The organism is Commensalibacter oyaizuii (genome assembly GCF_029953265.1).
In the GTDB taxonomy this organism is placed as follows: Bacteria; Pseudomonadota; Alphaproteobacteria; order Acetobacterales; family Acetobacteraceae; genus Commensalibacter; species Commensalibacter oyaizuii.
Genome location: NZ_JASBAO010000001.1, coordinates 692,058 through 807,400, shown reverse-complemented (window position 1 = coordinate 807,400; position 115,343 = coordinate 692,058). Strand labels below are relative to the sequence as shown.

Here is a 115,343-nt window from a genome sequence, read left to right as displayed (position 1 = left end):
GTTATTACAGTCTAGTAGTCCAATCATTTACGTCGGCTTCTAAATGAATGAATGTTATGGATGACTACCCCCCATATACAGGTTTCCTTATCTTTAATTTCAATTGATGGATATTCGGGATTACCTGATTGAAGATAAGGTACATTGTTTTTAAATGCCAGACATTTACACGTCAGTTCTCCATCCAATGCAACAATGACAATATCCCCTGATATAGGGGTAAGAGAACGATCAACGATTAGCAAGTCACGGTCAAATATTCCGTAATCAATCATTGAATCACCCGATACACGAATATAGTAAGTAGAAGATGGATGTGTAATTAAATGTTCTGTTAGGTCTAACGGTTTTTCTAAATAATCTGTTGCTGGAGAAGGGAACCCAGCACGAACATAAACCTCAATACAAGGTAAATACCGTCTTTGATCATGATCATAATGAACAGGACTGATCTGGGTTACAATTGTTTTAGCCACCGCTAATCTCCACATTATAGATAGAGTTAATAAGTGGGAACGGTATCGAACAAAAACAATATATTGGTATAAGAAAGATGGATCATATTAGAGAAATTTTACGATTATTTGTCAGATAGATTAATATCTTTTTTATTTAAGATATTCGAAGCGACCTAAAGCAGGTCGCTTTTTTTGTGTTTATTTCCCAAAAAATAAATCGGTTTCGTTCAAACAACGCCATAATTCCATTTAATTACGACTAAATGACTCAATTCGTAATTTATACAAAGTATATTTCTCATTTAAATAAAGGTTTCAAAATGACTAAAGACAATCAAACCTCGCAAGTTGTAGCAAGCTCCAGAAGATCATGTTTTCCCAGAGCTAAAAAATTTGAGTTACAAAGATATGTATGACTTAGTAGGGAGGTTCATTGAAAAGGCTATTCCAATTAAAGGGGCCGAATTAACAATCATTAAAGGGATAAATAACCGAGTTTCGTCACCTAAGTCTCCTTACGTTATTTTACAAGTTGTTGATGAAAACCAGATTTCAACAACAGAAACAAGATATACAGATAAACATAAAATCCTATGGGCACGATCAGAAGTTACGATAGAAATGAGATTCGTAGGGGCAAAGAACATTGCAGCCTTACAGATGGCTAAGGCTTTTACCATTAGGTTTAATGACGCTTGGGCAAGTGAGCAATTTGAGAAATATAGCGATATTTTCTTTCCACTTTATAGTGATGATGTGAAAATCGAGAGAGTATCGATTAATGCCGAAGATCAGTATGAAGATACTTGCTCTGTTGCTGTTTATTTTGAATATCATCCAGAATTCGGTATTTGTGAAGAGAGTGCCAAAGAAGTTGTTATGAGCGTACTGAACGCTGATTAAACCAAATCTACCGTTACTTAAACAATTAATTTTGAAAGAATTAGATTATGGAAGCTTGGCAACGTGGCGAAAGAAATAAGTTCTCAGGAGTTCCAGAGCAAAAAAACTCTACAACTAAATTACAGTCATGGCAAAGAGAAGCAGGTAAATTTTCCGCTGAAGGTTATTGGTCAAAGGAAAATACAGATTTAAAAGATTATGATGAAGAAGTAAAAATAAACACTACAGATGTTTTTCGAAAAGGTTTAGTAAACGGAAAATATAGTGACTCAGAAGCTAGAACGCAGTGGACAGCACATTATCGTATGATTATTCCTTTGAAAACTAAAGGAAAAGTATTGATTAAAATGACATTTGAAATGTCTAAGATTGGGGATGGTGTTACAGATCAAGATATCGAAAAAACAAAGCAGTTTATTTTAAATATTAACAAAATATGGAACGGAAATTTCACTTTACAGGTAACCGATACCCGTAATATGTCTTGTAATCCGATTAGATTGCCTATCGAATTTGATATTCAATTTGCTTATAAAGGGGAAAAAATTATAAATGGAGAAAGACATCCACATAAAATAGAATTGTATAAGCAAATTCCTATTATACATGGAACAAAGCTTAGGCCCCGTCTAGAAAAGGGGAAAACCTTTTTACTCGAAACAGATCCTAGTGTTTTTAGTCGCGCATATACTTATGCTCATGAATTCGGTCATGCTCTTGGATTACCTGACGAATATGGTTACGATCCAATTACAGATTCATATGTTCAATATCACAAGTCTGATGGTTCTCTTGATAAAACAAAGTATTTAGCTTTTCATGAGGGTAAAAATAGGCTTCAGCAAGATCCACAAGAAAATATAATGAGTGTTTTTGATAGTTGTAAGATAACAGAAAGACAAGGATGGGTTTTGGGAATTGCTGCTAAAAAAGTTCTTGATGATAGTCGTTATCGATGTGAGTTCTTTTTAACGGAAGTAATGATACGTGCAATATTCGTTTGAAAAATTATGGCAATTAATAATCCAATTTTCTGTTGTAATTTTTTTAGTTATTGGTCCAAGTTCAGCTCAGGGTATTAAGGGAGATGATAATATTCTTAATTTATTAATTGATTGTCCTAATAATTCACGATGTATTTATTCAGGTCAAAAATTATTTCCTATTAATATTATTATAAAAAATAATTCTGATCAGAATTTAGAAATACCTTTAGAAGCAATAAAATATTTTTTAACTAATGATTATTTAAAAGATACTCGAACTGGAAAAATCGTTGGTGATTTTGTCCCCCCTGGTGTTCCTATGCCGGAATTACTTAAAGAATTAACTTTGCTTCCTGCTCATGGATCTAAGATTATTGAAGCTAGTTATTCTAAAAAAAATATAAAAAAAGCTTTTAAAGAGGCTCATTTTAATCAAATAATTTATTATGTAAGTACAGTAGTATATGCTCATTTACAAGGCTCAAAAGAGCCAATTGGGTTTTATAAAGATGGTAAATTTGAACCAAAGCCATTTGTATTAGAGGCTGAAAAAGTAATAACAAAAAAGTAAAGTTTGATTTAACTTTATTACTATATCGTGGCAAATAATTTTATTTTTGGTAGAAAGTTTACTCGTATATTTAGAACAGAATTCTAGTTTTCTGCACAGAATGCTGGTTTCAATTAAATTGGTTAATGTGCCTGTTTATATGTTTAAGCTATTTGTATAAAACCCTTTAAATCATAGTGATCAAGAAAAATGTTATAATATCATTGATTTCAGATCATTCTGAAATCAATGATGTATTTCCCCAATACTAAGGGATATATTTTTCCAGAAGTGGTCAAAACCATCACCACTAAAACAACGTCTTAACATCATCATCAAAAATCAAAAAGGGAGAAAATCATGAGTAAAGTCACAGATGGAATCTACATTCCACACCTAAAACAAGAGATCGTAACCCCCCGCATTGAATTATATAGGTTTTGGTGGCACACGCGCTATTAACCAAGTCACAGGAACCTTTCTTGCCGAAGGATATGCAGGGGGCAGCACTTATCTTAAACAGTTAGGCAAGGGGCCTGCATTGGGCGCTATGCAGATGGAGCCTTTTACTTATAACGATATATGGATGAATTTTTCAAGTGGCCCAAGACGTGCCGCTAATCTAGCAACGGCACTAAATCACCTTGCAGGTGATTGAATTACGGATAACAGAGCCACCCCAAAGCCAGAAGTCATGACAGGCAATTGATGCTTGAAATTTACACCAAACTATATTTTAATTCATTGATTTTATTTGTTTTATGGTGCCCAAAAGAAGATTTGAACTTCCACGACCTTGCGGTCACAGGTACCTGAAACCTGCGCGTCTACCAATTCCGCCATTTGGGCAACGTAACTTGTACTTATAAGTCATCTCTAATGAGTTTTAAAAAATTGGTCAATAAGTTTTTTATAGAAATTAATGCGAACCAATAAGATAACAAGATTTACATTATAAAATAACAAACAATGCCAATCCCGACAAAAAAAGTTGGTTGCGTTATACTGATATTTACATTGAGAGATACAGAGTTTTTACTTGATTTATAAAATTATTGGTAAAAACCATTAAAAAGTTATAAATATGTAAAGTAACAATGATTGCTTGATATAGTGTTAAGGAGTGCCTAGGTGAGCGATATACGTAAAGTAGCTACGATTATTGGTGATAACGGATTTGTTGAAAATTATATTGTTGAACGTTTAGTTAAGGCTGGATATGTTGTCCGTGTGGCGGTTCCTCAACCTGCGCTTGTAAACAATATTCGACCCTTTGGAAATGTGGGACAAATTACACCGCTTTATTGTTCAGTTGAACAAGAAAATACGATTATTCGGGCAGTCGAAGGGGCAACGGTTGTCATAAACTGTGCCGAAGCAAGTTTTGGTCAAAATAAAACAAAGCTAGATCGCAAAAATGTCAAGGCTGCACAAATTATAGCACAGCTTTGTGCAACAGCTGGTGTTGAAACCTTAATTCATCGTTCTGCATTGGGTGCAGATATGAATAGCAGTTCTCCATACTTGGTCAGTAAAAAGCAAGGAGAGGAAGTTGTGCTAAAAGCCTTTCCTGCTGCTACGATTTTACGCCCTAGCGTCGTCTTTGGGCCTGAGGATCAGTTTTTAAACAAACTAAGTCTAATGGCGGGTTATTTTCCTGTTTTTCCAGTGTATAAAGTGAATACACGACTGCAACCTGTATATGTTGGGGATGTCGCGGATGCAGTTATGCAAGTGATTAAAAATCAGGATTGTAGAGGAAAGGTTTACGATTTAGCAGGCCCTCAAACATTTACCAATCGGGAATTGGTTAACTATTTATTACGTTATTTGCATCGTAATAATGACGCTAGTGGGCTTTCCCCAATCCTTATTCGTTTAATGGCGTTTGGATTGCAATTTATGCCTGGTTCGCTAATGACGCCAGAGTTGCTAAATATGATGGAATACGATTCTGTTTTGGATGGAAAACAAAATGGTTTGACAGAGCTAGGGATCGTTCCAATTTCTATCGAGACGATGGCACCTGTGTTTTTATATTGTTATCGTTCCTCTGAGGATTTGACAGAGTTGAAAGCATTGCAGCAATATATTAAGTAATATTTCTAGCAAAATGGTTGAAAATTTAAATTATTTTTATAATAGGTCAGTAGTACTGTCTTTTCTTTAAGGGCAGAATAACATAAACATTAGGCTGATTGATCCTGTAATCGTAAAAGCGATGGTAATATTATGTCTAATGTAATGTTGAAATTTATTTCTCTTGACCAACATCAACCTGATAAACGTCCAGCCGAAGAGCGTAGCCAAGATTTCTTGGAAACTTATCGTCGTTTTTCAGACGAGCAAGCAAAAACACAAGCCAGCCGTTGTTCACAATGCGGTGTGCCTTTTTGTTCTACAAAATGTCCGTTATCAAATTATATCCCAGATTGGTTAAAATTAACGGCAGAAAATCGTTTGGATGAAGCTTATGCGCTTTCTTCTGAAACAAATAGTTTTCCAGAAATTTGTGGTCGTATTTGTCCTCAGGATCGCTTATGTGAAGGCAGCTGCGTGATTGAACCAGGCTTTAAAAGTGTGACAATTGGTGCAGTTGAAGCTTATATTACCGATCATGCATTTGAACAAGGATTGGTAAAACCTGTTGTCCCGGTAAAGGAATTATTACCATCAGTTGGGATTGTAGGGGCTGGACCATGTGGAATGGCAGCTGCAGTTGTGCTGCGACAAAAAGGATATCAGGTTCACATTTATGATCGCTATGACAGGGCAGGTGGTTTATTAACTTATGGTATTCCAACCTTTAAATTAGAGAAATCAATCGTTACAAGACGTCAAAAATGGCTTGAAGAATCAGGGGTTGTTTTTCATTTCAACACAAACATTTCGGACAAAAGTGGTGAAGGTACAATTGCTTTTTCTGACTTGCGTCAAAGGCATGATGCGGTTTTTATTGCGACAGGTGTTTATCAAAGAAAAGAAGTTAAATTACTGGGAACCCAATTAAACGGTGTTGTACAAGCCTTGGATTACCTGATGAATTCCCAACAAGAAAGTGGTCCATCAGCCTCTATGAATGCCAAAGGTAAAAATGTCGTTGTTGTTGGTGGTGGCGATACAGCAATGGATTGTTTACGCACGGCCATACGTCAGGGCGCCAAATCCGTTAAATGTTTATATCGTCGCGATAAGGCAAATATGCCGGGATCAATGCGTGAAGTTAAAAATGCTGAGGAAGAGGGCGTAGAATTTATTTGGCAAGCTGCTCCTGAGGCTTTTATCGGGGCTGAACATGTTGAGGCCATCAGGGCATTAAGAACTGAATTAGGTTTACCCGATGCAGGCGGCCGTCAAAGTGTCAAAATCATTGATAATAGCCAATTTACCTTGCCGGCGGATATGGTGATTAAGGCTTTGGGATTTGATCCTGAACCATTGTCTGAATTGTGGGGGGACCCAACATTGCAGACCTCAAGATCTGGTGCAATATCTGTTGATAGGAAGAATTTTATGACGTCTATAGAGGGCGTTTTTGCAGGGGGCGATATTGTTCGGGGTGCAAGCTTGGTTGTGTGGGCAGTACGTGACGGTCAAGATGCTGCGTTGCAAATTGCACAATGGTTAAGCAAAAAATAAAATAAATTCTAGACTGATTATTGAAAAGATCAAGTTATTATTTGGATAAGTCAAAATCCTAATCATCTATAGGCGGATAAAAAGATGACCGATATGAATTATGTTGAAGATAGAAAAAGAAACGAACAACTCTTAAAAGATGTTTATTCCCAAGAACAAGAACACGATGCATGTGGTGTGGGATTTGTAGTCGCCCTAGATGGTAAAAAGCGTCGTGATGTTGTTGAAGCGGGTCTTACGGCTTTAAAAGCTTTGTGGCACAGAGGAGCCGTTGATGCAGACGGCAAAACTGGCGATGGTGCTGGTATTCACGTTGAAATTTCCCAAGAGTTTTTTTTAAAATCTATTCGCAGCGGTCATCATCATATCAAAGAAGGCAGTTTGGCGGTTGGAATGGTCTTTTTGCCAAAGAATGATCTGTCCAGCCAAGAACGCTGTCGTCAAATTATTGAAACAGAAATTATTGCTTTTGGATACTCAATTTATGGTTGGCGTCAGGTTCCCATTAATACCGATTGTATTGGGGAAAAAGCAAATGCAACCCGCCCAGAAATCGAGCAAATTTTAATCAGTAATACAAAGGATCATTCTGAAGAGGAATTCGAACGTAATTTGTATATTATCCGTCGCAAGATCGAAAAAAGGGCGATGGAAAGTCATGTTGATTTGTATATTTGTTCGATGTCTTGTCGTTCCGTTATTTATAAAGGAATGTTCTTAGCTGAAAATGTTGCTGACTTTTATCCAGATTTATTGGATGAACGCTTTGTCAGTCGTTTTGCGATTTATCATCAACGATATTCGACCAATACATTCCCAACATGGAAATTAGCACAACCATTTAGAAAAATTGCACATAATGGTGAAATTAATACGTTGTCGGGCAATATTAATTGGATGAAAAGTCACGAAACACGTCTTTCTCATCCTGATCTTGATGCGTATATGTCTGATTTAAAACCTGTTATTCAGTTTAATGGTTCTGATACTGCAGCTTTGGATAACGTGTTTGAATTATTAACGTTTGGTGGTCGTGATGCCCCAACTGTTAAGGCGTTGATGATACCCCCAGCTTTGGGCATGCAACATGATTTAACCCAAGAGGTTCAAGATATGTATGGCTATTCCAACGCCGTGATGGAACCATGGGATGGCCCTGCGGCATTGTGTGGCACAGATGGTCATTGGGTTATTGCTGGACTAGATCGTAATGGGCTGCGTCCTTTACGTTATACAATCACGACAAATAATTTGATGATTTTGGGTTCTGAGACAGGAATGGTTCGCGTTCCAGAACAAGATATTCTTGAAAAAGGGCGGTTGGGACCTGGCCAAACCATCGGGTTTAATATGCAGACCTGTAAGCTATACAAACCCGATGACATTACTCAATTACTGGTAAAACGTCATGATTACAGTCAATGGGTTCAAAATACTCAGCAAATTACATCGATTGTACGCGACCAAGAAAATGAGACTATTTTATTTACTGGGGATGAACTGCGTCAAAGACAGTTAACCGTTGGTATGACACTTGAAGATTTAGAAATGATTCTTCAACCAATGGTGGAAACATCCGCCGAGGCAATTGGCTCAATGGGTGATGATACCCCCTTGGCGGTCTTAAGTGAACGATATCGTGGACTTTCCCATTATTTCCGTCAACGTTTCAGCCAGGTCACCAACCCACCTATTGACAGCTTGCGCGAAACGCAGGTGATGACTTTAAACACGCGTTTGGGAAATTTGGGGAATATATTAGATCAATCATCTGAACAATGTCAGATGTTGAAATTGTCAAGCCCCGTATTAACCAACAGTGAATTCAGTGCTTTACAAGAATTCTGTGGAAAAACCGGTGTAACTATTGATTGTAATTTTGAAGTTACTAATGGTGAGCAGGGGTTGCGTCAAGCACTATCAAGAATTTGCTCTGAAGCAGAAGAAGCTGTAAGAGCGGGATGTACTCATGTTTTTTTGACAGATGAAAAACAAAGTAAAACGCTAGCACATATTCCGATGATTTTGGCAACAACTGCTGTACATACACATTTGGTTCGCCAATCCTTAAGAACATTTACGTCTTTAAATGTGCGTTCTGCTGATTCATTAGATGTGCATTCTATTGCTGTTTTAATTGGGGTTGGGGCAACCACTGTTAATGCTTATCTGGCACAGGATTGTATTGCTGATCGTCAAAAACGAGGATTATTTGGTGATATTTCCCTGCGTGAAGCAATGCAACGATATCGTAAAGCCGTTGACAAAGGGTTGTTGAAAATCATGGCAAAAATGGGCATTTCCGTTGTTGCCTCTTATCGTGGTGGATATAATTTCGAGGCTATAGGGCTTTCTAGGGCATTGGTTGCTGAATTCTTTCCAGGCATGTCTTCACGTATTTCTGGAATTGGTTTGTCGGGTATCGCACATAATGTTAGTACATTCCATGAAAAGGCATGGGACCCTAACGTTAAGGTATTGCCGATTGGTGGATTATATAAGTGGCGCAAACAAGGTGAAAATCATGCGTTAAATGGTGATGTCATTAAATTGATCCAGCAAGCAGTTGAAAAAGACAGTTGGCCTTTATATCAACAATATCTGAAAGCAATCAGAGAACAGCCTCCAATGGCATTGCGTGACTTATTGGATTTTCAATCTTCCAATAAACCTATTCCTGTTGAATCCGTTGAAAATATTACCCAGCTTAGAAAGCGTTTGATTTCCCCTGGGATCTCATTAGGGGCATTAAGTCCAGAAGCTCATGAAACTTTGGCAATTGCTATGAATCGTATTGGTGCACGTTCAGATTCTGGCGAAGGTGGGGAAGATGCTAGTCGTTATACCCCACGTCCTAATGGGGATAACGCCTCATCTGCAATCAAGCAAATCGCATCTGGTCGTTTTGGCGTAACAGCAGAATATTTGAATAATTGTCGTGAAATCGAGATCAAAGTTGCCCAAGGTGCAAAGCCAGGGGAAGGGGGACAATTACCAGGGTTTAAGGTGACGGAATTAATTGGCAAATTACGTCATGCTGTACCTGGGGTTACACTGATTTCTCCACCGCCACATCATGATATTTATTCGATCGAAGATTTAGCACAGTTAATTTATGATCTAAAACAAATCAACCCAGAGGCAACGGTTGCTGTAAAATTGGTTGCTTCTTCTGGTATTGGTACAATTGCTGCAGGTGTTGCTAAGGCAAAAGCGGATACGATTTTAATTTCAGGTCATAATGGTGGTACGGGTGCTTCTGCTCAAACATCCATAAAATATGGCGGCATTCCATGGGAAATGGGATTAGCAGAGGCCCATCAGGTTTTGATGTTAAATCGTCTACGTCATCGGATCACACTGCGCGTTGATGGTGGCATTAAAACAGGTAGAGATGTTGTTATTGCCGCAATGTTGGGTGCCGAGGAATTTGGAATTGGGACGTTAAGTTTGATTGCCATGGGATGTATTATGGTGCGTCAGTGTCATTCAAATACATGTCCAGTTGGTGTTTGCACCCAAGATGAAAATCTACGCAAGAAATTTGTTCAAGATGGCGCAGATCGCGTTATTAACTTATTTTCATTTATTGCAGAAGATGTTAGAAATATACTTGCGTCTTTAGGTTTTTCATCCTTAAATGAAATTATTGGCCGTACGGATTTGTTAAAACAAGTTTTACGTGGTGCTTCTTATTTGGATGATTTGGATTTGAATTCGTTATTGGCACGAGTTGATGCTGGTCCTTATGCGGGTTATTGCACACGTGAAGGCCGTAATGAAGTGCCAGAAACGCTAGATGCACAAATGATCATAGATGCTCAACCTTTATTCGAGCACGGTGAAAAAATGCAGTTGCGGTATAATGTTCAAAACACATACCGTGCTATTGGAACCAAAATCTCGTCAATGATTACACGACGTTTTGGTATGAAAGGTCTTGCAGCTGATCATTTAACGGTACGTCTCAGTGGTTCAGCGGGGCAATCTTTGGGAGCGTTTGCAGTCCAAGGATTAAAATTAGAAGTTTTTGGGGATGCGAACGATTATGTTGGTAAAGGTCTGTCAGGTGCGACCATTGTTGTGCGCCCTGTTCCTGAAACTCGTTTAGTTTCTTATCAAAACGTCATTATCGGTAACACAGTTTTATATGGCGCAACGGCTGGGCATTTATATGCTGCTGGGGTTGCTGGTGAGCGTTTTGCAGTTCGTAATTCTGGTGCCACAGCGGTTGTAGAAGGGTGTGGTGCCAATGGATGTGAATATATGACGGGCGGGCTGGTTATTATTTTGGGTGAAATTGGTGCTAATTTTGGCGCAGGTTTTACGGGTGGTATGGCCTTCGTTTACGATCCTCACAATCAGTTTGAAAGTCGTGTTAATTCAGACACTTTATTATGGCAACGTGTTTCGCATTCTAAGTGGGAAGAGCAATTGCGTCACCAAGTGGAATTGCATGTCAAAGAAACTGATAGTCGTTATGCGACATCTTTGTTGCATGAATGGCAAAATACTATCAAACATTTCTGGCACGTAGTACCTAAAGAGTATGCTAAGGTTATTGGGTTTAAATTTGAATCTGATGAAATTAGACAAAGTGCCTAGTTATATCGAATTACACATTTGATCTAAGCTTGATATCTATTGACTATATAAATTTAGTAATATGAGGGACACGTAATATAATCCCTCATATTTTGTTTCAATTCTAAAAAATTAGATCTTACAAGCAGAAAATCGATGTCGATTGCAATTTAATTGCTGTTTGTAACGGTATTTAGAACAAATCTCATAGCAATTTTTCGTTCTTATTCTGTTCATAATATGATAGTGTTTAGAAAACGCAAATTTCGATTATGGAGATAAGATCCGAAGGTAAGGCATATTTAATATCATTTTGGTATTGATGATGTGATTGATTGATGTCTCTGTTTAGCTGAATTTTGCAGACAACAAACCCTATATTTCGTCATTTTAAACGGAGAGAGAGACCAATATGCCAGTTACAGGTCTGGCTACTGTTTTATTAGCAACGGCCATTCTTTTAGTTATCGTCAGTGCAGTTCAGCCTTTGGCCAAGCGTCTTGAGTTATCAGAGACTGTTTTGTTGGCTATTGTTGGTATAATTATGGGTGGTGCTGCCGATATTATTTTACATAGCTCACATATCCATATGTTTGATACTGCTGCAGAAATCTTATTGGATTTTCCAATAAATAGTGAGGGGTTTCTGTTGATTTTTTTGCCAATTTTAGTATTCCAAGCTGGCCTTGCTATTGATGTTCGCAGGCTGTCTCATGAAATAGGGACGGTATTATTGCTGGCTATCGTTGCAGTTGTGGTCTCTACAGCGACAATTGGGCTTGCCTTATATCCATTCTCTGGCATGCCTTTTATTGTTTGTTTATTGATTGGTTCAATTGTTGCAACGACAGACCCTTCTGCTGTTGCTGGAATTTTCCGTGAAATCGGGGCTGCTACACGGTTAACGCGTTTGGTTGAAGGTGAATCGTTATTAAACGATGCCGCCGCTATTTCCATTTTTTCAACTTTGATTGCTGCAATTATTGCTCATAAAGAAGTACATTTGATTAGCTCAGCCATCAGTATTTTGGTTTCTTTTATTGGGGCTGTGATTGCTGGTTTCATCTTTGCACGACTTTCATTGTGGATGATTGTTGCATTGGGGGCTACTTCTGGTCGGGCTGCTGAAATTACACTAACGGTTGCATTACCTTATATTTCTTATATTGTTTGTGATGAATTAATTGGGTTTTCGGGTGTGGTGGCAGCTGCGGCCGCAGGTTTGACATTATCTGCGTACGGTCCCTCGACGTTTCGTCCTCAAACTTGGCGTTTTTTAAACGAGGTTTGGCAACAGATTGTTTTCTGGGCTGGATCATTATTATTTGTTCTGGCCTCAATGTTAGTGCCTCGTTTATTAATTGGCATGACAAAATGGGATTGCGTTCTGATTTTGATTGCAACGATTGCTGGTCTGGTTGCCAGAGGGGTTGTCGTATTTGGAATGTTGCCTATTTTGGCAGCAACAAAGTTATCTCCTCCTGTTCCTACACCTTTTAAAGCCACAATGGTCTGGGGGGGATTACGGGGGGCTATTACCCTTGCCCTTGCATTAGCTGTTACAGAAAATGAATTGGTATCGACCCCCATTTCTCATTTTGTAGGTATTGTTGCAACGGGGTTTGTATTAATAACTTTGCTGGTTAACGGCACAACATTACGCGCGGTCGTTGTCTATTTCCGCTTGAATGAATTAACCCCAATTGATCAGGCTGTTCGTCATCAAATATTAGGTATTGGTCTGGGTAAAATTAAGGATAAAACTAGACGTGTTGCTAATGAATTTGGATTTTCAAACCAAATTACTGGTTATGTCATTGAAGAGTTGGATCGAAGGATTGAAGAAGAACAAGAAGCAAATACCTTTGATACAGCACTTGGGGATCGACAACGTATTGTTTTGGCTTTGATTACAATTGCAGCACAGGAACGTTCTATATTACTGGATCTGTTTAGAATGCAGGGGTTGCCGAGGCGTGTTATGGAAACCTTGGTTAGGTCTGCCGAAGCAACCATTGATGGTGCTTGGCAAGAAGGGCGTTATGGATATGTAAAAGCGATGCATAAGCGTTTACATCCCCCTGTGCGATTTCGAGTAGCGCAATATATTCATCGTAAGCTTCATATTGATCGACCTTTGATGTATTGTATGATGGAACGTTTCGAGATTTTATTGGTATCTCGGTTTGTTTCAATTTCATTGACACGTTTTATGAAGCGGCGGATTGAGCCAACTTTGGGAACGCGTGTTGCAGAGATTGTTTCAGAGGTGTTAGATCGTCAGAACCGTATGTTAGATGACGCATTAGAAACGATGAGAATGCATTATCAAGGATATATCGAAGCATTAGAAGCACGGTTTTTAAAGCTTGTTGCTCTACGTTTGGAAAGTGAAGAATATGATAGTTTGTTGGCAGAATCATTAATTAGTGATGAGTTACATCAAGAACTAGAAAAAACAACTGAAAAACGATTTGAACGTCATAATCGACGTCTGAAGTTCAATTTAAAAAGTGGAATTGAAGGGCGCGTTCGGGATTTGCCCTGTTTAAGGGGCGTTCCTCAGGCTGTTTTGTACGATTTAAGCATGTCCATGTCGATTTATTTTGTTTTCCCAGGAGAGAAAATTTACAATCGTGGGCAAAAGGTGCGCAGCGTGTTTTTTATTAGTAGCGGTCTGTTTGAAACTCATATTGAAGACAAAACCTTATTATACGGCGCTGGTGACGTTTTAGGTGCTAGTGAGATGCTTGCTAAAAAAAGGACAGAGGGTGTCTATCGTTCTTTAAGGTTTGGTTATTTGCTGACGATGCGTGCAGATGTATTTAAACGGTTAATAGCGGAATATCCTATTGTGCGTCATAATTTGGTACAGATTGATTATGCGCGTAATCGTCCAGAAGATTGTAATGAAACACATATACCTTTGTTGGGGTATACGCCACCTGTTTTAGAAGATAAAACTGAAGCAGTAAAGCCAAGGAATGTAGAACAGTCTGACGTTAAATCAACATCCAATGAAAAAACTCCTGATGATTCTAAGTCTGCTGTTGAAAATCATAAAAGGACAGAGGGTAAAGATCATAATCAACCTGTAAAGGAGGAAGACGCAAAGCAACCCCCCTCTGAAGTAAAATCTAAAGATCTGGATCCCTTCCAATAGGTAAAAGATAAAAAGCAGTCATAAAAGTGAAGGAGAAGGGTAATCTTTCTCCTTCACTTTTTAAGATTGAACGTAACATTAAATGAAAATGCGGCGTAATATGGTTATATTAACAATTAATAATAAAACAGTTGAACTTGATATATCAGAAGATATGCCACTGTTGTGGGTTTTACGTGATCTGATGGGGTTGACAGGTGCCAAATATGGTTGTGGTATTGGTCAGTGCGGTGCGTGTACAGTGCATGTTGACGGTAAACCTGTAAAATCGTGTTCATTGCCAGTCGGTGAGATTGGTAAAAGTAGTGTTATAACGATTGAAGGATTGGGTAATGATCCTGTTGCTCAAAAATTACTAGGGGGATGGGTTGAAAAGCAACCGACCCAGTGTGGGTATTGTCAGCCTGGGCAAATAATGACAGCGCTTGCATTACTTCATGAACATGAGAGACCTACTAAAGAAGAGATTAATAGAGCTCTATCCAATCACATTTGTCGATGTGGGACTTATCAACGGGTCAGAAATGCAATTAAAGTAGCGATTGGGAGCACAGATGATGAATAAATTATCAAGACGTGCTTTTTTGACAAAAACTGGTGCATTGGCATTAGGGGTTTCTTTACCTTTATTTTCAACAAAAGCCCAACAAACAGATGTCTCATCAGAACATATTGATAATAAGGTTTCTGACAAGCCTTACCATAATGCCTATATTGAAATTAGTGCCGATAATAAAGTTGACTTTATTATACCTGATATTGAATTTGGACAAGGAATATATACGGCTGTTGCAATGCTGCTGGCAGAAGAGCTGGAGGTTGAGTTAGCACAAGTTCGTGTAAGGCCAGCTTTACCAAATAAAATTTATGTATTACCAGGAGAAATTACCGAAATAACGTGGGGCTCAGGTTCAACAGCCAAGGATTGGTTACCCTTACAACATGCAGCGGCAACATTGCGTGAATTGTTGATTCAAGCTGCGGCACAATCATGGTCTGTTTCTGCGGATCAATGCCGTGCAGAATCAGGCAAGATTTATGGGCCAGAAGACCAATCTGTTGTATATGGTTCTGTATTACAACAAGCTGTTTTACTTGCCGTTCCAGAGCACGTGGAATTAAAGAAAAAAGAAAATTATAAGCTGATTGGTAAATCTCAGCCACGGGTTGATACACCGGAAAAAATTCATGGCACAGCAATTTATGGATTGGATGTTTCTGTTGGTAATTCTGATATTCCAAACATGAAAGTGGGCCTAATTGTGGCTTGCCCTGTTGTTGGTGGAAAAATTGCTCAGATTAATGATCAGCAAGCACGATCTATAAAAGGCGTTCACGATATTTTAAAGCTGGATGATGCCTTATGTGTTGTGGCTGATCATTTTTGGGCAGCATCTAAAGGCGTTGAACAGTTACAAATCGTTTGGGATTTTGGTAAAAACGTAAATGTGACAACGGAAAGTATTTATCAAGATTTACATAATGCTGCTCAACATCAGGCAATCGTAGGTTACACAAATAGTGCTGAAAAGATTGAAACGGCATTGGGTCGCGCAACCCAACGTCACAAATGGGCTTATCAACAGCCAATGTTGGCCCATGCAGCGTTAGAGCCATTGAACTGTACTGTATATATTCATGACGAACGTTGTGAAATATGGTCATGTTCACAGACTCCTTTGTGGGTTCAAGAACAGGTTGCATCAACGCTTGATTTAAAGCAAGATTATATTACTTTTCATAATTTGTTTGTAGGTGGCAGCTTTGGTCGAAGACTGAATCATCATTACATAATACAGGCGGTTCAGTTTGCGAAACAAGTGGCTTATCCTTTGAAATGTATCTGGTCTAGGGAAGAAGATTTTGCACAGGATTGCGTTCGCCCCCCTTATTTAGATCAAGTTGAAATTGGCGTTGATGGTTTTGGACAGCTAACTGCATTAAAACATCATATTATTGGGCCATCAGTCACTGAATATTGGGATAAGGACTTATTAACTAAAGAGGGAATGGATCCCGACTTGTTGTTAGGTTTGGATACAATGCCGTATCAAATCCCGCATTATCAACTTAATTACACAAATTGTCCCTTGTCTGCAATACGACCTGGGTGGTGGCAGGGAAACGGCGCCACACGGAACATCTTTGTGTTGGAATCATTAATTAATTCGTTAGCATCCAAAGCACAAAAAGATCCAATCGAATACCGTAAATCATTAAAACTAGATACGCGTGCTCTTGCTGTCATCGATATGGTCGAACAACATTCACAGTGGGATAAAGAATTGCCTCGTGGGGTTGGGCGGGGTTTTGCTATGGCACATGTTTTCGATAGTTATATTGCGATGATAGTTGAGGCCGAGGTTACAGCAATGTCGATTGTGCGTTTACACCGCGTTATTGTTGCTGTTGATTGTGGGTTTGCTGTCAATCCTGATCAAATTGCAGCACAAATTGAAAGTGGTGCAGTAATAGGGTTGGGGGCTGCCTTATATGATGAAATACAGATTAAAAACGGTCAAATTATGCAGCATAATTACAATCAATATCGCGTTTTACGTATGAATGAATGCCCACAAATCGAAGTTCACATTATTAATAGTGATGCCCCACCATCAGGCGTTGGTGAATTAGGAACCGTTGTTGCCGCCCCTGCGTTATCACATGCAATAGGGTCGGTAATTGAAAAGAGACTATCGTCTTTACCGTTAAATCATTATTTGACGTAATATTTGGATCAGTGTGATTTAAATGAAAAATTTTTTATATGTTATAATGAAAAAAACACTTGTAAAAATAGGGATAGTTGGCACAATTTTATTCCCTTTGCAGCAAGTTTATGCAGCCACAGGGCAAATTGATCAAAAACCATCTGATCAAAAACCATCTGATCAAAAACCATCTGATCAAAAACCATCTGATCAAAAACCATCTGATCAAAAACCATCTGATCAAAAACCATCTGATCAAAAACCATCTGATCAAAAACCATCTGATCAAAAACCATCTGATCAAAAACCATCTGATCAAAAACCATCTGATCAAAAACCATCTGATCAAAAACCATCTGATCAAAAACCATCTGATCAAAAACAAACTCAAATCCAAAAAGGGGCATATTTATTTCATATTTCTGGTTGTGAAACCTGCCATACTGCGCAGGGTGGGCAACGTCTGGCTGGTGGGAAACCTTTTTATATTAAAAATCAAGGTACGGTTTACTCTTCGAATATTACCCCAGATATTAAAACAGGAATTGCAAAATATACAGACGATGAATTCGTTAGTGCTTTACAACAAGGAGTAGGACATAAGGGAAGGCATTTATATCCTGTAATGCCTTATCCAGCATATACATTGATGAGTAGGGATCAGATTTTAGCTATTAAATCTTATTTAGATCAACAACCTGCAGTCAACAATAAAGTACCTAATAAAGACATGGCTTTTCCTTATAATATACGGGGTGCTATAAGGTTTTGGAATTGGAAAAACAATCCTAATCACCGTTTTCAACCAGATCCTAACAAAACTAAACAGTGGAATAGGGGAAAATTTTTAGTAGAGGGGCCTGGTCATTGTTTTTATTGTCATTCGCCTTTGGACTGGTCCAATGGCCGATCAAAGGGTAGTGATTATTCAGGAAATAAAGTTCAAGGTTGGGTGGCTTATAATATATCTTCTGATGGTGATACTGGCATCGGATCGTGGAGTGATAAAGATTTACAACAATATTTATCCAAAGGATATGCACCAGGACACGGGGCTGCAGTGGGGCCAATGGCAAATATAATTAATGCCAGTCTTTCGCATCTTGATCAGCAAGATATCCATGCCATCGTTATTTACTTACGCTCTCTATCTGCAAAAGAGCGAGGTGAAGGTGCTGCGGCAGTTTCCCCTGACGAACTTGAGAACGTGGAACCCAGTCGCAGTCATGGCAGCCATTTATTTGCGGCCCTTTGCGCATCGTGTCATTTACAAAATGGTTTAGGACGACATGGCGAATATGAAAGTCTATGGGGGGCAAGAACTGCAACGGTTACGAAAGGAACAAATTTAATCAGGGTTATTTTAGAAGGCTCCTCTTTGAAAGATTCCAAATTAGGTAATATATCTATGCCAGGTTTCAAAGATGGTTATAGCGATCAAGATATTGCTGATATTGCAAATTATGTCATCGCACATTTTGGCAATCGCAATGGGCACGTTACCGCCGAGCAGGTCAAAAAAGAACGCCAGCGTTTGAAATAAAAATAGATATTTTAATTCAAAGAAGTGGTGTGTTATTAAATAAAAGGATTATTATTTACGAATAATAATCCTTTTTTATGATCGGAGTAAAATATGACCAAAAAATTACTTATTCTAACAGGATGTATAGGACAATTGTTGTTGATTTCATCTGCTTATGCGATGAGTTGTGATCATCCCATTAATGCTTATGATGCCACTTACTGCGCTGCCTCAAAAATGATTCAATTGGATCAAGAGATTAATCAACAATACGGTAAAACAGTCAAATCCTTGAATGCCACTCAAAGAAAACAGGTAAAGCAGTCCCAAATAAAATGGATCAGAGACCGTGATCAAGAATGCTCTACTAATGGTATGGTGGCGGTTGAATGTGTTAATCAAAAAATGGAAAAACGTATTGGTTTATTAAAATCAATAGAAAGAGAATGTAAAAGTTCTGGTTGCGATGCCTCAAAGTTGACAAAAATAGAGTAATAAATATTTATTCATTAATTATTAATATTTTTTTAATAATATTTAAATAAAACATTCATTAAATAAGTACTAATACTAACTTTCCATTCTCTTATGTTTTTACTATATTTCATCTATAGTATTTTATTGCTTTGTTGTTACATAAGAGAATGTCTATGATAAAAAAACAAAAATTTCCTCGTATTTTAGGTAAGTATTTTAAAAATAGTTATAAGATAAATGAATTAAAATATGTATTTATGGTTTTTCCTTTATTTTGTGGCTCTCATCAAGTTTTAGCTCAAACAACAATATTAAATACTCCTCGATTAAAGGGAATGGATAATTTTAGAGATGTTGCGGGTATTGATACAGCATACAAAACTGAACATAATGGTGTTATGCGTTCTGGCGTTTTTTACCGTTCTAACGTAATTACTCCTGTTGGAGATGACTTGCAAGTCATGCAACAGTTAAATATCGGTAAAGTTATTGATCTTCGAACTGATTCAGAAATTGCTGCGACACCAGATACTATACCGCCTAATAGTACATATAGTCATATTAATATTATTGGTAATCAAAATAGTGTTGTTACGTTAGATATTGGCAATTTAACAGCATCTAATGTTAATATAATGATGGAGCAAACTGAGCGAAGTTTTGTTACAGATTCCCACGCTAGGGAAGGATTTGGTCAAGAGTTTCGTGAATTAGCCAATGCAGATTCAGCATCTGTTTTTCATTGCACAGCGGGAAAAGATAGAACGGGTTGGACGGCTGCGGTCTTGCAAAGTATCGCTGGCGTCAGTTCGCAAGATATTATGGATAACTATCTTGCAACCAATACATATACAGCAGCACGGGTCGATGCAACCGTCGCAAAGCTGCCAGCCTCTATGCAGCCAGCATATCGTGAAATATTGGGGGTCAGATCAAACTGGTTGCAAGCTGGGTTTGATCAAGTTGCCACTAGTTACGGTACGATGGATAATTATTTAAAACAGGGATTGGGATTAGATCAGGCTACGATTTATGTATTGCGTGGAAAAATGGTGCGTTATGCAAGCCTGCCAGGGCAAGAAAATTTTCGTGGGAACGCTGCCCGTGGTGCAGCATTATTGACAGCCTTACAGGATTCTCCATTATCAGGCCGATATACAGCATATAATTACTATCTTCAATCCGCTATTGATCAAGGATCATTAAATGGATTGGAACGGCGCGTTGGTGGGCAAGTTTATGCAGATGCGGCCAGCTATTTACTACGCCAACCGTCTCGAATCAATGATTTATTAATGCCTGTATTAACAGGGCGTGACTTACAAGTTGGTAAGACCTCATTTTGGATGCAAGGTCTTAGCAATTATATGGCTACAGATTCCAGATCTGGTTATAATTCCAGTAATGAATATACAGGGGGTACAGTTCTAGGGTTTACGCATCGTTTTAATCAAAAATTCTCTATTAATGGAGGTTTAGGATATAATTACGGGAACGTTAACAGTGATGGTGGTCGGGTTACCACCAATAGTGGCTTTGTAACACTGGGCGGGAATTATGGGTTTAAAGGGTTGGATAATTCTGGTCCTTGGTTAAGGGCACAAGCCAATATTGGGTATGTTAATTATCAAAGCGAACGTAGTCTTGATAATGGATTTGGATCAGCCAATGGGAACACCAGTGGTGCCTATTACAGTGGACGTGCCTCTGCTGGATGGTTGATTAAATCTGGTAAAGTATCCATTGATCCTTCTGTTGGTATTCAAGTGACTCGTTTGCAGTTAGGACGTATTCGTGAAAAAGGCAGTGAACTAGCATTAAATATGGCACGATTTGATCATACCCAAACCAGCTTGGTTGCTGATGTAAATATGGCATTTGCACCAATGCAGACGGGACAATGGATTTTAACACCAGGGGTGACTGTGGGCTATGAACGGATTTTAAGCAACCCACAAATTACACAATATGGCAGCATGTATAATATTGGTGTTAACCAAGCATCAGTATTTAATAATCCCAATGTTTATAAAGCAGGGCTTAATCTAACTGCGAAGAAAGGGGCTTTGTCTTTCCGTGGTATGGTCGATTACTATGGCGCTGGTTTAAACAGTCATGGTGTGAATGGTATGCTGGGTGCTACTATTAATTTCTAGTTATATATATGAAATACTATCATTAATGATAGTTGATGATAGTATTTCACCTTAGAGATACAGGAAGTTATTTTTTAATATTAATTAATGAATTCGGTGCCAATGACATATTCATAATCTTGATTAGTTTTACCTTTCCCTAAACAAAACTAGGAGAAAACTCATAATAATGAGAATTAGGATGTGGATTTCACAAGATTTAGTCGATATAAAACGGTTGTAAACACATACTGTACTAGCTAAACGTTAAAATTATGAGATTGATAAGCTCCAATTTAACTTAACATAGAATATTATTATTGATCGTTTATTTATTATCTAAAAAATAAATTTCCCAGTATAAAGGGGGGAATTCGATACGAACAAAAAAACTGATAATAGGAATATGTGCGTAAATATATAAGAAATGCAATCATAACAACAGGCTTGTTAGTTATATAATCATAGCCAACAAACCTGTATAAAACCGGAAAATCAATTGAAAATTTTGATAAAATATGCTAATTTAAACACCATAATAATTTTATTATGTTCAAATTATATCAAACGACCTGTTCTGAGGTCGTTTTTTTATGGCTAAATCATACAAAAATGAAAAATATCCAAAGTGTAGGCGCAGGTATTGCGTCTTTTTTTATGTCTTAAATCTAGTTACATAAGGTAAATAAAAATGGCAAATGGTAATCAAACAAATGATGAACAATCAGCAAAAGTAACTGCTAAAGCTACAGAAGACGGAGCGTTTCCTGAGCTAAAAAATCTTAGTTATAAGGAAATGTATAATATTGTTGGAAAGTTTATCCAAAAAGCCATCCCTATTAAGGGGGCGGAATTACAGATTGTCAAAGGGTTTAATAATCGTGTAGCAACGCCAGAGCCTCCTTATGTTGTTTTACAAATTATTGATGAAAATCAAATTTCAACCACAGAAACTCGTTATACCGATAAACATAAAATTCTATGGGCTCGATCAGAAATTACTATGAATATGTCCTTTGTTGTCACGGGGAATATTGCTGCTTTACAGATGGCAAAATCTCTTGTTGTTCGGTTTAATGATGCGTGGGCAAGTGAACAGTTTGCTCAATATAGCGATATATTTTTCCCACTTTACTGCAAAGACGTCAAAATTGAAAAATTTGCTGTCAATGCCGAGGATCAATACGATGACTCGTCCTCTGTCACTGCTTTTTTTGAATATCATCCAGAATTTGGTGTTTGCGAAGGGAGTGCCAAAGAAATAGTGATGAGTGTTTTAAGTGCCGATCCAGAAAATGATGTTTAACCAGTCACTTTTAAAAACCCAGAACAAGGAATATGACAAAGGAACAGTAAATGTCATCAAAGGACGAGCAATTTGGTAAATTTAGCCAAGGAAAAGCATGGAACACGTCATCAGATAACGATTGTTGGAAAGAAAATTTTGAAGGTGAGGTAAAATTTAATTCAAACATAATTTATGAAAAATACGTGCTCGGTCAACAACCCGGTAAAAGAGGGAAAGGTGAAGGCAATCCAATTCATTACTATATGCGCATTATTTGCAATCCTTCAAATAATACCAGCATGTGGGAAACTGGTACCGGGAAGGGGGTAGAAGATCGCTATGTATCCATAGAAATGGTGTTTCATATTCTTAAAGAACAAAATATCACCAATAGCGATGGTTTAAATGTGGATGATGAACTGATAAAATCTTTTGAATTATTTCGTGAGGGTGTCTATAAAGCTTGGAATAATAGATATTCGTTGGTTATAACAGATCACCGAAAGGGTAAAAATTGTAAAAATATTACACTTCCTATTCTTTTTGCCTTAACCGCTACCATAGATAATACCAATACCTATGATATCAGAGGCAGCTTTCAGCCCAACACGCCCGAATATGAAGGTCAAATCGCAAAAGCTCAGCAAAATCAAGAAAGCCCAATTAAATTAATTTACAATTGGAACGAGTCAAAATGGCATTATCTTATAATACACAATAAATTTGAGGGATACAATCCAGATGGATCAGAAAAAAGACCTTTTACAGATGGTATAGCAATGCACGTAGCAAAAATGGATCGTAACTCTTATAATCCAAAAGACTTCCCGCATTTTAATGCCAAAGAAAAACTATATGCTCAACAGCATGGAGTCATACGAAACATACCAAGAGAAATTTTATTTGCTCACGAATTTGGGCATATGCTGGGATTACCTGATGAATATTCAGGCGATGATAGATTTAATAAAACCGTTCAATATTACAAACCCGATGGAACATTAGATTCTCAACAAATAGATGCTCCGCGGGTTAAGCCTGGAGATGTTGAAGGTGCCACAATGATGAGTTCAAATGTTATGAAATTTCCATTACGATTGGGATGGGCATTTGGAATTGGCGCACAAATTTTATTAGATAAAAAAAGTAAAAAAGGAGATTATAGTTGTGATGTTATATTAAGTCACTCTAAGTAATAAGAAGATAAACATGATCAGAAAATTATATTCTATTCTATTGCTGCTCATAACAGCAAATATGGCTATCATTATAAATGCCCAAGCGCAAATGGAAAAATGTTTCTTTTATCCTCCTGTACCGAAGGGAAAAGTATTAGTTGAAACTATTTTTAGTAATATTGCTTCAGGAAAATATGATACCCCTGATGGAGCAAGGTTTCACGGATGGATTACGAATAAATCTGATCTTACTTTATCCCTTCCTATACAATGGATACAAACAAAAGGGGTTATAATCAAATTTGTAAACATTAAAAATCCAACATTACAATCATCAACAATTGGATATCCTCAAACAAACGAAAGTAAAGAACTTATAAGAACACCACCTGACAATACAGCAACTTATATACTTAAAGACCTTGGTGATGCAATCCGACAAGTCACTCAGAACAAACCAGCAGAAATACTGGCTACTGTTACTATGAGATTTCCTATCTATTTCGTTGGCTCCCCCAAACCTATTGGTGTTTATAAAAACGGGATTTATGAGCCAACTTATTATACTTGCATAAAACAATTTCATCTAAAATTCGGTATTAAACGCCCTAAACAAGATTAGAATGGTATTTAGAAATTGATGTGCAAGTTCTATCAAATCAAAAAGTAAAAAAGGAGAGTATAGTTGCGATGTTATATTAAGTCATTGGATTAATTTTAAAAATAGTAGATGATGTGTTTTAATCAAAATTGCATAACAAAAACAAAGTAGGGATATTAAAAAATAATCCACTACGATCTGCGGTTGAAGGTTTAAGTGATGAAGAATTTCCCGAATTAAAAGTATTAGATTACCAAGATATATATATGATTTAATAACAAAATTTATACACATTAATCATAGTTTTTTATTTAACTCTACTTATTTGCGGTGCTAGGTCGATAAGATCAAGTTGGGAAATATTATTGTTCATTGATAGAGGAACAAAACGTATCAATAAATAAGGAAATAAATGACAATTCACTTGTAACAAAGTTGATGATTTTTGATTTTTCGCTTAATATTTTTGTTCTCTTTTTTTTTAAATCCTGTTTAATCAAGATGACAATATATGCGACGAACAATGTGGTTAACTGGATAAAAGAGAAAAATAGCTGTTTAGGACATTCAAAGATACATGATGAATAGCATAAGCAAATATTGCTGCTCCTATGTTAAAAAATAATAATACCAGCAATTATGGATGTGACAAATAATTTTTCTAGGCTTATTTATGTGGCGTTGTTTATTTATTTCTTAAAAATAAAACTCACTTTTAATAATATTTTTTGGATATGCAGAGGATATAATATACTCATGATTATCCCTTAATCATATCCAAAATCTCAAGAGCAGCAGCATGGGATGGGGGTTGGTTATTAGGGGCCTGTAGTTGATGCATAATATGCGTAAATGCGTCCTGTTGGGCTTTAACTTTTTGAGGGTCAGTTAATAGTCCCATGATGGTTGCGCATAATTTTTCAGGGTGACAGTTTTCTTGCAATAATTCAGGTGCGACTTCGCGTCCCCCTAATAAATTTATCATAGCAACATAAGGGACTTTAATCATACGGCGTGCAATTATAGCCGTGATAGGATTGACACGATAGGTTACGGCCATTGGCACTTTTGCCAGGGCCAGTTCAAGGGTTGACGTTCCCGACTTGGTCAAAGCAGCATTTGCAGCAGCATAAGCATTATATTTGTCTTGAGGTTGGTGAATAATCAAAGGTTTAATCGGCCAATCATGAATATTATGTTCCACACGTTCCTTGGCCAAGGGAGAGGTAGGGATGACAGGAACCAGATCTGGTAGTTGTCTTTTTAATAAAAGAATGGTCTGTTTAAAAACAGGCATTAATTTGGGCAGTTCCGACCTGCGGCTTCCTGGCATTAATAACAGGATAGGGGCGTTAGGTTGAATATCGTGTTCTTTTCTGAATGTATCTGCATTGCCATGATGTACTTCAGTTTCCAATATGGGGTGGCCAACGAAATGAGTTTTTAAACCATGTTTGGAAAAGAATTCTTGTTCAAACGGTAGCAAGCAAAGTAACTTATCCCAAAGGCCTGGGAATTTTTTAACACGGCTTTCATGCCATGCCCAAACTTGGGGGGCGACATAGTGCACCCGCGGAATACGTAAGGGGGCAATTCGTTTTAACAATCTTAGTGAAAAGCCAGGACTGTCGATGGTTACCACCACGTCGGGTTGAATGGTTTTAATTTGATCTACAGCTTGGTTTAATCGATTGGATAACATGCGTATTTTTGGCAAAACTTCGACCAATCCCATGACAGCCAAATCTTGCATAGGGAACAGGATTTGTAATCCTTGTTCCTGCATTTTGGGGCCACCTACACCCACAAATTGTAGGGCAGGATTAAAATGACGCAGAGCTCTTATCAGTTTTGCCCCCAAATCATCGCCACTGGTTTCCCCAGCCAATAACCAGATTGTGCGTTCTTGATCTACAGAAGTCATGGCATATATTCTTTAAAATTATTGATGGTAAAGCTGATTTGGATCCATTAAAGGTTTACTAATTTCGACGACTTTATCATTGCGATATGCATAAAAGAAGCAATTGCGTCGCCCTGTGTGACAAGCAACGCCTTTTTGATCAACAAGCAACAATAATGTATCACCATCACAATCCAAACGCATCTCAATTAATGTCTGTACTTGACCAGAAGTCTCCCCTTTGCGCCATAATTTTTGTCGACTGCGAGAGAAATAACAGACTTGTTTAGTTGTTAACGTTTCAATAATTGATTCTTTGTTCATCCACGCCATCATTAAAACTTCGCTGGTGTCCGCTTGTTGGGCAACAGCTGGAATTAGCCCATCCGAGTTGAATTTCATTTGGGATAATAAAGAATCAATAGCAGAGTGTTTCATATACTGGACCTTTAAAGAGGGATAAAATAATATGCTTTAAATAAATGGTGACTCTCAGTATAAGCATTATATGAAACCATCCAAGATAAAAAATATTTTGTTTATTACCTCTACACGACTAGGGGATGCGGTTATTTCAACAGGAATATTGGATTATTTGCTGAAAACATATCCACAAGCAATGTTTACAATCGCCTGTGGCCCCGTAGCGGCAGGGATATTTGAACGAATGCCACGACGCAAAGAAACAATTATAATGTACAAACAGCGTTATGATTTGCATTGGTTTCATTTATGGCGGCGTTGTATAATGCAATCGTGGGATTTGATTGTGGATCTGAGGGGTTCAGCAATCAGTCTTTGTCTAAGCAGTAAAAAGCGAATAGTTATTCGTGGTGGACGCATAGGTGGTAGAAGAATAGAACATTTGGCAAAAGCATTTTTATTAGCACCCGCCCCATTGCCTGTAATGTGGATGAATAAGGAAGATCATAGTAAGGCTAGGGAACATTTACCTGGTCAGGATTATATTGCTTTGGCCCCTACGGCCAATTGGATGGGTAAGGTTTGGCCAATAGAACGATTTATAGAACTAGCAAAACGAATTTTATTGACCTATCCAACAATGCAGTTTGCTGTTTTTTATGGCCCAGGGCAGCAAGAATATGAAATGGTCAGACCTTTGTTAAGTATAAACTTGCCCACTATCGACGTGGGGGGAGATTTTACCCTTGCACAGGTTGGTGCAATGTTATCAAGGTGTAAAGGGTTCGTTGGGAATGATTCTGGGTTAATGCATTTGGCGGCGTCTTGTCAAATTCCTGTTTTGGGTTTATTTGGCCCCAGCAAGGTATCAGAATACGCCCCCGCAGGATTATACGCACGAGCCATTGTGGCAAAAGGTGAAGAAGGCAAAGCATCAATGAATGCATTATTGGTCAATGATGTTTTTATTGCATTCAAACAGTTATTGGCAGATCAAGAAAAAATCTTGAAAAATGAGAATTTTTAATTTGGACGGGAAATAAATTATGAACGATCAACCCGCAGCCTTACGTATTGCCCACGTGATGGCAGGTGCAGCCAATGGGGGGGCCGAGTTATTTTATGAACGCTTATGTATAGCCCAGCATGAACAAGGTTTGAATATTTTACCCATTATCCGAAAAAATTCAGAACGTTATCAGTTATTATCCTCGGTTGGATTAAAACCTTTGGAACTACCTTTTGGTGGAAAAATGGATTGGACTACTGGGCGAAAAATAGGTCAAGCTTTAAAACAATTTGCACCCAGAGTATCAATTGCATGGATGAATAGGGCTGCACAGTTTATGCCTGTGGGGGATTGGGTTTCTGTGGGCAGATTGGGCGGTTTTTATGATTTGAAATACTATAAAAACTGCGATCATCTGGTAGGGAATACCAAAGGAATTGTAAAATGGCTAAAAGAGCAAGGATGGCCAGAAGATCGTGCCCATTATGTGCCAAATTTTGCACGGGACTTTCCCAACGTAACACCAAAACGGCCAGAATATATTCCTGTAAATGCGCCGTTTTTGCTGGCATTGGGACGCTTACACAAAAATAAAGGTTTTGATGTCTTGATTAAAGCAATGACCATGCTAAAAGACGTTCATTTATTGATTGCTGGCGAGGGTGAGGAACGTGCAAATTTGGAAAATCTTGTTCGGTCTTTAGATATTGCTGATCGGGTGCATATGCCAGGATGGGTTCACGATATTTCCCAAGTTTTGGGGGCATGTGATGTGTTGGTTTGTTCATCGCGTCACGAACCTTTGGGGAATGTGGTATTAGAAGGGTTTGCAGCCACCAAACCTGTGGTTTCGATGGCTTCTCAGGGGCCTGTCGAATTAATTACACAGGAACATAATGGATTGTTATCACCATTGGAAGATGATGTTTTATTAGCACAATCTATTCAAAAACTGTTGGATCAGCCTGAATTTTCGCAAAAAATAGCAACGGCAGGACGACAAAAATTTGAACAGGAGTTCAGTAAACAAACAGTGTTACAGGCTTGGTTATCTTTTTTAAATACGGTTGAAAAAGTCTGATGTGTGGTGTTGCAGGGATTGCTTTAAAAGCAGGACAGCAAATTTCAGAGCAACAAAAAACCGCGTTAATGCAAGGCATTTCCCACCGTGGTCCCGATGGTGCTGGGGAGTGGAGTTATCAGCACGCTGTTTTGTTGCATGCTCGTTTGTCAATTGTTGATATTGCAGGAGGGGCACAACCTTTTATTCATCAGGATAAAATTGTCGTTGTTGCAAATGGTGAAATTTACAACGATTTGGAATTAAGGGCGGCTTTGCCTGATTATCCTTTTCAATCTTACAGTGATTGCGAAGGAATTATTCCTCTATGGCAACAATTTAAAATAAATTACCCTGAAAAGCTGCGGGGAATGTATGGGGTTGCCTTGGTGGATGTTGACGAAAATACAGTAGTACTCAGCCGTGATCCTTTTGGTATTAAACCTCTATATTACGCATGTGTTGAACAAGGGGTTGTATTTGCATCAGAACCCCAAGCTTTGATTAAGGCTGGGTTTGTATCAGCTGAGTTACATCAACCTGCTGTTGATGCGTTATTACAATTACAATTTGTGCCAGGTCAAGCAACGGTTTATCAGGGGATTTATCGATTGCAGCCTGGTGAAACATTGTTAATAAAACAGGGTGAAATTATCCAAAAGCAACGTATCGAGGTTTTTAAAGACAGTTTGAAAACAATTTCTGATCCAAAATTTGCTTTGTCAAAATTAGATAAAATTTTAGAGGAAAGTGTTCGTATTCACGAACGTTCAGATGTACCTTTTGGATTATTTTTATCAAGTGGTATTGATAGTAGTATTCTTTTAAAAATGATGCAGCGATTGGGACAGGAAAAAAAGATTCATGCTTGGACGGCACGGTTTGAAACCAATGGTCATCAAAACTATGTTGTGGATGAAGCAGATCAGGCTGCTATAATAGCCAAGGAACTTGGTGTTGAGCATCATATATTTTCTATCTCTCAACAAGCAGTATGGGAAAATTTACCACAGATTATTGCTTGTATGGACGATCCCGTGGCAGATTATGCCATTATTCCGACTTGGTTTTTAGCCAAAGAAGCCAGTCAAAATGTAAAAGTCGTTTTGTCGGGAGAAGGTGGGGATGAATTATTTGGAGGATATGGTCGATATCGCAAAGCCAGCAAACCCTGGTGGCAGGGCGGGAAAAAAATGTATCGTAGAGGGGTGTTTGATCAAACATCCTACTTACGTTCATCTTTATCTTTGTGGCGCGATGGCATTACAGTATGCGAAAAACAAACCGATTTCGTAGATATGACCCCGTTTACCAAAGCACAAAAAATCGATATTGAAACATGGTTACCCAATGATTTATTAATTAAATTAGATCGTTGCCTAATGATTCATGGGGTTGAGGGAAGGGTTCCGTTTTTAGATAAAAAGCTTGCGCAATTTGCATTTAATTTGGCTGATTCATTAAAGGTTCAACACGGACAAGGGAAATGGATTTTAAGAAAATGGTTAGAGGAACATTTACCCAGTGCCCAACCTTTCGCATCTAAAAAAGGTTTCAGTGTCCCCATTGGATTGTGGATTGAACAAAATGCCAATTCCTTGGCCAGTCTGGTAAAAATGCAAGCAGGTATAAAAGAAATTGCTTTTTGTGATAAAATTTTGACATTATTTGAAAAAGCCTCTGGCAGGAAAGAACGCTATATGGCATGGAATCTATTGTTTTATGCATTGTGGCATCAAATTCATATCATGGGTAAATCACCTAAGGGTTCGGTAACGGACGTTTTGGCAGCTTAGAAGAAAAGAAAGAGCAGCATGCATTATGATTTAATTTTAAGAAATGGTATTTGCATTTTTCCTTGGGGCCAGGAAAAGGTAAATATAGGTGTTAGAAATGGCCGTATTCTTTCCCTATCTGTTGGGGGAAATGACGAGGCAGCACAAGTGATTGATGCAACAGGACTGCATGTTTTGCCAGGACTGATGGATTGTCATGTTCATTTTCGTGAACCTGGAAATGCTTTGGTTGAAACGATTGAAACGGGAACCAAGGCAGCTGCATTGGGTGGATTAACAACGGTTTTGGATATGCCCAATACCAATCCTGTTGTTGCGGATTTGGAAATGATTCAATGGAAACAGCAACGCGCTGTGGAAACCAGTTGGGTTAATTTTGGATTTTATGTTGGGGCAACTCGTGATAATATCCAAGATTTAGCCAGTCTTGAATCTCAGAAAGGTGTGTGTGGAACCAAGGTGTATGCGGGTTCTTCTACAGGGTCTTTGATGGTAGAGGACGACGCCAGTCTTGAACAGGTGATGTTATATGGCCGTCGTCGTGTTTGTTACCACGCCGAGGATGAGTATCGTTTACAAGAGCGTAAAAAGCTGTTTTGTGAAGGTATGCCGTATGAAAACCATCGTTTATGGCGTGATGAAGAATGTGCGTTTTTAGGGACACGTCGGATTATTGCGCTGGCTCAGAAAACGCGACGTCCTGCGCATATTTTACATACAACCACTCAAGAGGAGCTGGAATGGTTGGTTGATTATAAAGATATTGCAACGATCGAAGTGTTGGTTAATCATTTAACCCAAATTGCCCCAGAATGTTACGAACGTTTACAAGGGCGTGCAGTGATGAACCCCCCCATTCGAGATCAACGTCACTATGATGCATGTTGGGCTGCGGTTCGTAATGGTGTTGTCGATATCGTTTCATCAGACCACGCCCCCCATGATCCAACATTAAAGGCAAAACCGTGGCTATGCTGTCCTTCTGGAATGTTGGGGGTACAGACAATTGTGCCTCTTATGTTAAATCACGTGAACGAGGGGCGTTTATCTTTGAATAGATTAGCAGATGTAATGTCTGCCAATCCTGCACGGATTTATGGTATGCCAACTAAGGGTCGTATACAAGTGGGATATGATGCAGATTTTACCCTGGTGGATATGCAGAAAAAACGCCGTATTACCAACGATTGGATTGTATCCCCTGCAGGGTGGACCCCTTATGATCAAACGGATGTAAAGGGTTGGCCAATGGTAACAATTGTCAAAGGTCAAATTATCATGCAAAATGATCAAGTTTTAGGCAGCCCGCAGGGAGAACTGGTTGAGTTTTTGTCATAAATAAAGTGTGGCGTTATCTTTTATTTCAAATAAATGTCTTTAAGGATTGAAAAATGAAATTATTATTACAAGTGGGTTTAATAGCTTTAGGTATGACGGCTAGTGGGGCAGTTTATGCCCAAGACTGGGCTGCAAATTGTGGACGCGAACCCAAAGCCCCCGCGTTAAATGTGTCGAATGTTACCAATTATAATAACAGTGTTGAACATTTTTCTGCTTATGATAAAGCTGCGCGTGCTTATTATGCCTGTGTTGCAAAGCAAGCCCATGCCAAGCAAACCGCGATCAGCCAAAAAGCAAAGGCAGAGATGGAGCCATATCAAAAAGCAACAACTGAAATTCGCAGCCGAATTACAGCTAATTTAACGAAAATGCAAACAGAATTAAAAGCTGCTGGGAAAAAATTGGGGGCGAAACCTAAAAAGTAGGTTATGTAAATATTGACAATCCTTAATATAGTGAGGGATAGCATTGATTGATAGAAAAGGAGTATGTTCAGGTGTCTGATGACCTGTTAAAAGAAATTACTGCGGACATCCGTGCAGAAAAATTGCGTGCCAATGCTCGTCGTTATGTTATATTTGCTGTTGCCTTGCTTGTTATTGTTTTTACAGCACTGGGTGTATGGCAGTATCGGGTTTATCAATATAATAAAACAATTGAGAAAGCTTCTTTTTCCTATTTCAATACGTTATATAAAATTGATCCGATTTCAGGTCAGCCTGTTTCTGCCGAGATACAAAAACAGGCTTTGGAACAATTTAAGGCCTTATCTGATAATTCTCCTCAATCTATTCGGTCCATATCCCAATTAGAACAGGCTGGAATACTGGCTTCTGAAGGTAAAGTTAAAGAGGCCTCTATTATTTGGGAAACATTAAGTGGTGATAATACTGCTAAGCCTGAATTTAGATCTTTGGCAGGATTATTGTGGATTCAACATCATTTAGACACTGCATCTTCAACGGAGCTGCGTAACCGTATTCATAAATTAATAGAGCAAAAAACGCCTTGGACTGCCTTGCTTAAGGAATGCCAGGCATTACTCGATATAAAAACAGGTAAATTAATCGAGGCCAGACAAGTATTAGGTCAATTAACAATCGATATGAACGCACCCCCAGGGGTAAGAGAGCGTGCAAGTATGATGTTACAAATCATTGCCAGTAACAAAGTTGCTAATCAGAAGGTACCTCAATAATGAAATCTCTTTCGAATTCCCATAAAAACTTTTCACGACGATCCTTATTACTAGCTTCTGGTAGTGGAATGTTACTGGCTGCTTGTGGGCATAAGGATCATAAGCCTGTTTTGGTGGGGCAACGGGTTAATGTATTTAGTTCTGGTGCGGGGTTAATGGTTGATAAAGATGATCAAACCCCAATTACAATCCCACCACCTGTTATCGAACATCAATGGATGCTGGAGGGGCGTGTGCCAAGCCATGCTTCAATTCACAGTGCAATTGGTGGGGTTCGTAAATTATGGGATTGCAGTATTGGATCTGGTAATTCAGAACCTAGTCCTTTGGCTTTTATTGCTTTGGGATCTAAGGGCAGGGGTATTATAAATACCACACCCGTTGTGGACGGGGATCGGTTTTACACCATGGATGCTGTTGGGAAAGTAACAGCTTTTGACTCTTCGTCCAGAAAAGTATTATGGCGTTTAAATCCAAATAAAAAAGGATCTAAATCCAGTAACCTCGGTGGAGGGATCGGATTAACCAGTGATGCTCTTTATATCGTTGATGGGGTTGCTGAAACTTTACGGGTTGATCGTGAAACGGGTAAAGTTGTGTGGCGTGTTGATTTGGGAACGCCTGGGCGTTCTGCACCAACAATTGTTGGTGATCGAGTATTTTTTGGTACTATTGATGGCAGTTTATTTTGTTTAGATGCCAAAACAGGTACTCAATTATGGTCTTATCGTACAGGCAGTGTTGATACAAAATTATTTGGACAGCCTGCGCCAGCATATTTCAGTGGAATTTTAGTGGCTGGATTTGGAACGGGCGATTTGGTTGCTTTGCGTGCTCAAACAGGTGAAGAAATATGGACAGATACTTTGGGACGTAGTGGACGCGATTCGTATACCGATTTCTCTGCGGTCAGTGCATTGCCTATCATTGTTGATGGCACGGTATATGCAATTAGTTTGGGTTCTGTGCTTGTTGCAATTGACGTCAGATCGGGTCGAAGATTATGGGAACGTGAGGCCTCTGGTCAGAATGCTATGGTTGCGATTGCAGATTGGTTGTTTGTATTGTCTTTGGATCAACAATTGGCATGTCTAGACCGAATAACAGGACGAGTACGCTGGGTTACGCAGCTGCGTCGTTTTAAAAATGTTGAAAAATCAAGTAACCCAATTGCCTGGTATGGCCCAGTACTTGGGGGTGGGCAATTAATTTGCATCAGTGATTTTTCTGAAAATGGATTGGTTACGGTTGATCCAGCCACAGGGAAAGTGACAAAGGTTGTGAAAACAGATATAACCCCAGCGCTTGCCCCTGTTATTGTTAATGAACGTTTGCTGGTTGTTGGACAAGACGGCAAGTTGACGGCTTTTGGATAGGAATAAATTTAGGTGTCATTATCCGCTAAATCTTTGCCTGTGGTTGTTATTGCAGGGCGACCCAATGTTGGAAAATCAACTCTTTTTAATCGTCTGGCAGGCAGACGTTATGCAATTGTCAGTGATCAACCTGGGGTAACACGTGATCGCAAATCAGTTGATATTATGTTGCAAAATCGTGCAGTAACGTTGATGGATACAGCTGGATGGGAAGAAGATGATCCCCAAACTGTTTTTGGTCGTATGCGTGAATCCTCTGAACGGGCGGTCGATTGTGCGGATGTGATTATTTTTTGCGTGGATGCCCGTGCAGGAATTACCCCAGTGGACGAGCATTTTGCCCAGTGGTTGCGCAAACAAGGACGAAAAATTGTTCTGGTTGCGAACAAAGCTGAAGGTCATGCAGGCAATATTGCTGCATTGGAAATGTATAGTTTCGGCTTGGGTGAACCTATTCCTGTATCTGCGGAACATGGTGAAGGTATGGTTGATTTGGTTGATGCCGTATTGGAACGTTTGCCAGAAGAAACCCCTTTGGATTTTTCAGAGGATGAAGAAGAATCTGATCGTCCCTTGCGACTAGCTATAGTTGGCAGACCAAATGCAGGCAAGTCAACATTGATTAATCAGTTATTGGGTGAACAAAGAGTTATCACAGGGCCAGAGGCAGGATTAACCCGAGATTCCATTGCGGTCTTATTAAAAGACGATGTTGGCGAGGTTGAACTCGTAGATACAGCGGGTTTACGGCGCAAGGCTCGGATTGACGAGACATTGGAAAAAATGTCCGTTTCTGCCAGTATTGAGGCATTAAAGATGGCTGAAGTGGTTGTCTTGGTCATAGATGCTGAACTGGGCGTGCATGAACAGGATTTGCAAATTGCGCGTTTGGTTGAAAGAGAAGGGCGTTGTTGTGTCATAGCCCTAAATAAATGGGATATATTAGAAAATAGGGACGAGGTTCGGCAAAATATCAAAGATCGAATTGAAATGTCTTTATCCCAGATGAATGGTATCGCTGTTGTTTCTTTCTCGGCCTTGACGGGGCGGGGTGTACATAAATTATTGCCCGCAGTGCGTAGGGCCTATGAGATATGGAATAAACGCATTCCAACAGGTGCTTTAAATCGCTGGTTTGAAGAAGCATTAACTCGGCATGCACCACCAATGGTTGATGGGCGCCGTTTAAAAATACGTTATATTACTCAGGCTAAGGCTCGACCACCAACCTTTATTTTATTTGGTACTCGAACGTCAAAATTACCGATGGATTATCAACGGTATTTAGTTAACGGGATGCGTGCCACATTCGATATGCCAGGAACCCCCATTCGTTTACAGTTTAGGGACAGTAAAAACCCTTATGTTTCTGCAGATAAAGCATAATTGATTTTTTTGCTGTGAGATTACAGCCAAGGTATTTTTTACCTTGGCTTTTTTTATAAGGCTTCTTTGTGCTGTAGATATATATTTAAAATAATACTTATAAAGAGCAGAAAAAACAAAACAATAAATCCCATCAAATGAAAGACATATATCAGCAAAACACCAGTAAACGCCCCTATAACAAAAGCAATCAGTAATGAAAATTGGATGATGAGATTATTTTTTGTTTCTATGTAATGATTATCATTTTTTTGTAAGGTAAAATAAGTGTTAATAAAAGAGGTAGCCATTCCCGTGATGTAGCTGGAATGAATACCGATTTTTTTTATTGAATAAATGGTACCGTTTTGCAAACCTAAGGCAAAGCTTAAACCCAGTAAGAAGAGAATATCACTTATTTCTGTGTGTAAGGTAATTTGTAAAATGAAAATGACAATAATAATGCAAAATTGGAAAAATAGAGCTATAGACGTGCTGTAACTGTATTTTTTTCTTATCCTTAAACGAAACCATGTCCCAAGTAAAGTGCCGCTGATAAACCCTATCAAAGCAATTACTGATTTAATTACCAGATGTATGTTTCCGTACACGCCGTGAATAATACTTAAAATGACGTTCCCAGTTATATGACCTGTAAATATTCCAAATATTAAAAACGAACTGGCGTCAGCAAATCCACCGATAAATGTAAATAAAATCATGTATATTATTGATAAAGAATAAATGTTTTTTTGTGGATTTAACATAATATTATTGAAGATATAATGAAAAAAGGGTAAGTTTTAAAGATTACTATTTCAACAAGCTCTTCTTTTATATCACGAAAACTTACAGAAATAGTCATATTTTTGCCTTAAAGATCATCAAATATCATACTTAACGCACAATAAAATTACCTTAATATTTGATGAAGTGCACTTAAAATAAGGATTTTGATCATGTTTAATAAAAAATTATTAACTTCTATGGTTGTTGCCAGTGGTTTAAGTTTGGGGGCTGTTGGATCCGCATGGGCACAACCTGCCGATGATGCCCCACCCCCTCCACCACCTCCTCCTGGGGAAATGCCACCACCGCATCATCCCGGGATGTTTGGTCCAGAAGTTGGCCCTATGGGCATGATCTTTAAAGGTATTCAATTTACAAAAGAACAAAAAAAGCAAATTCATGATATTTTAGCCAAAGCTCGTGCTGATGAACGTGCAAATCATCAAGATATGAAGGCTATTCATAATGAATTGGCAACAGCATTATTGTCGCCAGGAAAGGTTACCAAAGAAAGCTTAAAGCCAATTTTAGACAAGCAAACAGCTTTGGAAGAAGCCACCAAAGATCGCCATTTAACCACATTGCTGGCTTTACGTGATGTCTTGACACCTCAACAGTTGGCTCAAGCAAAAGTTCGCTATGGAAAATTGCAAGAGATCAGAAAACAAATGAAGCAATTGCATAAGCAAATTCGCGATATTAACGAACCCGCACCTGCTGCTGAATAACTCTGGTCTTTTAATTTTTATTGAAGAGTTGTTCTGTACTATACGATAATTTAGCCTGTTATCCTTCAAAGGGTAACAGGTTTTTTTTATTCAGCAAGGATCAAAGTTGTGTTGATTAATATAAAGAGGTTAAAAATATACGGGTTATTTTGTTTATGTATTGCCACGGTAATAGGAGATTTGGATCGTGCATGGTGCGTGCCTTTAACTAAAACGGATAATTTTGATGTAACCTTGCCAAGAGCTTGTCTTACATTGTCAGCACAATCTGTAGCTTTTGATTTACCATTACCTATAACTTTATTGAACAGGGTTGATCAAGAACGAATTCATACAATTTTAAAGGGTGCACTCGTTCAAACTTGTACATTGCAGATACAATATGACAGTATTATTCAACGCATCATTGCACTATTGTTAGAAAATCAAGATGTATCTAAAGAACAATTAAAACCTTATTTGAATCAGCTTTTATCTTGGGTGCAGGAAGATACGCTTAACAGAATACAAACTGTTGATGCAGTACGAAAAATAATCCAGCCTATGACATGGCAGAAAGTAATTGATGATTATAATCTGTTTATTACCGCCCAACAAACCCTATGGAATCATCAGGAACAAATACAACAATCTTATGCTTCATTAATGAATGGCGATAATACATTCAAAATATCGCCTTTATCGCTGTACGTACCTGATCAGCGTGGGGCAATAAATGCAAAATTTATGTCGTTAGAACAAATTATGACTAATCTTGTTTTATCCAGCAATCAGCAAAAAAATGTTTATTCTATTCTTGAAAAGCAAAGAAATCAAATCCACATAGCTGCAAAAGAGCAATTAAAAATATTGCAAAAGCTTATTCCCTTGTTATCTAAACAAAAGGATGCATCGTTTCCAAAAAATTACAAATTGATATTTGGTCAATTAACGCATCAGGATTATTTAATCCAATATTATCAAATACAGAGCTTATCTGAGATTTTTAATTTGCTCACTTTGGAACAAAGAGCAGAGCTAAAAGCAAAATATATGATGATAAAAGGTGCACAATAGATTTGTCTAAACTTTAAAAAAATTTTAATACTAAACAAAGAACAGATTTTGTTTTTACAATGACGTTGCGTTTGCTATGATTATTGTAAAATAGTTAACATAGTATTTTCATATATTGGCATAGAAATGACAAAAATATACACACAACAGGATCGTTGGTTATTTACCGATGCCAATGCAGCCGTAGACCAATTAATTGATATTTACCAAACAAATGTTTCGTATTTAAAAGAACATTATATTGCTTTTTGCAATGGTCACGATTTTCCAGAAAAAATTCGTGCCTGTTATCCCGAGATCCGGTTTGATTTAAAACAACTGACACAAATTGATCATAAATTATCCTATGGTTTTTTTGAGAATATTGGTCATTATTCAACATCAATTACCCAGCCCCAGCTTTTTAGACAGTATCTTTACGAACAAATATCAAAGATTATGGCAAATCACCATATACAGGTTGAGATTGGGGTAAGCTCTCTAGAAATACCAATTAAATTTGTTGAAAATTATGACCATATTCCCATACAGAACCTGACCCAAGAACGACTATCAAAATTAGATCGGACTTTTACAAATATTGATATGACTAAAATTGATGATGGGATTGCCGATGGCTCGTATACTATCTCATCGAACAGTCAGCCGTTATGTTTGTTTAATGCCTTAAGGGTTGATTTGGCTTTACAACGGTTGGAACATTACACGGGATGCAGTTTTAAAGATTTTCAGAATTTTATTATTTTGACGAATTATCCCTTTCATATTGATTATTTTGCTCGTTTCTCCGTTCATAACTTGGGCATATTAACCGATGATACTATTCCTAAAAGTCATATTGCTTACCAACAATTTATAACGCCAAACCTGTCTTTAAAAGTAGGGGATGAAGCAATCACTAACGATGCGCTGAATACCTGTTTATTACAAATGAATTCAGAATATCAGATGCCAGCCTGTCATTTGACTGCAGATAATCACCAAGGCATCACCATTGTTAATATTGGGGTGGGACCCAGTAATGCGAAAACCATTACGGATTGTTTGGCGGTTCTGCGCCCACATTGTTGGTTGATGGTTGGGCATTGTGCTGGACTTGATTCACGTATGAATATCGGGGATATGATTTTAGCCAATTCTTTTGAGCGTAAAGATTTTTTATTGGATCATTACGTGCCATTGGCAAAACCCATTCCTATTCTATCAGAAATACAGACCGCATTGCAAAAGGCTTATATTCAGGTTAGGGCTTTGCAACATCATCCATGCTCTCCAAAGGATATGCGTACGGGAACGGTCTTGACAGTAGCTGATCGTAATTGGGAATGGGAAACTTCAGAAACTATTCGCAGTGCCTTACAATCCAGTACTTCAATTGCCGTGGATATGGAAAGTGCAACCATTGCAACCAATGGATATCGTTTCAGAATTCCCTATGGGGTATTATTATCTGTTTCGGATAAGCCACTGCACAACCAACCCAAATTGCCCCGTTCAGCACGTCATTTTTATAATCAGTCAAGAGCAGAACATATTTTAACCGCAATTTTTGCTTTTGAAATCATGATGGAAAATAGTGATAGTTTGCATAGTCGTAAATTACGTAGAACTGTTGGAGAAGTGGCTTTTCGCTAGGTTGTTTGACAAGTGAGGGTTTGCTTTAAATCCTCATAATATTTTTTCTTATACTGAATCGTTTTTAAAGTCTGTTGAAGTTCTGCGATTTGTTGTTTTACTTTTTTTTCTTGTTCTTTGAACAAATTCAACCTTTGATCAACGGTATCGTCACCCTGGATAATCCATTGAATAAATTGTTTAATTTCTTTGATCCTCATACCAGAATTTTTAAGACAATGAATCAAAGATATCCACTCTAGATCTTTTTCTTGAAATTGTCTTACTCCATTAACGTTTCTGTGGATGAAAGGGAATAGACCTTCTTTGGCATAATAACGGACGGTGTGGGGATTCATGTGCATCTTTTGAGCGACTTTTTGAATGGTATACATGGTAATTCTTACAAATTGTTTAAAACAAAAATAGAGTATAAGTAAGTCAATAGAGTATAAGTAAGTCAATAGAGTATAAGTAAGTCTATACAGGCTTTCCTTTAACTTCATAAAAGGATTTAAAGCTAATTACGGTAAAAAATATCGCTGTTATAAAAATACTAAAAGAGGCAATAAAAATCATATGAATGCCGTAATGATCGAATAACAATCCCCCAATCGCTGCGGCAATGGTAATTGATAATTGAATGGCTGCAACCATTAGTCCCCCAGCAATTTCAGCTTGATTAGTCAACGTTCTGGTAATCCATGTTGACCATCCCACTGGAATGATACCAAAGATCAGTCCCCAAATGAATATATTGATCAAGTTTCCAATAAAAAATTGCGAGTTTATAAAAAATAACAAAGCAACCAAACTAAGAATAACGTGGATCATAATCATGGTTATTCTGAAGGATTTATTAAGTAAAAAACCTGCAATTAAAGTACCAAAACAATTAACCAGACCAAAACATAGCAAGGTTAGTGTTAAGGTATAAGGGGGCAAGGATAATGAATATTGTAAGAAAGGTTTAAGATAAGTAAAGAAAATATGATATCCAGCATAACTGCAAACAATAGCTAGCAAGCCGTAAATAACCCAGCTTTGTTTTAATAATAATTGAATGGATTGAAAGCTGCTATTTTGAGGAGAGAGCAAAGAGGGTAAACTAAAATATTGCCATATTAAGGTTATCATACCCAAAACAGCCACAAGATGGAATATTGTGCGCCACCCTAACAAATAGCCAATATAATTAGCAAAGGGTAACGAAATGATGGTTGCGACGGAAACCCCTGTGTAAATAATGCTTAATGCTTTTGGTATTTGATTAGATGGTACCAATTGCAAGACAACGGCAGAGGTTAATGACCAAAACCCACCAACGCAAATGCCCAATACGCAGCGACCGGCCAAAAGAGTAATAAAATTATGAGCAAATGCAACGCATATATTGGACAAAATTAATAAGGTTGAAAATAACAATAAAATACGTCTTTTGTCGATTTTTCGAGTTAAAGGGGCTATAAAAAGACTGGTTAAAACGGCAAATATACCTACCGCTGTTACGGATTGTCCAGCCTGACCTTCGGTAATATGTAGGTCACTAGCAATATTTGTTAAAAGACTAATGGGGATAAATTCTGCAGCGATCAAGCTGGTAACCCCCATAAATAGAGAAAACACAGCACTCCAATAGGTGGGTTGTTGGGCCTCTTTAAGCTCGCTCATCTAAACCTCGTTTTTTATTGTTACGATAGAATAAATCTAGTTATAAGGTTGAGAGTTAACTCTCAGTCAATTGCTATTTTCAGTGCTATTTTTATGAATTTAATGAAAGTTAGAAAGTAAAGGCTAGGTTGATTTATGACTTGACCTAATCAAATGAATAAGGTAATTTCGTTCACAAAGATAAGAAACGTCACTTCGCGAAGGCTCGCGCAGCGGCGCGTTATTTATTGTTTTAAACAGTGGGATTTTGAACGTGTTTGATCGTTTATCTGGAAAGCTTTCTGGCGTATTTGACGGGTTGTCAAAACGTGGCTCCTTGTCAGAGGAAGATGTCAACGAAGCCATGCGTGAAATTCGCTTGGCAATGTTGGATGCTGACGTTGCTTTGCCAGTGGTCAAAGATTTTGTAAAACGTGTTCAGGAAAAATCTGTCGGACAAGAAGTCCTGCATAATATTTCCCCAGGTCAGGCCATTGCAAAAATTGTTAATGATGCCTTAATTGAATCCTTGGGTGGGGCAGGGTCTGTTCCTTTAAATTTAAATGCTGCACCCCCCATTCCTTATTTGATGGTGGGATTACAAGGGTCGGGTAAAACCACGACCTCTGCGAAAATTGCTTATTACTTAAATCGTCGTGAACGTAAAAAAGTTCTATTAGCAAGTTTGGACACATACCGTCCTGCTGCGCAGTTGCAATTGGAGCAACTGGCCAACCAAATCAATGTTAAATCACTGCCTGTTATTGATGGGCAAATGCCTGTCCAAATCGCTAAACGTGCCATGGAAGTTGGGCGTTTAGAAGGGTATGATATTGTTATTTTAGACACGGCTGGACGTTTATCCATTGATGAAACCTTAATGAAAGAGGTTGAAGATATCAGGGATACGGTAAAGCCTGTTGAAACCCTGTTGGTTGTTGATGCCATGACGGGGCAAGATGCCGTAAACACGGCAAAAAGCTTCAACGAAAAAGTCGGAATCAGTGGCGTCGTCATGACTCGTATGGATGGGGATGCACGCGGTGGTGCGGCATTATCTATGCGTGCAATTACAGGTTCCCCCATTAAGTTGGTTGGTATGGGGGAAAAAGTCGATGCATTACAAGAATTTTTCCCTGAACGTGTTGCCAGTCGTATTTTAGGGTTGGGGGATATCGCTGGACTGGTTGAAAAAGCCAGCGAAACCATTGATCAAGAAGAAAGTGAGCGTCTTGCTAAAAAGATGCTTAAGGGGAAATTCGATCTGAATGATTATGCAGCGCAGATTTCTCAAATTAATAAAATGGGCTCTATTTCAAATATCATGGATATGTTACCCGGTATGGGTAAAATGAAAGACAAGCTCGGAGACAAAGAGTTAGATACTTCGGTTCTAAAGCGTCATCAAGCGATTATATCATCGATGACCAAGGCAGAGCGTAAGCAACCTGCTATTATCAAGGCATCTCGTAAAAAACGAATTGCTTTGGGATCGGGGACAACAGTTCAAGAAGTCAATCGGTTATTAAAACAATATGATCAGATGGCTTCTATGATGAAGCGGTTTAACAAACTGGGCGTTAAAGGATTAATGCGTCAGGGGTTATCCGCTCTTTTACCAAAAGGAATGACGCCACCCCCTGGTGGTGGAATGATGCGTTAATTCTTTTTTAATTGTGGCTAGATATCTGGAGAGAAACAGTCAATGAGCCTTAAAATTCGTTTATCCCGTGCAGGGTCAAAGAAACGTCCTTATTATCACATCGTTATCGCTGATAGCCGTTCACCACGGGATGGACGTTTTATTGAAAAAGTTGGGTCATATAACCCAATGTTACCAGCAGATCATGCTGACAGAATTCGTTTGGTTAACGAACGTATTACACACTGGTTGTCAAAAGGCGCACAAGCAACGGATCGTGTTGCACGCTTTTTAGGAAATGCAGGGTTGGCTCCTAAATTCGAATATCGTGAGCAACCTCAACAGTCAGCTCCAAAGAAAAAAGCACAAGACCGTGCTGAAGCTGCTGCTAAAAAGAGCGAAGAAGCTGCTGCTTAATCGTAATTAGTTATCGCAAGAAAGTAGCATCCTGTGACACAAAAACAGCTAATTCATATAGGGACAATAGGAAGACCCCACGGTGTTCGTGGATTGGTTCGCCTACACCCTTATCTTGAAAATCCAAGTGATTTAGAGGATTTTGATGAATTGGTTGATGATCATGGGGATCGTTGGACAATCCATTGGCAGGGTGACAAGGTTGCAGCCCTTTACGATAGTGGTAAAAAACGGTTGGACAATCGTAATGCCGTTGAACATTTGACCAATCGTAAGTTGTTTGTTCCAAAAGAACGGTTGCCAGAACCTAAAGAAGACGAGTTTTATTTTTCTGATTTAATTGGATTGCAAGCCATGCTTGCCCATGAAGATCAAGAGGATACTGTCTTTGGGGTTGTGCAATTTGTGCATGACTATGGTGCAGGGGTCAGTTTGGAAATAAAACGGGATCAAGGGGAAAATGCCCTTATTCCATTTACCAAAATTTGTGTTCCCGAAATTGATATTAAAGCTGGCTGGTTACGGGTATGTCCCCCACATGAGGTGGAAGTCCCCCCTCAGGGTCAAAGGGATAAGTCATGACCTGGCAAGTTGATGTATTAACGTTGTTTCCAGAGATGTTTCCTGGTTTTTTGGGATATTCCCTGGCAGGGCGAGCATTAGAGGAACAACGTTGGTCACTGCAAACGCATGCATTGCGTGAGTTCGGCTCGGGCCGACACAAGGCTGTTGATGATACTCCTTTTGGGGGTGGGGCAGGGATGGTTATACGTGCAGACATTTTGGATGCTGCGTTAGAGGCGACCAAACCCCAAGATAATCGTCCGATTATCTATCTATCGCCAAAAGGTCGGTTGTTACAGCAGGCTGACGTAAAACGTTTTGCATCAGGCAGAGGCATTTACTGTATTTGTGGTCGTTATGAAGGGATCGATGAACGAATCTTTCAAAAACATGCCATAGAAGAGGTCTCTGTTGGCGATTATGTTCTTTCTGGTGGGGAACCTGCGGCATTGGTTTTAATGGATGCCTGTGTGCGACTGTTACCTGGTGTTATGGGGTCTGATCAAAGTGAGGTCGAGGAAAGTTTTTCCGAAGGGTTGTTGGAATATCCGCATTATACTAAACCTGCCCAATGGGCGGGGTTAAAAGTGCCGGGCGTTCTGTTGTCTGGTCACCATGGTGCAATCGCATCATGGCGTAAAGAACAGGCAAAAACAATCACAAAAGAACGCCGACCTGATTTATGGGCGACATACCAACATCGATATGGCAGTGGTGTATCATAGATGTTTGACGATGATGTTACTGACAAAGTTTTAAATTGTAGATAATATCTTATTGTAAAAGGAATAGGATTAAATGAATACCATTCAAAAATACGAGGCAGAAGAAATTGCTCGTTTAACAGCAGAACGCCCCGTTCCTGAATTTTTTCCAGGGGATACGGTTCGTGTTGATGTTCGCGTTGTTGAAGGTGAACGTAAACGTATTCAGGCTTATGAAGGTGTTGTTATTGCACGTTCGAACAAGGGCCTAAACAGTAATTTTACTGTTCGCAAAATCTCTAATGGTGAAGGTGTGGAACGTGTGTTCCCTCTATATTCACCAACCATTGCAGCAATTAATGTTGTTCGTCATGGTGACGTTCGTCGCGCTAAATTATACTATCTACGTAGCCGTAGCGGTAAATCAGCCCGTATTAAAGAACGCAGCCGCGATGCAGTTAAAAAAACTAATACTGCTCAGGGTTAGTTGAGCAATAATTGCTTTTTTGATTGAAATTTTGAAATAAATCGTGTTTAAAATAGTCGATACGATTTATTTTACGAAAATACAACGTATCTGACAGCTTTCTTAGGTGAGGGTTGTCAGATATTTTGTTTTTATAGCTATAGTTTGAGGAAAAATAATGAAAGCGCGTACTTTATTTGACAAGTTGTGGGATAGTCATGTGGTTGAACAACTTCCAGATGGTACCGCAATTCTCTATATTGATCGTCATTTAATTCACGAGGTCACAAGTCCACAGGCTTTTGAAGGGTTGCGGATTGCTGGTCGTCAATTACACAGTCCCGAAGCTATGATGGCGGTTATCGATCATAATGTGCCAACGACGGATCGCAATCAACCAATTGCTGAAGATGAAAGCAGGCAACAAATTGAAACATTAGAACATAATGTGAAAGAATTTGGTGTTCCTTTTATTCCTTTAAAATCTGACCGTCAGGGAATTGTACACGTTGTTGGACCAGAAGAGGGCATTACACTTCCTGGTATGACGATTGTTTGTGGTGATAGTCATACCTCAACCCATGGTGCGTTTGGTGCGTTAGCCTTTGGTATTGGTACGTCAGAGGTAGAGCATGTTATGGCGACCCAAACCTTATTACAAAAGCCTGCCAAAAATTTAAAAATTGAAATTAATGGAACATTAAAGCCAGGATTAAGTGCCAAAGATGTTGTTTTGGCTATTATTGGAAAAATTGGTACTGCGGGCGGAACTGGATATGTAATTGAATTTTGTGGCTCTGTTATTCGTAATTTGGATATGGCTGGCCGTATGACGATTTGTAATATGGCAATCGAAGGCGGTGCAAGATCTGGTCTGGTTGCCCCTGACGAAGTGACGTTCGAGTACATCAAAGGTCGTCCCTTTGCACCCAAAGGTGCTGACTTCGAAGCTGCTGTAGAATATTGGAAAAGCTTGGCCTCGGACGAAGGGGCGCACTATGATAAAGTTGTAACCGTCAACGTTGACGATTTAGAGCCAATGGTAACGTGGGGAACAAGTCCTGAAGATGTATTATCTATTACTGACGTTATCCCTAATCCAGTGGATTTAAAAGATGAATCCCAACGGTTGCGTAAACAACGTATGTTGGATTATATGGATTTAAAAGTCGGCCAACCGATTGCAGGTACTAAAATTGATGCTGTTTTTATCGGATCCTGTACTAACAGCCGTATTGAGGATTTACGTGCTGCAGCGCACGTTCTAAAAGGTAAAAAGATTGCTGATCATGTGTGGGGATTGGTTGTTCCAGGTTCTGGACTAATCAAAAAACAGGCCGAAGCCGAGGGTTTGGATAAAATTTTTATTGATGCAGGATTTGAATGGCGCGAAGCAGGATGTTCAATGTGCTTGGCGATGAATCCTGATCGTTTAAAACCGGGTCAACGATGTGCGTCAACTTCAAATCGTAATTTCGAAGGTCGTCAGGGACCTGGCAGCAGAACCCATCTTGTTTCTCCGGCCATGGCGGCCGCAGCTGCGATTAAAGGTGAACTAACAGATGTAAGAGAGATGATCTAAATGGAAAAGTTTGAAATTTTAACAGCGATTGCCGCACCGTTACCCGAAGAAAATATTGATACTGATAAAATCATCCCCGCGCGATTTTTAAAAACAACCAAGCGCAGTGGCTTGGGGAAATTTGCTTTCCATGCTTGGCGTTATGATGAGAATGATCAAGAACGTCCAGAATTTGTATTAAATCGTGAGCCTTATCGGAATGCTGAAATTCTTATTACCTATGAAAATTTTGGCTGCGGTTCATCCAGAGAGCACGCCCCATGGGCACTGCTTGATTTTGGTATTCGTTGTGTTATCGCCCCTTCTTTTGCTGATATCTTTTTCAATAATTCGTTTAAAAACGGTATATTGCCGATTAAATTACCCAGAGAAATCTGCGAGCAATTGGTTGAAGATACCAAAATGGGTGCCAATGCCAAATTAACCATCAATTTGGAAAAACAAGAAATTGTCCGTCCTAATGGAGAACGAATTGCGTTTGAAGTTGATCCATTGCGGCGACAATTGTTATTGGATGGGATGGATGATATTGCACAGACGTTACAGCATGTGAATGCAATTGAAAAATTCGAGAATAAAAGAAAGCAAGAACAGTCTTGGTTCCCAAAGATTTCAATTAACGGGTTGTCTTCTTAAGAAAATATTATGTTTCATATAATTTAGATTGTTGTTATGGCCCATTGTTGCGATAATGGGCCATATTTTATAGAAAATAATATAACTTTATGATGACGTTAAGCAAAACTACTTTTTGCAATAAACATTGTTGGTTTAAAGCAAAGCAATATGGTTACGGTTCAGGTTTACCAATGGTCTGGCAAGGGTGGGTTGCTTTGTTTTTATATATAATAATTGTCATATTATGTACAATGTATTGTTCAGGAGTTTGGATGATTCTTGGAATATTAACTTGCTCAATGATTTTTTGCATTGTTGCATTTTTTAAAACAGAAGGTGGATGGATTTGGCGATGAAATTAATAGGAATGTTGGATTCCCCTTATGTTCGGCGAGTGGCAATATCGTTAAAAGCGATGAACTTATTATTTGAACATGAGGCGTTATCTGTTTTTAACGATATTGAAAAGATGCAAGCTGTTAATCCTTTGATGAAGGCACCCGCTTTGATTACAGATGAAGGGACTTTATTAATCGATTCAACCTTGATATTGGAATATTTAGAGAGAAAATGCGACCCATCAGTTTCTTTGTTGCCCAAGGAATTAAATCAATTTACATATTCGCAATCTCTTATTGGAATTGCGTTGACTTTGTGTGATAAAGCCGTTCAATTATTTATGGAATATTATCGTCGTCCCCCAGAAAAACAATATCAAGAATGGGGGGATCGTGTTGGTCGGCAGTTACGCATTGGATTAGATTTATTGGATCAGCAAATTAAGGTAAACGAAGCTGGATATTTAGTTGCACAACGAATGATGCAGGCAGATATCGTAGTTGCTGTTGTTTTAAATTATTTGCAAAAAAAACTGCCACAATATTATCAAGACGATGTATCTGATACATTAAAGGCATTTTCATCTATGATGGAAGCAAAAACTGTTTTTACGGCGTTACAATGGGACAAGTAAAAACGATTATACTTGGCTTGCAAGTAATTTATTTATATATTTAAAGTCTAAATATTATCGTTTTAAATAAAATATGTTTCTAAAACGTGGTAGATTTATTCTTAACTGCCAATTATTTTTTAAAGCAAATACGAAAGAACGATATTTCGTCAGAATATATTAGTACATTTGATGTATGGTTTGACATAATTGCTTTATCATATCGAATAATTTTTAATTTAAACGGATCGCAAATATGACCAAAGAAAAAAAAATTTTAACATTAGCAGGGGACGGTATTGGTCCAGAAATTATGGAACAAGCCCTTCATATTCTCGATTGGGTGCAAAATAATTCTGCGTTATCTTTTCACGTTGAAAAAGATTTAGTTGGCGGTGCCTCTATTGATCAAAATGGTATTCCATTAACAAAAGAAGTGATTGCAAAAGCTAAAGCTGCCGATGCTGTTTTATTTGGTGCGGTTGGTGGTCCCAAATGGGACGGGATAGGATTTGATAAACGCCCAGAATTAGGAATTATCGGCCTTAGAAAAGAGTTAGGACTATTTGCCAATTTGCGTTCGACAATTGTTTTCGATTCTTTGGTAGAAGCAAGCACGATCAAGCCTGAAGTTATCAAAGGGCTGGATATCATGATTGTGCGTGAAAGCACAGGTGGGGTTTATTTTGGTGAACCGCGTGGTATTGAAACCTTGTCCGATGGTACGCGTAAAGGGGTAAATACCGAAGTTTATACAAGCTTTGAAATTGAACGTATTGCACGGGTTGCTTTTGACTTGGCCCGTCAACGCCAAGGTCACGTTTGTTCAGTTGAAAAATCTAATGTGATGGAAAGTGGTTTATTATGGCGCGAAGTGGTAACTGAACTGCATAAAAAAGAATATTTTGATATTCCATTGTCTCATATGTTGGCTGATAATTGTGCTATGCAACTTGTTAAAAATCCAAGGCAGTTTGATATTATTTTAACAAGCAACCTGTTTGGAGATATTCTTTCTGACTTGGGGGCAATGCTAACAGGCAGTTTGGGTATGCTACCTTCAGCAACATTAGGGGCACGTCAGCAAAATGGCGTTATCCCAGCTTTATATGAACCTATTCATGGCAGTGCACCTGATATTGCTGGGCAAGGTAAAGCAAACCCACTGGCATTAATTTTATCGCTGGCAATGATGCTACGCTATTCTTTTGATGAGCAAGATACATCAGAAAAGGTGGTTAATGCGTGTAAAGCTGTACTAGACCAAGGTTTTCGTACACCTGATATTATGAGTGCAGGAATGAAATTGGTTGGCACAGAAGAAATGGGTAAAGCTGTCTTGGCTGAATTGCAAAAATCAGTTTAAATATTTAAAACTTGTATATGTAAATATATAAGTTTTCACAGGCTGAAATAACAAAACGCTTCATTAAAATGAAGCGTTTCAATATATCACCAACTTACAAATAATTTTAATTAGAAAACACGAAAACAAATTTATTTTCAGATGTCAATTTAAAGAAAAACTAGAAACCTTCGCGTTCTACGCGCTTACGTTCCATTTTACGAGCACGTCTGACAGCTTCTGCAGATTCACGAGCACGACGTTCAGATGGCTTTTCGTAATGACGACGAAGCTTCATTTCGCGGAAAATACCTTCGCGTTGCATTTTTTTCTTTAAAGCTTTTAAAGCTTGATCAACATTATTATCTCTAACAAGAACTTGCACTTGGCTTTCATCTCCTAAGGGGTAAGTGAATATTACTCAAGATGTCTATATGAAATAGACAGTCAAATATCGTTTTATAACAATATTATTTACCTGTAGCAAAAGGATATACTCTATTTTGCTGAAAAAAGAAATACATTATTATAAGATACAGAGCGTTTTTATTAGATTAAAGAGATTTTTCCGTTGCATCGTTCTTTTCCTTATGACCTTCCTATATCCAAACCAGGGGAGGAACTTTTATTTTTGCGTGAAAAGAAAATTCGATTCATGCAAGATATTTTGTTTTTTATTGATTACGAAATCCATGCTTTAACCAAACCTATTCTACAGGCACATGGTGTGGGGCACGCGCATCATCGTTTAATGCAATTTGTGTGCCATTGCTCTGGCGTAACCGTAGGCGAGGTTTGTAGATTATTGGGCGTTACAAAACAAAGTTTAAATCGCGTCTTACGTGAGGTAATAGAATTAGGATATGTGGAATATCGCAATACAGCAGAGGATAGGCGGAAAAAACGGCTATTTCTTACACATAAAGGTCAAAAATTAGAAGAAGAGTTATTTCAATTACAACGCCAACAATTCCTACGCGCATTTCGAGAAGCCCCTAATAATGCTTATATAGAAGGTTTTCAACGCATTCTTTATGGTATGTTAAGTGCAGAATCTAAACAGTTACTTGAGCTACATTCCAATCAAAAAATAGATAAGGATAAAACATGACAGAAGAAGAATTACCAAAGAACGAAGATTCTGAATCTTTGCATGTTTTGGTTATTGATGATGACCCAAGATTGCGTCGGTTACTACAACGCTATCTAAGCGAGAATGGTTTTCGGATCAGTGGTGCTGAATCCGCCCAAGAAGCTCGTAATATGTTACAGTTCTTACAACCAGATGCGATTGTTTTAGATGTAAGTATGCCGGGCGAAGACGGCTTACAATTAACGCATGCCCTAAGAGAAGAAGGAAAAGACTTCCCAATTATTCTTTTAACCGCTAGAGGAGAGCCCGAGGATCGTATTGCAGGGCTTGAGGCAGGGGCAGATGATTATTTAGGAAAACCTTTTGAGCCAAAAGAACTCTTACTAAGGTTGCGGGTGCAATTACGTCGATTAAATCAGCCTGTTGTCGTTGATAATATACGCTCAATTAAGCTAGGGGATATGGAATTTGATCCCGTTCGTAACTTATTGAGTGGTAAAAATGGCATTATTCATTTAACTGGGGGCGAGATCGCATTGTTACGCATTTTGGCCAGCCACCCAAACGAAATTCTGTCGCGCGAAGATATTGTCAAAATGATCGGTATGGAGGAAATAGGAGAGCGTGCTGTTGATGTCCAAATAACCCGTTTACGTCGCCGTATAGAGGTTGATCCAAAGCAGCCTCATTTCTTGCACACTGTTCGTGGAAAGGGATATGTCTTAAAGCCTGATTATTAACTGAATTTTTAAAAGAATAATATTGTGTCTCGTTTTTTTAGAAAATACCCTTATTTTTCAAAGATCCATCAATTTATCTTTGATCGAACGGCAAGACGATTATTACCTCGTTCTTTGTTTGCACGATCTTTATTAATGATTCTTATCCCATTATTGGTTACCCAACTTATATCCTTAGAATTGTTTTATGGAACATTTTTAAAAACAGTTTCAAGACGATTAACGGACATGGTAAGTGGCGAAGTAAGCTATGTCGTCAATCAGTTTGACGCCGTTCAATTTAGTAAACATCAATCTGATGCAACCCGACAAGTGCAAACTTATTTACAATTAAATATTGCGTGGTACCCTAATCAAAAATTAAATTTGAACCAGCGGAAAGTAAATCATGTTGTTGGGCCTGTAGACGAGTTATTAAGCCGTTCGTTGGCAGATCGTTTGGAGGTTCCTTTTATTACAGATTGGAACAGTTATACTGATCAAGTTAGGGTATCTGTGCAGTTAAAGCACGGTGTCTTAGATATTTTTATTGCAAAAAAACGTCTGACAGCTGGATCTGTATGGTTATTTGTGACTTGGATTGTCAGCAGTGCAATCATACTGTTTTTAATTGCTGGTGTTTTTGCTTGGGTACAGTTTCGTGCTATTCGGCGCTTATCAAAAGCTGTTGAAGCTTTTGGTAAAGGGAAGGATCCTGGCTTTTTATATCCTGTTGGATCAAAGGAATTACGCAAAGCAGCATCTTCATTTAATGTGATGAGGGAGCGTATTCTAAGATTTATTAAACAAAGAACCGTAATTTTGGCCAGTGTTTCCCATGACTTAAGGACACCTCTAACACGACTACGTTTAAGTTTAGCAATGTTACCTCAACAGGGTACAATTAATGCTCAGGATCAAGCACTTGATATCGCTGAAATGATTGGTGATATTGAAGAGATGGAGCAAATGATTTCTGGTTATCTCTCTTTTGCTAGAGGTGAGGGAACAGAAGAGCCAAAAATGACGGATATGGTTCAATTAACTGAGGATGCTGTGGCTGCAGCCTATCGTTCGGGTACTCAATTCTTATCTGCACATATTCCTGCCTCTTTACCGGATATGATGGTAAGAGCTGGTAGTATCAGACGTGTACTCGGTAATATTTTAGAAAATGCCAAGCATCATGGTGGTGAAGTGGAAATCAGGGTGCAAACGGATAAGCAGGGGATTATTTTTATCATTGATGATAATGGTCCGGGAATTCCAGTTGAAAGACGTGAAAGCGTATTTTTACCATTTGAAACAAGTAATCATCAAAAAGGGACTGGGTTGGGATTAGCCATAGCTCGAAATATTGTTCAAGGGCACGGTGGGGATATACAATTACAAAACAGCCCATTGGGTGGGCTGCGTGTTATCATCTTTATTCCAAATTAAATTGGCCCTAGCGTATAGTATTTCCAGAGCTGCCAACTCCGCCAGCGGTCGCGGGGTTGCTGCTGAGGGGACCACCGTTGTTGCCGGGTCCAAAAGTACTGCCCAGACCCATTGCACTGAGCGGAGAATATTGTCCAATATTACCCAGCAACTGTTGGAAGAAATTAGTTTTAGTCCCTGGGGTTGGGGTTGTTTCAGAAACCATCGCAACATTTTTAGCGTCTTTTTTACCCAAATGTTGGATTTTTTGTAGTGTACCATTTTGATCAAAATATAAAGATAGTACTTCTTGTTTTTTGATTCCAGGGTAAGATAGGGGAACCAGCTTGGTCATCATTGAAATATAAATCCAATTATTAGGATCAAAAGTCGCGTATGCGGTTGGGGACCCTAGAATTTCCATAACATCAGCTTTACTGGTGCTGCCAACCTGAAGTGATTTTAGGTCATTTTTGCCAATAATACTTCCCCTAGGTAAAGGGGGGGGCGAAAATGCAGAACAAGCAGACAAAGTTAGTCCTATTGATAAAATAGAAGCAAGATAAGCTTTTTTACTTGTGGTCCGAACAAAGGAAAAATAGGCTTTCGACGATGTTACAAGAGGTTTCTTATTGAAGCATGAACGCATGGTTGATAAATATTCCTCAAGCTGGATATAAAAATGATACTATTACCCTTAACAAATGCGTATTGTAGTTTATATAAAACTTCAACAAAAAAAAGCATACAAAGGAATAAAAATGAAAGCATGTTGCGAGTTTTCAAGGAAAGTGGCTTTAAGCCAAATTCAAAAAAAACCCTTAACGATTAAGGTTGAAGCAGATGAAGAAGAAAAAAAGAAATTAGCAACGCGCTTTTTTATTCCAAAAATTCACTCTTTAACATGTACATATCAATTGAAATATTATCATGGGGCCCAAATCAGAGCAAAGGGAAAGATTGAAGCATTGGTGACGCAAAATTGCGTAATTTCTTTAGAGGATTTTTTTGTTACGTTAAATGATACTTTTGAATTACTATTTTTGCCACTTAACAAAGTAACTGGGGAATTAGAGGAAATAGATGATCCAGATGTCATTCCATATGATAATGACATGATTGATTTGGGCGAAGTAACTGCTGAACAATTAGCCCTGTTTTTGGATCCTTATCCTCATAAAAGTGGTGCTGATAATCCTATGATTTATAAGGAGGATGATAGTAAAATTACTGAAAAAAAAGCGGTAGGAGAAAGCCCATTTAAGATTTTAGAAAAGTTAAAGAAAAAATAAAGGCTAAATAAGATAAAGAATGATTTTTTCTTAATTGGCTTGTCTTTTGTTGAAATAACGGATATTAACCGTGTGAAAACTGTATCGGATGATTATATTTCCATGCTTGCGCGGATTTATATAATCTGTTAAAAAATCTATTTTGTTTCAAATAATTTAATAAAATATTAAATCATTGCTCAAATTGATTTAATATACTGGGAAAGGTTAGGAGGGACTAATGGCTGTTCCTAAGAGAAAAACATCACCATCACGTCGCGGTATGCGTCGTAGTCATCACGCATTGCGTTCAGAAGCACATGCTGAATGCGGGAATTGTGGCGAATTAAAGCGTCCTCATCACGTTTGCAGTCACTGTGGACATTATGACGGTCGCGAGGTTGTTGCTGCTGGAAAAGCACTAAAAGTTGCTGTTCGCCAGTAATTTTGTTATCAAGGACCCTGTAAAGCAGATATCCTTTCAAGATTGGTGTGGCGTATTTATGTGTTTCGCATAAGGTATTGAAGGTTATGATTTTTGCAGGACATAAGCTGTAATTTATGAACATACAAGTTAATACCCAAGAAGAAATGACATATGATCTGGCCATAGATGCGATGGGGGGGGATAATGCTCCTGATATTGTAATCAAGGGTCTGGATGCCACTGCTCTTCGTCATTCTAATGTTAAGGTTTTGCTGATTGGTGATGAAGCAAAAATTGCCCCTCTGTTAAAACAATATCCGAGGGTAGCAGAGATTTGTACTATACGTCATACATCTGTATCCGTGCCTATGGATATGAAGCCAACAGCAGCCTTAAAATTAAGAGATTCCTCTTTACGTATGGCAATGGAAAGTGTTGCACAAAAAGAGTCGAAAGGGGTCGTCTCTGCTGGTAATAGTGGTGCCATGTTAGCATTGGCACAAATCATTGTAAAAACAATGCCTGGTATCGCTCGTCCAGCAATGGCAGCAATTAGCCCAACTGCAAAGGGCGATGTTGTAATGTTGGATCTGGGTGCGAATGTCGTTTGTGATTGTCGTAATCTGGTTGATTTTGCAATCATGGGCAATGCTTTTGCTAAAGCCGTTTTAGGTCTTCGCCATCCAACAATAGGTCTTTTAAACGTTGGTTCAGAAGAACTTAAGGGAGACGAGCGATTACGCGCAGCTGCAGATGTATTAAGAAACAGTCCTCTCTCTGATCAATTTCACGGTTTTATTGAAGGTCACGATATTACGGCTGGTACAACGGATATTATTGTGACAGATGGGTTTACGGGCAATGTTGCCTTGAAAACAGGTGAGGGTGCGTTAAAACTTGTATTTCATTTGTTAAAGCAAGTCTATACTTCTGGATTACGTGGAAAGCTTGGCTACTTGATGGTTCGCCCAGGTTTGGAACGTATGAAAGAATGGTTAGATCCCCGCCGTTATAATGGTGCTGTATTTGTCGGTTTAAACGGAGTGGTCGTAAAATCGCATGGTGGAGCAGACGAAGTAGGTTTCGCCTATGCTGTTGATGTCGCTATGGATATGATCACTCACGGATTTTATGAAGAAATTTTAACTGGTTTATCCCAGGTTAATCCAGCAGAAAATGCTGTGATGCCTAAGAAGTAATTTGAAGATTACGATTAAGCCAGGCTTGTATTTTAAGGAAAATTAATGGCGTATCGTTCACGTTTTGTTGGATTTGGTAGCTTTTTACCAAAAAATATTGTTTCGAACGAGGAATTGTCAAGGCGTGTCGATACCTCTGACGAATGGATTCGTGAGCGAACGGGGATTCGCCAAAGACATATTGTTTCCGACGGTGAAAATTGCACGTCTATGGCTGTTCATGCAGCACGACAGGCCATGGAATATGCCGGACTAACGGTCGATGATATTGATGCAGTTATAGTTGCCACATGTACTCCAGATCAGATTTTTCCAACAACGGCGGTCAAAGTTCAAAAAGAACTAGGAATGAAAAAAGGCTTTGCCTTTGATGTATCATCTGCATGTGCAGGATTTGTTTTTGGTTTATCCGTTGCTGATAATTTCATTCGCAATGGTCAAGCTAAAAATGTAATTTTGATTGGCAGTGAGGTTTATTCTCGTATTTTGGACTGGTCTGATCGCAGAACTTGTGTGTTGTTTGGTGATGGTGCTGGTGCAGTAGTCTTAAGTGCAGAGCAAACAAATGAAGATGTAGGGGTATTAGGGGTATATTTACATACAGATGGTCAATATTCTGACATTTTGTATGTTGATGGTGTTCCCTCACAAACTGCGGATCAGTGTTTTTTAAAAATGCAAGGTCAAGAAGTCTTTCGTCATGCAGTGACAAAGCTTTCAGAAGTGGTTGACGAGGCTTTGCAAGCGCATCAATTAGGGCACAAAGATATTGATTGGCTAGTACCTCATCAAGCAAATTTACGAATCATTAAAGGAATGGGTAAGAAATTAAATTTACCTGCTGAACGTGTCATTGTTACGGTAGATCGTCATGCTAATACGTCTGCGGCCTCTATTCCATTAGCTTTGAATGAGGCCGTTCGTGATGGCAGAATTAAGCAGGGTGATTTAATTGTGATTGAAGCCTTAGGAGGAGGGTTAAGTTGGGGGTCTTCTCTTGTTCGGTTATAAAATAATTGATTTTAAAAGATGTTTTACGCTAAAAGGGAGTATAAGAGTTAAAATTACTTAACTCTTCCTTTACGATTATTAACAACTTTTAACTATTGATTAAAATTAATATGCAAACTTTAACTCGAGCAGGATTGATCGAAAAACTTTACAGCCACGTGGGCCTATCACGTAGCGAATCTTCAGTATTATTAGAAGAGGTTTTAGAAAAAATAATCTCTACCTTAGAAGGTGGAGATTCTGTAAAAATTAGCGGTTTTGGAACATTTTCCGTAAGAAAAAAAGGCAGTCGTATCGGGCGTAACCCCAAAACAGGTGAAGAGGTCGTGATTGAGCCTCGCCTCGTTTTATCATTTCGCCCTAGTCAAATGTTAAAGAACCGTGTTAATGAAGGTATGATAAAACAAGTGTCTAGAAAGGGTTAACAATGACGGGTGGCACCTTTGATGTTTCTTCTGACGAATCAGAGGATAAATTCTTAAATACAGTTGAAGAAGACGATTCTAATTTAGAAGATGATAACGTAATTAAAAAAGATCCAGGTGCCTTTCGTACAATCAGTGAGGTCGCAGAGGAAATACAGGTTCCTCAGCATGTACTTCGTTTTTGGGAAACTCGTTTTACTCAGGTGCAACCTGTTAAACGTAGTGGTGGGCGTCGTTATTATCGTGCAGAAGATATTACATTACTTAAATATATTTCAGAACTGCTCTATGTTGATGGATATACGATTAAAGGTGTACAACGTCTTTTAGATGAAGATTTTTCTAAGTTTACACGTAAGGAAGAACAAATATCTTCTTCAGAAACATCTGCCGAAACAACACACAACGAAGATAAGATTGCTCCAGTATGTAATGACGTAGAAGCAACTACATCTTCTAGTACTGATAATTCCACAGCTTTAAATACATCTCCGCTCGATAATTTTCAAAACTTAGATTCGAGTTCATCAGAAATACATCTTTTACAAGAAAAGAACGCTTATTTAGTTGATTCTTTACGTTCTATTTTGGTTGAATTGCACGAGTTAAGAAAAATTATAGCGGATTCTTAATTTTAGGTTGATTGTCACTGTGGAGGCTGGTATACGGGTTTTTGTATTTTAACGGGCAGTAGCGCAGCCTGGTAGCGCATCAGTCTGGGGGACTGGGGGTCGTGGGTTCGAATCCCGCCTGCCCGATATGTTAAAATTACAATTTAAAGTCTTTTTTTCTCTGACGTCCAATTTTGCCATAGCATGATTAAAGCTGCCATAATCGCTGGGCCAACAAATAATCCAATCATTCCCCAGGTTTCTAATCCACCCAAAATTCCAATTAATACCCAAATAAATGGTAATTTAGTTGATCCACCAATTAATGCTGGTCGAATAAAGTGATCGGCGATAAAGACCACAACACTTCCAACGATTAATACAGTAATAGCGACGATAGAAGATACTTTTACCAGGGCTGTAATTGCCACAATTGCAATTGCAATTAGAGGGCAAAAAGGAATCATTGCTGCCACAGCTGTGATAATGCCAAATAGGGCAGAATGAGGGATACCTAACGCATAATAGGCGATACCTAAAATAACGCCTTGTCCCAATCCAACAAGAACAAGCCCTGCAACCGTGCCATGGATTGATGAAATCATTTGCTGCGCTATGGTTTCACCTTGTTTACCAAACAGGCGTCTTGAACCCCTTAAACATTGTTGGATAACAGATTTTCCATCTTTAAAAAGGAAAAACAGGGTTACCATAGAAAATAGGAATAATATTCCTCTATGTAGTAATTGAGATCCAACTTTTTGGGTAACGTATACACCATGGCTTAGATGTAAATTGGATAATAATGCAGATGCTGCAGCAGGATCGGCTAAATTATTATTCCACCAATTAATAAGATTGCTTTTGCCAAAAGGCAGGTTTTGCAAAAATTGTGGAGGGGGTACACCTTCTTTACTGACATGCATAATCCAAGTAAAAGCGGCTTGGATGTCCTTGGTTGCTTCAACGATGATCATGCTGAGCGGAATCATGAAAACAAGCGTGACAAAACATGAAAAGATTAGAGGTAATATAAAGTCAGGTCTCTTATATGGCCAATAATTTTGCGTTTTGACGTATATAGGCCAACAAGCAATGGCGAAAATACTGCCCCAAATTAAAGAAGAGATAAAGGACTTGATTGTATATAGACCAAGCAAAATTAAAAGAATTGTCAGGCACGTTTGTGCGATTGTCTGATTATGAATCTGTTCCGCAATGCTTAATTGTCGGGTTATATTAATGTCTGAATTTTTTTTATTTAAGGGCATAATATACCTTTATAATAATTGCATTTTAAAAAAAGTATTTTTAATTCGATTTTACGATCGAAAGGGCAAAAGCCTGAATAAATGCGGCTTCTTTCAAAGAATCATAGCGTCCGGATGCCCCGCCATGACCTGTATCCATATTAATTTTTAGCAATAAAGGATTGTTAGATGTATTATATTGGCGCAGTTTTGCGATCCACTTGGCGGGTTCCCAATAGGTCACGCGTGGATCGGTTAATCCACCAATGGCTAAAATTGCAGGATAAGGTTGTTTTTTAATATTATCGTAAGGTGAATAGCTAGCAATGTACTCATATGCTTTTTTGTCTGTGATCGGATTTCCCCATTCTGGCCATTCGGGGGGGGTCAAAGGTAACGATACATCAGACATTGTATTTAATACATCGACAAATGGTACAACAGCAATAATACCTGCGAATAAATCCGGACGTTCGTTGGCAATATATCCCATTAGCATTCCCCCAGCAGACCGCCCATCAGCAACAATTTGTCCAGCTTTGGTATAATTTTGTTGAATAAGGTGTTCTGCACAACTGATAAAATCTGTGAAACTATTTATTTTAAGAAATTTTCTGCCCTGTAAAAACCAATCCCATCCTTTCTCAGATCCGCCGCGAATATGCGCAACGGCATAAATCCAGCCATTATTTAAATAATTGAGTGCAGTAATGGAAAAAACAGGATCAATTGCATATCCATAAGATCCATATCCATATAACAATACAGAGGCAGAGCCATCCAAGGCGGTATTTTTGTGATAGGTTAGGGTAATAGGAACCAGCTCACCATCTGTTGCCTTGGCCCATAAGCGTTTTGTTTTATAATCGTCTGGGCAATGACCTGAAGGAATTTCTTGGGTTTTTAGAATTTCTTTTTCTCCCGTTGCCATATGATATCGATACCATTGCCGGGGTGTTGTTGGGGATTGATAGCTGTATCTTAACCAAGGGGTTTGATGATTTAAAATTGGATCAAGAGATAAAGTATAAGCTTCCTCATCGCCCGTTAATGTTGTTTCAGAGTTATTTTGATCTGTTATAACAATACGTGTGTTAACTTGATAACGTTCTAGTCTAACAAAATAATCTTGATAGGCGATCATATCCATCAAATAGCATTCTGGATCATGATCAACCCACGTTTGCCAATGAGTGCTATTAAGATGGAATGTGTCCAATTGGGTGACCGAAGGGATAGGCATGCGCATTAATTTAAAATTATCGGCCTGATCAATATTGGTTTTGATGATAAACTGACCATGCCAGTCGTTTAATTCGTATTGAATTCCTTGTTGTCTGGGCATTACACAAATTGGCGAATGCGTTGCTTGATGTGCAGGGATTAGCCAAACCTCACTTGTATCATGATCTTTTGCTGATATAAAAATCCACTGATTTGATAAACTGCGCTGAATTGACAGGAAAAAGCCAGGATCTTTTTCTGTGTAAATTAATGTATCGTTACCTGATGCAAGATCGCGTCTAAATATTTTGGTTGGGCGACCGTGATCATCCCGATAGATCCAAAATACGAATTGGTTACATCCTGAAAAAGTAAAATCCCCTGTACATTGTTCGATTGTGTGGGAAAGATATTGATTGGTTTGCAGGTTTTTAATCTGAACATTCCATATTTCTGACCCTTGGATATCTTCGGCATATGCTAGAAATTGATGATTGGGGCTGTGCTCGATATAACCAACCTTGTAGTAACTAAATTGCTTTGCATTAAGATTGGGATCGAGTAAAAGCTCTTCTTGAAGAGAATCAGAAGATTTACGGTAATAGGTCTTATATTCGTTGTTTTCTTCAAAACGAGAAAAATAGATCCACGCCCCGTCTTCCAGCTTAGGACTGGTATCTTTGGAAACAATTCTTTGCTTCATCTCGGAATATAATTTTTTTTGAAGAGATTCTGTTTCTTTTAAATATTCGCTTGTATATGTATTTTCTTCAATTAAGTAAGCTTCGATTTCTTTTTTAAGCACCTTAGGATTATGTAACACATCTTGCCAATGTTCGTCTTTTAGCCAGGCATAAGAGTCTGTGCGCTGATATCCGCATTGGTTAATTGCTATGGGATGTTGTGGTGCAGTTGGGGGCGTTATTTTTTTCATCATTTGTTTAAACCTTGTTAGTCGAAGAAGCAAAGTGATAAAATTATAGTAAATATAAGGATATTTTGATTTAAAATTACAAAAAGAAAGCAGTATAATATTTATAATCGTTTTGTAAAACAGATTAAGCTGACTGCGAAATGTAACTAATTATACTATCTATATTGTGCACAGGATCAGCATTATAAGTATTATAACGTAATATCACACAAAGTATGTTTAATATAAATATTTGTATATCTTTGAGTGAATATATTAGCCTATAAGCAATTTAAAGTTAGTTTTTGTAATGAAGTATGAAGAAGAAAATGAAAGAAAATAAGATACTAATCGTAGGTGCTGGATTTTCTGGTGCTGTTATTGGGCGTTTGTTGGCTGAAAACGATTTTGATGTTCACATTATTGATGAACGTTCTCATACGGCAGGAAATTGTTACTCAGAGCGAGATACAGAAACAGGGGTGATGGTTCATACTTATGGCCCTCATATTTTTCATACAGATAACGAAGAAGTATGGAACTTTGTTAATCAATATACAACAATGATGCCTTATGTTAATCGTGTAAAAACAACGGTTAATGGACAAGTATTTTCTTTGCCGATTAATTTGCATACAATTAATCAGTTTTTTCATAAAACTTTTTCCCCTGATGAAGCAAAAGAATTCATTAAGACAAAAGGAGATAGCTCGATTGCTGAACCTCAATCTTTTGAAGAACAAGCACTTAAATTCGTGGGTAAAGAGCTTTATGAAGCATTCTTTAAGGGTTATACCTTAAAACAGTGGGGATTGCATCCTTCTGAATTACCAGCTTCTATTTTAAAACGCTTGCCTGTTCGTTTTAACTATGATGATAATTATTTCAGCCATAAATTTCAAGGAATGCCAAAAGACGGTTATACTGTGATTGTTGATAGTATTATGGATCATAAAAATATTACAGTATCTTTGAATACAAAATTTAATAAAGCTGATCATGGAAAATATCGTCATATTTTTTATAGTGGTCCACTAGATGCGTATTTTGATTACCAACACGGACGCTTGGCTTATCGTACGTTAGATTTTGAAAAATTCACATATCAAGGGGATTATCAAGGTACAGCTGTGATGAATTATGGTGAAGAGTCGGTGCCTTATACGCGTATTACAGAGCATAAATATTTTGCCCCTTGGGAAAGTCATGAGGGTTCTGTGATGTATAAAGAATTTAGTCGTTTATGCACTGAAAAAGACTTACCATATTATCCAATTCGCTTAGTTGGCGAGATGACACAATTGGAACAATATGTAGACTTAGCTGAACAAGAAAATAATGTGACGTTTGTTGGTCGTTTAGGAACATATCGTTATTTAGATATGGATGTCACGATTGCAGAAGCATTAAAAACTGCTAGGGTATTTTTGGAAAATGCTCGTAACAACGAAAAAATGCCAGCATTTACGGTGGCAATGAAGTAAAGTAATTTTAGATTAAAAGCACTTAATTGTTTAGGTGCTTTTAATCAAGAATTGATAGTTTTTTAATATGAAAGTCGAGCATCTTTGACCATATCATATAGTTGGTTAATTGTTTTAAGATCTTTATATTTTTTATTTCTCAAAAACTCCCCAATTGCTGTTCGTATAAGGTCATTTATCCAATATAGATCAACAGTTTTGGAGGATTGACTACCATGAACTAACGCACATCGAGCTTTATATATTTCCTTAGTATGTTTTATAATTCCTTTTCTTCCTTCTTTATTTGTACCAACAATAAAAGCTAAACAATCTGCAATTTTATCGCCGATGCTTCTTTGAAATAATTGCTCTTCATTAAAAGAAAATAAAGATTCAAGAGCTATGCAAGTATAAATTAAAGAGTTTTTTTCTTCTTCACTACGTATAGATTCACCAACAGCAAGGCTGGCACTTAGAATACGTTTATGAATATCTGATATTTCTTTGGATTTTGGGTTGTTTTGAATTTTTTGATAGAAATTCCACAAATTTTGAAAGTGTTCATAAATATCAAGAGAGACTAGTTCATTGATAGATAGTTTTACGGTTGATTTTTGCCCCCCGGAACCTCCAACGAGCTGCCAGTCTTCATCTAAATATAAATAATGATAGAAATCAGTTATAAGTAAGTTACCCAACTCATCGTAAAATTCGCTTCCTGTTTTAATTTTATGATTGGAATTAGAATTGCCAGATATAAATAAGAGAAGTCGAATAAAATCCAGAGTATATAAAGAGATCTTTTTGTTATAGTGTTTATCATCAAGGTCTAAATGATAAATGTTAGCTTTAAAATATAAAGGATTTCCTCTTTTTTTTAAAAAATTAAACCAACTTCCAACCTGCTTAGTTTTATCATTGATATCGCAAAAATAACCTACTTCAAAGCAACCCATTTGAATGGGTTTTTGATTTTTTTCTAAATCAATGCCGACAATATTGGTAATGACTTGTGTTACTTCTCTTTCTAATGAGCGGAGTTCTTGAATAAATATGTTGATATTATCGAGTGTATAATTATATTCTTTCATTTTAGAAACAATTAATCTCTTGATAGTATAATCAGTAATGGTTTCATTTGAGAGCTTAGCTTTTTCATTAAGCATTTTAAGAGTATCATTTATATATAAATCAAATTTTTGCTTATCATTTACAGTATAAAAAATTCTTTTTGTTTGATTATTGTGCTCAAAGATTATTTTATTGTAAATCTCTTTAGAATTTTCGTTTTGAGGATAATCAAGATATATTGTTATTAGAGACAACAATTCATTTAATAATTCATAAAGTTGCATTTCATTTTCCAATATTATTTACATAGGCAATTATAACATTATTTTAATAAAATAATTTTCCTGCAAAATATAAAAATATTGTGTATAATCCGCCGATTAATAAAAATTAGAAACAGCAAGTTATAAATTAATGACAACAACTGATAATATTATTGAATATGTTTTAACGCTTTCTTGCCCTGATCAACCAGGAATAGTGGCAGCAATTTCAACAGGATTATTTGAGGCACAGGCAAATATTTTAGAATCTCAACAACATGATGATCCTTCGGGGCGTTTTTTTATGCGGGTTGTTTTTGCGTTGCAAGATCAAAGTACAGTCTATGACTGGTTGCACACTCGTTTAGAGGCGCTGGCAAGTCAATTTAATATGACATGGTCTTTGCATAATCGATTAAAACGCAAACGTGTGATGCTAATGGTTTCCAAGATGGATCATTGTTTGGTGGATTTATTGTATCGTTGGCGTATTGGTGAATTGCCGATTGAGCCTGTGGCGATTGTGGCGAATTATCCCAAAGAAGAATATGCGCATATTGAAATGAAGGATATTCCTTTTCATTATTTGCCGATTTCTAAGGATACTAAAAAAGAGCAAGAACAACAATTATGGGATATTATCAAAGAAACTCGGACAGAGTTGGTTGTTCTGGCACGATATATGCAGATTTTATCATCAGATATGGTGAAAAAGTTACCAGGTCAGTGTATTAACATCCATCACTCATTTTTGCCTGGTTTTAAAGGGGCAAAAGCCTATCATCAAGCTTTTGCGCGTGGGGTTAAATTGATCGGTGCAACAGCACATTATGTAACAGAGGATTTGGATGAAGGTCCAATTATCGAACAAGATGTTGAACGCGTTAGTCATCGTGATGTGCCCGAGGATCTAGTACGCAAAGGGCGTGATATTGAACGTCGTGTATTAGCAAAAGCCGTTCGCTATCATATTGAAAATCGTGTGATTTTGAATGGCAGTAAAACGGTTATATTTGCGGATTAGGAATTAAGGGAATAATTTTCCTCTCAATCCTGTTTTTAAGATTTGGGCATTGGCAGTTTTTTTTGAAATAATGCCTAATCTTAGAAACAAATCTATTAAAACCAAATTAATATTGAATTTAAAATCGTTAGTGGTGCAGACACGTTGGTAAGCATCTTCGATTTTCATTAATTCAAAGCCTGCAACCTCTCCATCATTTGGTGTGGGTTTAAAATCTTGTGGCAACCACAAATCGTAACAATACAAGACGTCGCGACGCAGCCCTTCGGGTCTAATCATGCTATAGGTGACCATACTGGTATATTCAGCTTGAGCAATCAAATCTTGTGGGATATTCGCCTCTTCCTCTGCCTCTTTGGCCAAGGCGGTTTGGTGGGTATGTCCTGCTGGAATACCCCCAGCAACAATATGATCCAATTTTCCAGGATCAAGGCGTTTGTGGGGTGAACGATGTCCAACCCAAAGGTAAACATCATTTCCTTTTTTAACCAATCCATTCAAGTGGACACCTGTTCCTATCATGCCCAACAAAGGTAAAACAGAACGGTCAATCTGACCAACTGGTTTTGCATAAGGGGTTGGATAGATATCAAATAATTCATTCATTGTTTTGGTGTGCTGATCTGCAATTAATCGTTGCCCTAATTCTTCTAAAGAGATATCAGGGGGAACGATATCAATTTTGTCTTGGTTTTGAACAACCCCATATTGGTACAGTGTTTGCATGAAATCAGGACGAACCCAGCCAATAATTTGTTTGTGCGCTTGCAAAGGTAAAAAATCTTGGCCAAGGTTGGCCGTATTACAATGTTGAATATGTTGTAATAAATTTTTAAATTCAGAGGGTTGCATAAATAACCTTTATTATTACTTTAACTACGTCAATTTAAAATAATATTTGTTTTAAGATGTAGTTCTGTATTTAGCTTTGATAATCTTCTAACATACAAACTTTATAACTTTTTTAAAATTTATTATGTCGCGATATTCAAAATTTCATTTTTCTAATAAGGATACTAATCGATCAGGTTGGTCGACTATGTGTGAATTATTGTCATATTTATGGCCACGTCATCAACCTATGATGCGCTTTCGCTTGATTTTTGCAACTGTTTTAATGTTGATTGCCAAGTTTACGGCACTTGGAATCCCTTATTTATACAGTAAAGTTGTTGACATTTTATCTAAAGATACTGGCCATGCTGTATTATATATTCCGCTATGGTTAATTTTAGGATACGGATTGGTTAGAATCTTGTCCAGTCTATGTTCGGAATTAAAAGATACTGTGTTTGCCCCTTTGCGTTTTCGGGTGGTTCGTACAATTACCTTACGATGCTTTGAACATATGCATCGTTTGTCCTTAAAATTCCATTTGAACCGGCATACAGGGGCGATTACCCGTGCCATAGAACGGGGTAGTGAAGGCGTTGAAACGATTTTACGTGTGGGTGTATTTAGTATTATCCCAACCTTAATTGAAGCGTTAATGGTTTTGTTGGTGATTAGTCACTTATATGATTGGCGTTATACGGTTTTGGTATGTTTGGCTATTTTAGCATATTTTCTGTTTACAATCTGGTTTACCTCTTGGCGTATCCAAATTCGCCGTAAAATGAATGAAATAAATAACGAGGCCAATAATCGTGCTTTGGATAGTTTATTAAACTATGAAACAGTCAAATATTTTGGCAATGAGGCACATGAAATTAAACGATATGATGATTCGTTGGCAAGATATGAAAAAGCCTCTGTAACGACGCAAATGACGTTAAATGGCCTTAACTTTGGTCAATCATTAATTATAGCCGTGGCGTTGACTGGGGTAATGATTTTGGCAGCACACGATATCGTTGCTGGTCAATTTTCAGTTGGTAAATTTGTATTGATTAATACGTATTTAATGCAGCTGTATCAACCCTTAAATTTTTTAGGAAGTATTTATTCTAATCTTCGAAAATCAATTGTTGATTTAGAAAATATGTTTTCTTTATTGGCACAAGATCCAGAGGTCGAAAATCAAGAAAATGCATTGGTCTTACCCGCTAGTTTATCAGAGGCAGGACCTGCCAAGATTGAATTTCGAGATGTATATTTTAGCTATGATGCTGATCGTGAAATTTTACGTGGAATCAATTTTATTGCAGAGCCAGCGCAACAAGTCGCAATCGTGGGACCAACGGGTGCTGGTAAATCAACAATTAGTCGATTGTTATTTCGATTTTACGACGTAAATTCGGGTGGGGTTTTTATTGATGGCCAAAATATTCGTGATTACGTTCAGTCGGATCTGCGGGCATCTATTGGGGTTGTGCCACAAGATACGGTTTTATTTAACGATACAATTGGATATAACATTGCCTATGGTCGTCTGGGCTGTGCCCAAGAAGATATTGAACATGCGGCAAAATTAGCACAGATTCATGATTTCATTAGTGGTTTACCTGACGGATACCAAACCTATGTGGGCGAGCGTGGTTTAAAATTATCTGGTGGTGAGAAACAACGTATCGCGATTGCTAGGGCTATTTTGAAAAATCCAAGGATTCTGATCTTAGATGAAGCTACTAGCGCATTAGATAGCCGCACAGAGCAAGCTATTCAACAAGCCTTAAATAACGTGGCTAGGGGGCGAACTGTGGTAACGATAGCACATCGTTTGTCAACTATTGTTCAGTCTGATTTGATCCTGGTGATGATTGATGGTCAGATTAAAGAACAAGGAACGCATGAATTCCTGCTTGCAAAAAATGGTTTTTATGCCAGTATGTGGGCAATTCAGTCAAAACAATCTGATGAATAACTTTATTTAGTGGAATTTTTTCAGATTTTGATGTAAAAAAGTGCTAAGACCCTTGACTATTGTTTCAATTTTCGTCATTAGGGCATAGTTAAGTATTTGTTATTGTTGCCGAGCATTCGTGTGTCGGCTTTATTACCCGAGGATAGAAAAATGTCTCGCCGTTGCCACATTACAGGCAAAGGCGTGTTGACAGGAAATAATGTCAGTCACGCCAATAATAAAAGTCGCCGTCGCTTTTTGCCTAATTTACAAGATTACTCTTTGTTATCTGATATTTTAGGTCATCGTATTCGTTTACGTGTAACCAATCATGGATTACGTACCATTGAACATAATGGTGGTTTGGATAACTTTTTGTTAACCACCCCGAATCGTAAACTTACCGAAGAAGCAATGGTTATTAAACGCCGTATTCTTCAAGCTCAAGAAAAGAAAGCTGCAGCAACTGCTTAATTTAAAGCATATAATGCTGTTGAATTTCTTTTAATGATCCCTCTTTAATAATTATATTTTAGAGGGCTTTCTACTTTAAGTCTATTTGATATTGACAATCAGTCATGTCTTTTCATCGTTTGTGGAGGTTTTTCCCTTGTCCGCCCAGTCTGAACTTTCAAAAATCCGTAATATAGGTATTACTGCGCATATTGATGCTGGTAAGACAACAACAACTGAACGTATTCTATATTATACAGGTGTCTCCCATAAGATTGGTGAGGTTCACGATGGAAACACCACAACCGATTATATGGATCAGGAACGTGAAAGGGGAATTACCATTACCTCTGCTGCGGTTACCTGTGAATGGAATAATCACCGTATCAATATTATCGACACCCCAGGCCATATCGATTTTAACATCGAAGTGAACCGTTCTTTGCGTGTTCTTGATGGTGCGGTGTTCGTTATTGAAGGCGTTGCTGGTGTTCAACCACAATCTGAAACCAACTGGCGTCTGGCTGATCGTTATAATGTTCCTCGTATTATCTATATTAACAAATTAGATCGTACTGGGGCGAATTTCGATTATGCGTTCAGCACATTAAAAGAAAAATTGGATATCGTTGCCATTCCACTGCAGTTCCCAATTGGTGCTGAAGAAAATCTTAAAGGGATCGTTGATCTTGTTGAGATGAAAGCCTTGATTTGGGAAGGTGATGAGCTGGGTGCAAAATACAATGTTGTCGAAATTCCCGAAGAATTAAAAGAAAAAGCTGTTGAATGGCGTCAAAATTTGTTAGATGCAGTTTTAGCTGTCGATGACGCTGCAATGGAAGAATATTTCGAAAAGGGCGATGTCTCTTTGGATGTTTTAAAGAAATGTATCAAAAAAGGTACTATTTCTGGGGAATTCCGTCCAGTTGTTTGTGGTTCTTCATTTAAAAACAAAGGGGTTCAGCCTTTATTGGATGCAATTATTGATTATCTACCAGCACCTGATGATGTTGAAGGTATTCGTATTGCACCACCAGAAGACGAAGAAGTTGATGAAAGCAAACTACCAATTATTCCAGTTGATCCAGATGGAAAATTTGCTGGTCTTGCGTTTAAAATCATCAACGATAAATATGGTTCACTAACCTTTGTTCGTGTTTATCGTGGTGTATTACGTTCTGGCGATACTGTATTAAATACAACCCATGGTCACAAAGAACGTATCGGCCGTATTTTCCAAATGCATGCTGATAAACGTCTTGAAATCAAAGAAGTTCACGCTGGTGATATTGCTGCATTTGTTGGTTTAAAAGATACCAAAACAGGGGATACCTTGGCAGATTCTAGCGATCCAGTTGTATTAGAACGTATGCAATTCCCAGTACCTGTTATTGATATTTCTGTTGAACCAAAAACTAAAGAAGCTGTCGAAAAAATGACACTTGCTTTACAAAAATTGGCAGCAGAAGATCCTTCATTGCAATTAAAAACAGACCAAGAAACAGGACAAACAATCCTTTCTGGTATGGGTGAATTGCACTTGGATATCATTATCGATCGTTTACGTCGTGAATATGGTGTGGATGCAAATATCGGCGCACCTCAGGTTGCTTATCGTGAAACTATTACCCAGTCCCACACTGAAACTTATACCCACAAAAAACAATCAGGTGGTGCAGGTCAGTTTGCTGAAGTAAAAATTATATTCGAACCTACCGAACGTAACGAAGGTATCGTGTTTGAAAATAAAATTGTTGGTGGTTCTGTTCCAAAAGAATATATTCCTGCGGTCGATAAAGGTATCAGAAACCAAGCATCAACAGGTGTTTTGGCTGGATTCCCAACAGTTGACTTTAAATTTACCCTTGTTGATGGTAAATATCATGATGTTGACTCTTCTGCATTAGCGTTCGAAATCGCGGGTAAGGCTTGTTTCCGTGAAGGAATGAAAAAAGCTGGGCCAGTGATTTTGGAACCAATTATGGATGTTGAAATTACAACACCTAATGATCACGTTGGGGACGTGGTGGGCGATCTTAATCGTCGTCGCGGGATGATTCAAAGCCAAGAAACATCAGGCAGCACCGTAATGGTTCGTGCTTTTGTTCCTTTGAAAGAAATGTTTGGATATATTTCTGATTTGCGTTCAATGACCAAAGGGCGTGCATCATTTACCATGCAGTTCCATCATTACGATCCTGTTCCTCGTAATGTTGCTGATGAAATTATCAGTCAATCTGCATAAGCACTATTGATTTATAGAGTGTAAAAAAAGCGGATGCCATATTGGTATCCGCTTTTTCAATAGCTTATGAAGGCTAATGATGACCACAGCACAATGGTTCGTGCGCTTTTTATTTATAAAGTTATTAATCAGAAATTATAAATATCGTTGAAGCTTTAAGCTTATCTTTTTTATTTAACATATAAATTCCAAATCATATTTGGTTCTGTAATTAAAAGATTGTGTATTTTGTTAATTGTGATCAGCGTAACGATTTTCATTTCGTTTGTAATTTAGTTTGTTATATTAGTTGCTATCCATACAAATATTTGAGCAAAATCGATTAAATTATTTTAATCTTAGACAGATATAGTAAATGAAACGAAACCATTAGGATTTTGAGGATAACTTTGTTAACTGTTCTGAAGCAATTTTATTGAGTAGTATAATAAAATTGCTGAATGCATCGAATGCAGCATTAATTTTTTCTTTGCCTTCTGTTACTTCGTGATGGTTAAATATAATATCATTGAAAAACTTTTGATCACTACCGATGGTGTGCCCAGTTTCATTTGAGAGATGAATGTTACCACAAAAGATTAATTCTTTATCATATTGTCGTTTAATTTGATCGGACAAAGGAAGTAGATTTTGAAACATTACATTTCCTGTGGCTTCCATGACTTCTATTAAAATTAGTCTTTGTTTTGCATTACTATTATAGATTAACCCAGTTAAGACATAAGTTAAATTCCTAACCGCTGAGGTCGAGTTGTCCCATAAACGTGTTAAGTGGTCGGTAAAAGTGGTAGAGTAATTTGCTTCCAGTAATTTTAAGTCATGTATAAACCATTTCCAATGACTTTGATCCTCCTCTGCGTGTACGTTAATGGCCTCTTCTATCTGATTTTTCGGAGATGGATATTTTAATACGTACCTGTTTAAATCTCCAAAACTCATAATAAAATGTGACATTACCGGTAAAATAGATACAAGTTTATCTTGCGCAGAAAATTCATTATTTTTTAACAAGTTAAATAGCGGTAATTGTGCAAATTGTTGCTTTTTATTATTTATGTATGGAATTATATGTTTCAACATGATACTTACTTTCTCAAAATTACGGTCTATCTATTAGGCGTCGTTTTTCAACAAACGGGTAAAAAAAGTAAAGTGTAGAAATAAGAATGATATATCGTAGTTATAAATTCAAAAAAGCTGTTCTTTTAATGAAATAGAACAGCTTTTTATATTAGGAATTTTGGTTATTGTACATAACCTCTACGGCTTTTTTGTAAAGGTACAAAATAATCAAAGCCCCAATAATAGAGAAGAAAAACCCTGCCTTTTCACCGCTGTGATATAGGTGTAAAAATTGTCCTAACCATGTAGCAAAGCTTGATCCAGCCATCCCTAAAATAATAGTGACGATTATTCCACCAGGTTGTTTACCTGGCATTAACATTTTGGCGATACCACCGATGATTAAACCGATAATAATTGCCCAGATGAATGTGAACATTTGATATTCCTTTGTCATAGACGAACAGTACATCTAATAAAATGTAGCGAAATCTGAGCAAAAACAATAGCATATAAAAAAATTTTAACCAAAAGCATGTAATCTGTGAATTAATGCAACACTAATTTCACGAATAAGATCAAAATTCTTTTGAATAGGTTTAAAGATCTGGCGATCATCCATCGCATAAGCGCCTTCGTTTCTAGGCCCTTTTGGTTCATAAAAATATAGGTCTGAAACGTGTTCTGCAGCTTGTGGAAATACATGTAACAATAAATTTAATGCTGTTGGAATTTCTAGACATAGGATTTTGGTCTCCAATGCCTCTTTACTAAATTCATGATAGGGCGAGAAATAGGGGATGTGTGTTGAAAGCATCCATATTTCCTCAATGACTGCTAAACGAATAGCATGCAGCAAGATTTCGTTGGCATCCATGCATGGTGCCTCTTTCCAAACAGAAAGTAAGGCGATGTGATCTGTTTGGATACGGTGAAAGGTTGCTTGGGTACTGGCCCAACAATTTAGTCTTTGGAGACCTTTTGCCAGGGTAATATACGATTCTTGGAAATCTGGATTACTTTCAGAAGATGCACGATCAAGCCAGATACCTGGGTCTAACATATAGATAATGGCACGTAAGACAGTGGTATTTGAATGTTTTAAAGCATGTCGAGCAAAGTCTAAAGACCGTTTAAATCGAGGGCTATTTTGCATCATTTCTTGGAAAAGTTCTGGATTGGCTGAAGCCGCTGTTCCAAGGCCCTGCAAGGTATTTGCACACCATCCCAATTGCTGTAAAATTGCATTATTTGGAATGGCACGTAATTCGCGTGGATGTTTAATATAAGCCTTTGTTGAAGAGGTATCGCTTTGCCTTACCGAAGAACGAGAACCTGTTCTATCAATTAAAGCAGGTCCAAAGGCACTGAGCAGTGTACCATATCCTTTATCTTTAACCAGCTCTTTCATTTCCGAGCTGATCGTTAAAAAGAAATCGGCACTAAAATCACTCTCATCATAGATGGGGTCATGAATTTCTGTATCAAAGTTAAAAATATGCTGTGCAATAATTGAAATAGTTGCATTTGCTAGTGCTTGAGATCCAAACAATAGATAACCATCACCTCCTTGGAATGCTGTTTCCTGACGTGTGCTAATTCCAAGTTGTTTGAAATATAATTCTGTTTTTTTAGGGGAAAGATATTGTAGCCGATCTTCCATGCTAAATGGATGCCCACCTCGTCCCATGCTTTCGCCATGGGTATCGAATAAAACGACCTCTACGTCAGTAAGATCGTATTTTTGTAAAAGTTTGGCAATTTTCTGACGTAATTTTTCAATTTGATAGGTTGCTGCAATTTGACCTATAAACCGTCCTGAATCTGAATATCCAAATTGTAAACATAATTTGCCTGTACGACGTAAGTAATCGCGCCAATGGGAAGAACGTAAAGCCTGCTCGATAATATTTGAACCATGTTGTAAAGCTTCGTCAGTTTCAAATAAAGGGGAAATCTCAACATGTTTTTCAATACCAAAAATACGTGCCAGCCATAATGCGACCAATAATGTGTATCCATTTTCGGTTTCAGCAATAAGGAAACGAATTGGTGTTTTATTATCAATATGTTTGACAATTTGGGTTAGTAACATCATCAAAATACTGGCTGAAGCTTTTTCAGTTAATAAAGATCCAAAATCAACAGGAATAGGGGATACTTCGCCCAATGCGTTGTTAATGGTGTTAAATAATGTTCGGGTATGAGATGGATTATCTGGATTACTGGTAATGCCCAGTCTTTGACGAGCCATATTATGGACTTGGACAGAATTAAGACGAACATGGGTGTGTGAAAGACTCATCCCATGAGTAAAAAAGCCAGCTTTAGCTATTAATAAATCAATTTTATGATTTTCATCAATCTGCTCTAGTGCTTGATCAAATAAGGGTTCTAGTTGCGCAGGGGAAAGTATTGCATCTTTTTTATTTTCAACAAGCAATCTTGCAAAATCAGAAAATTGATCAGGATCAGCTTCTTTGGGGCAATGTTCCAGTTGCTCATGAACTGTGTTTAAAGCTTTACTGACCTCTGTTTTAAGAGCTTCCGTGCCATGAGGTATAGCATTTAACTGATTATGTAATCGTTGAAGTTGTAACTCCTTCATTTCTAAACGAATACGTAGACTGTCCCACCAACCAATATCAGTTCGTCCATCAGTATCATATCCAACCCAGCTGCTTAATAAAATGGGGCAAGGGGTTAATTGTGTCCAATATTGTGGCCAATGGCGTTGTGCAGCATCGAACAAATAACGATTAAAAACGTCTAACGCATTTCGTGCTCGCTCAATGGCATGTATTGCCAAGTTTAATTCTTCATGAAGTGTTGGAGGAGTCGCACGTCGGTGTGTGGTGAAATAGGGAACTTGGGTTTGTTCGGTAATGGGCTGGCTGGCCAAATCTGCAAGGGCGATATAAACAGAGTTGGCTAGTGCAAATGTTGGATGGGCAGTAAAGACAGCAGCAAAATGGTTGTGTTCAACTTGTTTTTTAAACTCGTTAAAACTTTCAATTGAACCAGCGGGATGATGTTTGGTTGAATGTTGAATAATTTGTTCAACAATGGATTTAATACGGTGATCTATATTATCCTTGGTAGGGTTGTTGACATATCGTTGTAAATGCTTGGCGTGGGATAAAAAGGCTGAATCCCTAAGTTTTTGAATAATTTCCCTAAGCGCATCAAAAGAAAGTTCACCTGATTTTAATTGTTGTTTTATTTTTTGTGCTAATGTTAAAACAGGGTTTTCAATAGGTTCATGGTTTTGCTTTTCCATTAATTGAGTTGTTAAAGAAATAAGATATTTTAAAGACTCAGAAGGGGTTATTGATGCTTGGCTCATAAGTGAAATGTCCATATTTATAATAAAATAACGTTATATATATCGTTTATGATTAAATATTATTGATTAAATGAAAAGTTAAAAATTTTATTTATTTATTTCAGTTGTAAAGAAAAAGTCAAAAATGGTGGAAAAAACTCCCGATATTGATGTTCAGGCATGGAAAACGTTTATACGATATCGTCGTATAGCCACAGGATTGCTTGTCTTAATGGCTGTTCTAACACTAATTGGATATTTTTTACCATATTATGGTTTACTACAAGACAGTACATGGTTGCATGTTATTCGTGCAGGAACCCAGGCTGGATTTATCGGTGGGTTTGCGGATTGGTTTGCAGTGACGGCACTGTTTCGTCATCCGATGGGTCTGCCCATTCCACACACGGCAATTTTGCCCATGCAGCAACAGCGATTGGGAAAAGGATTAGGACGCTTCATTGCACGATATGTTTTTACAGAACATGAATTAAATGTTACGTTAAATAAGATTGATTTTCCAACAATCTTCGCTAATTATTTGTCAGACCCTGCAAATATGAAGATGTTTAGCACTCTATTGTTAAAATCGGTGCCCAGTTTGTTAGATCGTTTCGAAGATGGTCGTGCCAGTCAATTCGTTAGTCGAATTTTTGCACGTTTACTAGATGGAGAGTCGATTTCCCCTTTGGTTGTTAAATCTTTACGAACGATGATTGATAACGAACATCATCAAGAAGTTGTCTCGTTCTTACTACAAGTTCTTAAAAATAATTTAAAAGATAAAGAACAAAATTTAAAAACAATTATTCAAGATCGTGTCAGAGAGCAAGGTGGGCGTTTTGTGGGTTGGATGATTGGCAGCTCAATCGCAAGCAAAGTCTTACACGGTATCAGCAAGGAGATGGAACGGATCGACCCACAAAATTCTGAAATACGTCAAGGGGTCGCTGAATGGATTAAAAAAGAAATTGATAAATTCGAAAGCAATCCCGAACGGGGGGAAAAAATTTCTGAAGCTTTAAAAGTTTTTATCGAAAACGATAGTGTAAAAGAGTGGCGCGAAGATATTTGGCAAAAAATCCGTCGAATGGTTGAAGATGATGCTCGAAAAGAGGACGGATGGCTAAAAAATTTGATTGACGACATGGTATTATATTTATCGACGCAGCTACGCAACGATATTGCTTTACGCGAAAAAGTAACAAATACCATACGATCTGCTATTTTGAGGTCTTTACCTCGTACCCAAGAATGGTTGGTGGGGTTTACTGAGGCTGTTGTTACTGGGTGGGACAGTCAATCTTTGATTTCAAGGTTGGAATGTCGTGTTGGCAAGGATTTACAATATGTAAGGATCAATGGATCAATCATTGGTTTTTTAGTTGGTAGCTTATTATACATTATATTTTATGTTTTTTTTGACATTCAAACATAGTGATACATTCGAAAAATTTAATATTTATTCAACATTTACACAAATTGTTTATTGATTTTTTTTAAAAATCGTATTTATAAGATCTTATAAATGGACTAATGTAGTCCTATATAAAGATCATACTTTCGTTTTAAAGTATAAACTGGGTTTATTTTTAAGATTGAACAAGATTAATGTTGAAGCTATCAAAGCTAACAGACTATGCAACGATTCTTTTGATTCATCTAAGCCAACACCAGAAGACAGTCTCTTCTTCAGTATTGGCGGTGGAAACAGGGATACCTGAACCAACGGTGGCAAAAGTATTAAAAATGCTGACACGCTCTTCTTTAGTTAAGTCGTGCAGAGGGGCGGGAAGTGGTTATTTCTTAGAACATTCCTTAGCGGAAATAACGCTAGAGCAAGTTGTCAGAGCTATTGATGGTCCGATTGATTTGGTGAATTGTGACCAAGAAAGTTGTCGAATAACAACGGTTGAATGCAAGCTTAATGGCAAATGGAATATCGTAAGTCACCAAGTCAGAAGAGTGTTTGAAACAATTACTATCGCTGATTTAAAAAACAAACATGTTGCGACAGAATAGAATCGCATCGTGTTTTTAAAAAATAAAAATTCAAGAAACAGAGTAAAATGATGACGAAGCCAACTCAAGATCAGGCGCTATTAAAGCAGCTCGAGAATAATTCGTATAAGTGGGGATTTGAAACCAATATTGAGATGGATTTTGCCCCCAAGGGATTAAACGAAGATATCATTCGTCTGATTTCTGTGCGTAAAGAAGAACCTGAATGGATGCTGGAATGGCGATTAAAAGCTTATCGTTTATGGTTAACGATGGAGGCTCCAAACTGGGCAAAAGTTAATCATCCTGAAATTGATTATCAAGATTTACATTATTTTGCCGCCCCTAAAAAGAAACAAGGACCCAAGTCATTGGACGAGGTTGATCCAGAGTTATTGAGAACCTATGAAAAATTGGGGATTCCGTTAAAAGAGCGCGCCATCTTAGCAGGTGTAGAAGGGGCTGAAGAGGCAGATCATGCTATGCCTGTTGCTGTTGATGCTGTATTTGACAGTGTGTCTGTCGCAACAACATTTCGTGAGACTTTGGCCAAGGCTGGTGTTATTTTTTGTCCGATTTCTGAAGCTATTAAGACCTACCCTGAATTGGTTAAAAAATATTTGGGCAGTGTCGTTCCACAAGGGGATAACTATTATTCTGCCTTAAATTCAGCTGTTTTTACGGATGGCTCTTTTGTTTATGTGCCAAAAGGGGTACGTTGTCCGATGGAATTATCGACTTACTTTCGTATTAATGCAAGAAACACAGGTCAGTTTGAACGAACATTAATTATTGCTGATGACAAAGCTACGGTTTCTTACTTAGAAGGGTGTACAGCCCCCCAACGTGATGAAAATCAACTTCATGCTGCTGTTGTCGAATTGATTGCAATGGAAGATGCTTTCATCAAATATTCCACTGTACAAAATTGGTATCCAGGTGATAAAGATGGCAAAGGTGGGATTTATAATTTTGTAACCAAACGCGGGGCTTGTCGTGGTGCGCGTGCACGTATTTCATGGACGCAGGTCGAAACAGGGTCGGCAATTACTTGGAAATATCCATCTTGCATTTTACAAGGCGAGGGATCCATAGGCGAGTTTTATTCTGTTGCGGTGACAAATGGGCATCAACAAGCAGATACAGGTACAAAAATGATCCATATTGGGCCAAATACGCGCTCAACCATTCTAGCAAAAACAATCAGTGCTGGTAAGTCAGATAGTACATATCGTGGATTGGTTCGAATGTTACCTCGAGCAAAGGATGCGCGTAATTTCACAGAATGTGATAGTTTATTGATTGGTAATCAATGTGGGGCGCATACGGTTCCATATATCGAAAGCCAAAACAGTTCAGTTAAAATAGAGCATGAGGCAACAACCTCCAAAATTTCAGAAGAACAATTATTTTATTGCCAACAACGAGGCCTTTCAAAAGAGCAAGCGATAGGTCTGATTGTTAATGGGTTTTGTAAAGATGTATTAAAAGAACTTCCTATGGAATTCGCTGTCGAGGCGCAGCAGCTTTTGCAAATTAGTCTTGAAGGAAGTGTAGGTTAGGCGAAAAAATGAATAAGATTTTAGAAATTAAGAATTTACATGCATCTGTTATTGATGATTCTGCTGAGGATAGTCGCAAGGAAATTCTAAGAGGTGTTAATTTAACTATTCCTGCAGGGGAAACCCATGTGATTATGGGGCCTAATGGATCTGGTAAATCAACATTGTCTTATGTTTTATCAGGCCATCCAGATTATGAAGTGACCCAAGGATCTGTGACCTTTAAAGGTCAGGATCTGTTATCTATGTCTCCAGATGAACGTGCTGCTGCTGGGTTGTTTCTGGCTTTTCAAGCCCCTGTTGAATTGCCAGGTGTGAATAATGCTAATTTCTTGCGCACAGCAGTAAATTCAGTTCGTAAAGCCCGCGGTGAGGAAGAACTTGATCCTGTTAACTTTTTGAAATTGGTGAAAGAACTTGCGAAAAAGCTATCTTTTTCAACAGATATGTTAAAACGTAATGTGAATGTTGGTTTTTCTGGAGGGGAAAAGAAACGCAATGAGGTCTTGCAAATGACGCTACTACAGCCCTCTTTTGCAATTTTGGATGAAACCGACAGTGGTCTTGATATTGACGCGCTACGTATTGTTGCCGAAGGTGTTAAATCTTTACGTTCATCAAAATTTTCATCGCTTATTATTACCCATCATCAAAGATTATTGGATCACATTCAACCCGATTATATTCATGTTTTGGCAAAGGGACGAATTATTCATAAAGGTGGGCCAGAGCTTTCACGTCAATTAGAGGCAGAAGGATACGGACGTCTGGTTGGAGAGGCCGATGAATAAAGGGTCACAACACAATAAAGATTTAAAAGGATTAGAAGGGCTGCTGTCGCAAGTTACTGGAAAAGTCACGAACATTCAGCAACAAAAAGCAATTGCTTTTTTAACTAGTAATGGGTTACCAACCCGTAAAACAGAGGTCTGGAAATATACTGATCTAAAATGGATCAATCAGTATTCTTTTACTCAACCCCAATCTGTCTCTGATGAACAGGTTAAAATATGGTTGGCAAAGAATATTTTTTCTTCAGATGAGTTAGCAAAATTGCCGCGTCTCGTTACGGTTAATGGAAAAATTTATACTGAATTTTCAACTTTATTGAATCATCCCAGCTTTGATATTCAAAAAGATACGGGTCTGTATGGGAATCTAGCATGTCCCGATCGGGATGTTATGACAGCTTTGAATTATGCCATGGGTGGACAAGCTGTACAATTAAAGATTGCAAAAGGTCAACAAGGCGGAACTATTTTGCTTATTAATCTTGGTTACGCCACAGATGGTGAAACCATTGCATTTCATCCAAGATTTCAGGTAGTTCTGGATGATCACGCCCAGTTGTCAATCGTAGAATTTAATGTTGGATCAGGAATCTATTTTACGAATCCTGTTTGCGAATTTATCGTTGGTCCCCATGCGGATTTACAATATAACAAATTGGTAAATTCGTCATTGCAAAGTTATATTTGTTCTAATGCTTATATCAGTCTTGCTGATCATGCGAAATATCGTCAATTTTTAATGACCAAAGGGGCAGCTTTCTCACGACAAGAAGTTTATTTATCGCTTAAAGGTGAGTGGAGTGATGCTGCATTTCATGCTGTTCAGACGTTGAGTGGTAAACAACATGCTGATATTACCGCATTGGTTTCTCATCTTGCACCGCATTGTCGTTCTGAACAAAATGTAAAAAATATTTTGTCTGATCGCAGTCATGGGGTTTTTCAGGGGAAAGTTTATGTTGATCAGCATGCTCAAAAAACCGATGCACAACAACAAAATCAGGCATTGTTGCTTTCTGATCAATCAGAAATAAATACCAAACCTGAATTAGAGATATATGCAGATGATGTCAAATGTTCGCATGGGGCGACGGTGGGGGCACTGGATCAAGAGCAATTATTTTTCTTAATGTCCAGAGGTATACCACACGATCAAGCTAGGCAGATTTTAATTAATGCCTTTATTGCTGCTGCCGTCGATGTTGTAGAGGATCCAATTGCTAAGACATTGTTGAAAGAACAATTGGGTGTTGAGATTGTAGAGGATATAACATGATTAATTCATCAGTGCATTATGATGTTGAAAAAATCAGACAGGATTTCCCTATATTAAACCAAAAAATACGTGGTAAACCTTTCGTTTTTTTAGATAGTGGGGCCTCAGCACAAAAACCAATACAAGTTATCGAGGCAATGCAACATGCTGTATTTACACAATATGCCAATGTGCATCGTGGCGCATACAGTATGAGCGAGGCAATGACGGACCAATATGAAAATATTCGTCAAAAAATTGCAGATTTTATGGGGGCTAAAACTGCTGAAGAAATTGTTTTTACCAAAAATAGTACTGAAGCAATCAATCTGGTCGCCCATTCTTTTGGGTCGTTATTAAAACCAGGTCAAGGGGTTGTAATTACAGAGATGGAACATCATGCCAATCTTGTCCCTTGGCAGATGTTGCGTGATCGCATTGGAATTCATTTGCATATTGCTCCTATTACCGATGATGGAGATTTGGATTTATTGGCATTCGAGCAGATTTTGAGAGACCATGATATTGGACTGGTTGCTGTAACGCATATGTCTAATGTGCTGGGCACTATTAATCCAGTTAAAATGATTATTGAAATGGCTCATCAAAATGGTGCAAAAATCTTATTGGATGGCAGTCAGGGGATTGTCCATCAGCACGTTAATGTGCAAGATTTAGATGCCGATTTCTATGTCTTTACAGGCCATAAATTATATGGTCCCACAGGTATTGGGGTCTTATGGGGTAAAAAAGAACTATTGGAAATAATGCCACCTTTTATGGGTGGGGGGGACATGATTGATCGTGTCACTTTTGAAAAATCTACATGGGCGCTACCTCCAACTAAATTTGAGGCAGGTACACAACCTATTTTAGAGGTCGTAGGTCTAGGTGCGGCGATCGATTATGTTTTATCAATTGGTTACGATGCAATTATCCAGCATGACGAGAAATTGGTCGATTACACGCTTGCACAAATGGCTGCAATTGATGGCTTAACTGTTCTAGGTAATCCTGAAAAAAGAGGCGGTGTCATTGCCTTTACCCTTCAGAACGCCCATGCACATGATATCGCGACATTATTAGACCAAAATGGAATCGCCGTTCGAGCCGGAACGCATTGTGCTGAGCCGTTATTAAACCGTCTACATCAAACCAGTGTTGCCCGTGCAAGTTTTGGTTTATACACAACATTTGGTGAAATTGATTTCTTTATAAAAACATTGAAATTAATTCAACGAATGCTTATTAAATAAGTAGTATTTTTTTTACTATTTTATAGTATGGTTATTATTCTAACTTAACAAGTTTGATTGATCTATGAAACATATAGAAACATCTTTGGTTAATGACAGTAATCCTGCAAGTTCCTCTGAGAATATAGCGCAAGAATTGGCTAAACGACAGGACTGCGTTGACGTCTGGACACCTGATAATGAAGGGAATAAAGACGCGTCTCAAGCTTCAAAGACTCATAGTATCGATGAAAATGCAATCATTGATGCAATCTCTACGGTTTACGATCCAGAAATTCCAGTAAATGTTTATGAATTAGGATTAATTTATGCGATAGATTTGCATGATGATGGTCGGATTAATGTTGAGATGACTCTAACAGCTCCCAATTGTCCAAGTGCACAAGAATTGCCTGTAATGATACAACAAGCTATTGAAAAAGTGCCTGGTGTAACCCAAGTACAAGTTAATGTTGTTTGGGATCCTCCTTGGGACGTATCTCGTATGAGTGACGAAGCAAGATTAACTTTGAACATGTTTTGAACTTTTATCTATTCTATGCCTGACTTTATAACAACCTTTAACAAGGTTGTTTTTTTTTATCATAACTTAGCGTTTCGATATAATTTCATGTACTGATATAATGCAATTTCGTTTAAATATAATGCTTATTTAGAATTCAATAAGGTTTAGTATGTCCAAAGTTGCTGTCGCTTTATTCGTCAAAAATGAACGCGCCGATATTGCTGGTTGGATCGCATGGTATCAGGCGTTTGGCATAGATAGACTTTATATCTTTGATGATCATTCTACAGATGGGACGTATGAGATTTTGCAGGCAGCTGCAAAATTATATGATATTCAATTATTTCGAACTAATCCTATAGATCAACCAAATTTTTATTGGCGCCAGAGAGATGCATTCATGGCTGCTGCTTCAATGGCAAAAGGGCAGTATGATTGGATTGGATTTTTTGATGCTGATGAATATGTATATTTAACAGATCATGATCGATTTTCTGATTTTTTAGACCAGTTTCCACACGCAGATGCGGTGGCGATCAATTGGTGTATTTATGGAAATGCAAAAAGGGTATTATTTCCTAAGGGGCATGTTGTTGAAACATTCACCTATCATTCTTCTATGATGTTGGGTGATAACCAACAAGTCAAAAGTTTTATACGCCCTGAAAAATTAGGTGGAAATTATATTAACCCTCATCAATTTGACGTTGATATGAAAAAATATGTAGATACCGAGGGAAATAATTTCGAATGGCGTGGGCCCAATAAGGATATAACGTGGAGTGGGGCCAAGGTAATGCATTTCATTTGTCGCAGTATGGAGCATTATGTCGAACGTATTCGACGTAGAAAAAGTGATCTCGGCGATAGTTTTGAACATTGGCAGTGCTTTAGTCTACCATATATTAATATGCAGGATCAAAATCCTTTGCGCATGATGCCATTGGTGAATAAGCATTTTATCCAAATTGAAGAACAGCTTTGGCAGTATGCAAGACATAAAATGGAAGAAGAAATTTTCAAAGCTGCATTATCTTTTCATTCTGTTCCTTATAATATTCCAGCTTCTTCTTTTTCTCAGCAATCGTTGTACGATCGTCTAAAGAAACAAATACAAGGTGAGAGCGATAAACCAATTGTTGTCCGTTTAACGAATGGACATAAGAGGCATCTATATATTTCCAATTATTCTCAGAAATTGATGTTTGCTTCTGATTTAGAAGCAGAGATTAAATATTTGTTGCCTATTTATGGAATTGTTTTTCCGTATTTACCCAATTCCATTATCCTTACTGTTTTGTTTGAAAAAAAATATCATTCTACTCCTTTTGCTATCGATGGTCAGTTATTGCTGTTTTTTGAACATTATTTCCGACCAATATATCTTTCTGATATGCAAAAATACGCGTTAACTTCTCTTTATGATGAGAAATTGTTGGGATATTCGGCAGAGAATACTCAATCTGTATTTTTATATGATCGAAGTGCCAAGAAAGAAGATATGAATGATTTATGGGACTTAGAGGTTTGTTATCAAGATCAGAATCTTATCGACGATAACATTAAAGTCGATTTAATTGATCATCAAACAACATTAAAAGAACTATTGTCTGTTCTTACAATGATACCACACCACAACTATCGTGAATTTATTCGATTATGTGTGCATTTAAACGATTGTGAGAGGGCAAAGCTTAATACGTTATTACCTGGGATATTATCGCGTTTTCTAGAGTAATCAAAGCTAAGTCTGTTACGATATTGTAATGACTCAACTTTGTTTACTATAGGAAATTATAAAAGTGCTATTTTCTAAAAGGTGATAGCATAAAAGCAGGAACAAATTGTCCAAAACCAATAACGGGGGTATTATCGTCAGGCAGGGATTGTGATAACGGAATACGTGGAACAGGAAGGTTACTTTTTGACTTTCCTTGCTTTTGACGTTTTTGAGGTTGTCCATCTTTGGGTTTAACTGAATTTGATTTATGATTTTTTGATTTTAATGAAGTATTATCATCAGAAATTTCAATAGATTCGTTTTCCAAATCAAGACGAGGTATTGATGTTTTGGTTAATGTTTCGATTGCTTGGATAACTTCTAAATCATCTTCTGTTGCCAGACTATAAGCATAACCGCTGCGGCCTGCGCGACCTGTGCGACCAATACGGTGGACATAATCTTCGGCTTGGCGGGGTAAGTCATAATTGAACACATGTGTTAGCTGATCAATATCAATCCCTCTCGCTGCAATGTCAGAACATACTAGAAATTGAATATCGCCCTTTTTAAAGCTATCTAACGTTTTGGTACGGTGTTGTTGAGTTAGATCACCGTGTAATGCCTCACTTTGGAATCCGTGTCTTTTTAGAGATCGGGTTAGAATATCGACATCTCTTTTGCGATTACAAAAGATAATTGCGTTTTGCACTTCATCATTGCGTAATAATTTTCTTAAAACCGCTCTTTTTCTTTTTTCAGGAACAATTACCAATCCTGTTTCAATCGTAGTTGCAAGCGATGAAGGCGGGGCAACGGTGACTTCTTGAGGGTTAGAAAGAAAAGAATCGGTTAGTTTTCTGATATCGTCAGACATTGTAGCGGAGAGTAACAGCGTTTGTCTGTTTTTGGGCAAATATGAGATGATTTTTTCGACATCAGGTATAAACCCCATATCCAACATACGATCGGCTTCGTCAATGACAAGAATCTTGATCTGAGTCAGTAAAATTGCCCCCTTATCAAATAGATCCATCAACCTGCCTGGGGTTGCAATAATAATATCAACACCTCGGTTTAATGTTTCTTTTTGATCATTCATACTTTCCCCACCCATTAAAAGTGCATAGGAAAGTTTTAGATAATTGCTGTATTGCTTTAGATTATCTGCAACTTGTAAAGCAAGTTCACGAGTTGGTTCTAATATTAAGGCCCTTGGCATACGGGCACGTCCTTTACTGCTTGAAAGAATTTCAAGAATAGGTAAAGTAAATGACGCTGTTTTTCCTGTCCCTGTTTGTGCAATTCCAACCAAATCATGATTTTGCAAGATAATCGGGATAGCTTGGGCCTGGATCTGAGTGGGATTTCTATATCCCATCTCGTCGATAGCCTTCATAATTGGTTTTGATAATCCCAAATGACTAAATAAAACCTCATGATTAATTTGTGTGCTTGGAGAGGTTATATCAGAATTGGGTTGTGTTTTTGTTGCGTTATTAGAACTAGCAGGCAAATGAATTTCTACCATTTATGTCAATGAATATAAAACTGAATTGATTAAAATATAATCTTGCTTTTGTTATATTAATATAAACATAAATAATCAATGATTATATGTAATTTAAGATTGTAAATGTTATAGTGAAAATAACGTTTAAGAAATATATGTTAGAACAAAATCGATAATTCCTAAGAATACAATTAGTTTTAATGGATTGTTAATTTGTGTAAATAGGTTGGGTTTAGGACGTAGTGCTCGTCGTGCTTTGCGATATGACGTTGTAAAAATATAAAACTGCATTACAATCATTATCAAAATCAGTAATATCGATCCGTACACAGCCCACAATGTATGATCCTTAAAAGAAGGAGATATTAGTAAAGTTGCTTGCGTAATAAAGGCAATTGGGCCACTGATCCAACTAAATTGAAAAAGCTTTCGTAAGCACTGTAGTTGTACTGAATTTTTTTGTGTAGGATCCAGTAAGCTTAAACATGATTGCACACCAAAGGCATAGTAAAAAATGCTGCCAATCCATAAAGCCATTGAAATAGCATGTAATGTACAAATAGGCCCCCAATAAAAAGCGGTTTCAGACATGGTTTCTCCGTATACTCATTGATAATAAGATGATGTACTCAAATATAAAATTTTTATGTTAATATAAACCAATAAAATAAAAATTTGTGATGATTTTATTTTATTTCTATAAAAAGGGGGGCGCACTTTCATGATGCAAGATAGGATGACATTCGCACTTCCAACACCCAAGCAAATGGAAAAAATAGATCAAGAGGCTGCTAAAACGATTGCTGCCTCTCAATTGATGGAAAATGCAGGTTGGTGTGTAACAAGAGAGATTCTAAGACATTATTCTCCATGTCGCACGATTATATTATGCGGACCAGGTAACAATGGAGGAGATGGTTATGTTGTTGCCCGTCTATTAGCTAAGGAAGGATGGCCAGTTACAGTAATGGCCTTTGGTTCACCTAAAGCAGGTAGTCAAGCGGATAGTGCTGCAATGCAATGGATGGAAAAAACCATTTCTCCATCAGAAAATGATGTCGCACAGGCAGAACTGGTTATAGATGCGATTTTTGGAGCTGGATTAAAACGAGATCTCGATCCTTCGATAGTCGCAATTTTAAAAAAAGCTAAACGTTTGGTGGCTATTGATATACCTAGCGGAGTGGATGGTGCAACTGGTGCAATTTACGGATATGCGCCCCATGCAGAATTAACCGTGACGTTCTTTAGGGCTAAGCCAGGACATTATTTGTTTCCTGGAAAAGTTCATATTGGCAAGTTGGTAATAAAAGATATCGGAATTCCTCTACGTGTGTTGGATTGTGTCCCTATTTCTACATGGTTAAATGAACCTGGTCTTTGGCATCTTCCTGTTTCGGCGGTTGATGATTACAAATATCGTCGTGGAGTGGTTAGTATTATTGGCGGTGCCAAAGTAACGGGGGCTGCGCGTTTATCAGCTTTATCAGCTTTAAATAGTGGGGCAGGGTTAGTTTGTATTTTCCCAACAAGGCAAGACACCACTATTTATTCCTTGTCTTCACCTTGCCTGATGATTGATCATCACGACCTTGAAACTGTACTACATGATCAACGTCGACAAGTTTGGGTATGCGGGCCAGGATTAACCGAGAATGAAGTCAAAGAAAATTTACCACAATTGTTGGCTTCAAAACGACACGTTGTCGCTGATGCGGGTGCTTTCTTACCAGGTCAGAGTCATTTGTTGAAAGGTGTTTCAATTATGACCCCACATATCGGCGAATTTACGCGCGTCTTTGGAACTGTTGAATCGAATCGCATCCAAAAAGTTCAGCAAGTTGCAAAAGACATGGAGTGTGTCGTTGTATTAAAAGGGCCTGACACAATAATTGCTGGGCCCGATGGCAGAGTAGCGATTAATCAACATGCTTCTTCTAGATTAGCCACGGCAGGTTCTGGAGATGTATTATCGGGTGTTATTGCTACATTTCTTGCTGCTGGTATGAAACCATGGGAGGCAGCTTGTGCAGGGGTGTGGGTGCATGGTCAAGCAGCTTTATTGTGTAAGCACGATTGGCCATCGGCAGAAATGATTGCAGGTCATATGGGAAAAGCCCGAGATTTAGCGAAAATATCAGAAAAATAAAAAAAAAATTACTTTTTTAAAAAAGAGGTTGCTCAAATCAAAATAGTGCGTTAATAAAACAACCACAAAGCACGGATGTGCGGATGTGGTGAAATTGGTAGACACGCTAGACTTAGAATCTAGTGGCGTGAGTCGTGGGGGTTCAAGTCCCTCCATCCGCACCAAAAAACGAATTGCTAATAAGCACGTTTTTTTGAGCATGCATTAAAATCCGTTAAAAAATTCTTAACACGCCCAATGGGGGCAAGACACACTTTGACCGAGAGGATGGGCCTGGCTAATGCAGGTTACTGAGACGCTTTCTGAAAGCCTAAAACGTGGCTTTACAATCGTAATTGAAGAATCACAACTCGCAGAAAAAAGAAATGCACGTTTAGCAGAAATGGGGCATCAGATGAATATACCAGGGTTCCGTCCTGGAAAAGTTCCTCTTCCTGTTGTTAAACAACGTTATGGCGAAACAGTTCAAAATGAAGTTGTTAACGAAGCCGTTTCAGATGCGATTAAAACGACTCTTGAAGAAAGAGGTCTTCGTGCAGCTTCTCAACCAAAAATATCACTTAAAGAAGGCTATAAAGAAGGCGACGATCTTGAATTTTCTTTTGAAGTTGAATTAATTCCTGATTTTGAAGTGCCTGATTTTAAAGGGATTGAATTAACCCGTTTGAAAGCAACGCCAGATGAAGCAGCTTTGAACAAAGCTTTAAATGCGGTTGCGGAACGTCAACGTGACTTTAAAGATATCGAAGAAAAACGTCCAGCTGCCCAAGGTGATGTTCTCGTTGTTGATTTTGTTGGTAAAATCAATGGTATCCCGTTTGATGGTGGTACAGCTAATGATGTCAATGTTGAAATTGGTGGTAGTGGATTTATTCCTGGATTTGCTGAACAAATTGAAGGAATGTCCCCAGGTGAAGAAAAGCAAATCAAAGTAACATTTCCAGAAAATTATCAAGCTGCAAATCTAGCCGGTAAAGAAGCAACATTTGATATTAAAGCAAAGGGGTTAAAGCAAGCTGTTACCCCAGAAATTAATGATGAATTTGCAAAAAAAGTTGGTTTGGAAAGTCTTGACAATTTAAAAGATGTTATCAGTAAACAAATATCCTCAGAATATGATCAACTTTCTCATATGCGTGTAAAGCGTGATCTCTTAGACGTATTAGCTGAAAAAGTTGATTTTGAAATTCCGGTAGGGTTGTTAGAAGCGGAATTTAACCAAATCTGGCAACGTGTCGAAGCTGATCGTAAAGCAGATCGTCTTGAAGAAGAAGATAAACAAAAAGACGAAGAAACTTTGAAAGCTGATTACCGCAAAATTGCTGAACGTCGTGTGAGATTAGGGTTGTTATTAGTTGAAATTGGTCGTCTCAACTCAATTTCAGTGACTGAAGAGGAACTAACGCAAGCCATGCGTAATGAAGCTATGCGTTATCCTGGAAAAGAAAAGGAAGTTATTGAATTTTTCCAAAAAAATCCTCAGGCGATAGATTCTTTACGTGGTCCAATTTATGAAAATAAAGTGGTTGATTATATTCTAGAGCTTGCAAAAATTGATGAAAAAGAAGTAAGCGTTGAAGAATTAGCAGAAATGCCAGCTTCAAAAGTTTAATCTTTTTGTTTGAAGTCTAAAAATGAATGTCTAGATTTGCGTCTGGACATTCATTTTTTTTGTATTTTGGTATAAGTTTATTTAAATTTTATTTTATTTACCTATATGTTTAAGATACATATAGGTAAATAAAACTAGTTTAGAATTTTAGGAAGAAAACTGATGAGGGATTCACAGCCTCTGGAAATTTATGATAATACTCTTGTACCTATGGTGGTAGAGCAAACCTCAAGAGGTGAACGTGCTTTTGATATTTATTCTCGATTATTAAAAGAACGAATCATTTTTTTGACAGGGCCCGTATTTGATCAGGTTGCTTCACTAATCTCTGCGCAATTATTATATTTGGAAAGTATTAATCCTAAAAAAGAGATTTCTTTTTATATTAACAGTCCAGGCGGTGTCGTTTCCGCAGGATTAGCCATCTATGACACAATGCAATATATTCGTTGTCCCGTCAGTACGGTGTGCATCGGTCAGGCAGCATCTATGGGATCTTTGTTGTTATGTGGTGGTGAAAAGGGACAGCGTTTTGCTTTGCCTAACGCACGTATTATGGTTCATCAACCTTCAGGTGGGGCCCAGGGTCAAGCCAGTGATATAGAAATCCAAGCGAAAGAGATTCTTGCTATTCGTAAAAAATTAAATGAGATATATAACGTTCATACTGGCAGAACATTAGAAGAAATAGAACAACGTCTTGAAAGAGACAGTTATATGTCTCCTGAAGAAGCAAAAGATTTTGGTATTATTGATCAGGTTGTTCGAAAAAGGGATATTGATTTATCCAAAGACTAGATCACATAAGTTTTTTCTGAATAGATTATTTTCAAACTGTTTTCCTTATTGATGAACTATGTTTTGGGCGGAGTAATGCTGTTCTTAAGGTCATTTAAGGGTGGGAGTAAAGATGACTGATAAAAGTAATGATTCCAAAAATGCACTTTATTGCTCTTTTTGCGGTAAATCTCAGCACGAAGTCCGTAAGCTGATCGCAGGTCCTACGGTTTTTATTTGTGATGAGTGTGTTGAGTTGTGCATGGATATCGTGCGTGAGGAAAATAAAACTCAAATTACAAAAGAGCATGAAAACCTACCAACACCTAAAGAAATCTGCAAAATTTTAGACGACTATGTTATTGGTCAAAAAGACGCCAAGAAGGTACTGTCCGTTGCTGTTCATAATCATTATAAACGGTTGAACCAACTGGACAGAGCTGGAGACGTTGAAATTGCAAAGTCAAATATTTTGCTCATTGGTCCTACAGGGACAGGAAAGACCTTACTTGCTCAAACTTTGGCCAGAATCATCGATGTGCCTTTTACAATGGCTGATGCGACCACATTGACAGAAGCAGGTTATGTGGGGGAAGATGTCGAAAATATAATTCTCAAATTATTGCAGGCCGCAGATTATAATGTAGAGAGAGCACAAAGGGGGATTGTTTACATCGATGAAATTGATAAAATTTCTCGTAAATCTGATAATCCTTCAATAACTCGTGATGTTAGTGGTGAAGGGGTCCAGCAGGCTTTATTAAAATTAATGGAAGGTACTGTTGCCTCTGTTCCTCCTCAGGGAGGGCGTAAGCATCCACAACAAGAATTTTTGCAAGTTGATACTACAAATATGCTATTTATATGTGGTGGTGCGTTCGCAGGTTTAGATAAAATTATCAGTGCTAGAAGTGTTGGTTATGGAATTGGTTTTGGTGTAGAGGTTAATGAACCCGATAGTCATACTATTGGTCAGTTATTTCGACAGTTAGAACCTGAGGATTTGATGAAATTTGGTCTAATTCCTGAATTTATAGGGCGTTTGCCTGTAATTGCAACGCTAGATGATTTAGACGAGCAAGCGTTGATTCAGATTTTGACGCAGCCTAAAAATGCTTTGATCAAACAGTACCAAAAATTGTTTGAGATGGAACAGGTGCAATTAACATTTACTGATAGTGCTGTAGAAGAAGTTGCAAAAAAAGCAATAGAACGTAAAACTGGGGCTAGAGGATTAAGATCTATCTTAGAAAAAATATTATTATCTACAATGTTTGAATTGCCAGACCTTAAAGATGTAAGTGAAGTTGTTGTAAATAAAGAGGTTGTTGGCCATATTGAAGATCCTGTTTATGTTTATGATGCAAAAAAGAAAAAAACAGAAAAAAGTGCTTAATCTAATAGGTTCATAAATTATGAGTAAGTAAAAAGGATCTGTGATCACAGATCCTTTTTTAAATTTATTTATAAAGGGTTAATAGCAATACATATTGTATTTTTTTGTGTAAGAATTATATCTATTATAGGTTTCATGAGTCTGATTGCGTAATAATGAAAAGTACACTTGAGCGGCCACGATTTTATTAATAAACTTTATTTAAGTGTCATTATTACAAATTATCTTTATGGATAAGGGACAAAGATGTAACATTAATAGAACAATAACAGTCTTTTTATTTTATCCAGAAGATATTATAAAATAGTTATTGATATGGAATGTGCCGATATTGGGCATTCCTTTTCGATCGTCCATATGAGGAGGTCATAACATTATGACAGAAGAAAAAATCAAGTCTTTAGAAAACGAAATCGATAGTGAACAAGATTATCAGCAAATAGACGAACATTCAGGATTGATAGCTGTATTGCCATTACGTGATATTGTTGTTTTTCCTCATATGATTGTTCCATTGTTTGTTGGTCGAGAAAAGTCTGTTCGTGCGTTAGAAGAAGTCACGAAACAGCAAAATAAAATTTTGCTAGTGTCTCAAAAAGACGCTGCATTAGAAGACCCTACAGAAAAGGACATCTATCATTTTGGAACAATTGCATCGATTCTTCAACTTTTAAAATTGCCCGATGGTACAGTAAAAGTTTTAGTTGAGGGGTATAAACGTGCAAAAGTTACGAAAATAATAGATCGCGAAACGTTCTTTGAAGCAACAATAGAAGAAGTTGAAGACGGGCCAATAGACGATAGTAAAGAAATTGATGCTTTGCAGCGCACGGTTGTCACTCAATTTGAGCAGTATGTAAAATTAAATAAAACGATCGCACCTGAAGTATTGGTAGCAGTTAATCAAATTGATGATCCATTTAAACTGGTTGATACCGTTACAAGTCATCTGAATCTAAAGGTTTCTGAAAAACAGTTGATTTTGGAAACAGTTGCTATCGAAGATCGTTTGGAAAGATTGTTAGAGCATCTGGAGGCTGAAGTCGGTGTTTTACAAGTTGAAAAGCGAATTCGCAGTCGAGTCAAAAAACAGATGGAGAAGACCCAGCGCGAATACTATTTGAATGAGCAAATGAAAGCGATTCAAAAAGAATTAGGCGAGGGGGAAGATGGTAAGGACGAGTTAAGCGAGCTTGAAGAAAAAATCAAAAAAAATCGCTTAACAAAAGAAGCTAAAGATAAAGCTCTTTCTGATCTGAAGAAACTACGTAGCATGAGTCCTATGTCGGCAGAAGCTACAGTTGTACGTAATTATCTTGATTGGTTAGTGGCAATTCCTTGGAAAAAACGTTCTAAGGTTTCAAAAGACTTAATGAATGCTGAGAAAATCTTAAATGCTGATCATTATGGTCTTGAAAAAGTAAAAGAACGCATTTTAGAATATTTGGCGGTTCAAGTTCGGTCTTCTAAATTAAAAGGACCTATCTTGTGTTTAGTAGGGCCTCCAGGTGTTGGTAAAACATCACTAGCCCGTTCAATTGCAAAAGCAACAGGACGCGAATATGTCCGTATGTCCTTGGGTGGTGTTCGTGATGAGGCTGAGATTAGAGGTCACCGTCGTACATATATTGGTGCGATGCCTGGTAAAATAATTCAAGGAATGAAAAAAGCTGGAACGTCAAATCCACTATTTCTTTTGGATGAAATTGATAAGTTAGGTGCTGATTGGCGAGGAGATCCAGCGTCTGCATTGCTAGAGGTTTTGGATCCAGAGCAAAATTCGACTTTTGCAGATCATTATCTAGAAGTGGATTATGATTTATCTGATGTTATGTTTGTAACAACAGCAAACAGTTATAATATGCCGCAACCCTTATTAGATCGTATGGAGATTATTCGGCTTTCGGGTTACACAGAAGACGAAAAAGTCGAAATTGCACGTCGTCATTTGATTAGTAAAGAAAGCGAAGCACATAGCTTAAAACCAAATGAATGGTCGATTTCTGATGATGTTTTAAGAGAGCTTGTGCGTACTTATACACGCGAAGCTGGCGTGCGTAATTTAGAGCGTGAAATCGCCAAAATAGCCCGTAAAATCGTCAGGAAGATTGTTTCTGGTGAGTGCAGCCATGTCGACGTTACCTTAGATAATTTAGAGGAATATGTCGGAGTCAAACGTTTCCGTTATGGTGAAAGCGAAGAGCAGGATTTAATTGGTGTTGTAACTGGATTAGCTTGGACCGAGGTTGGCGGTGACATCTTACATATTGAAAGCGTGATGGTCCCAGGAAAAGGGTTGATTAAAAACACTGGGAAACTTGGTGACGTGATGCAGGAAAGTGTTTCTGCCGCATTATCTTATGTTAAAAGTCGTTCTATTCAGTTTGGTATTAAACCTGTGTTGTTTGAGAAAAAAGACATTCACGTCCATGTTCCTGAAGGGGCTACTCCAAAAGACGGACCATCTGCAGGGGTTGCTATGGCAACCAGTATTGTCAGTGTTATGACAGGTATACCTATTCGTAAAGATGTCGCTATGACGGGTGAGATTACACTTCGTGGTCGTGTTTTGCCCATTGGTGGATTAAAGGAGAAACTGTTGGCTGCGTTACGTGCAGGGATTACAACAGTGTTTATTCCAAAAGATAACGAACGGGATCTTGTTGATCTTCCAGAGGCTGTTAAATCTAATTTAAAAATCATTCCTGTAACAAATGCAGATGATGTGATCAATCAGGCACTCACCAGACCTTGCGAATCTATTGAATGGGACGAGACATCAGAATCGACGAAGAATACTGACAAAAGGCTCTCAGAAGGTATTTTACCCCATTAAATGTGATGATCTTGCAACCCAAAGAGCAAGAAGTTAGAAAAATTAGCTATTGAAGCACTGAGAAAGGTTGACGTTCTGTAAAAGTGCTTCAATAGTTTGGAATATGGATCGTTGATACAGTCCAAAGGTATAATTTTTAATTTGTATCGTTACAGTGGAAAGATAAAATAAATGGAAAAGCCGCTTAATAAACAAGAACTCGTTGCAGCTGTTGCTGAAAAAGTTGATTTGTCAAAAGCAAAATCAGCAGAAGTTGTTGATGCCGTATTGAGCACAATCGAAGAAACTCTCGCAAAGAAACAGGAAGTACGTCTTGTTGGTTTTGGCAGCTTCGTTACTGCAACCCGCAAAGCAGCAAAAGGTCGTAACCCACGTACAGGCGAAGAAATTGATATTCCAGCATCTATTTCTGTTCGTTTCAAACCTGGAAAATTATTAAAAGAAGCTGTCAGTAAATAAATTCTTAGTTATCTAAAAAATGACTAGACATACAACGGCTTCAATGCTAAGAAGTCGTTGTTCTGTTAAAAACACTGATTTTTCAACAGAAAAAGGGCGATTAGCTCAGTTGGTAGAGCATCTCGTTTACACCGAGAGGGTCGGCAGTTCGAGCCTGTCATCGCCCACCATAGATTTTTAGATGTTTGTGCATTTAGAAATAGTGACCAGTCTGCAAAGACGAAATACCCTGCGCGGGTGTAGCTCAGTTTGGTTAGAGCGTCGGCCTGTCACGCCGAAGGTCGCGGGTTCGAGCCCCGTCACTCGCGCCATTATATAGTTTTTTATTTTTTTAAAAATAAAGGGCGATTAGCTCAGTTGGTAGAGCATCTCGTTTACACCGAGAGGGTCGGCAGTTCGAGCCTGTCATCGCCCACCATAGATTTTTAGATGTTTATACATTTAGAAATAGTGACCAGTCTGCAAAGACGAAATACCCTGCGCGGGTGTAGCTCAGTTTGGTTAGAGCGTCGGCCTGTCACGCCGAAGGTCGCGGGTTCGAGCCCCGTCACTCGCGCCACTATAATCTTTAGGTTTATAGTCGTAAATCGCAATAAAGTTTACATTATCATTAAAAACTAAAAATTATATTCTCTATTTATATAAAGGCTAGGGTAGGGTATCCATCTTATCAAAGCGTTATAAATATATTTTGGATTACTTGATTTTGTAAATTCAGGAAACATTTCTATTGTGATTAAGATAAAAATTTCCGCTTTTTATGCAATTTAGATGAATATATTATATGTTTGAAATGAAGTAATTATGTATTTATCAATATTTGCATCATAGTGATGGTAGGAGGGCTGAGTCTATGCTTGAAATGCTAAAACTTCTTAACCTAACCATTAGCAGGATGCACAATGGTAAATTATATAGAAGTCTTTTCTATTCTTGATGCTTCTAAAGTGTGCAGGCAGGCATGTATGTAAACCAAAAGAAATGAGATCAATCTTTTATCTTCATTTGTTCAAATCATCTTAGAATATTGAATATGAATTGTTCGTAATTTAGTATCATAGCTTAAAGCTGACGAAAACTTTTAATAAGCTTGTATATAAAAATGCACATTAGCAGTATAAATTTATATGGTTCTCTGTTATAAGACTATCAATATTCAATTTTTTGTTGATGTTTTCAATTGTTATAGAAGCTAAAGAGTTATCTCATGCAAGCTATTTTAGGTAATTATTTACCAGTGCTGATTTTTGGAATTATTTCACTAGTCATAGCATGTGCCATGTTGGGGGCAGCGTTATTTTGCGCAAAACAAAAACCTTATGCTGAAAAAGTATCTCCTTACGAGTGCGGTTTCCCAGCATTTGAAGATGCGCGCCAACTTTTTGATGTTCGATATTATCTGGTTGGTATTTTATTTACAATATTCGATCTCGAAATGGTATTTTTATTCCCATGGGCATTGACTCTTTCCAAAATTGGAATGTTTGGTTTCTTTTCAATGCTCGCTTTTCTTGTTGTGCTGACCATTGGCTTTATCTATGAATGGTGTAAAGGTGCATTAGAGTGGGATTAATTAACAAAATTGATAAGTGTAAGAACGTAATTAGTAAACAGATTTAATCTGCGAATGAGATTGTGATGAGTCAGAATACGACAGAAAACTCTGGTCTTGAAAAAGTATATTGGAATCAGGACGCTTTGCCACCAGGGTCAGAGCAGGATGCTGTAATTAAAGGAATTGCGGGGGCAATCACAGATAAAGGATTTGTGGTTGCCAAATTAGATCAGTTAATCAACTGGGGTCGAACAGGCAGTTTGTGGCCAATGACCTTTGGTTTGGCATGTTGTGCTGTTGAAATGATTCATGCTTATATGCCCCGATATGATTTGGATCGTATGGGGGTTGTGCCAATGGGTTCTCCTAGGCAGGCCGATGTTATGTTGGTTGCTGGGACGTTGACAAATAAAATGGCTCCTGCTTTGCGTCGTTTGTATGACCAAATGTCTGAACCCCGTTGGGTTTTATCCATGGGATCATGTGCCAATGGTGGGGGATATTATCATTATTCTTATTCCGTGGTAAGGGGATGTGACCGTATCGTTCCAGTGGATGTTTATGTCCCAGGATGTCCACCAACCGCCGAGGCATTGGTTTATGGCATAATGTTATTGAAGAAAAAAATTCAACGGACAGGGACAATTATTCGTGGTTGATCAAAGTGAAAATAATAGAAACGTGGCTGTGAATATGCCACGCTTACAAGCTATTGGGTTTATGCTGTCGACTTCTGTTAAAGGAGTGATAAAAGCAGAATTTGAGCAAGATGAGCTTGTTGTCGTTGTTGTGCTTGACCATCTTATGGATTTGTTGAAATTATTAAAAGCACATCCCATATGTCGTTATGAACAATTGATGGATTTGTGTGGGGTTGATTACCCTCAACGTGCGCAACGTTTTGATGTAGTTTACAATTTATTATCAGTTTCCTTAAATCAACGTATACGTGTGGTTGTTCAAACTGATGAACGGACAGCTGTCCCATCTGTTAGAGGATTATGGAAAAGTGCGGATTGGTGGGAGCGTGAATGCTATGATATGTATGGTGTTTTATTCTCGGGACAGCCAGATTTACGTCGCATTTTGACAGATTATGGATTTGACGGGCATCCTTTGCGTAAAGATTTTCCTTTAACGGGATATGTTGAGGTTCGCTATGATGCTGATCAAAACAAGGTGGTTTACGAGCCTGTAACCTTAACGCAGGATATGCGTGACTTTGATTTTGACTCTCCCTGGGAAGGGTTGGTAACACTGCCTGGTGACGAAAAAGTGCATGAAAGACGTCAAAATATTAAGCCGTATTCTTTATAATTATTAGTGAAATCGGCAAAAGGATATTTGATGAGTGAAATTATAGAAAAAGAATTGACGGATAAGACGCAAGCAATATTGTCTGAAGTCAAACAGAATACAGCCCGTGTAATGTCTGGTGATACACACACGTTAAATTTTGGTCCTCAACATCCATCTGCGCACGGGGTGTTGCGCGTGGTTATGGAGTTAGAGGGGGAAGTTATAAAACGGGCGACCCCGCATATCGGTTTATTACATCGTGGAACCGAGAAACTACTTGAACACAAGGCCTATCACAAGGGATTGCCTTATTTCGATCGTTTGGATTATGCCTCTCCAATGTGCGAAGAACATGCTTATGTTCTGGCGACAGAAAAATTATTGCGTGTTGAGGTTCCTGATCGCGGAAAATGGATTAGGGTTTTATTTGCGGAAATTACCCGTATATTAAATCATTTATTGAACGTAACCGCAATGGGATTGGATTGCGGTGCCATGACCCCCGCTTTGTGGGCTTATGAAGAACGTGAACGCTTGATGGAATTTTACGAAGGTGTTTCTGGTGCACGTTTTCATGCGAATTATTTCCGTCATGGAGGCGTTGCCAAAGACATGCCTGATGGGATGGAAGATAAAATTGGTAAATGGGTTCAACATTTTCCCAAAATTGTGGATGACATTGAAGGGTTGTTAACGAATAATCGTATTTGGAAACAAAGAACGGTTGGAATTGGTGTTTGTACAACCGAGGATGCTTTGTCTTGGGGATTTTCAGGTCCTTGTCTAAGAGCTTCAGGAGTGCCTTGGGATTTGCGCCGTTCGCAACCTTATGATAATTACGACAAGGTTGATTTTATAGTACCTGTTGCGCGTCAAGGTGATTGTTATGATCGTTACTTAATCCGGATCATAGAAATGCGCGAAAGTGCCAAGATTATTGAGCAATGTCTAAATAAGATGAAACCTGGGCCTGTTAAGGTTGAAAGTAATAAGATTTCACCTCCTAAGCGCAAAGATATGAAACATTCAATGGAAGCATTGATTAATCACTTTAAATTATATAGTGAGGGATTTCATGTTCCCGCAGGAACAACTTATACCGCAGTAGAAAGTCCTAAGGGAGAGTTTGGAGTTTACTTGGTTGCCGATGGTGGCAGTAAACCCTATCGTTGTAAAATTCGCCCAACAGGTTTCTCGCATTTACAAGCATTAGATGAATTGTCGCATCGTCATATGTTGGCTGATATGGTTGCGATCATTGGTTCATTGGATTTGGTTTTCGGTGAAGTGGATAGATAGGGCGTGATGTCAGAGAAATCTATAAATAAACAACCTGCTGATTTTTCTTTCGATCAAGAAAGTGAACAGCAAATTGAAAAAATATTAGCAAAATATCCTGCTGCGCGAAAAGCAAGTGCCGTAATTCCATTATTATACGTCGTACAAAATCAAATGAAACGACAAACCAAAAGTGCTTGGATTCCTAAGGTTGCGATGGCTGAGGTTGCTAAACGTTTAGAAATTGCTCCTGTCCGTGTGTTTGAGATTGCTACATTTTATACAATGTTTAATTTGGAACCCATTGGGCAATATCATTTACAGGTTTGTGGCACAACACCATGCTGGTTGCGTGGATCTGATGATGTAGTTGCTGCTTGTAAAAAGGCAACAGGTATTACAGAGTATGGGCAAACAAGTGCGGATGGAATGTTTACGCTTTCCGAAGTTGAGTGTCTGGGGGCTTGTGCAAATGCACCTATTTTACAAGTTGATCATGACTACTATGAAGATATGACTGAAGAGAGCACGTTGAAATTGATTGAATTGTTACGTCAAGGTCAAAAACCTGAACCTGGTCCGATGATTGATCGATTAAATTCTGCACCTGTCGGTAAAGAGTTTCCACAAAATACAGGGGCCGAAGATGTTAAGTGATAAAGATCGAATTTTTCCAAACCTGCATGGCCATGATGATTGGAAATTAGCGGGTGCGCGTCGTCGTGGTGATTGGGACAATACTAAAGATATTTTGGCCCAGGGACGCGATACTATTATTAAAACAATTATTGATTCTGGTCTTAGAGGGCGGGGGGGCGCAGGCTTCTCGACTGGATTAAAATGGTCCTTTATGCCAAAAAAAGAAGGTCCCCTACCACATTATTTGGTTATTAACGGTGATGAGTCCGAGCCAGGAACCTGTAAAGATCGCGAGGTAATGCGACATGAACCACATAAGATTGTTGAAGGGGCTTTATTAGCAGCTTTTGCAATCGGAGCGCATACTGCTTACATCTACATTCGTGGCGAATATTATAACGAAGCTAACCGTTTACAGGTTGCTATTGATGAAGCATATGAAGCAGGATTGATTGGCAAAAATGCTTGTGGCAGTGGTTGGGATTTTGACTTTTATATTCATCGTGGTGCTGGGGCTTATATTTGTGGCGAAGAAACAGCTCAGCTGGAAAGTTTAGAGGGTAAAAAAGGACAGCCTCGATTAAAACCACCTTTCCCTGCAGGGAAAGGATTATATGGTTGCCCCACTACGATTAATAATGTTGAAAGTATCTCGGTTACACCAACGATTATGCGTCGGGGTTCTGCATGGTTTGCAGGTATTGGTCGTGCAAATAATACTGGGCCAAAATTAATGGCAATTTCTGGCCATGTAAACACACCTTGTGTTTTCGAAGAAGCTTTAGGATTGCCTTTAAAAGAAATCGTTGAAAAGCATGGTGGTGGTGTTCGTGGAGGATGGGATAATCTGCTTGCGATCATACCTGGGGGAACCTCTATGCCTTTGTTAAACAAAGAGGCTTGTGATACAGCGATAATGGATTTTGATGGTCTGCGTGATGCAGGTTCAAGTTTAGGGACGGCTTGTATGATTGTAATGGATAAATCAACTGATATTATCCGTGCCATCACCCGTATTTCAGAGTTTTATAAACACGAAAGTTGTGGCCAGTGCACACCATGCCGTGAAGGATCAAACTGGGTATTAAAAGTAATGAAACGTATGACGGAAGGGCGTGCAGAGATCGAAGAAATTGATATGTTAATGGATGTTACCAAAAATATTGAAAATACAACGATTTGTGCGTTCGGGATGTCTGTTGCTTGGCCAGTTCAGGCTTTAATTCGGAATTTTCGTCCTGTGATGGAGCAACGAATTATGGATTATAAAAAAGCCCATGGTGGATTATCTCAAGTTCAGGTGCCAGTTGATGCACCAATAGGGGGCTAGGTAAGAATTATGGCAAAAGTATTTGTTGATGGCATTCCTGTAGACGTTCCTAATAACTCTTCCGTTTTACAAGCATGTGAAGTTGCTGGAAAAGAAATTCCGCGGTTTTGTTATCATGAAAAACTGTCTGTTGCTGGTAATTGTAGAATGTGTATGGTCGAAATTACAGGGGCTCGTAAACCTTTGGTTTCTTCATGTTCACATCCTGTAATGGATGGAATGCATGTTACGACGGATTCAGAAACAATTCGTGCAGCAAGACGTAGCACGATGGAATTTCTATTAATTAACCATCCCCTAGATTGCCCAATTTGTGATCAAGGCGGGGAATGTGACCTTCAAGATCAGGCTTTAGGATACGGACACGATTGTTCTCGGTTCAAAGAGGATAAACGCGCTGTTGTTGATAAATATATGGGGCCATTAGTACGCACAGTAATGACGCGTTGTATTCAATGTACGCGATGTGTACGATTTGTAAATGAAATTGCAGGCACTGCTGAGTTAGGTGGAATTTACCGTGGTACTAATTTAGAAATTACCCCTTTTATTGAACAGGGATTGGTATCTGAGTTATCAGGTAATTTAATTGACGTTTGTCCTGTTGGGGCGTTGACCTCCAAACCAACAGCGTTTCACTTTCGTTCATGGGAATTAAAAAACACAGACGCAATCGATGTATTAGACGCTGTTGGAAATAACATTGTTTTGCAAACACGTGGTAATGAAATTATGCGGATTTTACCACGCAAGAACGACGATGTTAATGAGGACTGGTTGGCCGATAAAGGACGTTTTTCTTTGGATGGTTTAAAACGCCGCCGTTTGGATCGCCCTTGGATAAAAAAAGCAGGTAAGCTGGTTGAAGCATCGTGGGCGGAAGCAAGTCAATTTATTGCTGATAAATTAAAAGCTGTTTCTGGTGATCGTCTTGGTGCAATTGCTGGGGATCTGTGCGATGCAGAAAGCATGGCTGCGCTTAAGCATTTAATGAATGCATTGGGATCAACAAATGTGGATTGTCGTCAAGATGGTGCGTATTATGATGTTTCTAAACGCGGGCATTATGTTTTTAATACGTCAATAGCTGGGATCGATCAGGCCGATGCGTTATTGGTCGTTGGTTCTTTCCCAAGGCATGAAGCCCCTGTATTGAATGCCCGCATTCGAAAACGTTGGTTATCCTTAACCGAACAATTCCCTATTGCTTATATTGGTGAATTGCCTGATGATCCAAATTACAAGGTGGACTTACTAGGACAAGACCCCGCATTAATAGAGCAGCTGTTAAATGATCAGCATCCATTTGCTGAAGTTTTAAAATCGGCAAAGCGTCCAATGATCATTTTGGGTCATGGGGCGTTGACCCGTGTAGACTCTAAATTAATCTATGCCAAGACCATGGCATTGGCTGGTCAGGTTGGTGCAATTTCTGAAGACTGGAATGGATTCAACATTTTACATCAAGCAGCCTCTCGAGTTGCTGGATTAGATCTCGGTTTTATTCCTGATGCACAATCAAAAGATGCTCTCTCTATGATAAAGGGAGGGGTCGATGCTCTATGGTTGTTAGGTGCCGATGAAATAGATATCTCGAAACTTGATCCTGAATGTTTTGTGATTTATCAAGGGCATCACGGTGAAAAAGCAGCTGCTCGTGCAGATGTGATTTTGCCAGGAGCAGCATATACTGAAAAATCAGCATCTTATATGAATACCGAGGGGCGTCTTCAACGTAGTTTCCGCGCCATTTGCCCACCTGGCGAAGCAAAAGAAGAATGGGTTGGTATTCAAAAAGTTGCAGAGCAACTAGCTGTCGATTTGCCTTACCACGATTTGCAATCTTTGCAAGATTATATGGTTAAGATAAATCCAGTATTTGCACAGGTTGGTTTACAGCATAATGCAATGGATATTAGCATAGCTAACGCTGCTGAAGGAAAGTTTGAAAATCAAGGACTTAAAAGTAATATTTCAGACTATTTCTTGACAAATGTGATTAGCCGGGCAAGTTTAACAATGAATGAATGCTCAAAGGTGCGTTATGCATCTTCGGCTGAGGCAGCGGAGTAATCGACGTGGAACAATTCTTTTATCATACGATGGTTGGTTCAGTTCTTTTGATTATTTTAAAAACGCTTGCCGTTCTTGTGCCATTGTTAATTGGTGTGGCCTACCTTACGTGGATTGAACGTAAAGTATTGGCTGCAATTATGTTGCGTAAAGGACCCAACGTTGTTGGGCCTTTTGGGTTGCTACAACCATTTGCTGATGCTGTGAAAATGATTTTCAAAGAAACCATTATTCCAGCCAAAGCAAATCGTGTCATTTTCTTCTTAGCGCCTGTTATTGGATTTACACTGTCTATGGCTGCATGGGTGGTTATCCCCGCAAATGACGGGTGGGCAGTGGCCAATTTGAATATCGGTGTATTATATTTGTTGGCAGTGTCATCAATCAGCATATATGCAACGTTGTTGGCTGGTTGGGCGTCAAATTCAAAATATTCTTTGTTGGGTGCGATGCGTGCAACAGCCCAGATGATCTCTTATGAGGTCTCAATGGGGCTGGTTATTGTTTCGGTTTTATTGTTGGTTGGTAGTGCAAATTTAAATGATATTGTCTTAGCGCAACGTCACATTTGGTTCTTCTTACCAATGTTCCCGATGTTTATTATCTTCTTTATTTCCTGTTTGGCAGAAACCAATCGTCCACCTTTTGATTTTGCTGTGGGCGAAAGTGAATTGGTTGCAGGGTTTTTTGTTGAATATTCATCCATGGCTTTTGGTTTATTCTTCTTGGCTGAATATGGAAATATGATTTTGATGTCGGCATTTATCAGCATCTTATTTTTAGGTGGATGGCTGCCTCCAATCGACTGTATGCCTTTTACCTGGATTCCTGGGCCTTTTTGGTTAATTATTAAAATCCTGTTTTGTTTATTTTGCTTTATTTGGGTTAGAAGTGCCTTCCCAAGATATCGTTATGACCAGTTAATGCGTCTTGGATGGAAAGTTTTCTTGCCATTTTCCTTGGTTTGGGTTGTATTAACCGCAGGATTCATGATGGCCACGGGTATAGGTATTTATGGAGGGGCTGGTTAAAATGGGATTTATTGATAGAACAGCACGATCTTTTTTATTATCGGAATTATTAACAGGTTTAGGGATAACCTTGCGTTACTTCTTTAAACCTAAGGCAACTATAAATTATCCTTATGAAAAAGGCCCTATATCCCCACGTTTTCGTGGTGAACATGCATTGCGTCGATATGCCAACGGCGAAGAAAGATGCATTGCATGTAAACTATGTGAGGCTACATGTCCTGCTGAAGCAATAACAATTGAGTCTGAAGCCAGAAGTGATGGTTCAAGAAGAACGACGCGTTATGACATTGATATGACGAAATGTATCTATTGTGGGTTGTGTCAGGAGGCATGTCCTGTTGATGCGATTGTCCAAGGACCGAATTACGAATTTGCAACTGAAACCCGTGAAGAGTTAATGTATAATAAACAAAAATTATTATCCAACGGTGACCAATGGGAAAGTGCGTTAGCACATCGGTTGGAGCAGGACGCCCCATATCGGTAGGCGGGAATAAAAGAACAATGATGAATATAATATTTTTATTGCAAGTCGGCTCAAGAGCCCTGAGACAAGGAATAGGGTCATGACGCCAATTATTCTTTTTTATATTTTTGCAGCTATTTTGCTTGGCTCTGCTGTGATGGTGGTTTGTTCCCGAAACTCTGTTCATGCAGCTTTATTTTTGGTCTTGGCTTTTTGTAATGCTGCAGGATTATTTATACTAGCTGGTGCAGAATTCTTGGGCATTTTATTGATCGCCATTTATGCTGGTGCGGTCATGATTTTGTTCTTGTTTATAGTTATGACAATGCAAACCAATTTGGTGCAGTTAAAAGAAGGCATGCAACGTTACGTATTTGTTGGGGGTGTTGTTGCTGCTATTTTAGCTGTTGAGCTTGTAATAATAGCTTTAAATTGGCATGTAGATCCGCAAGTATTGCAAAATGCTCAACAACCAGTGTTACAAGCATTACCAAATACTCAGGGATTAGGATTATTAATTTATACGCACTATATTTTCTTATTCCAAGTTGGGGGATTGATTTTATTGGTTGCGATGATTGGTGCCATTGTTCTGACCTTGCGTAAACGCCCCAATAATCGTAGGCAAGATGTAGGTCGTCAGCATATGCGTGAACCAAGCCAAACATTAGAATTGCGTAATATTGAACTAAATAAAGGTGTTGATGAACTTGGTGGGTTCCTTAGACCAAAAGAAACCTATTTCGGTGTTGCGCAAGAGGATTCATTTGGTCCAAAACCTGGAGATAAAATGGATATTACAGAAAAAAGACAACAAAGGGAGCTGTCAAAATGAATGTTTTGAGTACGGTTGGCATTGCTCCTTATATGATTGTGAGTGGGCTTTTGTTTACAATTGGTCTGTTTGGAATCTTTGCTGGCAGAAAGAATTTAATTGTTATTTTGATGTCAATTGAATTAATGCTGCTATCTGCTAATTTAAATTTAATTGCATTTTCTTCTGTTTTTGGAAATTTGACAGGTCAGGTTTTGGTTATGTTTAGTTTGACCGTGGCCGCTGCTGAATCTGCCATTGGTCTTGCTATTGTAATGGTTTACTATCGAAATCGCCATTCTGTCGAAGTTCAAGATACAACGATGATGAAGGGATAATGGAAAAATGACGCCAATAGCATCATCGTTATTTGTTACGGCTGTTTTTGCCCCGTTGGGCGGTTTTTTATGTGCAGGATTACTGGGCAGAATCCTTGGAGATTCTTTTGCCAAATTCATTTCTATTTTAGGAATGGTTATCGCTGTTATAAGTGCATGGTGTGTTCTAGGACACGCCTATAATTCTGGTGTTAGTAGTGAAATTGTTCCAGTAATTGACTGGATACGCGCTGGTAATTTCCATGTCAGCTGGTTTTTACGGCTAGATATGCTATCAGTTGCTATGTTGACCATGGTGACAAGTGTTTCTTTGCTGGTTCATATTTATAGTATTGGCTATATGTCTCATGAAACCATGCCAACCTATCGTTTCTTTGCTTATCTTTCGTTATTTACATTCAGTATGATTATGCTGATAACTTCGGATAATCTAATTGAATTATTCTTTGGTTGGGAAGCAGTGGGTTTATCCAGTTATTTACTAATTGGTTATTGGTATACTAAGCCTGCGGCTGTTACTGCTGCGATTAAAGCCTTTGTTGTTAATCGTATTGCTGATTTATTTTTCTTAGTTGGTATTTGTTTACTATTCGTTCTTTCTGGTTCTGTTTTCTATGACGATATTTTTCAAAGAATACCAGAATTAGCCAATACACATTATCATTTACTAACATTTGATTTCAAAGCTTATGAATTAATTGCGTTTTTGCTGTTTATAGGTGCAATGGGTAAATCGGCTCAGCTGTTTTTGCATGTATGGTTGCCTGATGCAATGGAAGGCCCCACCCCAGTTTCTGCGTTAATTCACGCTGCAACAATGGTCACGGCTGGTATTTTCCTGATGGCACGTATGTCCCCATTGGTTGAACTAGCTCCGCACGTAAAAATGTTTATTACCATAATGGGTGGGACAACGGCATTTTTTGCAGGAACTGTCGCATTGGCGCAGCCCGATATCAAAAAATCAATTGCTTATTCTACATGTTCCCAATTGGGTTATATGTTTGTTGCGGTTGGTGTTGGTGCGTACCAAGTTGCCATGTTTCATTTAACAACCCACGCTTTTTTCAAGGCACTATTGTTTCTTGGTGCTGGGTCAGTGATTCACGCATTACATGATGAACAAAATATGTTCAAAATGGGTGGTTTGGCAAAAAAATTGCCAATAACCTGTGTACTAATGTGGATCGGTTGTTTGGCATTGGGAGGGATATTCCCATTTGCTGGATATTGGTCAAAAGACGCAATTTTAGAGGCTGCGTGGATGTCTGGTACGGCTGTCGGGCATTATGCTTGGGTTATGACTGCGATTACGGCATTCCTAACTGCATTTTATAGTTGGCGTATTTTATTTTTGGTTTTTCATGGTAAACCTAAAGATCAGAAATTGCATGATCATGCCCATGAATCTTCACCAATCATGACATTGCCTATGGCTGTTTTGGGTGTTGCTGCGACAATTGGTGGTATTGTGTTAGCACCTTATTATATTGGGGTTCATCAAATTGCGTTTTGGGACGGATCCATTTTCAATGCACCTAGTAACCATATCATGACCCTAATGCATCATACCCCAGCTTTGATTGCTAAGGCACCTTTGGCTTTGGGTATTTTAGGAATTGTTGTGGCTTTTGTTTGTTATATTGCTGTACCTAAAATTCCAGTTGTTGCAGCCTCAAGCTTGCGAGGTGTGTATCAATTCTTGTTGAACGCATGGTATTTTGACAAATTATATGATTTCATTTTCGTACGTCCATATATCGCCATATCCAAAGCACTGTGGAAAGTAGGGGATGAAGGTGTGGTACAAGAAATGCCTGTTGCGCTTGCACGGTTAACCAACCGATCTGCTAAAAAGGTTGCTTGGACACAAAATGGGTCTTTTGCTTTGTATAGTTTTACCATGGCAATTGGGTTGGTGGTGGTACTTGCCACTTTCCTGATCTATCATTGATTTTAAGAAGTCAGGATTAATCCGATGAATTGGACACTTGCTATTCCAGAGATTGTATTGTCAATCAGTGGTCTTATTATTCTTCTTTTTGGCGCATTAAAGAAAGATAATTCTTTCTTTCCTTGTGCTATCTTTTCTGTTGCGGCATTTATCGCTGTAGGGTTCTTAGCATTAACTATTCCCGATGGTGTGGGATATCATGGTTTATTTATCAATGATGCATTCTCACGCTATATGAAATTGCTCGTTTTGATTGCTGGATTGTTATGTGTTATTTTATCTATAGATTTTAATGGAAAAAATAATACCAACTGCTTTGAATTTATTGCGCTAATTGTATTTTCCACTGTTGGTGCCATGATTATGGTGTCATCAAATAATTTGATGAGCCTTTATCTTGGTTTAGAATTATCTTCACTGGCGTTATATATTCTGTGTGCTATTGATCGTAATAGCGTATTTTCTGCTGAATCTGGGGTCAAATATTTCGTTTTAGGCTCGGTTGCTTCTGGAATCTTACTGTATGGTATTTCCATGGTGTACGGTTTTTCAGGTGGAATGGGTTACGAAAACATACATCATGTTATTGCATCTTCTAATACGACTTCTGTTGGTTTTGCGATTGGGTTGGTTTTTGTATTGGTTGGATTGTGTTTTAAAATTTCAGCAGTGCCTTTCCACATGTGGACACCAGATGTTTATCAAGGGGCACCAACCCCAGTTACGACTTTCTTATCGACGTCTCCTAAATTTGCAGCATTTGCATTATTTTTGCGATTAATGGTTGGTCCTTTTGGGCAAATTTCGCCTCAATGGCAATTATTGATCGAAGTCATCGCCATTCTTTCGATCATTATTGGTAGTGTGGGTGCGATTGCTCAGATTAACATTAAGCGTATGATGGCTTATTCATCAATTGCGCATATGGGATACGCGCTTGTTGGATTAGCTGCTGCGACGTCGGATGGTGTGCTAGGAACATTAATTTATTTAACAACATATCTTTTCATGAATGTTGGTACGTTTGCTGTGATTGCTGCGATGACCCGTAAGGGACATGTTGTAGAAAATATTAATGATTTAGCTGGTTTAGGGAAAACTGATCCAGGTATCGCAACAGCTATGGCAATCTTTATGTTCAGCATGGCTGGTGTGCCACCTTTGGCAGGTTTCTTTGGTAAATTCATGGTATTCTGGGCAGCGATTTCAGCACATCTTTATTTATTGACCATTGTTGGTATTTTAGCCAGCGCAGTAGGGGCATTCTTTTATCTGCGAATTGTAAAAATTATGTTCTTTGATAAACCTGCAGAAGCTTTGGATCAACGTTCACTGTCTTTGTCTTTTATTTCATTTGGTATGGGAACATTAACAGTTATCTTTTTGTTATTTATGAGCCCAATGTTACATATCAGTAAAATTGCAGCGCAGTCTTTATTTCATTAATTATGAAGGTTAAGGGTGGATAATTATATTACCTGGCAGGTAGAGCATTATCCAACCTTGCCATCTACAAATGATTATTGTATCGAACAAGCCAGATTGGATAATAGGTCTAATCTGGCTGTTTTAGCTGATTCACAAACCACCCCTAGAGGCAGTAGAGGAAGGCAGTGGGTTGAGCCAACGGGTAATCTTGCGCTATCTTTCTTATATTGGCCATCATTTAGTATAAAAAAAGTGCATTGGGTACCCTTTGTTGCATCTTTGGCCTTGTATGATGCGGTTATAAATTTGTGTGGTAACCAGCACGAGCTTTGTATTAAATGGCCGAACGATTTATTGTTTAATAATAAGAAAATTGCGGGTATTTTAATTGAAAGTCATATTGAATATCCGTGTCATTTAAAATGGTTGGTTTTAGGGTTTGGGGTTAATATTTTTTCGGCACCACTGTTATCTGATAGAGTAGTCGGATGCCTAAAAGATTTTATTGTTGATCCGCCTACACCAAAACAGTTGGCTGAACATGTTGGAGTATCTTTAAGTTATTGGTTACAATGCCTTAGCTCTGAAAAAGAATCGTTAATTCGAGATGAATGGAGTAAAAGAAGCATTAAAATTGGCACTCCTTTGGTGGTTACGATTGCGAATAATCAATATCAAGGTGTATATAATGGAATTGACGAAAAGGGATTTTTGTTATTGAAAACGCCGACAAAAATGGAACATATTTCAGCAGGCGAAGTTTTTTATTTGGATAAATATAAGGAAAAATAAACGTGCTGTTAGTAGTCGATGTGGGAAATACCAATATTGTTTTTGCCGTCCACGATGGTAAAGAATGGTTGGGAACGTGGCGTATTGCAACGACTGCTAATCGTACGTCTGATGAATATGCGGCAACATTATTCTTGTTAATGGAAAAGCAAAATATTCCTGTTACCCAGATTACCAAGGCTATTATTGGAACTGTGGTTCCGCCTGTTTTGTATCAATTGCTTTTGTTATGTCGTCAATGGTTTGGTGTAGAACCCATAGTGGCATCAGCGACCTTAGATTGGGGATTTGATATATTAATTAATAATCCCCAAGAGGTAGGGGTGGATCGTTTACTAAATGGTTTGGCAGCACATCAATTATATGGTGGTCCTTTGATTGTGGTTGATCTTGGAACTGCAACAACATTTGACATGATTGATCAGGATGGAAATTATTGTGGGGGGATCATAGCACCTGGATTAACCCTGTCTTTGGAGGCACTACATAGTGCCGCGGCAAGGTTGCCAAGGATTGGTATTGGCAGGCCGCAATCAGTGGTTGGTAAAGAAACGATTGGTGCAATGAAATCTGGTATTTATTGGGGATATATCGGGCTGATCGAAGGAATAATTAAAAGAATTCAAGACGAATATTCCCAACCATTAACGGTTGTTGGTACGGGTGGATTAGCGCCTTTACTTGCCGAAGGGACACCCGTTTTTAAAAAGATTAATCCAGAGCTTACTCTGGAAGGATTAAGAATGCTTGCAAAGCGAAATTTATTAAAAAACACAAAGTCTAAAACATAGAAGGATAATTATGAATGAAACGGTGAATGATTTTGCCTTTCTTCCTTTGGGGGGAACGGGCGAAATTGGCATGAACTTTAATCTTTATCGACTAAATGGATCGTGGCTTGCAATTGATTGTGGTATTGGATTCAGTGGCAATGATATGCCAGAGGCCGATATTTTGGTACCTGATCCAGAGTTTATTGCTCGTCAAAAAGACAAATTACTGGCATTAGTTATTACCCATGCCCACGAGGATCACATCGGGGCTGTGGCTTATTTATGGCCTGATCTGGAATGTCCTGTATATGCGACAGCATTTGCTGCGTCCATATTGCGTCGAAAATTGAGAGAGGCTGGATTATTGAACGAGGTAACCATTCATTTGATTCGAATGGGAGATCGATTTAATATCGGTGAATTCGATCTTGAATTCATTCCAGTAACGCATTCCATCCCTGAGGCACAAAGCGTTGTTATCCGTACACCTTACGGCAATGTATTGCATACAGGGGATTGGAAACTTGATCCAGAACCTGTTATTGGAGATAGAACCAATTTAGAGAAATTCGCAGCGTTGGGGCGTGAGGGGATCTTGGCAATGGTATGTGACAGTACCAATGTGATTGTAAAACGCCCCCCTGGATCAGAGGCTGAAGTAAGGCGCAGTTTAACCAAAATAATTGCTGAGATACAGGGCAGGGTGGCAGTTACCTGTTTTGCTAGTAATGTATCACGGGTTGAAAGTATTGCCTTTGCAGCAAAGCAAGCAGGTCGCCCTGTGGTGATTATTGGACGTTCATTGCGTAACTTGGAAACTACAGCCCGTGAAAATGGGTATTTGGCAGATATTCCGCCTTTTTTCACAGAACAAAATATGAATGATATTGAACAAGAAAATATCGTTTTTATTGTTACAGGTAGTCAGGGCGAAGAGCGTTCAGCATTAACTCGTATTTCTCAAGATGTGCATCAACATATTTCCTTTGGCACTGGAGATACTGTAATTTACAGCAGTCGAACCATACCAGGTAATGAATTAGCTATTATGCGAGTACAAGATAATTTAGCGCGACGTGGTGCGCGAGTTATTACATCGCGCGATCATCTGGTTCATGTTTCTGGTCATGCCAGTTATGAGGAAGTTTCCCAAATGTATAAATTGGTTCAACCAAAATATGGCGTACCTGTTCATGGCGAGTGGATTCACCTTAGCGCCCAAGCCGAAGTTGCCAAGGAAAACGGGGCAGAACCAATTTTACTAGAGGATGGCGACATTTTACGTTTTGGCCCTGGCGAACCAAAAATTGTTGCAGGGGCTCCTTATGGTCGATTGGTTATTGATGGCAATCGTTTGCTATCCATAGAGGGTGATGTATTAGCTGCCAGACGTCGTATGTTGTATAATGGCGTTGTCGTTGCCAGCTTTGCCGTTAACCAACAAGGGGAATTACTTAGCGATCCAAATATTAGTGCCCCAGGTCTATTTGATCAATATGATGAAGAGTTTGATGACGTTGTTGACGAATTTGCAGAGGCATTGGAACGTTTACCCAAAGAAGTACGCGTAAGAGATGAGGAATTGGAAGATAATGCTAAATCTATTTTACGTCGTATGTTGGGACGCAAATTGAAAAAGAAACCTTTGGTTGATATTCATCTGTTACGTCTTTAAAAGTTTGACAAAGCCTGTTTATAGTTTTGTAATCATTTTTGTTTTAATGTTTGTTATTGAATAAGTCTGTTTAGGATTAATGAATTTATGCGTTTATCGTCTAGTTTTCTTCCTACCTTGAAGGAAGTACCTGCTGAGGCTCAGATCGCTTCTCATCGTTTGATGATAAGAACGGGCATGGTTCGTCAAATGTCTTCAGGTATTTATGCTTGGTTACCTGCTGGTTTGCGTGTGCTAAATAATATTTCTCGTATTGTCAGAGAAGAGCAAGACGCCATTAATGCCCAAGAAGTATTAATGCCAACATTACAATCAGCAGATCTTTGGAAACGTTCAGGACGTTATGATGCTTATGGTCCAGAAATGTTGCGTATTGTTGATCGTCACAAACGGGATTTATTATATGGACCAACAAACGAGGAAATGATTACTGATATATTCGATCAGTACGTAACCTCTTATAAAAGTTTGCCAACTTTATTATATCAAATTCAATGGAAATTCAGGGATGAAATTCGTCCACGGTTTGGAGTCATGCGTGGACGTGAATTTTATATGAAGGATGGTTACAGTTTTGATTTGAATTATGACAATGCGGTCGTGACATATCATAAAATGATGTTGGCATATTTGCGGACATTCCAACGCATTGGGGTAAAGGCAATTCCTATGTTGGCTGATACGGGACCAATTGGCGGGGATTTAAGTCATGAATTTATTATCTTAGCCCCTACTGGCGAAAGTGGTATTTTCTTTGATTCAGCGTTTACAGAACATAATTGGTTAGAAATGCCTGTTGATATTGAAGATAAAGATTCTTTGGCAGCATTTTTTAAACGTATGACAAATTTTTATGCTGCAACCGATGAAAAACATAACGAGGCAGAGTGGGATAAAGTCCCACAAGAAAGAAAATGTGAAGGCCGTGGTATTGAAGTCGGACAAATTTTCTATTTTGGAACCAAATATACTGAATCAATGAATGTTTCAGTTGTTGGGCCCGATAGTCAAAAAATCTATCCGCATATGGGATCTTATGGTATTGGGGTATCGCGTTTGGTTGGGGCGATTATTGAATCCTCTCATGATGAAAATGGGATTATTTGGCCTGATAACGTAGCACCATTTAAGGCTGTGATTATCAATTTGGGAATGAAAGATCAGGCATGTAAAGATGTTTGTGAATCTTTGTATCAAATTGATCCTGAAAATTTTGTTTATGATGATCGGGATGAGCGGGCTGGAGCAAAATTTGCTCACGCGGATTTAATGGGGCATCCTTGGCAAATTATTGTCGGCCCACGCGGGGTTGCACAAAATGTTGTAGAAGTCAAACGCAGAAAAACAGGTCAGCGCGCCGAAGTGCCCGTTGAACAAGTTATGGATTATATCAGCACACATCAGGATTAAAACCTATGTTTGGCTCTTTTGAAAGAATGGTGGCAAAGCGCTACTTGCGGGCACGCAAAGGGGAACGTTTTGTATCTGTGATTGCTATTTTCTCTTTAATTGGCATTGCCCTTGGGGTTGGTACTTTGATCGTTGTTATGGCGGTCATGAACGGATTTAAGGATGACCTTTTAGGGCGAATTTTGGGATTAAATGGGGATCTTAGTGTTTATGGACAAATGACTTATAGTGGCCCTAAACCTATTACTGATTACCAGCAATTATCACAGCGCATGGAAAAATATCCTGGGATCAAATCCGCCATTCCTTTCATAGAGGGGCAAGTTTTGCTAAGTGCTGGCAATTATAATTCAGGGGGCATGGTGCGAGGTATGTCCGCCGAAGGTTTGAAAAAATTGACTGTTGTTAGTAAGTCGTTAGATGCTGCTGCTTTTGATCGGTTTAAAGGGGATAATACCATCATCATCGGTCAAACCTTGGCAGAACGTGCAGGGTTAGGGATAGGATCAAAAATTACCTTGATTGCACCCAAAGGGGCAGCAACTGTTATGGGAAATATTCCACGTATTAAGTCTTATACGGTAGTCGGAGTTTTTGATTCCGGTATGCATGAATATAATTCCAGTTACGTTTTCCTACCTATTCCTGCAGCGCAGAAATTTTTTCAGATGAAAGATGGCGTAACGGGCATTCAAATATCGACAACAGATCCAGCTCATATTCAGGAAATAAGTCAGAAATTAGCGGCTAAATTCGACGATCAAGATTTAAGGTTTATGGATTGGACGCAAAGTAATAATGCCTTTTTTGGTGCGGTTCAGGTTGAACAAAATGTAATGTTTCTTATCTTGACTCTGATTATTTTAGTAGCTGCATTTAATGTCATTTCATCATTAATTATGATGGTTAAAGACAAGACCCGTGACATTGCAATTTTGCGCACGATGGGTGCATCACGTGGGGCTATTATGCGGATATTTCTGATGTGTGGTGCATCAGTTGGGGTAACAGGAACCTTTATAGGTACAATTATCGGGGTGTTATTTTGTAAAAATATTGAACATATACGCCAAGGATTGCAAAAACTAACAGGTACTAATTTATTTAATCCTGAGGTTTATTATCTGGAACATCTACCTGCAAAATTGGATTGGGCTGACGTCATTCAAGTAGTATTAATGGCATTAATTTTATCTTTATTAGCCACACTATACCCATCTTGGAAAGCAGCTCGCACTGATCCTGTTGAAGGGTTGCGCAATGAATAAAGATAAAAGTGTAATGATGGATGTTTCCCCTGTTTTGGAATTAAAGAACGTTCATGTTGCTTATAAAAGCGGTGATGAATCTTTAGAGGTTTTAAAGGGTGCTGACTTTACTTTAAACCAGGGGGAAATTGTTGCATTAATTGCCCCTTCTGGAACAGGAAAATCAACTTTATTACACGTGGCGGGGTTATTAGAACAGCCTAAACAAGGTGAAATAATTATTAATGGAAAAAACGCAGCACAATTAGGGGAAAAAGAACGCACATTAATGCGGTTGACTTATATTGGTTTTGTCTATCAATTTCATCATCTTTTACCCGAATTTTCTGCTTTAGA

The 115,343-nt window shown here is 38.2% G+C and carries 101 protein-coding genes and 7 tRNA genes (2 of these 108 cut by a window edge); 89 read left to right on the top strand and 19 right to left on the bottom strand.

The window, feature by feature from the left end; all coding sequences use genetic code 11:
• A protein-coding gene (locus QJV27_RS03570; protein ID WP_281447604.1) for a Y-family DNA polymerase crosses the window boundary here: on the bottom strand, window positions 1-27 show its start. The gene continues 1,242 nt to the left of window position 1, outside the view; only the first 27 of its 1,269 coding nucleotides appear in the window; the start codon lies at window positions 25-27; its stop codon lies beyond the left edge, outside the window.
• Window positions 24-476 carry a LexA family protein gene (locus QJV27_RS03565; protein WP_281447603.1) on the bottom strand — a complete coding sequence of 151 codons (453 nt, stop codon included), beginning with the start codon at window positions 474-476 and terminating at the stop codon, window positions 24-26. The genes QJV27_RS03570 and QJV27_RS03565 overlap by 4 nt, the downstream gene beginning before the upstream one ends.
• Window positions 477-866: 390 nt before the next feature.
• Between QJV27_RS03565 and QJV27_RS03560 the strand changes: the two genes are divergently transcribed.
• The 4 genes from QJV27_RS03560 to QJV27_RS03545 all read left to right on the top strand — a co-directional run bounded on the left by QJV27_RS03560 (window position 867) and on the right by QJV27_RS03545 (window position 3,555).
• A complete protein-coding gene (locus tag QJV27_RS03560; protein WP_281447602.1) occupies window positions 867-1,361 on the top strand; it encodes a phage neck terminator protein in 495 nt (164 codons plus the stop codon).
• A 47-nt stretch (window positions 1,362-1,408) separates the two neighbouring features.
• Window positions 1,409-2,365 (top strand): hypothetical protein, encoded by a 957-nt coding sequence (locus QJV27_RS03555; RefSeq protein ID WP_281447601.1) that lies wholly within the window; start codon window positions 1,409-1,411, stop codon window positions 2,363-2,365.
• Window positions 2,349-2,918, top strand: a complete 570-nt coding sequence (locus QJV27_RS03550; protein WP_281447600.1) for a hypothetical protein — start codon at window positions 2,349-2,351, stop codon at window positions 2,916-2,918. The genes QJV27_RS03555 and QJV27_RS03550 overlap by 17 nt, the downstream gene beginning before the upstream one ends.
• A gap of 403 nt (window positions 2,919-3,321) precedes the next feature.
• Window positions 3,322-3,555 carry a hypothetical protein gene (locus QJV27_RS03545; RefSeq protein WP_281447599.1) on the top strand — a complete coding sequence of 78 codons (234 nt, stop codon included), beginning with the start codon at window positions 3,322-3,324 and terminating at the stop codon, window positions 3,553-3,555.
• A 104-nt stretch (window positions 3,556-3,659) separates the two neighbouring features.
• On the opposite strand, the gene QJV27_RS03540 is transcribed toward QJV27_RS03545, so the two are convergent.
• Window positions 3,660-3,746, bottom strand: a tRNA-Leu gene (locus QJV27_RS03540).
• Between the two features lie 282 nt (window positions 3,747-4,028).
• Between QJV27_RS03540 and QJV27_RS03535 the strand changes: the two genes are divergently transcribed.
• From QJV27_RS03535 to QJV27_RS03480, 12 genes are all read left to right on the top strand, one after another.
• A complete protein-coding gene (locus QJV27_RS03535) occupies window positions 4,029-4,997 on the top strand; it encodes a complex I NDUFA9 subunit family protein (RefSeq protein ID WP_281447598.1) in 969 nt (322 codons plus the stop codon).
• A gap of 132 nt (window positions 4,998-5,129) precedes the next feature.
• On the top strand, window positions 5,130-6,536 hold the full coding sequence (locus QJV27_RS03530) for an NAD(P)-dependent oxidoreductase (RefSeq protein WP_281447597.1): 1,407 nt from the start codon (window positions 5,130-5,132) through the stop codon (window positions 6,534-6,536).
• A gap of 93 nt (window positions 6,537-6,629) precedes the next feature.
• A complete protein-coding gene (gene gltB, locus QJV27_RS03525; RefSeq protein ID WP_408869634.1) occupies window positions 6,630-11,141 on the top strand; it encodes a glutamate synthase large subunit in 4,512 nt (1,503 codons plus the stop codon).
• Window positions 11,142-11,532: 391 nt separating this feature from the next.
• Window positions 11,533-14,283 (top strand): cation:proton antiporter, encoded by a 2,751-nt coding sequence (locus tag QJV27_RS03520; protein ID WP_281447595.1) that lies wholly within the window; start codon window positions 11,533-11,535, stop codon window positions 14,281-14,283.
• Window positions 14,284-14,383: 100 nt separating this feature from the next.
• Window positions 14,384-14,848, top strand: coding sequence for a (2Fe-2S)-binding protein (locus QJV27_RS03515; protein WP_281448963.1), 465 nt, complete (start codon window positions 14,384-14,386; stop codon window positions 14,846-14,848).
• Window positions 14,838-17,012, top strand: coding sequence for a xanthine dehydrogenase family protein molybdopterin-binding subunit (locus QJV27_RS03510; RefSeq protein WP_281447594.1), 2,175 nt, complete (start codon window positions 14,838-14,840; stop codon window positions 17,010-17,012). Before QJV27_RS03515 ends, QJV27_RS03510 begins: the two co-directional genes overlap by 11 nt.
• A gap of 46 nt (window positions 17,013-17,058) precedes the next feature.
• Window positions 17,059-18,537 (top strand): c-type cytochrome, encoded by a 1,479-nt coding sequence (locus QJV27_RS03505; RefSeq protein WP_281447593.1) that lies wholly within the window; start codon window positions 17,059-17,061, stop codon window positions 18,535-18,537.
• Window positions 18,538-18,630: 93 nt separating this feature from the next.
• Window positions 18,631-19,014: a lysozyme inhibitor LprI family protein gene (locus tag QJV27_RS03500; protein ID WP_281447592.1), complete on the top strand. Its 384-nt coding sequence runs from the start codon at window positions 18,631-18,633 to the stop codon at window positions 19,012-19,014.
• A 155-nt stretch (window positions 19,015-19,169) separates the two neighbouring features.
• Window positions 19,170-21,152 carry a tyrosine-protein phosphatase gene (locus QJV27_RS03495; RefSeq protein ID WP_281447591.1) on the top strand — a complete coding sequence of 661 codons (1,983 nt, stop codon included), beginning with the start codon at window positions 19,170-19,172 and terminating at the stop codon, window positions 21,150-21,152.
• A 670-nt stretch (window positions 21,153-21,822) separates the two neighbouring features.
• On the top strand, window positions 21,823-22,437 hold the full coding sequence (locus tag QJV27_RS03490) for a phage neck terminator protein (RefSeq protein ID WP_281447590.1): 615 nt from the start codon (window positions 21,823-21,825) through the stop codon (window positions 22,435-22,437).
• Window positions 22,438-22,487: 50 nt separating this feature from the next.
• The gene (locus tag QJV27_RS03485) at window positions 22,488-23,615 is read left to right on the top strand and encodes a hypothetical protein (RefSeq protein WP_281447589.1); all 1,128 of its coding nucleotides are present in this window, start codon (window positions 22,488-22,490) and stop codon (window positions 23,613-23,615) included.
• Between the two features lie 13 nt (window positions 23,616-23,628).
• The gene (locus QJV27_RS03480; protein ID WP_281447588.1) at window positions 23,629-24,219 is read left to right on the top strand and encodes a hypothetical protein; all 591 of its coding nucleotides are present in this window, start codon (window positions 23,629-23,631) and stop codon (window positions 24,217-24,219) included.
• Window positions 24,220-24,958: 739 nt separating this feature from the next.
• On the opposite strand, the gene lpxB is transcribed toward QJV27_RS03480, so the two are convergent.
• Window positions 24,959-26,122 carry a lipid-A-disaccharide synthase gene (gene lpxB, locus QJV27_RS03475; protein WP_281447587.1) on the bottom strand — a complete coding sequence of 388 codons (1,164 nt, stop codon included), beginning with the start codon at window positions 26,120-26,122 and terminating at the stop codon, window positions 24,959-24,961.
• A gap of 18 nt (window positions 26,123-26,140) precedes the next feature.
• Window positions 26,141-26,539 (bottom strand): phosphoribosyl-AMP cyclohydrolase, encoded by a 399-nt coding sequence (gene hisI, locus QJV27_RS03470; RefSeq protein WP_281447586.1) that lies wholly within the window; start codon window positions 26,537-26,539, stop codon window positions 26,141-26,143.
• A gap of 70 nt (window positions 26,540-26,609) precedes the next feature.
• Here hisI and QJV27_RS03465 point away from each other — a divergent pair, with 70 nt between their 5' ends.
• The 8 genes from QJV27_RS03465 to der all read left to right on the top strand — a co-directional run bounded on the left by QJV27_RS03465 (window position 26,610) and on the right by der (window position 35,690).
• The gene (locus QJV27_RS03465) at window positions 26,610-27,551 is read left to right on the top strand and encodes a glycosyltransferase family 9 protein (protein WP_281447585.1); all 942 of its coding nucleotides are present in this window, start codon (window positions 26,610-26,612) and stop codon (window positions 27,549-27,551) included.
• A gap of 19 nt (window positions 27,552-27,570) precedes the next feature.
• Window positions 27,571-28,614 carry a glycosyltransferase gene (locus tag QJV27_RS03460; protein WP_281447584.1) on the top strand — a complete coding sequence of 348 codons (1,044 nt, stop codon included), beginning with the start codon at window positions 27,571-27,573 and terminating at the stop codon, window positions 28,612-28,614.
• Window positions 28,614-30,389, top strand: a complete 1,776-nt coding sequence (gene asnB / locus QJV27_RS03455) for an asparagine synthase (glutamine-hydrolyzing) (protein ID WP_281447583.1) — start codon at window positions 28,614-28,616, stop codon at window positions 30,387-30,389. The genes QJV27_RS03460 and asnB overlap by 1 nt, the downstream gene beginning before the upstream one ends.
• Window positions 30,390-30,407: 18 nt before the next feature.
• A complete protein-coding gene (locus QJV27_RS03450) occupies window positions 30,408-31,727 on the top strand; it encodes a dihydroorotase (RefSeq protein WP_281447582.1) in 1,320 nt (439 codons plus the stop codon).
• 53 nt (window positions 31,728-31,780) lie between these two features.
• A complete protein-coding gene (locus QJV27_RS03445; RefSeq protein WP_281447581.1) occupies window positions 31,781-32,155 on the top strand; it encodes a hypothetical protein in 375 nt (124 codons plus the stop codon).
• Window positions 32,156-32,226: 71 nt separating this feature from the next.
• Complete coding sequence (locus tag QJV27_RS03440; RefSeq protein ID WP_281447580.1) at window positions 32,227-32,928, top strand: hypothetical protein; 702 nt, start codon at window positions 32,227-32,229, stop codon at window positions 32,926-32,928.
• Window positions 32,928-34,304 carry an outer membrane protein assembly factor BamB family protein gene (locus QJV27_RS03435; protein WP_281447579.1) on the top strand — a complete coding sequence of 459 codons (1,377 nt, stop codon included), beginning with the start codon at window positions 32,928-32,930 and terminating at the stop codon, window positions 34,302-34,304. The genes QJV27_RS03440 and QJV27_RS03435 overlap by 1 nt, the downstream gene beginning before the upstream one ends.
• A gap of 12 nt (window positions 34,305-34,316) precedes the next feature.
• The gene (der, locus tag QJV27_RS03430; protein ID WP_281447578.1) at window positions 34,317-35,690 is read left to right on the top strand and encodes a ribosome biogenesis GTPase Der; all 1,374 of its coding nucleotides are present in this window, start codon (window positions 34,317-34,319) and stop codon (window positions 35,688-35,690) included.
• A 53-nt stretch (window positions 35,691-35,743) separates the two neighbouring features.
• Here the strand turns inward: der and QJV27_RS03425 are convergent, their stop codons facing one another.
• Window positions 35,744-36,391, bottom strand: coding sequence for a YoaK family protein (locus QJV27_RS03425; protein ID WP_281447577.1), 648 nt, complete (start codon window positions 36,389-36,391; stop codon window positions 35,744-35,746).
• 237 nt (window positions 36,392-36,628) lie between these two features.
• Between QJV27_RS03425 and QJV27_RS03420 the strand changes: the two genes are divergently transcribed.
• From QJV27_RS03420 to QJV27_RS03410, 3 genes are all read left to right on the top strand, one after another.
• The gene (locus QJV27_RS03420; RefSeq protein ID WP_281447576.1) at window positions 36,629-37,186 is read left to right on the top strand and encodes a Spy/CpxP family protein refolding chaperone; all 558 of its coding nucleotides are present in this window, start codon (window positions 36,629-36,631) and stop codon (window positions 37,184-37,186) included.
• A gap of 108 nt (window positions 37,187-37,294) precedes the next feature.
• Window positions 37,295-38,242, top strand: a complete 948-nt coding sequence (locus tag QJV27_RS03415; protein WP_281447575.1) for a hypothetical protein — start codon at window positions 37,295-37,297, stop codon at window positions 38,240-38,242.
• 126 nt (window positions 38,243-38,368) lie between these two features.
• Window positions 38,369-39,877: an AMP nucleosidase gene (locus tag QJV27_RS03410; RefSeq protein ID WP_281447574.1), complete on the top strand. Its 1,509-nt coding sequence runs from the start codon at window positions 38,369-38,371 to the stop codon at window positions 39,875-39,877.
• Here QJV27_RS03410 and QJV27_RS03405 read toward each other — a convergent pair.
• Both QJV27_RS03405 and QJV27_RS03400 read right to left on the bottom strand, forming a co-directional pair.
• Entirely contained in the window at window positions 39,874-40,251 is a 378-nt protein-coding gene (locus QJV27_RS03405) for a MerR family transcriptional regulator (RefSeq protein ID WP_281447573.1), read from the bottom strand. The two genes, QJV27_RS03410 and QJV27_RS03405, sit on opposite strands and share 4 nt — an antisense overlap.
• Window positions 40,252-40,336: 85 nt before the next feature.
• On the bottom strand, window positions 40,337-41,527 hold the full coding sequence (locus QJV27_RS03400) for an MFS transporter (protein WP_281447572.1): 1,191 nt from the start codon (window positions 41,525-41,527) through the stop codon (window positions 40,337-40,339).
• Between the two features lie 253 nt (window positions 41,528-41,780).
• Between QJV27_RS03400 and ffh the strand changes: the two genes are divergently transcribed.
• From ffh to leuB, 9 genes are all read left to right on the top strand, one after another.
• On the top strand, window positions 41,781-43,169 hold the full coding sequence (gene ffh / locus QJV27_RS03395) for a signal recognition particle protein (RefSeq protein ID WP_281447571.1): 1,389 nt from the start codon (window positions 41,781-41,783) through the stop codon (window positions 43,167-43,169).
• A gap of 42 nt (window positions 43,170-43,211) precedes the next feature.
• Complete coding sequence (rpsP, locus tag QJV27_RS03390; protein ID WP_281447570.1) at window positions 43,212-43,565, top strand: 30S ribosomal protein S16; 354 nt, start codon at window positions 43,212-43,214, stop codon at window positions 43,563-43,565.
• Between the two features lie 33 nt (window positions 43,566-43,598).
• Window positions 43,599-44,147: a ribosome maturation factor RimM gene (rimM, locus tag QJV27_RS03385; protein WP_281447569.1), complete on the top strand. Its 549-nt coding sequence runs from the start codon at window positions 43,599-43,601 to the stop codon at window positions 44,145-44,147.
• Window positions 44,144-44,854 carry a tRNA (guanosine(37)-N1)-methyltransferase TrmD gene (gene trmD, locus QJV27_RS03380; protein ID WP_281447568.1) on the top strand — a complete coding sequence of 237 codons (711 nt, stop codon included), beginning with the start codon at window positions 44,144-44,146 and terminating at the stop codon, window positions 44,852-44,854. The genes rimM and trmD overlap by 4 nt, the downstream gene beginning before the upstream one ends.
• A 73-nt stretch (window positions 44,855-44,927) precedes the next feature.
• Window positions 44,928-45,320: a 50S ribosomal protein L19 gene (rplS, locus tag QJV27_RS03375; protein ID WP_281447567.1), complete on the top strand. Its 393-nt coding sequence runs from the start codon at window positions 44,928-44,930 to the stop codon at window positions 45,318-45,320.
• 157 nt (window positions 45,321-45,477) lie between these two features.
• Window positions 45,478-46,881, top strand: a complete 1,404-nt coding sequence (leuC, locus tag QJV27_RS03370; RefSeq protein WP_281447566.1) for a 3-isopropylmalate dehydratase large subunit — start codon at window positions 45,478-45,480, stop codon at window positions 46,879-46,881.
• Window positions 46,882-47,517 (top strand): 3-isopropylmalate dehydratase small subunit, encoded by a 636-nt coding sequence (leuD, locus tag QJV27_RS03365; RefSeq protein WP_281447565.1) that lies wholly within the window; start codon window positions 46,882-46,884, stop codon window positions 47,515-47,517. It begins immediately after the preceding gene.
• 334 nt (window positions 47,518-47,851) lie between these two features.
• Entirely contained in the window at window positions 47,852-48,472 is a 621-nt protein-coding gene (locus QJV27_RS03360; RefSeq protein WP_281447564.1) for a glutathione S-transferase family protein, read from the top strand.
• 235 nt (window positions 48,473-48,707) lie between these two features.
• Window positions 48,708-49,817: a 3-isopropylmalate dehydrogenase gene (leuB, locus tag QJV27_RS03355; protein ID WP_281447563.1), complete on the top strand. Its 1,110-nt coding sequence runs from the start codon at window positions 48,708-48,710 to the stop codon at window positions 49,815-49,817.
• Between the two features lie 160 nt (window positions 49,818-49,977).
• On the opposite strand, the gene rpsU is transcribed toward leuB, so the two are convergent.
• Window positions 49,978-50,181 (bottom strand): 30S ribosomal protein S21, encoded by a 204-nt coding sequence (gene rpsU, locus QJV27_RS03350; protein WP_008853618.1) that lies wholly within the window; start codon window positions 50,179-50,181, stop codon window positions 49,978-49,980.
• 186 nt (window positions 50,182-50,367) lie between these two features.
• Between rpsU and QJV27_RS03345 the strand changes: the two genes are divergently transcribed.
• The 3 genes from QJV27_RS03345 to QJV27_RS03335 are packed head-to-tail and all read left to right on the top strand — an operon-like array spanning window position 50,368 to window position 53,048.
• A complete protein-coding gene (locus tag QJV27_RS03345) occupies window positions 50,368-50,907 on the top strand; it encodes a MarR family winged helix-turn-helix transcriptional regulator (protein ID WP_281447562.1) in 540 nt (179 codons plus the stop codon).
• Window positions 50,904-51,629 carry a response regulator gene (locus QJV27_RS03340; protein ID WP_281447561.1) on the top strand — a complete coding sequence of 242 codons (726 nt, stop codon included), beginning with the start codon at window positions 50,904-50,906 and terminating at the stop codon, window positions 51,627-51,629. Before QJV27_RS03345 ends, QJV27_RS03340 begins: the two co-directional genes overlap by 4 nt.
• A 24-nt stretch (window positions 51,630-51,653) precedes the next feature.
• Window positions 51,654-53,048, top strand: a complete 1,395-nt coding sequence (locus tag QJV27_RS03335; RefSeq protein WP_281447560.1) for an ATP-binding protein — start codon at window positions 51,654-51,656, stop codon at window positions 53,046-53,048.
• Window positions 53,049-53,055: 7 nt separating this feature from the next.
• On the opposite strand, the gene QJV27_RS03330 is transcribed toward QJV27_RS03335, so the two are convergent.
• Window positions 53,056-53,676 carry an outer membrane protein assembly factor BamE gene (locus QJV27_RS03330; protein ID WP_281447559.1) on the bottom strand — a complete coding sequence of 207 codons (621 nt, stop codon included), beginning with the start codon at window positions 53,674-53,676 and terminating at the stop codon, window positions 53,056-53,058.
• Between the two features lie 55 nt (window positions 53,677-53,731).
• On the opposite strand from QJV27_RS03330, the gene QJV27_RS03325 reads away from it, so the two are divergent.
• The 7 genes from QJV27_RS03325 (at window position 53,732) to QJV27_RS03295 (ending at window position 58,118) form a co-directional block, all read left to right on the top strand.
• Window positions 53,732-54,319 carry a YceD family protein gene (locus QJV27_RS03325; RefSeq protein ID WP_281447558.1) on the top strand — a complete coding sequence of 196 codons (588 nt, stop codon included), beginning with the start codon at window positions 53,732-53,734 and terminating at the stop codon, window positions 54,317-54,319.
• 220 nt (window positions 54,320-54,539) lie between these two features.
• Window positions 54,540-54,743, top strand: coding sequence for a 50S ribosomal protein L32 (rpmF, locus tag QJV27_RS03320; RefSeq protein ID WP_281447557.1), 204 nt, complete (start codon window positions 54,540-54,542; stop codon window positions 54,741-54,743).
• Between the two features lie 116 nt (window positions 54,744-54,859).
• On the top strand, window positions 54,860-55,924 hold the full coding sequence (gene plsX, locus QJV27_RS03315; protein WP_281447556.1) for a phosphate acyltransferase PlsX: 1,065 nt from the start codon (window positions 54,860-54,862) through the stop codon (window positions 55,922-55,924).
• A gap of 45 nt (window positions 55,925-55,969) precedes the next feature.
• Window positions 55,970-56,935 carry a beta-ketoacyl-ACP synthase III gene (locus QJV27_RS03310; RefSeq protein ID WP_281447555.1) on the top strand — a complete coding sequence of 322 codons (966 nt, stop codon included), beginning with the start codon at window positions 55,970-55,972 and terminating at the stop codon, window positions 56,933-56,935.
• A 110-nt stretch (window positions 56,936-57,045) separates the two neighbouring features.
• Window positions 57,046-57,360 (top strand): integration host factor subunit alpha, encoded by a 315-nt coding sequence (locus tag QJV27_RS03305; RefSeq protein ID WP_281447554.1) that lies wholly within the window; start codon window positions 57,046-57,048, stop codon window positions 57,358-57,360.
• Window positions 57,361-57,362: 2 nt separating this feature from the next.
• Window positions 57,363-57,992: a MerR family transcriptional regulator gene (locus QJV27_RS03300; protein WP_281447553.1), complete on the top strand. Its 630-nt coding sequence runs from the start codon at window positions 57,363-57,365 to the stop codon at window positions 57,990-57,992.
• A 52-nt stretch (window positions 57,993-58,044) separates the two neighbouring features.
• Window positions 58,045-58,118, top strand: a tRNA-Pro gene (locus QJV27_RS03295).
• Window positions 58,119-58,135: 17 nt separating this feature from the next.
• On the opposite strand, the gene QJV27_RS03290 is transcribed toward QJV27_RS03295, so the two are convergent.
• Together QJV27_RS03290 and QJV27_RS03285 are read right to left on the bottom strand one after the other, a co-directional pair.
• On the bottom strand, window positions 58,136-59,242 hold the full coding sequence (locus tag QJV27_RS03290) for an AI-2E family transporter (protein ID WP_281447552.1): 1,107 nt from the start codon (window positions 59,240-59,242) through the stop codon (window positions 58,136-58,138).
• Between the two features lie 40 nt (window positions 59,243-59,282).
• Window positions 59,283-61,382, bottom strand: a complete 2,100-nt coding sequence (locus tag QJV27_RS03285) for a S9 family peptidase (protein ID WP_346771181.1) — start codon at window positions 61,380-61,382, stop codon at window positions 59,283-59,285.
• 305 nt (window positions 61,383-61,687) lie between these two features.
• On the opposite strand from QJV27_RS03285, the gene glf reads away from it, so the two are divergent.
• On the top strand, window positions 61,688-62,842 hold the full coding sequence (gene glf / locus QJV27_RS03280; RefSeq protein ID WP_281447551.1) for a UDP-galactopyranose mutase: 1,155 nt from the start codon (window positions 61,688-61,690) through the stop codon (window positions 62,840-62,842).
• A 62-nt stretch (window positions 62,843-62,904) separates the two neighbouring features.
• Here glf and QJV27_RS03275 read toward each other — a convergent pair whose 3' ends face one another.
• Window positions 62,905-64,179 carry a HEPN domain-containing protein gene (locus QJV27_RS03275; protein WP_281447550.1) on the bottom strand — a complete coding sequence of 425 codons (1,275 nt, stop codon included), beginning with the start codon at window positions 64,177-64,179 and terminating at the stop codon, window positions 62,905-62,907.
• A gap of 130 nt (window positions 64,180-64,309) precedes the next feature.
• Between QJV27_RS03275 and purU the strand changes: the two genes are divergently transcribed.
• Window positions 64,310-65,182 carry a formyltetrahydrofolate deformylase gene (gene purU, locus QJV27_RS03270; RefSeq protein ID WP_281447549.1) on the top strand — a complete coding sequence of 291 codons (873 nt, stop codon included), beginning with the start codon at window positions 64,310-64,312 and terminating at the stop codon, window positions 65,180-65,182.
• 3 nt (window positions 65,183-65,185) lie between these two features.
• On the opposite strand, the gene QJV27_RS03265 is transcribed toward purU, so the two are convergent.
• On the bottom strand, window positions 65,186-66,034 hold the full coding sequence (locus QJV27_RS03265; RefSeq protein ID WP_281447548.1) for an NUDIX hydrolase: 849 nt from the start codon (window positions 66,032-66,034) through the stop codon (window positions 65,186-65,188).
• A gap of 124 nt (window positions 66,035-66,158) precedes the next feature.
• Between QJV27_RS03265 and QJV27_RS03260 the strand changes: the two genes are divergently transcribed.
• The 3 genes from QJV27_RS03260 to fusA all read left to right on the top strand — a co-directional run bounded on the left by QJV27_RS03260 (window position 66,159) and on the right by fusA (window position 70,662).
• On the top strand, window positions 66,159-67,985 hold the full coding sequence (locus QJV27_RS03260) for an ABCB family ABC transporter ATP-binding protein/permease (protein WP_281447547.1): 1,827 nt from the start codon (window positions 66,159-66,161) through the stop codon (window positions 67,983-67,985).
• A 150-nt stretch (window positions 67,986-68,135) separates the two neighbouring features.
• The gene (rpmB, locus tag QJV27_RS03255) at window positions 68,136-68,438 is read left to right on the top strand and encodes a 50S ribosomal protein L28 (protein ID WP_281447546.1); all 303 of its coding nucleotides are present in this window, start codon (window positions 68,136-68,138) and stop codon (window positions 68,436-68,438) included.
• A gap of 136 nt (window positions 68,439-68,574) precedes the next feature.
• Window positions 68,575-70,662 carry an elongation factor G gene (fusA, locus tag QJV27_RS03250; RefSeq protein ID WP_281447545.1) on the top strand — a complete coding sequence of 696 codons (2,088 nt, stop codon included), beginning with the start codon at window positions 68,575-68,577 and terminating at the stop codon, window positions 70,660-70,662.
• 369 nt (window positions 70,663-71,031) lie between these two features.
• On the opposite strand, the gene QJV27_RS03245 is transcribed toward fusA, so the two are convergent.
• From QJV27_RS03245 to QJV27_RS03235, 3 genes are all read right to left on the bottom strand, one after another.
• Window positions 71,032-71,742 carry a hypothetical protein gene (locus tag QJV27_RS03245; protein ID WP_281447544.1) on the bottom strand — a complete coding sequence of 237 codons (711 nt, stop codon included), beginning with the start codon at window positions 71,740-71,742 and terminating at the stop codon, window positions 71,032-71,034.
• Between the two features lie 151 nt (window positions 71,743-71,893).
• Window positions 71,894-72,163, bottom strand: coding sequence for a GlsB/YeaQ/YmgE family stress response membrane protein (locus QJV27_RS03240; protein ID WP_281447543.1), 270 nt, complete (start codon window positions 72,161-72,163; stop codon window positions 71,894-71,896).
• A gap of 84 nt (window positions 72,164-72,247) precedes the next feature.
• The gene (locus QJV27_RS03235) at window positions 72,248-75,070 is read right to left on the bottom strand and encodes a phosphoenolpyruvate carboxylase (RefSeq protein WP_281447542.1); all 2,823 of its coding nucleotides are present in this window, start codon (window positions 75,068-75,070) and stop codon (window positions 72,248-72,250) included.
• Between the two features lie 124 nt (window positions 75,071-75,194).
• On the opposite strand from QJV27_RS03235, the gene QJV27_RS03230 reads away from it, so the two are divergent.
• The 8 genes from QJV27_RS03230 to QJV27_RS03195 all read left to right on the top strand — a co-directional run bounded on the left by QJV27_RS03230 (window position 75,195) and on the right by QJV27_RS03195 (window position 84,157).
• Window positions 75,195-76,487: a DUF445 domain-containing protein gene (locus QJV27_RS03230; RefSeq protein WP_281447541.1), complete on the top strand. Its 1,293-nt coding sequence runs from the start codon at window positions 75,195-75,197 to the stop codon at window positions 76,485-76,487.
• Between the two features lie 173 nt (window positions 76,488-76,660).
• Entirely contained in the window at window positions 76,661-77,071 is a 411-nt protein-coding gene (locus QJV27_RS03225; RefSeq protein WP_281447540.1) for an RrF2 family transcriptional regulator, read from the top strand.
• 50 nt (window positions 77,072-77,121) lie between these two features.
• Complete coding sequence (sufB, locus tag QJV27_RS03220; RefSeq protein ID WP_281448961.1) at window positions 77,122-78,612, top strand: Fe-S cluster assembly protein SufB; 1,491 nt, start codon at window positions 77,122-77,124, stop codon at window positions 78,610-78,612.
• 8 nt (window positions 78,613-78,620) lie between these two features.
• A complete protein-coding gene (gene sufC, locus QJV27_RS03215) occupies window positions 78,621-79,403 on the top strand; it encodes a Fe-S cluster assembly ATPase SufC (RefSeq protein ID WP_281447539.1) in 783 nt (260 codons plus the stop codon).
• On the top strand, window positions 79,396-80,679 hold the full coding sequence (gene sufD / locus QJV27_RS03210; RefSeq protein WP_281447538.1) for a Fe-S cluster assembly protein SufD: 1,284 nt from the start codon (window positions 79,396-79,398) through the stop codon (window positions 80,677-80,679). The genes sufC and sufD overlap by 8 nt, the downstream gene beginning before the upstream one ends.
• The gene (locus tag QJV27_RS03205) at window positions 80,676-81,914 is read left to right on the top strand and encodes an aminotransferase class V-fold PLP-dependent enzyme (RefSeq protein ID WP_281447537.1); all 1,239 of its coding nucleotides are present in this window, start codon (window positions 80,676-80,678) and stop codon (window positions 81,912-81,914) included. The genes sufD and QJV27_RS03205 overlap by 4 nt, the downstream gene beginning before the upstream one ends.
• Window positions 81,915-81,978: 64 nt before the next feature.
• The gene (locus QJV27_RS03200; protein WP_281447536.1) at window positions 81,979-82,437 is read left to right on the top strand and encodes an SUF system Fe-S cluster assembly protein; all 459 of its coding nucleotides are present in this window, start codon (window positions 81,979-81,981) and stop codon (window positions 82,435-82,437) included.
• Window positions 82,438-82,588: 151 nt separating this feature from the next.
• Window positions 82,589-84,157, top strand: coding sequence for a glycosyltransferase family 2 protein (locus tag QJV27_RS03195; protein ID WP_281447535.1), 1,569 nt, complete (start codon window positions 82,589-82,591; stop codon window positions 84,155-84,157).
• 67 nt (window positions 84,158-84,224) lie between these two features.
• On the opposite strand, the gene QJV27_RS03190 is transcribed toward QJV27_RS03195, so the two are convergent.
• A complete protein-coding gene (locus QJV27_RS03190) occupies window positions 84,225-85,670 on the bottom strand; it encodes a DEAD/DEAH box helicase (protein ID WP_281447534.1) in 1,446 nt (481 codons plus the stop codon).
• A 126-nt stretch (window positions 85,671-85,796) separates the two neighbouring features.
• Window positions 85,797-86,243, bottom strand: a complete 447-nt coding sequence (locus QJV27_RS03185; RefSeq protein WP_281447533.1) for a hypothetical protein — start codon at window positions 86,241-86,243, stop codon at window positions 85,797-85,799.
• Window positions 86,244-86,373: 130 nt separating this feature from the next.
• On the opposite strand from QJV27_RS03185, the gene QJV27_RS03180 reads away from it, so the two are divergent.
• From QJV27_RS03180 to QJV27_RS03035, 30 genes are all read left to right on the top strand, one after another.
• Entirely contained in the window at window positions 86,374-87,801 is a 1,428-nt protein-coding gene (locus QJV27_RS03180; protein ID WP_281447532.1) for an NAD(P)H-hydrate dehydratase, read from the top strand.
• A 79-nt stretch (window positions 87,802-87,880) separates the two neighbouring features.
• Window positions 87,881-87,965: transfer RNA gene (locus QJV27_RS03175), tRNA-Leu, on the top strand.
• A gap of 116 nt (window positions 87,966-88,081) precedes the next feature.
• Window positions 88,082-89,413 (top strand): trigger factor, encoded by a 1,332-nt coding sequence (gene tig / locus QJV27_RS03170; protein ID WP_281447531.1) that lies wholly within the window; start codon window positions 88,082-88,084, stop codon window positions 89,411-89,413.
• A gap of 162 nt (window positions 89,414-89,575) precedes the next feature.
• On the top strand, window positions 89,576-90,211 hold the full coding sequence (locus tag QJV27_RS03165; protein ID WP_281447530.1) for an ATP-dependent Clp protease proteolytic subunit: 636 nt from the start codon (window positions 89,576-89,578) through the stop codon (window positions 90,209-90,211).
• A 112-nt stretch (window positions 90,212-90,323) separates the two neighbouring features.
• On the top strand, window positions 90,324-91,586 hold the full coding sequence (gene clpX / locus QJV27_RS03160; protein WP_281447529.1) for an ATP-dependent Clp protease ATP-binding subunit ClpX: 1,263 nt from the start codon (window positions 90,324-90,326) through the stop codon (window positions 91,584-91,586).
• Between the two features lie 376 nt (window positions 91,587-91,962).
• Window positions 91,963-94,422 (top strand): endopeptidase La, encoded by a 2,460-nt coding sequence (lon, locus tag QJV27_RS03155; protein ID WP_281447528.1) that lies wholly within the window; start codon window positions 91,963-91,965, stop codon window positions 94,420-94,422.
• Window positions 94,423-94,593: 171 nt separating this feature from the next.
• Window positions 94,594-94,881, top strand: a complete 288-nt coding sequence (locus QJV27_RS03150; protein WP_008853656.1) for an HU family DNA-binding protein — start codon at window positions 94,594-94,596, stop codon at window positions 94,879-94,881.
• Window positions 94,882-94,975: 94 nt separating this feature from the next.
• Window positions 94,976-95,051 (top strand) — tRNA-Val (locus QJV27_RS03145).
• 63 nt (window positions 95,052-95,114) lie between these two features.
• Window positions 95,115-95,192, top strand: a tRNA-Asp gene (locus QJV27_RS03140).
• Window positions 95,193-95,223: 31 nt separating this feature from the next.
• Window positions 95,224-95,299, top strand: a tRNA-Val gene (locus QJV27_RS03135).
• A 63-nt stretch (window positions 95,300-95,362) separates the two neighbouring features.
• Window positions 95,363-95,440 (top strand) — tRNA-Asp (locus tag QJV27_RS03130).
• A gap of 648 nt (window positions 95,441-96,088) precedes the next feature.
• Window positions 96,089-96,454, top strand: a complete 366-nt coding sequence (gene ndhC / locus QJV27_RS03125; protein ID WP_281447527.1) for an NADH-quinone oxidoreductase subunit A — start codon at window positions 96,089-96,091, stop codon at window positions 96,452-96,454.
• Between the two features lie 65 nt (window positions 96,455-96,519).
• Window positions 96,520-97,095 (top strand): NuoB/complex I 20 kDa subunit family protein, encoded by a 576-nt coding sequence (locus tag QJV27_RS03120; protein WP_281447526.1) that lies wholly within the window; start codon window positions 96,520-96,522, stop codon window positions 97,093-97,095.
• A 34-nt stretch (window positions 97,096-97,129) separates the two neighbouring features.
• Window positions 97,130-97,753, top strand: coding sequence for an NADH-quinone oxidoreductase subunit C (locus QJV27_RS03115; RefSeq protein WP_281448960.1), 624 nt, complete (start codon window positions 97,130-97,132; stop codon window positions 97,751-97,753).
• A gap of 111 nt (window positions 97,754-97,864) precedes the next feature.
• The gene (locus QJV27_RS03110) at window positions 97,865-99,034 is read left to right on the top strand and encodes an NADH-quinone oxidoreductase subunit D (RefSeq protein ID WP_281448959.1); all 1,170 of its coding nucleotides are present in this window, start codon (window positions 97,865-97,867) and stop codon (window positions 99,032-99,034) included.
• Window positions 99,035-99,040: 6 nt separating this feature from the next.
• Window positions 99,041-99,670: a complex I 24 kDa subunit family protein gene (locus QJV27_RS03105; RefSeq protein ID WP_281447525.1), complete on the top strand. Its 630-nt coding sequence runs from the start codon at window positions 99,041-99,043 to the stop codon at window positions 99,668-99,670.
• Window positions 99,660-100,982, top strand: coding sequence for an NADH-quinone oxidoreductase subunit NuoF (gene nuoF / locus QJV27_RS03100; protein ID WP_281447524.1), 1,323 nt, complete (start codon window positions 99,660-99,662; stop codon window positions 100,980-100,982). The genes QJV27_RS03105 and nuoF overlap by 11 nt, the downstream gene beginning before the upstream one ends.
• Window positions 100,983-100,991: 9 nt before the next feature.
• The gene (gene nuoG, locus QJV27_RS03095; RefSeq protein WP_281447523.1) at window positions 100,992-103,055 is read left to right on the top strand and encodes an NADH-quinone oxidoreductase subunit NuoG; all 2,064 of its coding nucleotides are present in this window, start codon (window positions 100,992-100,994) and stop codon (window positions 103,053-103,055) included.
• 5 nt (window positions 103,056-103,060) lie between these two features.
• The gene (nuoH, locus tag QJV27_RS03090; RefSeq protein ID WP_281447522.1) at window positions 103,061-104,086 is read left to right on the top strand and encodes an NADH-quinone oxidoreductase subunit NuoH; all 1,026 of its coding nucleotides are present in this window, start codon (window positions 103,061-103,063) and stop codon (window positions 104,084-104,086) included.
• A gap of 1 nt (window position 104,087) precedes the next feature.
• Window positions 104,088-104,576: an NADH-quinone oxidoreductase subunit NuoI gene (nuoI, locus tag QJV27_RS03085; protein ID WP_281447521.1), complete on the top strand. Its 489-nt coding sequence runs from the start codon at window positions 104,088-104,090 to the stop codon at window positions 104,574-104,576.
• 79 nt (window positions 104,577-104,655) lie between these two features.
• Window positions 104,656-105,390, top strand: coding sequence for an NADH-quinone oxidoreductase subunit J (locus QJV27_RS03080; protein ID WP_281447520.1), 735 nt, complete (start codon window positions 104,656-104,658; stop codon window positions 105,388-105,390).
• Window positions 105,387-105,707 carry an NADH-quinone oxidoreductase subunit NuoK gene (gene nuoK / locus QJV27_RS03075; protein WP_281447519.1) on the top strand — a complete coding sequence of 107 codons (321 nt, stop codon included), beginning with the start codon at window positions 105,387-105,389 and terminating at the stop codon, window positions 105,705-105,707. The genes QJV27_RS03080 and nuoK overlap by 4 nt, the downstream gene beginning before the upstream one ends.
• Before the next feature lie 7 nt (window positions 105,708-105,714).
• Entirely contained in the window at window positions 105,715-107,661 is a 1,947-nt protein-coding gene (gene nuoL, locus QJV27_RS03070; RefSeq protein WP_281447518.1) for an NADH-quinone oxidoreductase subunit L, read from the top strand.
• 24 nt (window positions 107,662-107,685) lie between these two features.
• Window positions 107,686-109,107: an NADH-quinone oxidoreductase subunit NuoN gene (gene nuoN, locus QJV27_RS03065; RefSeq protein WP_281447517.1), complete on the top strand. Its 1,422-nt coding sequence runs from the start codon at window positions 107,686-107,688 to the stop codon at window positions 109,105-109,107.
• A 15-nt stretch (window positions 109,108-109,122) separates the two neighbouring features.
• Entirely contained in the window at window positions 109,123-109,881 is a 759-nt protein-coding gene (locus QJV27_RS03060; protein WP_281447516.1) for a biotin--[acetyl-CoA-carboxylase] ligase, read from the top strand.
• A 2-nt stretch (window positions 109,882-109,883) separates the two neighbouring features.
• The gene (locus QJV27_RS03055; protein WP_281447515.1) at window positions 109,884-110,672 is read left to right on the top strand and encodes a type III pantothenate kinase; all 789 of its coding nucleotides are present in this window, start codon (window positions 109,884-109,886) and stop codon (window positions 110,670-110,672) included.
• A gap of 10 nt (window positions 110,673-110,682) precedes the next feature.
• Window positions 110,683-112,329 (top strand): ribonuclease J, encoded by a 1,647-nt coding sequence (locus tag QJV27_RS03050; RefSeq protein WP_281447514.1) that lies wholly within the window; start codon window positions 110,683-110,685, stop codon window positions 112,327-112,329.
• Between the two features lie 87 nt (window positions 112,330-112,416).
• Window positions 112,417-113,739 carry a proline--tRNA ligase gene (gene proS, locus QJV27_RS03045; protein WP_281447513.1) on the top strand — a complete coding sequence of 441 codons (1,323 nt, stop codon included), beginning with the start codon at window positions 112,417-112,419 and terminating at the stop codon, window positions 113,737-113,739.
• A 5-nt stretch (window positions 113,740-113,744) separates the two neighbouring features.
• Window positions 113,745-115,007, top strand: coding sequence for a lipoprotein-releasing ABC transporter permease subunit (locus QJV27_RS03040; RefSeq protein WP_281447512.1), 1,263 nt, complete (start codon window positions 113,745-113,747; stop codon window positions 115,005-115,007).
• Window positions 115,000-115,343, top strand: the 5' end (the start) of a protein-coding gene (locus QJV27_RS03035) for an ABC transporter ATP-binding protein (protein WP_408869613.1). The gene runs 370 nt beyond the window's last position; only the first 344 of its 714 coding nucleotides appear in the window; its start codon is at window positions 115,000-115,002; the stop codon falls past the right edge of the window. Before QJV27_RS03040 ends, QJV27_RS03035 begins: the two co-directional genes overlap by 8 nt.

Excerpts from the sequence above, each read along its gene's own strand:
- QJV27_RS03560 (WP_281447602.1), top strand. The coding sequence starts at position 867 with ATGTATGACTTAGTAGGGAGGTTCATTGAAAAGGCTATTCCAATTAAA.
- QJV27_RS03555 (WP_281447601.1), top strand. The coding sequence starts at position 1,409 with ATGGAAGCTTGGCAACGTGGCGAAAGAAATAAGTTCTCAGGAGTTCCA.
- QJV27_RS03530 (WP_281447597.1), top strand. The coding sequence starts at position 5,130 with ATGTCTAATGTAATGTTGAAATTTATTTCTCTTGACCAACATCAACCT.
- gltB (WP_408869634.1), top strand. The coding sequence starts at position 6,630 with ATGAATTATGTTGAAGATAGAAAAAGAAACGAACAACTCTTAAAAGAT.
- QJV27_RS03520 (WP_281447595.1), top strand. The coding sequence starts at position 11,533 with ATGCCAGTTACAGGTCTGGCTACTGTTTTATTAGCAACGGCCATTCTT.
- QJV27_RS03515 (WP_281448963.1), top strand. The coding sequence starts at position 14,384 with ATGGTTATATTAACAATTAATAATAAAACAGTTGAACTTGATATATCA.
- QJV27_RS03510 (WP_281447594.1), top strand. The coding sequence starts at position 14,838 with ATGATGAATAAATTATCAAGACGTGCTTTTTTGACAAAAACTGGTGCA.
- QJV27_RS03505 (WP_281447593.1), top strand. The coding sequence starts at position 17,059 with ATGAAAAAAACACTTGTAAAAATAGGGATAGTTGGCACAATTTTATTC.
- QJV27_RS03500 (WP_281447592.1), top strand. The coding sequence starts at position 18,631 with ATGACCAAAAAATTACTTATTCTAACAGGATGTATAGGACAATTGTTG.
- QJV27_RS03495 (WP_281447591.1), top strand. The coding sequence starts at position 19,170 with ATGATAAAAAAACAAAAATTTCCTCGTATTTTAGGTAAGTATTTTAAA.
- QJV27_RS03490 (WP_281447590.1), top strand. The coding sequence starts at position 21,823 with ATGGCAAATGGTAATCAAACAAATGATGAACAATCAGCAAAAGTAACT.
- QJV27_RS03485 (WP_281447589.1), top strand. The coding sequence starts at position 22,488 with ATGTCATCAAAGGACGAGCAATTTGGTAAATTTAGCCAAGGAAAAGCA.
- QJV27_RS03480 (WP_281447588.1), top strand. The coding sequence starts at position 23,629 with ATGATCAGAAAATTATATTCTATTCTATTGCTGCTCATAACAGCAAAT.
- lpxB (WP_281447587.1), bottom strand. The coding sequence starts at position 26,122 with ATGACTTCTGTAGATCAAGAACGCACAATCTGGTTATTGGCTGGGGAA.
- hisI (WP_281447586.1), bottom strand. The coding sequence starts at position 26,539 with ATGAAACACTCTGCTATTGATTCTTTATTATCCCAAATGAAATTCAAC.
- QJV27_RS03465 (WP_281447585.1), top strand. The coding sequence starts at position 26,610 with ATGAAACCATCCAAGATAAAAAATATTTTGTTTATTACCTCTACACGA.
- QJV27_RS03460 (WP_281447584.1), top strand. The coding sequence starts at position 27,571 with ATGAACGATCAACCCGCAGCCTTACGTATTGCCCACGTGATGGCAGGT.
- asnB (WP_281447583.1), top strand. The coding sequence starts at position 28,614 with ATGTGTGGTGTTGCAGGGATTGCTTTAAAAGCAGGACAGCAAATTTCA.
- QJV27_RS03450 (WP_281447582.1), top strand. The coding sequence starts at position 30,408 with ATGCATTATGATTTAATTTTAAGAAATGGTATTTGCATTTTTCCTTGG.
- QJV27_RS03445 (WP_281447581.1), top strand. The coding sequence starts at position 31,781 with ATGAAATTATTATTACAAGTGGGTTTAATAGCTTTAGGTATGACGGCT.
- QJV27_RS03435 (WP_281447579.1), top strand. The coding sequence starts at position 32,928 with ATGAAATCTCTTTCGAATTCCCATAAAAACTTTTCACGACGATCCTTA.
- QJV27_RS03425 (WP_281447577.1), bottom strand. The coding sequence starts at position 36,391 with ATGATTTTATTTACATTTATCGGTGGATTTGCTGACGCCAGTTCGTTT.
- QJV27_RS03420 (WP_281447576.1), top strand. The coding sequence starts at position 36,629 with ATGTTTAATAAAAAATTATTAACTTCTATGGTTGTTGCCAGTGGTTTA.
- QJV27_RS03410 (WP_281447574.1), top strand. The coding sequence starts at position 38,369 with ATGACAAAAATATACACACAACAGGATCGTTGGTTATTTACCGATGCC.
- QJV27_RS03405 (WP_281447573.1), bottom strand. The coding sequence starts at position 40,251 with ATGTATACCATTCAAAAAGTCGCTCAAAAGATGCACATGAATCCCCAC.
- QJV27_RS03400 (WP_281447572.1), bottom strand. The coding sequence starts at position 41,527 with ATGAGCGAGCTTAAAGAGGCCCAACAACCCACCTATTGGAGTGCTGTG.
- rpsP (WP_281447570.1), top strand. The coding sequence starts at position 43,212 with ATGAGCCTTAAAATTCGTTTATCCCGTGCAGGGTCAAAGAAACGTCCT.
- trmD (WP_281447568.1), top strand. The coding sequence starts at position 44,144 with ATGACCTGGCAAGTTGATGTATTAACGTTGTTTCCAGAGATGTTTCCT.
- rplS (WP_281447567.1), top strand. The coding sequence starts at position 44,928 with ATGAATACCATTCAAAAATACGAGGCAGAAGAAATTGCTCGTTTAACA.
- leuC (WP_281447566.1), top strand. The coding sequence starts at position 45,478 with ATGAAAGCGCGTACTTTATTTGACAAGTTGTGGGATAGTCATGTGGTT.
- leuD (WP_281447565.1), top strand. The coding sequence starts at position 46,882 with ATGGAAAAGTTTGAAATTTTAACAGCGATTGCCGCACCGTTACCCGAA.
- QJV27_RS03360 (WP_281447564.1), top strand. The coding sequence starts at position 47,852 with ATGAAATTAATAGGAATGTTGGATTCCCCTTATGTTCGGCGAGTGGCA.
- leuB (WP_281447563.1), top strand. The coding sequence starts at position 48,708 with ATGACCAAAGAAAAAAAAATTTTAACATTAGCAGGGGACGGTATTGGT.
- QJV27_RS03340 (WP_281447561.1), top strand. The coding sequence starts at position 50,904 with ATGACAGAAGAAGAATTACCAAAGAACGAAGATTCTGAATCTTTGCAT.
- QJV27_RS03330 (WP_281447559.1), bottom strand. The coding sequence starts at position 53,676 with ATGCGTTCATGCTTCAATAAGAAACCTCTTGTAACATCGTCGAAAGCC.
- QJV27_RS03325 (WP_281447558.1), top strand. The coding sequence starts at position 53,732 with ATGCGTATTGTAGTTTATATAAAACTTCAACAAAAAAAAGCATACAAA.
- rpmF (WP_281447557.1), top strand. The coding sequence starts at position 54,540 with ATGGCTGTTCCTAAGAGAAAAACATCACCATCACGTCGCGGTATGCGT.
- plsX (WP_281447556.1), top strand. The coding sequence starts at position 54,860 with ATGAACATACAAGTTAATACCCAAGAAGAAATGACATATGATCTGGCC.
- QJV27_RS03310 (WP_281447555.1), top strand. The coding sequence starts at position 55,970 with ATGGCGTATCGTTCACGTTTTGTTGGATTTGGTAGCTTTTTACCAAAA.
- QJV27_RS03305 (WP_281447554.1), top strand. The coding sequence starts at position 57,046 with ATGCAAACTTTAACTCGAGCAGGATTGATCGAAAAACTTTACAGCCAC.
- QJV27_RS03300 (WP_281447553.1), top strand. The coding sequence starts at position 57,363 with ATGACGGGTGGCACCTTTGATGTTTCTTCTGACGAATCAGAGGATAAA.
- QJV27_RS03290 (WP_281447552.1), bottom strand. The coding sequence starts at position 59,242 with ATGCCCTTAAATAAAAAAAATTCAGACATTAATATAACCCGACAATTA.
- QJV27_RS03285 (WP_346771181.1), bottom strand. The coding sequence starts at position 61,382 with ATGATGAAAAAAATAACGCCCCCAACTGCACCACAACATCCCATAGCA.
- glf (WP_281447551.1), top strand. The coding sequence starts at position 61,688 with ATGAAAGAAAATAAGATACTAATCGTAGGTGCTGGATTTTCTGGTGCT.
- QJV27_RS03275 (WP_281447550.1), bottom strand. The coding sequence starts at position 64,179 with ATGCAACTTTATGAATTATTAAATGAATTGTTGTCTCTAATAACAATA.
- purU (WP_281447549.1), top strand. The coding sequence starts at position 64,310 with ATGACAACAACTGATAATATTATTGAATATGTTTTAACGCTTTCTTGC.
- QJV27_RS03265 (WP_281447548.1), bottom strand. The coding sequence starts at position 66,034 with ATGCAACCCTCTGAATTTAAAAATTTATTACAACATATTCAACATTGT.
- QJV27_RS03260 (WP_281447547.1), top strand. The coding sequence starts at position 66,159 with ATGTCGCGATATTCAAAATTTCATTTTTCTAATAAGGATACTAATCGA.
- rpmB (WP_281447546.1), top strand. The coding sequence starts at position 68,136 with ATGTCTCGCCGTTGCCACATTACAGGCAAAGGCGTGTTGACAGGAAAT.
- QJV27_RS03245 (WP_281447544.1), bottom strand. The coding sequence starts at position 71,742 with ATGTTGAAACATATAATTCCATACATAAATAATAAAAAGCAACAATTT.
- QJV27_RS03240 (WP_281447543.1), bottom strand. The coding sequence starts at position 72,163 with ATGTTCACATTCATCTGGGCAATTATTATCGGTTTAATCATCGGTGGT.
- QJV27_RS03235 (WP_281447542.1), bottom strand. The coding sequence starts at position 75,070 with ATGAGCCAAGCATCAATAACCCCTTCTGAGTCTTTAAAATATCTTATT.
- QJV27_RS03230 (WP_281447541.1), top strand. The coding sequence starts at position 75,195 with ATGGTGGAAAAAACTCCCGATATTGATGTTCAGGCATGGAAAACGTTT.
- QJV27_RS03225 (WP_281447540.1), top strand. The coding sequence starts at position 76,661 with ATGTTGAAGCTATCAAAGCTAACAGACTATGCAACGATTCTTTTGATT.
- sufB (WP_281448961.1), top strand. The coding sequence starts at position 77,122 with ATGACGAAGCCAACTCAAGATCAGGCGCTATTAAAGCAGCTCGAGAAT.
- sufC (WP_281447539.1), top strand. The coding sequence starts at position 78,621 with ATGAATAAGATTTTAGAAATTAAGAATTTACATGCATCTGTTATTGAT.
- sufD (WP_281447538.1), top strand. The coding sequence starts at position 79,396 with ATGAATAAAGGGTCACAACACAATAAAGATTTAAAAGGATTAGAAGGG.
- QJV27_RS03205 (WP_281447537.1), top strand. The coding sequence starts at position 80,676 with ATGATTAATTCATCAGTGCATTATGATGTTGAAAAAATCAGACAGGAT.
- QJV27_RS03200 (WP_281447536.1), top strand. The coding sequence starts at position 81,979 with ATGAAACATATAGAAACATCTTTGGTTAATGACAGTAATCCTGCAAGT.
- QJV27_RS03195 (WP_281447535.1), top strand. The coding sequence starts at position 82,589 with ATGTCCAAAGTTGCTGTCGCTTTATTCGTCAAAAATGAACGCGCCGAT.
- QJV27_RS03190 (WP_281447534.1), bottom strand. The coding sequence starts at position 85,670 with ATGGTAGAAATTCATTTGCCTGCTAGTTCTAATAACGCAACAAAAACA.
- QJV27_RS03185 (WP_281447533.1), bottom strand. The coding sequence starts at position 86,243 with ATGTCTGAAACCGCTTTTTATTGGGGGCCTATTTGTACATTACATGCT.
- QJV27_RS03180 (WP_281447532.1), top strand. The coding sequence starts at position 86,374 with ATGATGCAAGATAGGATGACATTCGCACTTCCAACACCCAAGCAAATG.
- tig (WP_281447531.1), top strand. The coding sequence starts at position 88,082 with ATGCAGGTTACTGAGACGCTTTCTGAAAGCCTAAAACGTGGCTTTACA.
- QJV27_RS03165 (WP_281447530.1), top strand. The coding sequence starts at position 89,576 with ATGAGGGATTCACAGCCTCTGGAAATTTATGATAATACTCTTGTACCT.
- clpX (WP_281447529.1), top strand. The coding sequence starts at position 90,324 with ATGACTGATAAAAGTAATGATTCCAAAAATGCACTTTATTGCTCTTTT.
- lon (WP_281447528.1), top strand. The coding sequence starts at position 91,963 with ATGACAGAAGAAAAAATCAAGTCTTTAGAAAACGAAATCGATAGTGAA.
- QJV27_RS03150 (WP_008853656.1), top strand. The coding sequence starts at position 94,594 with ATGGAAAAGCCGCTTAATAAACAAGAACTCGTTGCAGCTGTTGCTGAA.
- ndhC (WP_281447527.1), top strand. The coding sequence starts at position 96,089 with ATGCAAGCTATTTTAGGTAATTATTTACCAGTGCTGATTTTTGGAATT.
- QJV27_RS03120 (WP_281447526.1), top strand. The coding sequence starts at position 96,520 with ATGAGTCAGAATACGACAGAAAACTCTGGTCTTGAAAAAGTATATTGG.
- QJV27_RS03115 (WP_281448960.1), top strand. The coding sequence starts at position 97,130 with ATGCCACGCTTACAAGCTATTGGGTTTATGCTGTCGACTTCTGTTAAA.
- QJV27_RS03110 (WP_281448959.1), top strand. The coding sequence starts at position 97,865 with ATGTCTGGTGATACACACACGTTAAATTTTGGTCCTCAACATCCATCT.
- QJV27_RS03105 (WP_281447525.1), top strand. The coding sequence starts at position 99,041 with ATGTCAGAGAAATCTATAAATAAACAACCTGCTGATTTTTCTTTCGAT.
- nuoF (WP_281447524.1), top strand. The coding sequence starts at position 99,660 with ATGTTAAGTGATAAAGATCGAATTTTTCCAAACCTGCATGGCCATGAT.
- nuoG (WP_281447523.1), top strand. The coding sequence starts at position 100,992 with ATGGCAAAAGTATTTGTTGATGGCATTCCTGTAGACGTTCCTAATAAC.
- nuoI (WP_281447521.1), top strand. The coding sequence starts at position 104,088 with ATGGGATTTATTGATAGAACAGCACGATCTTTTTTATTATCGGAATTA.
- QJV27_RS03080 (WP_281447520.1), top strand. The coding sequence starts at position 104,656 with ATGACGCCAATTATTCTTTTTTATATTTTTGCAGCTATTTTGCTTGGC.
- nuoK (WP_281447519.1), top strand. The coding sequence starts at position 105,387 with ATGAATGTTTTGAGTACGGTTGGCATTGCTCCTTATATGATTGTGAGT.
- nuoL (WP_281447518.1), top strand. The coding sequence starts at position 105,715 with ATGACGCCAATAGCATCATCGTTATTTGTTACGGCTGTTTTTGCCCCG.
- nuoN (WP_281447517.1), top strand. The coding sequence starts at position 107,686 with ATGAATTGGACACTTGCTATTCCAGAGATTGTATTGTCAATCAGTGGT.
- QJV27_RS03050 (WP_281447514.1), top strand. The coding sequence starts at position 110,683 with ATGAATGAAACGGTGAATGATTTTGCCTTTCTTCCTTTGGGGGGAACG.
- proS (WP_281447513.1), top strand. The coding sequence starts at position 112,417 with ATGCGTTTATCGTCTAGTTTTCTTCCTACCTTGAAGGAAGTACCTGCT.
- QJV27_RS03040 (WP_281447512.1), top strand. The coding sequence starts at position 113,745 with ATGTTTGGCTCTTTTGAAAGAATGGTGGCAAAGCGCTACTTGCGGGCA.